The organism is Roseomonas nitratireducens, from assembly GCF_017813355.1.
GTDB classification, from domain to species: Bacteria; Pseudomonadota; Alphaproteobacteria; order Acetobacterales; family Acetobacteraceae; genus Neoroseomonas; species Neoroseomonas nitratireducens.
Map to the genome: position 1 here is coordinate 167,830 of NZ_JAGIYZ010000001.1, position 110,237 is coordinate 278,066.

Annotated in this window: 107 protein-coding genes; 37 read left to right on the forward strand and 70 right to left on the reverse strand. The window is 72.8% G+C overall.

Annotated elements, in window-relative coordinates; genetic code table 11:
* Positions 1 to 11 precede the first annotated feature (11 nt).
* Together J5Y09_RS00710 and pgi are read right to left on the reverse strand one after the other, a co-directional pair.
* Positions 12 to 554, reverse strand: coding sequence for an MOSC domain-containing protein (locus J5Y09_RS00710; RefSeq protein ID WP_209349792.1), 543 nt, complete (start codon positions 552 to 554; stop codon positions 12 to 14).
* Entirely contained in the window at positions 551 to 2,173 is a 1,623-nt protein-coding gene (gene pgi / locus J5Y09_RS00715; protein ID WP_209349793.1) for a glucose-6-phosphate isomerase, read from the reverse strand. Before pgi ends, J5Y09_RS00710 begins: the two co-directional genes overlap by 4 nt.
* A gap of 55 nt (positions 2,174 to 2,228) precedes the next feature.
* Here pgi and J5Y09_RS00720 point away from each other — a divergent pair, with 55 nt between their 5' ends.
* The 3 genes from J5Y09_RS00720 (at position 2,229) to J5Y09_RS00730 (ending at position 9,360) form a co-directional block, all read left to right on the forward strand.
* Positions 2,229 to 2,873, forward strand: coding sequence for a histidine phosphatase family protein (locus tag J5Y09_RS00720; protein ID WP_209349794.1), 645 nt, complete (start codon positions 2,229 to 2,231; stop codon positions 2,871 to 2,873).
* 93 nt (positions 2,874 to 2,966) lie between these two features.
* On the forward strand, positions 2,967 to 7,088 hold the full coding sequence (locus J5Y09_RS24510) for a calcium-binding protein (protein WP_209349795.1): 4,122 nt from the start codon (positions 2,967 to 2,969) through the stop codon (positions 7,086 to 7,088).
* 46 nt (positions 7,089 to 7,134) lie between these two features.
* Positions 7,135 to 9,360 carry a matrixin family metalloprotease gene (locus J5Y09_RS00730; protein ID WP_209349796.1) on the forward strand — a complete coding sequence of 742 codons (2,226 nt, stop codon included), beginning with the start codon at positions 7,135 to 7,137 and terminating at the stop codon, positions 9,358 to 9,360.
* Positions 9,361 to 9,440: 80 nt separating this feature from the next.
* On the opposite strand, the gene J5Y09_RS00735 is transcribed toward J5Y09_RS00730, so the two are convergent.
* The 7 genes from J5Y09_RS00735 to J5Y09_RS00765 form a co-directional block, all read right to left on the reverse strand.
* Positions 9,441 to 10,694 (reverse strand): M16 family metallopeptidase, encoded by a 1,254-nt coding sequence (locus tag J5Y09_RS00735; RefSeq protein WP_209349797.1) that lies wholly within the window; start codon positions 10,692 to 10,694, stop codon positions 9,441 to 9,443.
* 1 nt (position 10,695) lies between these two features.
* Positions 10,696 to 12,072: a M16 family metallopeptidase gene (locus J5Y09_RS00740; protein WP_209349798.1), complete on the reverse strand. Its 1,377-nt coding sequence runs from the start codon at positions 12,070 to 12,072 to the stop codon at positions 10,696 to 10,698.
* Between the two features lie 58 nt (positions 12,073 to 12,130).
* The gene (locus J5Y09_RS00745) at positions 12,131 to 12,706 is read right to left on the reverse strand and encodes a DUF3035 domain-containing protein (RefSeq protein WP_209349799.1); all 576 of its coding nucleotides are present in this window, start codon (positions 12,704 to 12,706) and stop codon (positions 12,131 to 12,133) included.
* Positions 12,703 to 13,200: a signal peptidase II gene (gene lspA / locus J5Y09_RS00750; RefSeq protein WP_209349800.1), complete on the reverse strand. Its 498-nt coding sequence runs from the start codon at positions 13,198 to 13,200 to the stop codon at positions 12,703 to 12,705. Before lspA ends, J5Y09_RS00745 begins: the two co-directional genes overlap by 4 nt.
* A gap of 40 nt (positions 13,201 to 13,240) precedes the next feature.
* On the reverse strand, positions 13,241 to 16,048 hold the full coding sequence (gene ileS, locus J5Y09_RS00755) for an isoleucine--tRNA ligase (protein WP_209349801.1): 2,808 nt from the start codon (positions 16,046 to 16,048) through the stop codon (positions 13,241 to 13,243).
* Between the two features lie 173 nt (positions 16,049 to 16,221).
* Positions 16,222 to 16,917, reverse strand: coding sequence for a hypothetical protein (locus J5Y09_RS00760; protein ID WP_209349802.1), 696 nt, complete (start codon positions 16,915 to 16,917; stop codon positions 16,222 to 16,224).
* A 101-nt stretch (positions 16,918 to 17,018) separates the two neighbouring features.
* A complete protein-coding gene (locus J5Y09_RS00765; protein WP_209349803.1) occupies positions 17,019 to 17,681 on the reverse strand; it encodes a hypothetical protein in 663 nt (220 codons plus the stop codon).
* A 237-nt stretch (positions 17,682 to 17,918) separates the two neighbouring features.
* Here J5Y09_RS00765 and J5Y09_RS00770 point away from each other — a divergent pair, with 237 nt between their 5' ends.
* The gene (locus J5Y09_RS00770; RefSeq protein WP_209349804.1) at positions 17,919 to 18,899 is read left to right on the forward strand and encodes a hypothetical protein; all 981 of its coding nucleotides are present in this window, start codon (positions 17,919 to 17,921) and stop codon (positions 18,897 to 18,899) included.
* 6 nt (positions 18,900 to 18,905) lie between these two features.
* Here the strand turns inward: J5Y09_RS00770 and J5Y09_RS00775 are convergent, their stop codons facing one another.
* The 3 genes from J5Y09_RS00775 to J5Y09_RS00785 form a co-directional block, all read right to left on the reverse strand.
* On the reverse strand, positions 18,906 to 19,823 hold the full coding sequence (locus J5Y09_RS00775; RefSeq protein WP_209349805.1) for a bifunctional riboflavin kinase/FAD synthetase: 918 nt from the start codon (positions 19,821 to 19,823) through the stop codon (positions 18,906 to 18,908).
* 159 nt (positions 19,824 to 19,982) lie between these two features.
* Positions 19,983 to 20,564 carry an LOG family protein gene (locus J5Y09_RS00780; protein ID WP_209349806.1) on the reverse strand — a complete coding sequence of 194 codons (582 nt, stop codon included), beginning with the start codon at positions 20,562 to 20,564 and terminating at the stop codon, positions 19,983 to 19,985.
* 1 nt (position 20,565) lies between these two features.
* Positions 20,566 to 21,012, reverse strand: coding sequence for a MaoC family dehydratase (locus tag J5Y09_RS00785; RefSeq protein ID WP_209349807.1), 447 nt, complete (start codon positions 21,010 to 21,012; stop codon positions 20,566 to 20,568).
* A 119-nt stretch (positions 21,013 to 21,131) separates the two neighbouring features.
* Between J5Y09_RS00785 and J5Y09_RS00790 the strand changes: the two genes are divergently transcribed.
* From J5Y09_RS00790 to J5Y09_RS00815, 6 genes are read left to right on the forward strand one after another with little or no spacing between them, the layout of a single operon-like run.
* Positions 21,132 to 22,259 carry a M20 family metallopeptidase gene (locus J5Y09_RS00790; protein ID WP_209349808.1) on the forward strand — a complete coding sequence of 376 codons (1,128 nt, stop codon included), beginning with the start codon at positions 21,132 to 21,134 and terminating at the stop codon, positions 22,257 to 22,259.
* Between the two features lies 1 nt (position 22,260).
* Positions 22,261 to 22,590, forward strand: a complete 330-nt coding sequence (locus J5Y09_RS00795) for a YnfA family protein (protein WP_209349809.1) — start codon at positions 22,261 to 22,263, stop codon at positions 22,588 to 22,590.
* Between the two features lie 3 nt (positions 22,591 to 22,593).
* Positions 22,594 to 23,232 carry a hypothetical protein gene (locus J5Y09_RS00800; RefSeq protein WP_209349810.1) on the forward strand — a complete coding sequence of 213 codons (639 nt, stop codon included), beginning with the start codon at positions 22,594 to 22,596 and terminating at the stop codon, positions 23,230 to 23,232.
* Between the two features lie 44 nt (positions 23,233 to 23,276).
* A complete protein-coding gene (locus tag J5Y09_RS00805; RefSeq protein ID WP_209349811.1) occupies positions 23,277 to 24,155 on the forward strand; it encodes an MBL fold metallo-hydrolase in 879 nt (292 codons plus the stop codon).
* Positions 24,156 to 24,169: 14 nt separating this feature from the next.
* Positions 24,170 to 24,448, forward strand: coding sequence for an MBOAT family O-acyltransferase (locus J5Y09_RS00810; protein ID WP_342451383.1), 279 nt, complete (start codon positions 24,170 to 24,172; stop codon positions 24,446 to 24,448).
* A 45-nt stretch (positions 24,449 to 24,493) separates the two neighbouring features.
* A complete protein-coding gene (locus tag J5Y09_RS00815) occupies positions 24,494 to 24,694 on the forward strand; it encodes a hypothetical protein (RefSeq protein ID WP_209349813.1) in 201 nt (66 codons plus the stop codon).
* Positions 24,695 to 24,710: 16 nt separating this feature from the next.
* On the opposite strand, the gene J5Y09_RS00820 is transcribed toward J5Y09_RS00815, so the two are convergent.
* A complete protein-coding gene (locus tag J5Y09_RS00820) occupies positions 24,711 to 25,394 on the reverse strand; it encodes a hypothetical protein (RefSeq protein WP_209349814.1) in 684 nt (227 codons plus the stop codon).
* A gap of 110 nt (positions 25,395 to 25,504) precedes the next feature.
* Positions 25,505 to 25,978 carry a MarR family winged helix-turn-helix transcriptional regulator gene (locus tag J5Y09_RS00825; RefSeq protein WP_209349815.1) on the reverse strand — a complete coding sequence of 158 codons (474 nt, stop codon included), beginning with the start codon at positions 25,976 to 25,978 and terminating at the stop codon, positions 25,505 to 25,507.
* Positions 25,979 to 26,037: 59 nt separating this feature from the next.
* On the opposite strand from J5Y09_RS00825, the gene J5Y09_RS00830 reads away from it, so the two are divergent.
* Positions 26,038 to 27,171: a homogentisate 1,2-dioxygenase gene (locus J5Y09_RS00830; RefSeq protein ID WP_209349816.1), complete on the forward strand. Its 1,134-nt coding sequence runs from the start codon at positions 26,038 to 26,040 to the stop codon at positions 27,169 to 27,171.
* Positions 27,172 to 27,266: 95 nt separating this feature from the next.
* Here J5Y09_RS00830 and J5Y09_RS00835 read toward each other — a convergent pair whose 3' ends face one another.
* The 10 genes from J5Y09_RS00835 to J5Y09_RS00880 all read right to left on the reverse strand — a co-directional run bounded on the left by J5Y09_RS00835 (position 27,267) and on the right by J5Y09_RS00880 (position 36,441).
* Complete coding sequence (locus J5Y09_RS00835; protein ID WP_209349817.1) at positions 27,267 to 27,869, reverse strand: ABC-type transport auxiliary lipoprotein family protein; 603 nt, start codon at positions 27,867 to 27,869, stop codon at positions 27,267 to 27,269.
* A gap of 1 nt (position 27,870) precedes the next feature.
* A complete protein-coding gene (locus J5Y09_RS00840; protein WP_209349818.1) occupies positions 27,871 to 28,914 on the reverse strand; it encodes an MlaD family protein in 1,044 nt (347 codons plus the stop codon).
* A 1-nt stretch (position 28,915) separates the two neighbouring features.
* A complete protein-coding gene (locus J5Y09_RS00845; protein WP_209349819.1) occupies positions 28,916 to 29,665 on the reverse strand; it encodes an ABC transporter ATP-binding protein in 750 nt (249 codons plus the stop codon).
* A complete protein-coding gene (locus tag J5Y09_RS00850; RefSeq protein WP_209349820.1) occupies positions 29,662 to 30,789 on the reverse strand; it encodes an MlaE family ABC transporter permease in 1,128 nt (375 codons plus the stop codon). Before J5Y09_RS00850 ends, J5Y09_RS00845 begins: the two co-directional genes overlap by 4 nt.
* Positions 30,790 to 30,898: 109 nt before the next feature.
* Complete coding sequence (locus tag J5Y09_RS24700; protein ID WP_209349821.1) at positions 30,899 to 31,621, reverse strand: TrmH family RNA methyltransferase; 723 nt, start codon at positions 31,619 to 31,621, stop codon at positions 30,899 to 30,901.
* Positions 31,618 to 32,616 (reverse strand): Ldh family oxidoreductase, encoded by a 999-nt coding sequence (locus J5Y09_RS00860; protein ID WP_209349822.1) that lies wholly within the window; start codon positions 32,614 to 32,616, stop codon positions 31,618 to 31,620. The genes J5Y09_RS24700 and J5Y09_RS00860 overlap by 4 nt, the downstream gene beginning before the upstream one ends.
* Positions 32,616 to 33,584 carry a tripartite tricarboxylate transporter substrate-binding protein gene (locus tag J5Y09_RS00865; RefSeq protein ID WP_209349823.1) on the reverse strand — a complete coding sequence of 323 codons (969 nt, stop codon included), beginning with the start codon at positions 33,582 to 33,584 and terminating at the stop codon, positions 32,616 to 32,618. The genes J5Y09_RS00860 and J5Y09_RS00865 overlap by 1 nt, the downstream gene beginning before the upstream one ends.
* A gap of 88 nt (positions 33,585 to 33,672) precedes the next feature.
* Positions 33,673 to 34,848, reverse strand: coding sequence for a UxaA family hydrolase (locus tag J5Y09_RS00870; protein WP_245216720.1), 1,176 nt, complete (start codon positions 34,846 to 34,848; stop codon positions 33,673 to 33,675).
* 1 nt (position 34,849) lies between these two features.
* On the reverse strand, positions 34,850 to 35,134 hold the full coding sequence (locus tag J5Y09_RS00875; RefSeq protein WP_209349824.1) for a UxaA family hydrolase: 285 nt from the start codon (positions 35,132 to 35,134) through the stop codon (positions 34,850 to 34,852).
* A gap of 77 nt (positions 35,135 to 35,211) precedes the next feature.
* Entirely contained in the window at positions 35,212 to 36,441 is a 1,230-nt protein-coding gene (locus tag J5Y09_RS00880) for a phenylacetate--CoA ligase family protein (protein ID WP_209349825.1), read from the reverse strand.
* Positions 36,442 to 36,521: 80 nt separating this feature from the next.
* Here J5Y09_RS00880 and J5Y09_RS00885 point away from each other — a divergent pair, with 80 nt between their 5' ends.
* On the forward strand, positions 36,522 to 37,376 hold the full coding sequence (locus J5Y09_RS00885; RefSeq protein WP_209349826.1) for a branched-chain amino acid aminotransferase: 855 nt from the start codon (positions 36,522 to 36,524) through the stop codon (positions 37,374 to 37,376).
* A gap of 19 nt (positions 37,377 to 37,395) precedes the next feature.
* Here J5Y09_RS00885 and J5Y09_RS00890 read toward each other — a convergent pair whose 3' ends face one another.
* Positions 37,396 to 38,637 (reverse strand): amidohydrolase family protein, encoded by a 1,242-nt coding sequence (locus J5Y09_RS00890; RefSeq protein WP_209349827.1) that lies wholly within the window; start codon positions 38,635 to 38,637, stop codon positions 37,396 to 37,398.
* A gap of 85 nt (positions 38,638 to 38,722) precedes the next feature.
* Here J5Y09_RS00890 and J5Y09_RS00895 point away from each other — a divergent pair, with 85 nt between their 5' ends.
* Positions 38,723 to 39,700 (forward strand): Bug family tripartite tricarboxylate transporter substrate binding protein, encoded by a 978-nt coding sequence (locus J5Y09_RS00895; RefSeq protein WP_209349828.1) that lies wholly within the window; start codon positions 38,723 to 38,725, stop codon positions 39,698 to 39,700.
* A 66-nt stretch (positions 39,701 to 39,766) separates the two neighbouring features.
* Here J5Y09_RS00895 and J5Y09_RS00900 read toward each other — a convergent pair whose 3' ends face one another.
* Positions 39,767 to 41,101 (reverse strand): FliI/YscN family ATPase, encoded by a 1,335-nt coding sequence (locus J5Y09_RS00900; RefSeq protein WP_209349829.1) that lies wholly within the window; start codon positions 41,099 to 41,101, stop codon positions 39,767 to 39,769.
* Positions 41,102 to 41,147: 46 nt separating this feature from the next.
* Positions 41,148 to 42,035, reverse strand: coding sequence for an S-methyl-5'-thioadenosine phosphorylase (locus tag J5Y09_RS00905; protein WP_209349830.1), 888 nt, complete (start codon positions 42,033 to 42,035; stop codon positions 41,148 to 41,150).
* 67 nt (positions 42,036 to 42,102) lie between these two features.
* On the opposite strand from J5Y09_RS00905, the gene J5Y09_RS00910 reads away from it, so the two are divergent.
* Positions 42,103 to 42,270: a hypothetical protein gene (locus tag J5Y09_RS00910; RefSeq protein ID WP_209349831.1), complete on the forward strand. Its 168-nt coding sequence runs from the start codon at positions 42,103 to 42,105 to the stop codon at positions 42,268 to 42,270.
* Between the two features lie 136 nt (positions 42,271 to 42,406).
* On the opposite strand, the gene ychF is transcribed toward J5Y09_RS00910, so the two are convergent.
* From ychF to J5Y09_RS00930, 4 genes are all read right to left on the reverse strand, one after another.
* Positions 42,407 to 43,501, reverse strand: a complete 1,095-nt coding sequence (ychF, locus tag J5Y09_RS00915; RefSeq protein ID WP_209349832.1) for a redox-regulated ATPase YchF — start codon at positions 43,499 to 43,501, stop codon at positions 42,407 to 42,409.
* 1 nt (position 43,502) lies between these two features.
* Complete coding sequence (locus J5Y09_RS00920) at positions 43,503 to 43,997, reverse strand: hypothetical protein (protein WP_209349833.1); 495 nt, start codon at positions 43,995 to 43,997, stop codon at positions 43,503 to 43,505.
* Positions 43,997 to 44,593 (reverse strand): aminoacyl-tRNA hydrolase, encoded by a 597-nt coding sequence (gene pth / locus J5Y09_RS00925; protein WP_209349834.1) that lies wholly within the window; start codon positions 44,591 to 44,593, stop codon positions 43,997 to 43,999. The genes J5Y09_RS00920 and pth overlap by 1 nt, the downstream gene beginning before the upstream one ends.
* 102 nt (positions 44,594 to 44,695) lie before the next feature.
* The gene (locus J5Y09_RS00930; protein WP_209349835.1) at positions 44,696 to 45,367 is read right to left on the reverse strand and encodes a 50S ribosomal protein L25/general stress protein Ctc; all 672 of its coding nucleotides are present in this window, start codon (positions 45,365 to 45,367) and stop codon (positions 44,696 to 44,698) included.
* Between the two features lie 176 nt (positions 45,368 to 45,543).
* Here J5Y09_RS00930 and J5Y09_RS00935 point away from each other — a divergent pair, with 176 nt between their 5' ends.
* A complete protein-coding gene (locus J5Y09_RS00935; protein ID WP_209349836.1) occupies positions 45,544 to 48,231 on the forward strand; it encodes a DUF2339 domain-containing protein in 2,688 nt (895 codons plus the stop codon).
* Here the strand turns inward: J5Y09_RS00935 and J5Y09_RS00940 are convergent.
* The 6 genes from J5Y09_RS00940 to J5Y09_RS00965 form a co-directional block, all read right to left on the reverse strand.
* Entirely contained in the window at positions 48,197 to 48,778 is a 582-nt protein-coding gene (locus J5Y09_RS00940) for a histidine phosphatase family protein (RefSeq protein WP_209349837.1), read from the reverse strand. The two genes, J5Y09_RS00935 and J5Y09_RS00940, sit on opposite strands and share 35 nt — an antisense overlap.
* Before the next feature lie 136 nt (positions 48,779 to 48,914).
* On the reverse strand, positions 48,915 to 49,313 hold the full coding sequence (locus J5Y09_RS00945) for a RidA family protein (protein ID WP_209349838.1): 399 nt from the start codon (positions 49,311 to 49,313) through the stop codon (positions 48,915 to 48,917).
* Entirely contained in the window at positions 49,310 to 49,933 is a 624-nt protein-coding gene (locus J5Y09_RS00950) for a glutathione S-transferase family protein (protein ID WP_209350134.1), read from the reverse strand. The genes J5Y09_RS00945 and J5Y09_RS00950 overlap by 4 nt, the downstream gene beginning before the upstream one ends.
* The gene (locus J5Y09_RS00955) at positions 49,933 to 50,550 is read right to left on the reverse strand and encodes a glutathione S-transferase family protein (RefSeq protein ID WP_209349839.1); all 618 of its coding nucleotides are present in this window, start codon (positions 50,548 to 50,550) and stop codon (positions 49,933 to 49,935) included. The genes J5Y09_RS00950 and J5Y09_RS00955 overlap by 1 nt, the downstream gene beginning before the upstream one ends.
* 82 nt (positions 50,551 to 50,632) lie before the next feature.
* A complete protein-coding gene (locus J5Y09_RS00960) occupies positions 50,633 to 51,235 on the reverse strand; it encodes a class I SAM-dependent methyltransferase (RefSeq protein WP_209349840.1) in 603 nt (200 codons plus the stop codon).
* Between the two features lie 497 nt (positions 51,236 to 51,732).
* Positions 51,733 to 52,665 carry a ribose-phosphate pyrophosphokinase gene (locus J5Y09_RS00965; protein WP_209349841.1) on the reverse strand — a complete coding sequence of 311 codons (933 nt, stop codon included), beginning with the start codon at positions 52,663 to 52,665 and terminating at the stop codon, positions 51,733 to 51,735.
* Positions 52,666 to 52,811: 146 nt separating this feature from the next.
* Here J5Y09_RS00965 and J5Y09_RS00970 point away from each other — a divergent pair, with 146 nt between their 5' ends.
* Positions 52,812 to 53,237, forward strand: a complete 426-nt coding sequence (locus J5Y09_RS00970) for a type IV secretion protein Rhs (protein WP_209349842.1) — start codon at positions 52,812 to 52,814, stop codon at positions 53,235 to 53,237.
* A 7-nt stretch (positions 53,238 to 53,244) separates the two neighbouring features.
* Here J5Y09_RS00970 and J5Y09_RS00975 read toward each other — a convergent pair whose 3' ends face one another.
* The 6 genes from J5Y09_RS00975 to J5Y09_RS01000 all read right to left on the reverse strand — a co-directional run bounded on the left by J5Y09_RS00975 (position 53,245) and on the right by J5Y09_RS01000 (position 57,846).
* Positions 53,245 to 53,661, reverse strand: coding sequence for a phasin family protein (locus J5Y09_RS00975; protein ID WP_245216721.1), 417 nt, complete (start codon positions 53,659 to 53,661; stop codon positions 53,245 to 53,247).
* 142 nt (positions 53,662 to 53,803) lie between these two features.
* Positions 53,804 to 54,424: a TetR family transcriptional regulator gene (locus tag J5Y09_RS00980; protein ID WP_209349843.1), complete on the reverse strand. Its 621-nt coding sequence runs from the start codon at positions 54,422 to 54,424 to the stop codon at positions 53,804 to 53,806.
* A gap of 25 nt (positions 54,425 to 54,449) precedes the next feature.
* Complete coding sequence (gene proC, locus J5Y09_RS00985; RefSeq protein WP_209349844.1) at positions 54,450 to 55,262, reverse strand: pyrroline-5-carboxylate reductase; 813 nt, start codon at positions 55,260 to 55,262, stop codon at positions 54,450 to 54,452.
* A gap of 40 nt (positions 55,263 to 55,302) precedes the next feature.
* Positions 55,303 to 56,574 (reverse strand): DNA polymerase IV, encoded by a 1,272-nt coding sequence (locus J5Y09_RS00990; protein ID WP_209349845.1) that lies wholly within the window; start codon positions 56,572 to 56,574, stop codon positions 55,303 to 55,305.
* A gap of 4 nt (positions 56,575 to 56,578) precedes the next feature.
* Positions 56,579 to 56,959 (reverse strand): hypothetical protein, encoded by a 381-nt coding sequence (locus tag J5Y09_RS00995; RefSeq protein WP_209349846.1) that lies wholly within the window; start codon positions 56,957 to 56,959, stop codon positions 56,579 to 56,581.
* Positions 56,956 to 57,846: an ROK family protein gene (locus J5Y09_RS01000; protein ID WP_209349847.1), complete on the reverse strand. Its 891-nt coding sequence runs from the start codon at positions 57,844 to 57,846 to the stop codon at positions 56,956 to 56,958. Before J5Y09_RS01000 ends, J5Y09_RS00995 begins: the two co-directional genes overlap by 4 nt.
* A 75-nt stretch (positions 57,847 to 57,921) precedes the next feature.
* On the opposite strand from J5Y09_RS01000, the gene J5Y09_RS01005 reads away from it, so the two are divergent.
* The 10 genes from J5Y09_RS01005 (at position 57,922) to J5Y09_RS01050 (ending at position 67,586) form a co-directional block, all read left to right on the forward strand.
* Positions 57,922 to 58,161 (forward strand): sulfurtransferase TusA family protein, encoded by a 240-nt coding sequence (locus tag J5Y09_RS01005; RefSeq protein ID WP_209349848.1) that lies wholly within the window; start codon positions 57,922 to 57,924, stop codon positions 58,159 to 58,161.
* Positions 58,158 to 59,087 carry a histone deacetylase family protein gene (locus J5Y09_RS01010; protein WP_209349849.1) on the forward strand — a complete coding sequence of 310 codons (930 nt, stop codon included), beginning with the start codon at positions 58,158 to 58,160 and terminating at the stop codon, positions 59,085 to 59,087. The genes J5Y09_RS01005 and J5Y09_RS01010 overlap by 4 nt, the downstream gene beginning before the upstream one ends.
* Positions 59,088 to 59,133: 46 nt before the next feature.
* Positions 59,134 to 59,871, forward strand: a complete 738-nt coding sequence (locus tag J5Y09_RS01015) for an NYN domain-containing protein (protein ID WP_209349850.1) — start codon at positions 59,134 to 59,136, stop codon at positions 59,869 to 59,871.
* 60 nt (positions 59,872 to 59,931) lie between these two features.
* Positions 59,932 to 61,491, forward strand: a complete 1,560-nt coding sequence (locus J5Y09_RS01020) for a GMC family oxidoreductase (protein WP_209349851.1) — start codon at positions 59,932 to 59,934, stop codon at positions 61,489 to 61,491.
* Positions 61,492 to 61,558: 67 nt separating this feature from the next.
* Entirely contained in the window at positions 61,559 to 62,524 is a 966-nt protein-coding gene (locus tag J5Y09_RS01025; RefSeq protein WP_209349852.1) for a Bug family tripartite tricarboxylate transporter substrate binding protein, read from the forward strand.
* Positions 62,525 to 62,589: 65 nt separating this feature from the next.
* On the forward strand, positions 62,590 to 62,817 hold the full coding sequence (locus J5Y09_RS01030; RefSeq protein WP_209349853.1) for an exodeoxyribonuclease VII small subunit: 228 nt from the start codon (positions 62,590 to 62,592) through the stop codon (positions 62,815 to 62,817).
* Positions 62,818 to 62,819: 2 nt separating this feature from the next.
* Positions 62,820 to 63,734: a polyprenyl synthetase family protein gene (locus J5Y09_RS01035; RefSeq protein ID WP_245216722.1), complete on the forward strand. Its 915-nt coding sequence runs from the start codon at positions 62,820 to 62,822 to the stop codon at positions 63,732 to 63,734.
* Position 63,735: 1 nt separating this feature from the next.
* Positions 63,736 to 65,655 carry a 1-deoxy-D-xylulose-5-phosphate synthase gene (gene dxs, locus J5Y09_RS01040; RefSeq protein ID WP_209349854.1) on the forward strand — a complete coding sequence of 640 codons (1,920 nt, stop codon included), beginning with the start codon at positions 63,736 to 63,738 and terminating at the stop codon, positions 65,653 to 65,655.
* Between the two features lie 263 nt (positions 65,656 to 65,918).
* On the forward strand, positions 65,919 to 66,638 hold the full coding sequence (locus J5Y09_RS01045; RefSeq protein WP_209349855.1) for a hypothetical protein: 720 nt from the start codon (positions 65,919 to 65,921) through the stop codon (positions 66,636 to 66,638).
* Between the two features lie 201 nt (positions 66,639 to 66,839).
* Positions 66,840 to 67,586: a TlyA family RNA methyltransferase gene (locus J5Y09_RS01050; RefSeq protein WP_209349856.1), complete on the forward strand. Its 747-nt coding sequence runs from the start codon at positions 66,840 to 66,842 to the stop codon at positions 67,584 to 67,586.
* Here the strand turns inward: J5Y09_RS01050 and J5Y09_RS01055 are convergent.
* The 5 genes from J5Y09_RS01055 to J5Y09_RS01075 form a co-directional block, all read right to left on the reverse strand.
* The gene (locus J5Y09_RS01055; protein WP_209349857.1) at positions 67,576 to 67,725 is read right to left on the reverse strand and encodes a peptide chain release factor 1; all 150 of its coding nucleotides are present in this window, start codon (positions 67,723 to 67,725) and stop codon (positions 67,576 to 67,578) included. The two genes, J5Y09_RS01050 and J5Y09_RS01055, sit on opposite strands and share 11 nt — an antisense overlap.
* Before the next feature lie 112 nt (positions 67,726 to 67,837).
* Positions 67,838 to 68,692, reverse strand: coding sequence for a S1C family serine protease (locus J5Y09_RS01060; RefSeq protein ID WP_209349858.1), 855 nt, complete (start codon positions 68,690 to 68,692; stop codon positions 67,838 to 67,840).
* A 49-nt stretch (positions 68,693 to 68,741) separates the two neighbouring features.
* Positions 68,742 to 69,647 (reverse strand): hydroxymethylglutaryl-CoA lyase, encoded by a 906-nt coding sequence (locus J5Y09_RS01065; RefSeq protein ID WP_209349859.1) that lies wholly within the window; start codon positions 69,645 to 69,647, stop codon positions 68,742 to 68,744.
* 69 nt (positions 69,648 to 69,716) lie between these two features.
* Positions 69,717 to 70,241 carry a biotin transporter BioY gene (locus tag J5Y09_RS01070; RefSeq protein WP_209349860.1) on the reverse strand — a complete coding sequence of 175 codons (525 nt, stop codon included), beginning with the start codon at positions 70,239 to 70,241 and terminating at the stop codon, positions 69,717 to 69,719.
* Between the two features lie 22 nt (positions 70,242 to 70,263).
* Complete coding sequence (locus J5Y09_RS01075) at positions 70,264 to 71,463, reverse strand: CaiB/BaiF CoA transferase family protein (RefSeq protein ID WP_209349861.1); 1,200 nt, start codon at positions 71,461 to 71,463, stop codon at positions 70,264 to 70,266.
* Positions 71,464 to 71,775: 312 nt separating this feature from the next.
* Between J5Y09_RS01075 and J5Y09_RS01080 the strand changes: the two genes are divergently transcribed.
* The 3 genes from J5Y09_RS01080 to J5Y09_RS01090 all read left to right on the forward strand — a co-directional run bounded on the left by J5Y09_RS01080 (position 71,776) and on the right by J5Y09_RS01090 (position 75,011).
* Positions 71,776 to 71,964 carry a hypothetical protein gene (locus tag J5Y09_RS01080; RefSeq protein ID WP_209349862.1) on the forward strand — a complete coding sequence of 63 codons (189 nt, stop codon included), beginning with the start codon at positions 71,776 to 71,778 and terminating at the stop codon, positions 71,962 to 71,964.
* Positions 71,961 to 73,349, forward strand: a complete 1,389-nt coding sequence (locus J5Y09_RS01085; RefSeq protein ID WP_209349863.1) for an amidase — start codon at positions 71,961 to 71,963, stop codon at positions 73,347 to 73,349. The genes J5Y09_RS01080 and J5Y09_RS01085 overlap by 4 nt, the downstream gene beginning before the upstream one ends.
* Positions 73,350 to 73,445: 96 nt before the next feature.
* Positions 73,446 to 75,011 (forward strand): ArnT family glycosyltransferase, encoded by a 1,566-nt coding sequence (locus tag J5Y09_RS01090; RefSeq protein ID WP_209349864.1) that lies wholly within the window; start codon positions 73,446 to 73,448, stop codon positions 75,009 to 75,011.
* 82 nt (positions 75,012 to 75,093) lie between these two features.
* Here the strand turns inward: J5Y09_RS01090 and J5Y09_RS01095 are convergent, their stop codons facing one another.
* From J5Y09_RS01095 to J5Y09_RS01130, 7 genes are all read right to left on the reverse strand, one after another.
* Positions 75,094 to 76,221, reverse strand: coding sequence for a YbfB/YjiJ family MFS transporter (locus J5Y09_RS01095; protein WP_209349865.1), 1,128 nt, complete (start codon positions 76,219 to 76,221; stop codon positions 75,094 to 75,096).
* 222 nt (positions 76,222 to 76,443) lie between these two features.
* A complete protein-coding gene (locus J5Y09_RS01100; protein ID WP_209349866.1) occupies positions 76,444 to 76,704 on the reverse strand; it encodes a hypothetical protein in 261 nt (86 codons plus the stop codon).
* Positions 76,705 to 76,762: 58 nt separating this feature from the next.
* On the reverse strand, positions 76,763 to 78,190 hold the full coding sequence (locus J5Y09_RS01105; protein ID WP_342451372.1) for a sensor histidine kinase: 1,428 nt from the start codon (positions 78,188 to 78,190) through the stop codon (positions 76,763 to 76,765).
* A 22-nt stretch (positions 78,191 to 78,212) separates the two neighbouring features.
* Positions 78,213 to 78,893, reverse strand: a complete 681-nt coding sequence (locus tag J5Y09_RS01110; RefSeq protein WP_209349867.1) for a winged helix-turn-helix domain-containing protein — start codon at positions 78,891 to 78,893, stop codon at positions 78,213 to 78,215.
* A 9-nt stretch (positions 78,894 to 78,902) separates the two neighbouring features.
* On the reverse strand, positions 78,903 to 79,952 hold the full coding sequence (locus tag J5Y09_RS01115) for a S1C family serine protease (protein WP_209349868.1): 1,050 nt from the start codon (positions 79,950 to 79,952) through the stop codon (positions 78,903 to 78,905).
* A gap of 31 nt (positions 79,953 to 79,983) precedes the next feature.
* Complete coding sequence (gene hrpB, locus J5Y09_RS01120) at positions 79,984 to 82,605, reverse strand: ATP-dependent helicase HrpB (RefSeq protein ID WP_245216723.1); 2,622 nt, start codon at positions 82,603 to 82,605, stop codon at positions 79,984 to 79,986.
* A gap of 58 nt (positions 82,606 to 82,663) precedes the next feature.
* A complete protein-coding gene (locus J5Y09_RS01130) occupies positions 82,664 to 83,401 on the reverse strand; it encodes an aspartate/glutamate racemase family protein (RefSeq protein ID WP_209349869.1) in 738 nt (245 codons plus the stop codon).
* 257 nt (positions 83,402 to 83,658) lie between these two features.
* On the opposite strand from J5Y09_RS01130, the gene J5Y09_RS01135 reads away from it, so the two are divergent.
* The 3 genes from J5Y09_RS01135 to J5Y09_RS01145 all read left to right on the forward strand — a co-directional run bounded on the left by J5Y09_RS01135 (position 83,659) and on the right by J5Y09_RS01145 (position 87,296).
* Positions 83,659 to 85,275, forward strand: a complete 1,617-nt coding sequence (locus J5Y09_RS01135; protein ID WP_209349870.1) for an ABC transporter substrate-binding protein — start codon at positions 83,659 to 83,661, stop codon at positions 85,273 to 85,275.
* Positions 85,276 to 85,363: 88 nt separating this feature from the next.
* Positions 85,364 to 86,317 (forward strand): ABC transporter permease, encoded by a 954-nt coding sequence (locus tag J5Y09_RS01140; RefSeq protein ID WP_209349871.1) that lies wholly within the window; start codon positions 85,364 to 85,366, stop codon positions 86,315 to 86,317.
* A gap of 67 nt (positions 86,318 to 86,384) precedes the next feature.
* Positions 86,385 to 87,296 (forward strand): ABC transporter permease, encoded by a 912-nt coding sequence (locus tag J5Y09_RS01145; protein WP_209349872.1) that lies wholly within the window; start codon positions 86,385 to 86,387, stop codon positions 87,294 to 87,296.
* Between the two features lie 332 nt (positions 87,297 to 87,628).
* Here the strand turns inward: J5Y09_RS01145 and J5Y09_RS01150 are convergent, their stop codons facing one another.
* Both J5Y09_RS01150 and gshB read right to left on the reverse strand, forming a co-directional pair.
* Positions 87,629 to 88,261, reverse strand: coding sequence for a glutathione S-transferase family protein (locus J5Y09_RS01150; RefSeq protein WP_209349873.1), 633 nt, complete (start codon positions 88,259 to 88,261; stop codon positions 87,629 to 87,631).
* 100 nt (positions 88,262 to 88,361) lie between these two features.
* A complete protein-coding gene (gene gshB, locus J5Y09_RS01155) occupies positions 88,362 to 89,318 on the reverse strand; it encodes a glutathione synthase (protein ID WP_209349874.1) in 957 nt (318 codons plus the stop codon).
* A gap of 202 nt (positions 89,319 to 89,520) precedes the next feature.
* On the opposite strand from gshB, the gene J5Y09_RS01160 reads away from it, so the two are divergent.
* On the forward strand, positions 89,521 to 90,159 hold the full coding sequence (locus J5Y09_RS01160) for a hypothetical protein (RefSeq protein ID WP_209349875.1): 639 nt from the start codon (positions 89,521 to 89,523) through the stop codon (positions 90,157 to 90,159).
* Here J5Y09_RS01160 and J5Y09_RS01165 read toward each other — a convergent pair.
* On the reverse strand, positions 90,092 to 91,552 hold the full coding sequence (locus tag J5Y09_RS01165; protein ID WP_209349876.1) for a helix-turn-helix domain-containing protein: 1,461 nt from the start codon (positions 91,550 to 91,552) through the stop codon (positions 90,092 to 90,094). The two genes, J5Y09_RS01160 and J5Y09_RS01165, sit on opposite strands and share 68 nt — an antisense overlap.
* Before the next feature lie 148 nt (positions 91,553 to 91,700).
* On the opposite strand from J5Y09_RS01165, the gene aceA reads away from it, so the two are divergent.
* A complete protein-coding gene (gene aceA, locus J5Y09_RS01170; RefSeq protein ID WP_209349877.1) occupies positions 91,701 to 93,026 on the forward strand; it encodes an isocitrate lyase in 1,326 nt (441 codons plus the stop codon).
* A gap of 17 nt (positions 93,027 to 93,043) precedes the next feature.
* Positions 93,044 to 93,220, forward strand: coding sequence for a hypothetical protein (locus tag J5Y09_RS01175; protein ID WP_209349878.1), 177 nt, complete (start codon positions 93,044 to 93,046; stop codon positions 93,218 to 93,220).
* 114 nt (positions 93,221 to 93,334) lie between these two features.
* On the opposite strand, the gene J5Y09_RS01180 is transcribed toward J5Y09_RS01175, so the two are convergent.
* The 11 genes from J5Y09_RS01180 to J5Y09_RS01230 all read right to left on the reverse strand — a co-directional run bounded on the left by J5Y09_RS01180 (position 93,335) and on the right by J5Y09_RS01230 (position 108,093).
* The gene (locus J5Y09_RS01180) at positions 93,335 to 95,650 is read right to left on the reverse strand and encodes a xanthine dehydrogenase family protein molybdopterin-binding subunit (RefSeq protein ID WP_209349879.1); all 2,316 of its coding nucleotides are present in this window, start codon (positions 95,648 to 95,650) and stop codon (positions 93,335 to 93,337) included.
* A 67-nt stretch (positions 95,651 to 95,717) separates the two neighbouring features.
* The gene (locus tag J5Y09_RS01185) at positions 95,718 to 98,843 is read right to left on the reverse strand and encodes an efflux RND transporter permease subunit (protein WP_209349880.1); all 3,126 of its coding nucleotides are present in this window, start codon (positions 98,841 to 98,843) and stop codon (positions 95,718 to 95,720) included.
* Between the two features lie 6 nt (positions 98,844 to 98,849).
* Positions 98,850 to 100,007, reverse strand: coding sequence for an efflux RND transporter periplasmic adaptor subunit (locus J5Y09_RS01190; RefSeq protein WP_209349881.1), 1,158 nt, complete (start codon positions 100,005 to 100,007; stop codon positions 98,850 to 98,852).
* Between the two features lie 194 nt (positions 100,008 to 100,201).
* Positions 100,202 to 101,035 (reverse strand): universal stress protein, encoded by an 834-nt coding sequence (locus tag J5Y09_RS01195; RefSeq protein ID WP_209349882.1) that lies wholly within the window; start codon positions 101,033 to 101,035, stop codon positions 100,202 to 100,204.
* A 40-nt stretch (positions 101,036 to 101,075) separates the two neighbouring features.
* Positions 101,076 to 101,843: a phosphonate ABC transporter, permease protein PhnE gene (gene phnE, locus J5Y09_RS01200; RefSeq protein ID WP_209349883.1), complete on the reverse strand. Its 768-nt coding sequence runs from the start codon at positions 101,841 to 101,843 to the stop codon at positions 101,076 to 101,078.
* Positions 101,840 to 102,688, reverse strand: coding sequence for a phosphonate ABC transporter, permease protein PhnE (phnE, locus tag J5Y09_RS01205; protein ID WP_245216724.1), 849 nt, complete (start codon positions 102,686 to 102,688; stop codon positions 101,840 to 101,842). The genes phnE (J5Y09_RS01200) and phnE (J5Y09_RS01205) overlap by 4 nt, the downstream gene beginning before the upstream one ends.
* A 2-nt stretch (positions 102,689 to 102,690) precedes the next feature.
* A complete protein-coding gene (phnD, locus tag J5Y09_RS01210; protein WP_209349884.1) occupies positions 102,691 to 103,602 on the reverse strand; it encodes a phosphate/phosphite/phosphonate ABC transporter substrate-binding protein in 912 nt (303 codons plus the stop codon).
* Positions 103,603 to 103,722: 120 nt separating this feature from the next.
* Complete coding sequence (locus J5Y09_RS01215) at positions 103,723 to 104,904, reverse strand: MFS transporter (RefSeq protein WP_209349885.1); 1,182 nt, start codon at positions 104,902 to 104,904, stop codon at positions 103,723 to 103,725.
* Positions 104,905 to 104,908: 4 nt separating this feature from the next.
* On the reverse strand, positions 104,909 to 106,297 hold the full coding sequence (locus tag J5Y09_RS01220; protein WP_209349886.1) for an FAD-binding oxidoreductase: 1,389 nt from the start codon (positions 106,295 to 106,297) through the stop codon (positions 104,909 to 104,911).
* 66 nt (positions 106,298 to 106,363) lie between these two features.
* Positions 106,364 to 107,176 (reverse strand): FkbM family methyltransferase, encoded by an 813-nt coding sequence (locus tag J5Y09_RS01225; protein WP_209349887.1) that lies wholly within the window; start codon positions 107,174 to 107,176, stop codon positions 106,364 to 106,366.
* Between the two features lie 65 nt (positions 107,177 to 107,241).
* Entirely contained in the window at positions 107,242 to 108,093 is an 852-nt protein-coding gene (locus J5Y09_RS01230; protein WP_209349888.1) for a dimethylarginine dimethylaminohydrolase family protein, read from the reverse strand.
* A gap of 173 nt (positions 108,094 to 108,266) precedes the next feature.
* On the opposite strand from J5Y09_RS01230, the gene J5Y09_RS01235 reads away from it, so the two are divergent.
* A complete protein-coding gene (locus J5Y09_RS01235) occupies positions 108,267 to 109,025 on the forward strand; it encodes an HpcH/HpaI aldolase family protein (protein ID WP_209349889.1) in 759 nt (252 codons plus the stop codon).
* Between the two features lie 4 nt (positions 109,026 to 109,029).
* Positions 109,030 to 109,497, forward strand: a complete 468-nt coding sequence (locus J5Y09_RS01240) for an acyl-CoA thioesterase (protein WP_209349890.1) — start codon at positions 109,030 to 109,032, stop codon at positions 109,495 to 109,497.
* A gap of 10 nt (positions 109,498 to 109,507) precedes the next feature.
* Here J5Y09_RS01240 and J5Y09_RS01245 read toward each other — a convergent pair whose 3' ends face one another.
* On the reverse strand, positions 109,508 to 110,212 hold the full coding sequence (locus tag J5Y09_RS01245) for a class I SAM-dependent methyltransferase (protein ID WP_245216725.1): 705 nt from the start codon (positions 110,210 to 110,212) through the stop codon (positions 109,508 to 109,510).
* Between the last annotated feature and the right edge of the window lie 25 nt (positions 110,213 to 110,237).

Here is a 110,237-nt window from a genome sequence, read left to right on the forward strand (position 1 = left end):
CCCTCGTGGCGCTACACGGGCGCGAGTGCGCGGTGTTCCCCCGCGGGGATGTCGACGCCGATCGCATCCCCGACCCGCAGCGTCCCGCCGCGCAGCACCACGCCCATCACCCCCGCCTTGCGCACCAGCGTGCCGTCCGGCGCGCGGTCCAGCACCGCCTGCATCAGCCCGGGTTGGAAGCGGTCGAGCTGCGCGCAGGGGTTGCGCAGCCCTGTCACTTCCACGATGGCGCTGCCGCCGAGCCGCAGCCGCGTCCCCGTCGGCAGGGCGAGCAGGTCGAGCCCTTCGGTCAGCACGTTCTCGCCGATGTCGCCGGGCCGCACGGTGAAGCCGCGCGCGGCGAGTTCGCCCAGTAGTTCGGCGTGCAGCAGGTGCACCTGGCGCAGGTTCGGCTGCGTCGGGTCGCGCGCGACGCGGGACCGGTGCTTCACCGTGACGCCGGCATGGGCATCCCCTTCGACGCCGAGGCCCTCGAGGAGCGTGATCTCCTCGACAGGTTGCTTGGAAAAACGATGCGCGCCGTCCCGCGCGACGGCGAGGATGCGCGCGGTCATGCGCGAAGAGCCGCGAGGGTCGCCGCCGTCGCCGGGTCGGCCACGCTGCCTTGGCCTTCCAGCGCCGGCAGGATGCCGCCGGCGAGTTGCTTGCCGAGTTCCACGCCCCATTGGTCGAAGGGGTTGATGCCCCAGAGCGCGCCGAGGCAGGCGACCTTGTGCTCGTAGAGCGCCACCAGCGCGCCGAGGGCGAAGGCATCGAGCCGCGGCAGGAGGATGAGCGTCGAGGGACGATCGCCGGTGAAGACGCGATGGGGCGCGAGTGCGGCGATCTCGGCCTCGCTCCGCCCGGCCGCGCGCATCTCGGCCGCGACGGCCTGCGCGTCCTTGCCGCGCAGCAGCGCCTCGGCCTGGGCGAGGCCGTTGGCCAGCAGCTTGCGGTGGCTGTCGGCGTGCGGATGGTCGGGCGTGGCGACGAGGATGATGTCGGCGGGCACCGGCACGGGCGCCTGGTGCAGCAGCTGCATGAAGGAATGCTGGGCGTTGGTGCCGGGTTCCCCGAACACCACCGCGCCGGTCGCGCGCGGCACGGGCGTGCCATCCGCGCGCACGCCCTTGCCGAGGCTTTCCATTTCCAGCTGCTGCAGATGCGCGGCGAAGCGCGACAGGCGTTCGTCATAGGCGAGCACGGCGCGCGCGGGGTAGCCGAGCGCGTTGACGTGCCACGCCTCGGTCAGCGCGAGCAGCAGCGGCAGGTTGTCGGTGGGCGGCGCGGCCAGCGCATGCGAATCCATCGCGCGCGCGCCTTCGAGCAGCCGGTCGAAGGCGGGCACACCCAGCGCAAGGGCGAGGGAGAGGCCGATCGCGCTCCACAGGCTGAAGCGCCCGCCGATCCATTCGTGGAAGCCGAAGACGCGGTCGGGCGCGACGCCGAAGGCGGCGGTGGCCGGCAGGTTGGTGGACAGTGCCGCGAGATGCGCCCCCGCGCCGGCTTCGCCGAGCGCATCGACGAGCCAGGCGCGGGCGAGGGCCGCGTTCGCCATCGTCTCCTGCGTCGTGAAGGTCTTCGACGCCACCAGGACGAGGGTGCGGGCGGGATCGAGGCGCGCGCGCATCTCCTCCCACGCATGGGCGTCGACATTGCCGAGGAAATGCGCGCGCAGCGGCGCGGCCGGCGTCCAGAGAGCGCGCGCGGCCATGGCGGGGCCGAGATCCGATCCGCCGATGCCGATGTTGAGCACGTCGGTGAAGCGCTGCCCGGTCGCGCCGCGCGCGGTGCCGTCGTGGACGGATGCCGCGAAGCCGCGCATGCGGGCGAGCGTGCCCTGCGCGTCGCGCCAGAGTGCGACGAGTTCGGGCGTGCCTTCGGGCTGCGTCGCCGCGCGCAGCGCCATGTGCGCGGCGCCGCGCTCCTCGGTCACGTTCACCAACTCGCCGCGCGCCATGCGGGCGAGGAAGCCCGGCGCGTCGGCGGCGCGCGCGAGGGCGAGCAGCGCATCCAGCGCGGCGGGCGCGATGGCGGTGCGGGAGACGTCGAGGGTGAGGCCCGCGCCGCGCCGCGTCATGCGCGCGGGACGGTCCGGATCGGCGGCGAACAACGGCCGGATGGCGGCCGCGCCCGGCCGCCGCCCGAGGGTTTCGACCGCGGCCCAGGCCGCCTGGATGTCAGCGTCGTTCATGGGCTCATCCTGGCACGGGGCTGGAAGATCGGCACGGGGGCAGCACATCAGGGGCATGTGGCCGCGCCGTGGCATCGTCGCCCTGCTGCTCGCCCCCGCCGCGGCGCGGGCGGAGCGCTTCTCGCCCGTGACGGACGCGCAGCCGGAAGGCGCGGCGCTGGTCGCGCGGCTGCAGGCGGGCGGGATGGTGCTGTTCTTCCGCCACGCCGACACGCGGGGCGAGCCGTGCGACCGCAGCTTCCGGGTGGGCGACCGGGCGGGGCAGCGCAACATCTCGCCCGCCGGGCGCGCGCAGTCGCGGCGGATCGGGGAGCGGCTGGCCGCGCTGCGCATCCCCGTCGCCTTCCCGGTGCTGGCGGGCCCGGTCTATCGCGCGCGCGACACGGCCGAGGAAGCCTTCGGCGCGGCACGGGTGCGCGTGACTGACAGCCTGCTCGCGGATGATTTTTCCGGCCCGCGGCTGGACTGGGTGCTGGCGGAACATCGGCGCCTGTTCTCGGCGCCGGTGCCGCGGGGGGAGGTGCGCGTGCTGGTCGGGCACCGCACGCCGACGATCATGGTGGCGGGCGATGCGGTCGGCGGGAGGGCGTTTCCGGAAGGCGGCGCGCTGGTGATCGAGCCGGGCGGGGCGGAAGGGTTCCGCGTGCTGGGGGTGCTGGAGCTGGCGGGGCTGGCGGGGGGTGGGTTTCACGGGTGTTGAGGGCGAGACTCTCTCGCCGCGTGCGACACGAAATCGTGTCTGGCATTTGCCCGGGTAGGCGCCGCACTCGTTACGGGAGCGGAGCTAGAGGCCATGGTCCCGACCAGCGCAACCATCCTGCATCAGGGCGTCGCCTACCAGGTCCAGGTCGGCGTCGCTCCGGACGCCTTCAGGCCGACCGCGAACGGCGCGACGGTGACGAACGAGCGCGTTCTCGCCGAGCTCTACGCGGCGACGAAGAGCCTCGTCTATGCGAACAACGTGGTCGGGGCCCAATCCGATGCGCAACTGATCGCATCCTACGTCCAGCCGACGAGGGACCTGCTCGCATCGCTGGAACGCATCGCCGGGCTGAGCCGGCTCAGGGACTTCCTCGGGGAAGCGGCCGGCGCGGCGGTTGCCATCTATATGCGGCCGGACACGCTGGTCCTCGGCGCGGGGCAGGTCGCGGACAGCTTCTCCTTCACGGTGGAGCGCGCCTTCCCGGGCTACTTCGACGCCGCGAACCTGACGCTCGAACTGCTCGGCTTCCTGAAGGCCGCGACGCAGATCGCGGCCGGCGAAGCGCTGCTCGTGCAGGGGCTTCAGTTCGCGCGCGGCGTCCAGTCGCAGCTTGCACGCGGGCAGGCGATCGACATCCAGGACATCTACGATGCCGGCAACGGGCTGCACAACGGCGCCAGCGTCCTGCAGCACATCGGCTCCGCATTGGCGTCCGACCCATCCCTCCAGGCGACGGTGCTCGACGACATCAAGGACATGCTCTGGTCCTTCGTGAACGGCGCCGTTGGAACCTTCGCGAAGATCAAGTCCTTCACCGGCGTCGTGAAGGCGGTCGACGTCGCATCGTCCCAGATCCGCGGCTGGTTGTCGGTCAGCGAGGCGCTGGTCGAGTACAGGGATGGCGTCCGGGAACTGATGGCCGCATCCGCAACCGGCCTTCCCTGGCTGACGCAGGAGCAGATCGCCGCCTTCGAGGCGACCTTCGACGGCCGCACGCCGCCATCGGTCACGCCCGTGACGGACATGATCGACGTGACGGTGGGACCGAGCGCCACCGATACGACCGACGCGCGGATCCTCGTGTCCGACACGCCCTTCGTCGAGGGATATTCCGGACAGCAATTCTTTCTCGTTCGCCTGAGCGAGGCGCTGCAGACCGACGTCAGCGTGCGATATTCCATCTACGGCTATTCCGGCACGCCCGGGTATGCGTCCCCCGGGAGCGACTTCGCGGCGGAGACCGCGCGGACGCTGACGATCGCGGCCGGCCAGACCTTTGGCCTGATCCCCGTCACGGTCCTGGACGACGGCGTGGCGGAGGACGCCGCCGAGGCGATCAAGCTTGCGATCTACGACCCGCGGGGCGCGCGGCTGAGCAACGGCGCCTACAACGACGTCATTACCGGCTGGATCGTCGATGACGATCGCAGCGCCGGTCCCGATGCGGGACGGACCATCGGCGCGATCGTCGCCGGGAATACGGCGAACTCAGGCGGCGGAAGCACCGGCGGTGGCGGCGGCGGAACGACCGGCGGCGGCACGGGCAGCATCAACACGCCGGTCTTCACCACGGGCGGATCGAACCTGGCGGCGATCGCCTTCGCGGCGGATGGCGGCGGCGGCTCCTCGGGCGGCAAGGCGACCGTCACATACCGGGTCACGAATGTCGGCGACACGCGCAGTGCCAGGGGTGAGGCGGACATCGTGCTGGCGAACGACGCCGCGCTGTCGCTGGGCCGCCGTGTCGGCGAAGGGTTCGGAATCCCGGAACTCGAACCCGGCGAAAGCCGCGTCTGGACGCGGGAGGTGACACTCCCGGTCTCCGGCAATGGCGACTACTTCCTCGGCATCGACGTGCGGTCGCTGTCGCTCGGGCACAATCGGATCGAGACCGACGACACGGCGTCCATTCCCTTCCGGATCGGGCCTGGGTTGTCGGGTGATCCGGACTTGCGGATCTCCTTCGCCTCCAGCCCCGCCGGCATCGTCGCGCCGGGCGGTCCGATCGACTTCGGGGTGACCGTGCGGACCAATTCGAATGGCTCGCCGGCATATGATTACCGGCTGTTGCTCTCGCGCGACTCGTCCCTCTCCTTTGACGACCTGGTGGTGCTGGACCGCAGGAGCGACGCGGGCCTGGGAGCCGCCGTCGTCGGCGGGCGAACCCACACGCACTCGGTCCCGCTGCCATCGGGCGTCGAGGACGGCATCTACAGCCTGATCGCCGTGGCCGACCCATTCGGCCAGATCCGCGAGACGGATGAGAGCAACAATATCCGCGTTGGCCCGCAGGTGGTCGTCTCGTCGCGCATGCCGGACGCGGATGTGCTTCCCAACATCGTTGGGTCGCACCTTGTCGTGGCGAATGACGTGATGGATGTCGCGCTGAGCTATAGCATCAAGGCCTTCGGTTACCTCGACAGCCCGGATGATCCGTTCTTCGACATCGCTGCTGCGTCATCGCGTGCCGTCGGACTGAGATTCATCTTCTCGGGAGACGCGGTGCTCGACGAAGCGGACATCGTCTGGAGGGTGGCAGTTGCAACCGCTTCCGATCCGGCTCGCGTCATCGGCTACAGCACGACGCAAGCGTTGCCACGCTGGCTACCAGGCGGGGACGTCTTTCTTTTTGCGGTCTTCGACCACCGCAACGGAATCGCCGAAGACCGCGAGTGGGACAACGTCACCGCGCCCGTGAAGATCACCGTCGTCAACAACGCACCGCGCACCGTGGCGACGGGCGATGATGCGATCTCGGTCGCGGAAGGCGCCGTCACCATGCGCGGCATCCTCGCGAACGATGCATCGACCATCGCCCAGGCGCTGTCCGTGGCGCGCCTCGACGGCGAATTCGTCGGAGCGGCCGGGGTGCGCCTTGTCGCCGCAAGCGGCCTCGTCCTCCGGATCGACGCGGCGGGCCTGCTGTCGGCCGACGCGACGAACCTCCTCCGACCGCTCGCGGCGGGGGAGACCCTGACCGAACGCTTCACCTACGTGGTGGCGGGCGGCATGGACGGATCGGAGGATCTCGGCCACGTCACCGTCACCGTGCGTGATCCCGCCGCGGTCACCGCGCGCCGTGGCGATGCGCGGGCCGACCGCCTCATCGGCGATGACGGAATCGACGCGATGGAAGGCGGCGGTGGCGACGATTCACTCGCGGGCGCCGGCGGAAACGACACGCTGGATTCGGGCCAGGGCCACGATACCATCGACGGCGGCCTCGGCGCCGACACCATGACGGGCGGTGCCGGCAACGACCTCTACATCCTCAATACGCCGCTCGACCGCATCGTCGAAGCCGGCGCCGGGGGGCGCGACCACGTCCGCGCCACCACCAGCCTCACCCTGGCGAACGAGGTCGAGGAGCTGACCCTCCTCACCGCCCTCGCGCTGAACGGCAACGGCAATGCCGCCGACAACCTCCTGCGTGGCAACACCGCGGGCAACAGGCTGAACGGCCTGGCGGGCAACGACATCCTCAACGGCTTCGGCGGTAACGACACGCTCGATGGCGGCGCGGATGCCGACACGATGAATGGCGGCCTCGACGACGATCTCTACATCCTCGACAGCGCCGCCGACCGCGTCGTCGAAGGCGCGGATGGCGGGCGGGACACCGTCCAGGCGCGCGTCACCCATGTCGTCCCCTTCGGCGTCGAGGTCTCGATCCTCGCCGGCAGCTTCGCCATCGGCGCGCGCGGCAACGAGCTCGACAACGGCATCACCGGCAACGGGCAGGGCAACCGCATCGACGGCTGGACGGGCAGCGACACGCTCGACGGGCGGGGCGGCGCGGATTCGCTGCTCGGCAACCTCGGCAATGACAGCCTGGTGGGCGGGGACGGCAACGACACGCTCGAAGGCGGCATCGGCTTCGACACCCTGTCGGGTGGCGCGGGCGCGGACTGGTTCGTCTATGCGGGCCTCAACCGCGGCGCCGAGCGCATCCTCGACTTCGCGCCGGGGGCGGACAAGATCGCGCTGCCGCGCGGCATGATCGGCAACCTGCTGCCGGCCGGCGCGCTGGATCCCGCGCGCTTCACGGACACCGGAGCCGCGACGGCCGCCGGACCGCAACTGATCTACACCCAGGCATCGGGACTGCTGCGCTGGGACGCGGACGGGACCGGCGCGGGCGCGGCCGACAACGTCGCGATCCTCGTCACGCGTCCCGCCTTGTCGGCCGCGGACGTCGTCGTCTTCGGATAGCGCGCCACCGACCCTGCCCAGCCAACCCGATACCCCAGGCCCACCCATGTCCACGCCCGAGATCAACGCCCTCCTCCTCGCACCCGAACCCGGCTGGAACCGCGCGAATGGCGAACCGGGCACGGTCGCCTACAGCTTCGCCGACGATCCCGGCCGCATGTTCGGCGTCACCATGCCCGCCGGCGAATGGGCGCCCTTCTCCGAGGCGCAGAAGGCCGGCATCCGCGCCGCGCTCGCGGCCTGGGCGGATGCGAGCGGCCTCGCCTTCGTCGAGGTGCCGGACACGCTGTCCCCCGGCGACATCAACATGCGCTTCCACCTGGAACGGCTCGGCACGGGGGGTGAGGAAGGCTTCGCCGGCTATCCCCCCGGCGCGCATGTCTATCTCAACCTGCCCACGCTCGGCGCCAGCAGCTTCGCCGCCGGCACGCACGGCTTCCGCGTCGCGATCCACGAGATCGGCCACGCGATCGGGCTGAAGCACCCCTTCGAGGGCGCGGCGCAGCTGCCCGCGGCGCTGCTCACCGCCGGCAACACGGTGATGTCCTACGACAACACGCCCGTGGCCGGGCTCGGCGTGTTCGACATCGCCGTCGCGCGGCATCTGTATGGCGCCAACACGGTGGCGAACGGCGCCGCCGTGACGCGGTCCTGGGATGCGGCGGCGCAGGCGGTGCGCCACACCGGCAGCGCGGCGGGCGAACGCATCTTCGGCACGAGCCTCGACGACATCATCGACGGCGGCAACGGCAACGACCTGCTGCGCGGCGGCATCGGGATCGAGGAGACGGCGCGCAACACCTCGGACTACGGCGCGGATTCGATGGCCGGCGGCGCCGGCGACGACACGATCGAAAGCGCCTTCGACATCTTCGGCACGGACACGATCAACGGCGGCACGGGCTACGACTGGCTCGTCATCCGCAGCGTCAACGACGTGTTCGACGGGCTGCTCGGCGCGGTGCTGGATCTCCGCGACGGCAGCCTGCGCCGCAACACCGGATCCGCCCCGCGCACCGACATCGTCTTCGGCATCGAGGGCGTGCGCGGCACCGACGGCGGCGACATCCTGACCGGCCTCTCCTTCTCGACCTCCGGCGTCGTCTTCCGCTTCGCCGGCGGGCGGGGCAACGACCGCATCACCGGCTTCAACGCCGACTTCAACCAGGCCGACTACCGCGCCTCGACGAACGGCATCGTCGCGAGCCTCGCCACCGGCACTGTCCTCGACGGCGTGGGGGGCATCGACACGCTCTCCCGCATCCGCAACATCGCGGGTTCCGCGACCGGCGGCGACAGCATCGAGGGCGGAACCTTCGGCGACCTGGTCTACGGCCTCGGCGGCGCGGACACGCTGCTGGGCGGCGCCGGCGGGGACAGGCTCGATGGCGGCGCGGGCGCGGACAGCCTCGTGGGCGGCGCCAATGACGACCTCTACTGGGTGGACAGCGCGCTCGACCGCATCCTGGAAGTGGCCGGCGGCGGGCGGGACAAGGTGATCGCGACGGTGTCGCTGAACCTGGCGACGGAGGTCGAGGACCTGCTCCTCGCCGGCACGGCCGGGCTCGCCGCCAATGGCAACGCGCTCGCCAACGGCATCACCGGCAACGGCGCGGCGAACCGCCTGTACGGCGATGGCGGCGACGACACGCTGGCGGGTGCCGCGGGCAACGACACGCTCGACGGGGGCCTCGGCGGCGACCGCCTGGTGGGCGGGCCGGGCGACGACATGTTCATGGTGAACGATCCGCTCGACCGCGTCGTCGAACTCGCCGGCGGCGGGCGCGACCGCGTGGTCGCCGGCATCGCCTTCACGCTGCCGGGCGAGGTCGAGGACCTGACCCTCGGCGGCGCGCTCGCCATCAACGGCGCGGGCAACGTGCTCGCCAACCTGATGACGGGCAACGCGGCGGCGAACCGGCTCGATGGCGGCGGCGGCGACGACACGCTGGCCGGCGGGCCCGGCTTCGACACGCTGGTGGGTGGCGCGGGCGCGGACCGCTTCGTCTTCGCGGGGCCGGGGCAGGGGGCCGACCGCATCCTCGACTTCGCGGCGGTGGACGACACGGTCGCGCTGTCCCGCGCCGGCTTCGGCGGCCTGCTGCCGCTCGGCGCGCTGGATGCCGGGCGCTTCAGCGGCACCGGTGCCGCGACCGCCACCGGCCCGAAGCTGGTCTACACGCCGGCGACGGGCCTGGTGCGCTGGGATGCGGACGGCACCGGCGCGGGGGCGGCGCAGAACATCGCATCCTCGCGCCGCTCGCCGCGCTGACCGCCGCCGACATCGTCATCGTCGCGTAGAGAAATATCCGATCGGCCGGAAACGGCTGATCGGATGTCGTGCGGCGGCGGCTACATGCCCTGCGGCTGGCCCGCCACCGTCACCGCCAGCGCGTCCGGCGCCAGCAGCGTCGCCGCGACGCGCGCCGCATCGTCCCGCGTGATGGCGCGCAGCCGCGCGTCGCGCCCGTCCAGCCAGTCGAGCGGCCGGTCGTTGCGCCGCATCGCCATCAGCGTGCCGGCGATGCGCCGGCTGTCGGTGAACTGCAGCGGCAGCGACCCGGTCAGGTAGGCGACCGCTTCCTCGAGCTCCGCCTGCGTCGGCCCGCGCGCGGCCATCTCCGCCCAGACATCCTTGGTCACCGCCAGCGCTTCCGCCACGCGGCCATTCTCGGTGGCGAAGGCGCAGGTCACGACGCCGCCGCGGAACAGGCTGTCGAGCCCCGCGCCGATGCCGTAGGTCAGCCCGCGCTGCACCCGCACCGCTTCCATCAGGCGGGAGGAGAAGCCGCCCCCGCCCAGCACGCGCAGCACCACCTGCGCCGCTTCCCAGGCCGGGTCGGTCGGCGCCAGGCCCGGCTGGCCGAGGATGACCTGCGATTGCGGCCCGGGCACCGGCACCACCTGGCGCCCGAAGGCGGTGAAGGCGGGCAGCGTCGGCGGCGCGGCCGGCGCGCCGGCGGGCAGCGCGCCGAACAGGTCGCGCATCAGCGCGCCGAGCTCGGCCGGGCGGATCGCGCCGGACGCCGCGATGACCAGCCCGTCGCGCCGCAGCTGGCGCGCCAGCGCGTCGCGCAGCATCGCGGCCGAGATCGGCCCCAGGCTTTCCGCCGTGCCGCTTGCCGGGCGCCCGGCCGGATGCGCGGGGAAGGCCGCGGCCCAGAAGGCGCGCCCGGCCTGGCCGCGCGGCGTCTCGAGCGTGGTGCGCGCATTGGCGATCGCGCGCGCGCGGACGCGTTCCAGCGCATCGGCATCGAGCCGCGGTGCGGTCATCGCCAGCCGCGCGAGGCGCACCGCCTCGGGCAGCGCGTCGGTCAGCGCGCGGAAGGACCCGTCGAAGGAATCGCGCCCGGCCGAGAAGGACAGCCCGATCGCCGAATCGCGCAGCGCGTCGGCGAAGGGGAGCGCGCGCATCTCCCCCGCGCCCTCGCTGAGCATCGCCGCGGCCATGGCGGCCGTGCCCTCCTGCCCCGCGGGGTCGAAGGCGGCGCCGCCCTGCCAGGACCAGGACAGGGAGACGACCGGCACGGAATGGTCCTCGACCAGCCAGGCGGTGAAGCCGCCGGCCTCGACGACCTGGATGGGCAGGCTGAAGCGCGTCGTCATGTCACGCGGCCTCCGGCAGCAGCCAGCCGGTGCTGTGCGGCGCGGTGCCGAGCACGGCGCGCGCGGCCGCTTCCACCTGCGGCCGCGTCACGGCGCGCAGGCGCGACGGCCAGAATTCCACCACATCGGCCGGCAGCCCGATGGACAGCACGCCGCCCAGCATGCGCGGCGCGGCGCCGAAGCCATCCAGCGCCAGCAGCGCGCCCGCCGACAATTGCCGCGTCGCGCGCGCGACCTCGGCCTCGCTCGGCCCCTGGTCGAGCAGCCTGGCGACCACCGCGCCCGCTTCCTCCTCCAGCCGTTCGGGCGCGACGCCGCGGCGCGGCACGGCCCAGAGCGTGAACTCCGTCACCCCCGCCGCCTCGCCGTCGTAGGACGCGCCGGCCGACACGGCGAGGCCGGTCTCCACCAGCGCCGCATGCAGGCGCGACCCCTGCCCGCCGCCGAGCAGATGCGCGAGCACCTCCAGCGGCAGCGCATGCGCCGCGCCGTCGGTCGTCAGCGACGGCGCCATGAAGGCGCGCATCATCAGCGCTTCCCGCGCCTGGGGTTCGCGCCGGACCAGCCGCGCCTCATGCACCGCGGTGGGTGCCGGCGCGCGGTCCCGCCGCGCGGCGGGGCGGGCGGGGACGCGGCCGTAGTGTTCCTCGGACAGGGCGCGCGCCTCGGATTCCGACACCGCGCCCGCGATCAGCAGCGTGGCGTTGGACGGCGCGTAGAAGCGTTCGTAGAAGGCGAGCAGATCCTCGCGCGTGGTCGCGCGGATCTCCTCCTCCCAGCCGATGATCGGGCGGCCGGGCCAGGTCTGCGGGCCCCACAGCGCGGCGCGGAAGGCTTCCTGGAAGCGGCCGCGCGGCGTGCTGTCGGTGCGCTGGCGGCGTTCCTCCAGCACCACGTTCCGCTCGCTTTCCACCTGGTCGGCGGGGATCAGCGCGGCGGCGAAGCGGTCGGCCTCCATCGCCATGATCAGCGGCAGGCGGGACGCTTCCACCTGCTGGAAATAGGCGGTGACGTCGCGGGAGGTGAAGGCGTTGTCGTTGCCCCCTTCGCGCGCCACGCGGCGCGACAGGTCGCCCGAGGGCACGTTGGGGCTGCCCTTGAACATCATGTGCTCGAGGAAATGGGCGACGCCCGACCGCCCGGCCGGGTCCTCGGCCCCGCCGGCGGCGTAGTAGACATACTGGGCGACGACCGGCGCGCGGCGGCTTTCGGCGTGCACCACCTTCAGCCCGTTCGCCAGCTGCCACTGCTTCGCGCCGAACAGCGGGCGGTCGGGCATGGCGGGCGGGGCGGCCTGCGCGGCGGCGCGGGCGACGGGGGTGGCGGCGAGCGCGGCGGCGGCGGCGCAGATGGTGTGGCGGCGGGTCACGCGGGTCATGCCGCTACACATGGGGCCTGCGGGGCCCCGCGTGAAGCGGGCCGCCGCCCGCCGGTGCTCAGAGCCCGAGCCGTTCCCAGAAGCTGCGGCGGCTGGGCTGGACCACCGGCGTCAGGCCTTCGCCGGAGTCGCGGCCGAGCGCGGCGTTCTCCCGCAGGCGCTGGGCTTCCCGCGTCGGGTCCACCGGCGTGCCGGGCGGCGGCGGGTCGCGCCAGAAGATCAGCCGGTCGGTCAGCGCGCGGCTCGGCGCGTCGAGCCGGAGGCTCTCCTCGTCCACCCGGCGGCGGATGTCGTCCGGCGCGTCCTGCCCGGCGCGCTGCACCAGCGCGGCCTCGCCCACCGACGGGCGGGCACCGGCGGCGCGGCGCGGGTCCTCGAGCGACAGGCCGGGCACGAGCAGCGCTTCCGCCTGCTGGCGGGCGCCGCGTTCCTGCGGGCGGGGCGACCCCGGGCGCGGGGTCGGCAGCGTCGTCATGTCCGGCGGCATGGACAGCGGCGCGCGGGTCATGACCTGGAACTCGTCCGGCGCATCGCGCGTCAGGCCGAGCGTGCGGGCGGTGCTGTCGCCGCAGGCCGGCAGCAGCGCGGCCAGGGCGAGCGCGGGCAGGATGGAGGGGGTGCGACGGTTCCTCATGGCCCTTCCTTAGGCTCCGCTTTCGGCCGGAACAAGGCATCCGCGATCAGGGCCGCCACGCCGCAGACGATCGCGGCGTCCGCCACGTTGAACACGTACCAGTGCCATCCCCAGGCATGGGTATCGACGAAATCCACCACGGCGCCGAAACGAATACGATCGATGACGTTGCCGATCGCCCCGCCGACCACGGCGCCGAGGGCGACCGCGGTCAGCCGGTTTTCCGCCCGCGACATCCAGCGCAGCAGGAACAGCGCGATGCCGGCGGCCAGCAGGGCCAGCACCAGGTGGTGCCAGGGCCCGTCGCCGGACAGCAGGCCGAAGGTGACGCCGCGGTTCCAGACCATGGTGAGGTCGAGCCCGAAGGGCCCGGCCTCGAGCAGCGGGATGTGGCCGACCTCCGGCAGGCGGGCGACCTCCAGGATCCACCACTTGCTGACCTGGTCGGCGACCAGCAGGCCGCCGGCGACGGGCAGGCCGAGGCGGAGGCTCATGGGCGGGGCGCGCCGGCCCCGGCGCCCCGGGACGCCGCCGTCATGCCGGCGACTCCACGGCATCCTCGCAGCGCAGGCACAGGGTCGGGTGCTTCGCGGAGGCGCCGACCTCGGGCAGGACGCGCCAGCAGCGGGCGCATTTCGCGCCGGGGGCGGGGGCGAAGGCGGCCGCGGGCGCTTCCGCCGTCTCCAGCGCGAAGCCGGAGGTGATGGCGATCTCCGCCCAGCCCTCGGCGCCCAGCAGCGCGGCCTCGGCCGCGGGCAGGGCGAGCGTCGGCGCGGCCTGCAGGCTCGACCCGATCGTCCCCGCCGCGCGCGCCTTCTCCAGTTCCGCCGTCACCAGGCCGCGCAATTCGCGGATGCGCGCCCACTTCGCCGCCAGCGCGTCGTCCTTCCAGCCTTCCGGGACGAACATGAAGTCGAGGAGATGCACGCTCCCCTCCTCGCTGTCCGCCGCGGCGGCGCCGAAGCGGGCGAGCCAGGCTTCCTCCGCCGTGAACACCAGCACCGGGGCGAGCCACTTGCACAGGCAGCGATGCAGCACGTCCAGCACCGTGCGCGCGGCGCGCCGGCGCGGGCTGTCGGCGCGGTCGCAGTACAGCGCGTCCTTGCGGATGTCGAAGTAGAAGGCGGACAGGTCGGCGGCGCAGAAATTGTGGATCTCGGGATAGACGCCCGACCAGTCATGCGACGCGACGGCGCCGCGGACCTTGGCGTCGATCTCCGTCAGCCGGTGCAGCACCCAGCGCTCGAGTTCCGGCAGTTCGGCGTAGGGGACCGTCTCCTCCTCCGCGAAGCCGTCCAGGCTGCCGAGCAGCCAGCGCAGCGTGTTGCGGATGCGGCGATACAGTTCCGCCTGCTGCTTCAGGATCTCCGGCCCGATGCGCAGGTCGAGCGCGGTGTCGGAATTCATCACCCACAGGCGCAGGATGTCCGCGCCGTACTGCTTCATCACGTCCTGGGGCGCGGTGACGTTGCCCAGCGACTTCGACATCTTCCGCCCCTGCTCATCCAGGACGAAGCCGTGGGTGAGCACCGCCTTGAAGGGCGCGACGCCATTGGTGCCGACCGATTCCAGCAGCGAGGAATGGAACCAGCCGCGATGCTGGTCCGAGCCTTCGAGATAGAGGTCCGCCGGGAAGGGCAGGCCGCGCGGCGGCAGGACGAAGGCGTGCGTGCTGCCGCTCTCGAACCACACGTCGACGATGTCCATCACCTGCTCGTACAGCGCCGGGTCGCGGTCGGGGCCGAGGAAGCGCGCCGCGGCACCGGGCTTGTACCAGGCGTCCGCGCCTTCGGCGCGGAAGGCTTCCACCACGCGGGCGATGATCGCCGGGTCGCGCAGCGGCTCGCCGGATTGCTTGCTGACGAAGACCGGGATCGGCACGCCCCAGGCGCGCTGGCGGCTGATGCACCAGTCCGGCCGCGCGGCGATCATGGATCCCAGCCGGTTGCGCCCGGCCTCGGGGACGAAATGCGTCTTCGCGATCGCGTCCAGCGACTTGGCGCGGATCGCGTTGGCGTCGTCCATCGCGATGAACCATTGCGGCGTCGCGCGGAAGATCACCGGCTTCTTGGACCGCCAGGAATGCGGGTAGGAGTGGTTGAGCTTGCCGATGGCCGCGAGCGTGCCGGCCTCCCGCATCGCGTCGTAGACGGCGGTGTGCGCCTTGAACACGTGCAGGCCCGTGAAGCCCGGCGCGTGCTGGGTGAAGGTGCCGTCGTCGTTCACCGTCTCGGGGATCGGCAGGCCGAATTGCCGGCCGAGGTTGAAGTCGTCCTCGCCATGGCCCGGCGCGATGTGGACGAAGCCGGTGCCGGCCTCGGTCGTCACGAAGTCGCCGGGCAGCAGCGGCACGTCGAAATCATAGCCGCGGCCGCGCAGCGGATGCGCGGCGATCGCACCTTCCAGCTCCGCGCCCTTCAGCACGCGGCGGATGCTGTGCGCGCCGATGCCGGCATCCTTCGCGAAGCCCGGCAGCAGGGGAAGTGCCACCAGCAGCCGGTCGCCGACCTTCAGCAGCGACGCCTCGGCCACGCCTTCCACATGCAGCAGCGCGTAGTCGATCTCCGGCCCATAGGCGACGGCGCGGTTGCCCGGCATGGTCCAGGGCGTCGTGGTCCAGATCACCACATCGGCGCCGACCAGGTCCTCCGCGCCCGCCTTCAGCACGCGGAACTTCGCGTGCAGCGTGGGCGAGACATGGTCGTGGTACTCGATCTCGGCTTCCGCCAGCGCGGTCTTTTCCACCGGCGACCACATCACCGGCCGCAGCCCGCGATAGAGCGAGCCGTTCAGCAGGAATTTCCCGATCTCGCCCGCGATCTTGGCCTCGGATTCGAAATCCATGGTCGCGTAGCGGTCGGCCCAGTCGCCGAAGACGCCCAGGCGCTGGAATTCCTCCGACTGGACCTTCAGCCAGTGCTGGGCATAGGCGCGGCACTCGGCGCGGAAATCCAGCACCGGCACGGCGTCCTTGTCCTTGCCCTTCGCGCGGTATTCCTCCTCGACCTTCCATTCGATCGGCAGGCCGTGGCAGTCCCATCCCGGGACGTAGTTGGCGTCGTGCCCGGCCATCTGCGCCGCGCGGTTGATCACGTCCTTCAGGATCTTGTTGAGCGCGTGGCCGATATGGAGGTTGCCGTTGGCGTAGGGCGGGCCGTCATGCAGCACGAAGGCGTCGCGCCCCTTCGACTGCGTGCGCAGCCTTTGCCACATGCCGATGCGCGCCCAGCGCTCCAGCATGGCGGGCTCGCGCTTCGGCAGGTCGCCCTTCATCGGAAAGCCCGTCTTCGGCAGGAAGACGGTGCCGCGATAGTCGCGGGCCTCGGGAACGCTGTCGGTCATCTGTGCCTGTCTCGATGCGCCGGCCGCGCCGTGGCGGGCCGGAAGGGGAGTTGCGCGCGGAAGGACCCGGCCCTCAGGCGAGGACCGGGAGGATAATTCGCGCGGGCGCGTCCCAGGACATGACAGGCTTATGGGGAGGCGGCGGGCGGGGCGTCAAGCGCCGCGCCGGCGGGTCAGGGGCGCGGGCGGAGCGAGGCCTGCGCCTCCGCCGCCGGGGGTGCCAGCGCCGCGAGGCAGGCGGCCTGCGCCGCCGCGCCCTGCCGCGCGGCGATGGTGGCGCAGAGCAGCGGCGCGCGGTCCGCCCAGCGATCCTCCGCCGCCGGCGCCCGGCCCATGCGGAAGGCGGCCGGGCCTTCGCCCATCAGCGCCGCGGCGGCGGCGAAGCGCGGGCCGTCGGGGCCGAGGAAGCGCGCCGCCACCTCCTCCCGCGCCGCGTCCAGCACCGCCTGGCCGGAGGCGCCGAGGCCCACGGCGATGACGAGGCCGGCGCCCGCTTCCTTCAGCGCCAGCAGCCCGCCCAGCGCTTCCCCCACCGGGTCCGGCGCGACCGAGGAGACATCCCCGCAGCCGCCGAAGCCGGAGGAATAGTCGAGCACCGCCGCCTCCTGGTCGACCAGCGCCTGGACGACCGGCCGGGCGGCGTTGGCCATGGTCTCCGGCGCCAGCACCAGCACCGCCGCGTCGCCATCCGCCCAGTCGCGCGGCGCGGTCAGCACCAGCATCCGCGTGCAGGGGCGCGGCGCGTCGGGGGCCGCGACGGGCTGCACCCAGACCAGGTCGATGGCGGCGAACTGCGCCCGCGCCGGGCCCGCCGCGAGCATCGCGGCCAATGCGGCGGCGGCGGTCGTCAGGGAGGGGATGGTGCGCATGGCGGTTGCTCCTGTTCGTCGGGGCGGAGCCTCGCGCCGGCGGGCGGGGCGCGCGGTGCGAAACGGCACGCTTCGTTCGCGCCCCCCGCCGCGGGCGGGTTTCAGCGTGGCCGCAGCGCGACCGGCTGGACGTCGGGCGTGGCCGCCTTCGCCAGCGCGTCCCGGCACGCGCCGGGGCTGGGCAGCGCGGCCCCGGCGCCGGCCTGCGCCAGCGCGTCGCACAGCAGCGACAGGCGCAGCGGCGCGCGCAGCGCGGGCGGCTGCTCGGGGCCGGCCAGCATCGCCGGCGGGCCGTCGCCGATCACCAGCGTGGCGGCGAAGCGCGGCCCGCCCGGGCCGAGCCGCGCGGCCGCTTCCGCCTCATCCGCCGCGGCGGCCGCCGCGCGCCCGCCCGGCCCGTAGCCGATGGCGACGACCAGGCCCGCGCCCTCGGTGATGTGCAGTTCGCGCAGCGCGCCGAGCGCCGCGCCCGCCGCGTCGGACGCGCCGCCGGGGCAGCGCGACGCGACCACTTCCAGCACGGCGGCGTGGTCCTCGAGCAGCGCGGCGACGAGGCTGTCGCGCGCCGCATCGACCTGCGGCGCCAGGGTCAGCAGCACCACGGCGGCGTCGCCCGAGTTCCAGCCCGCGGGCAGGTTGAGCAGCGCCGGCGCGGGGCAGCCGGCGGCCTGCGGCAGGTCGACCATGCGGTAGGTCGTGTACTCGCCGGCAATGGCGGGGGCTGCGGCCAGCGCGAGGCCGGCGAGGATGCTGCGTCGGATCATGGTCGGTCTCTCCCTCCTCCGCCCGGCGCTGCGCCGCGCCGGCTGCGGAGGAGATCGAGGCTAGGAGCCGCGTCGCGGCCGGCGCGTCCTTCGAACGAAGGAGGCCGCGGCGTGGCGTGCGCGTTCGCACAGTATTGCCGGCCGCCTTCATGCGGTTCTGGACATGTAGTCGCGATCCAGGTGTTATCACGGAAACGTGAGCGCACCGTCCTGCCCACGCGTTTCCCGGAGGTCGCCATGTCGTCCATCCGCGGCGAGGCCCTGGTGCCCCTGTTCGACGCCATCCATGCCGGGGCGGCCTGCCCCGATGGCTGGACCACCGCATTCGAGGCCATCGCCCGCGCGATCGGCGCCGCCGCGGCGGGCATCCTGGTGGTGGACCTGCCCGAGGGCCGTGCCCGGGTGCTGCACGGCCCGCCCGGCCTGCCGGACCCGCCGGCCGCCCTGCTGCGCCCGGAACCGGCCGCGCCGCCGCCGGCCGGCACGGCGCTGCACCTCGTCCTGCGGCGCGACGCGCATCGCCTCGTCCTCCTCGCCGCGCGGCGGCCAGCCGGCGCCGGGCCCTTCCCGGACGCGGCGGGCGCGCTGCTGGCCCGCCTCGTCCCCGCCCTCGCGCAGACCCTGGCGCTGGCCGAGGCGCAGGCCGGGGAGGCGCGGCTGCGCGCCGCGCTCGACGCCGTCGCCGGCGCCATCCTGTTCGCCGGGCCGGAGGCGGAGGTGATGCACGCGAACCGCGCCGGCCAGGCCATGCTCGCCGCGGGGGTGCCGCTGCATCTCGCGGGCGGGCGGCTTGCCGCGACGGGGCAGGCGGCGACGGCCGCGCTGCGCGCCGCGATCCGCGACGCCGCCGCCGGCCGGGCCAATGGCGGGCCGCTGCCGCTGCCGTCGCCGGGCGCGGCGCCGATCGCGGTGCACCTGCTGCCGCTCGGCGGCGCGGCGGGGGGGGCGGCGGCGGCGCTGTTCCTGCCCGACCCGGCGGCCGACCCGGCTTCCGGCCTGCGCGGCCTGGTCGCGGCCTATCGCCTCACGGGCGCGGAGGGCGCGCTGCTCGCGCTGCTGCTGCGGGGGGAGACGATGGCCGGGGCGGCGCTGGCGCTCGGCGTCGCGCCCTGCACGGCGCGCACGCACCTGTCGCATCTGTTCGCCAAGACCGGCACGGCGCGGCAGGCGGAACTGGTCGCGCTCGCCGCGCGGCTGACGGCGCCCGTGCGGGGCTGAGACGCTTCAGCCCAGCGCTTCGCGCGCCTGGCGCGCATCCTCGGCGATCGCGGCCTTCAGTTCCTCGAGCCCGGCGAACTTCGCGTCGGGGCGCAGGAAGCGCACCAGCCGCACGCCGATCTCCTGGCCGTAGATGTCGCCCGACCAGTCGAAGATGTAGGTCTCGAGCCGCGTCTCGGGGTCCCCGCCCAGCGTCGGGCGGCGGCCGACATTGGCCACGCCCTTCGCCTCCGTCCCGTCCGGCAGCGCGACCGTGACGGCATAGACGCCGCGCGCGGGCTCCAGGTGCCGGCCGAGCCACATGTTCGCCGTAGGCCAGCCGAGCACGCGGCCGAGCTTGTCGCCATGCACCACCGTGCCGCGGATCTCCCACGGCCGGCCGAGCTTTTCCGCCGCGCGGTCCGGATAGCCGTCCTGCAGCAGGCGGCGGATGCGGGTGGAGGAGACCGCCTCCCCGCCATGCTGCACGGGCGGGACGATGGAAAGGCCCATGCCGCGTGCCTCGGCCTCCCGCTGCAGGAAGGCGACGTCGCCGCCGCGGCGGTGGCCGAAGGCGAAGTCCGGCCCGCAGGAGAGGTGCTTCGCGCCGATGCCCTTGTGCAGCACCTGCTCGACGAACTGCTCCGCCGTCAGCGCGGCGAAGGCGGCGTCGAAGGGCAGGGCGAAGACGAAGCGCGCCCCAGCCGCCCGCAGCGCGGCCGCCTTGGCGGTCAGCAGCGTCAGGCGGAAGGGCGGGTCGTCGGGGCGGAAATGCTCGCGCGGATGGGGCTCGAAGGTCAGGGCGGCGAGCGGCAAATCGGGGCGCGCGGCATGGGCGGCGCGCAGCACGGCGGCGTGGCCGATATGGACGCCGTCGAAGTTCCCCAGGGCGAGGGTCGCGCCACGGGCTTCGCGGGGGATGTGGTGCCAGGTGTCGATGAGCATCTTGGTGAAGTGCGGGGGAGGGGAACCTCCCCCGCGCCCCCTCCCTTTTCTATCCGCTTGGTTCCAAAAGAGTTGAGGGGGGCCGGGTCCCATGGACGTTGCGACGCGACGCCGGTGGGCGCCCGGTCCGGGGCGAGAGGTTCCCTTCTCCCCCTGGCCTCAGGCTTCCCCAGGCACCAGCCAGCGCGGAACGTCGGGCGCGGCGAAGCCGGCCAGCGCATCGAGCGCGCCCTCGGCATCCGGCGCGATCATCGCCATCCGCCGCATCTCGGGCTTCAGGAAGCCTTCCGCCACCATGTGGTCCAGCATCGCCATCTGCCGCGACCAGAAGCCGAGCGTGTCGACGAAGGCGACGCCCTTGCGATGGATGCCGAGCTGCAGCCAGGTCAGCGCCTCGACCACTTCCTCGAGCGTGCCGTAGCCGCCGGGCAGGACGAGGAAGCCGTCCGACATCTCCGCCATCATCGCCTTGCGTTCATGCATCGATGCGACGACGCGCAGGTCGGGCAGGTCGCGGTTGCCCGCTTCGCGCATCACCAGCCCATGCGGGATGATGCCGGTCACCGGCGCGCCGGCGGCGAGCGCGGCGCGGGAGACGATGCCCATCAGCCCGACGGCGCCGCCGCCGAACACGAGGCCCAGCCCGCGCGCGGCGATGGCGCGGCCGAGCGCTTCGGCCGCCGCGGCGTATTCGGGCCGCGCGCCGGCGGCCGAACCGCAGAAGACACAGACGCGGCGCATGCTATTCCGCGGCCTTCACGGCCTGGCTGGCGCGGGAAGGGACGGAGACATAGGCCTCGCCCTCCAGCACCGGCTCGCCCTTCACGGTGCAGACGGTGCGCAGGGTCGCGCGGTGCTTGTCGGGGTGCAGCGCCATCACCTCCACCGTCGCGGTCACCGTCTCCCCGATCTTGACCGGCGCGCGGAACTTCAGCGACTGCGACATGTAGATCGTGCCCGGGCCCGGCAACTGCGTGCCGAGCACCTTGGTGATCAGCCCCGCCGCCAGCATCCCGTGCGCGATGCGCTCCTTGAAGATGGTGGTCGCGGCGTATTCGGCATCCAGATGCATCGGGTTGGTGTCGCCGGTCACGGCGGCGAACAGCACGATGTCGGCCTCGGTGATGGTCTTGGAGAACTTCGCCGTCAGGCCGACCGACAGGTCCTCGAAGAAGTAAAGCTCGGGCATGGGCGATCCGGGTCCCGTTTGCTGCGCTGCGGGATCGGTCGTTACCGGCGCCGCGCGGGATGGACAAGCGAAAAGGCCGCGGCGAGAAGAAGCGCCTTCCAGCAGAAAGGCAGCATCCCATGCCGCAGGCCCAGATCGGAACGTCGGAACGGATTCTCGAGGAGCTCCGGAGCTGGGTGGAGCATGAGACGCCGACGACGGACGCCGCCGCGGTGAACGGGCTGATCGGCCGCGCCGAGGCCGAGCTGCGCGCGGTGGGCGCGGCGATCGAGCGCATTCCCGGCACTGACGGCTATGGCGATACGCTGGTCGCCCGCACGCCGGGCGAAGGCGCGCCGGTGGTGGTGGCCGGGCACCTCGATACGGTGTGGGACCACGGCACGCTCGCCGGGCCGATGCCCTTCCGCATCGATGGCGCGAAGGCGCACGGGCCGGGCATCTACGACATGAAGGCCGGATCCTTCTTCGCCTTCCATTCGGTGCGGGAGATCCTGCGCGGCAAGGTCGCGACGAAGCGCCCCATCGTCCTGCTGCTGACGCCGGACGAGGAAGTTGGCAGCCCTACATCCCGCGCGCCGATCGAGCGCGCCGCGGCGGGTGCCCGCGCCGTGCTGATCCCCGAACCCGCCGGCATCGGCGGGTCCTGCGTCACGGCGCGCAAGGGCGTGGGCCGCTTCGTGATGAAGGTGCATGGCGTGTCCGCCCATGCCGGCGGCAACTGGCAGGACGGGCGCAGCGCGGTGGTGGCGCTGGCGCGGAAGATCCTGGAGATCCATGCCCTGACCGACCTGGCCGGCGGGACGACGACGAATGTCGCGCCGATCTGGGGCGGCACGCGGCCGAACGTGGTGCCGCCCGAAGCCGGCTGCGAGATCGATTGCCGCGTCACCTCCATCCCCGAGGGCGAACGGATCGAGCGCATCATCCTCGGCATGGCCGGGGAGGCGGACGGCATCCGCATCGAGGTGGAGGGCGGGATGAACCGCCCGCCCATGGTCGAGACGCCTCAGATCGCCGCGCTGCACGAGATGGCGCGCGGCATCGCGGCGCGGCACGGCTACGACCTGCCCAAGCAGCATCGCGGCGGCGGGTCGGACGGCAACTTCACCGCGGCGATGGGCATCCCCACGCTCGATGGCCTGGGCTGCACGGGCGCGGGGGCGCATGCGCCCTTCGAGCACATCCTGTGGCAGGACCTCGCGCCGCGCTGCGCGACGCTGTGCGAATTGCTCGAGACGATCGACTGACATGCTGCGCGCGGGCGGCCTGTACGCGCTGGCCGCCGCGGCCGAGATCGGCGGCTGCTTCGCGGTCTGGGCGGTGCTGCGGCTCGGGCGCAGCGCGCTGTGGCTCATCCCCGGCATCGCGCTGCTGGCGCTGTTCGCCTGGCTGCTGACGCGGGTGGAAACGGACGCGGCGGGGCGCGCCTTCGCCGCCTATGGCGGCGTCTACATCGCCGCCTCGCTGCTGTGGATGTGGGGTGTTGAAGGCGCGCGGCCGGACCGGTGGGACCTGGCCGGCGCCGCGCTGTGCCTCGGCGGCGCGGCGCTGATCCTGTTCGCGCCGCGCGGGAGCTGAACCATGGACCCTGTCCCGGCCGCGCTGCGCGGCATCGTCGCGGCGATGTGGGAGAGGGAGCTGGCCGACGGCCTCGCCACCCTCGCCCGGACGCCCTGCGAGATGGCCAGGACCGTCGCGGTGGAACTCGCCGCCGAGCCGGGGCGCCGGGACCTCGGTTTCCTCACGCGGCTCGCGATGGGGGAAGTCCCGGCCGAGGAGCGCGCGGCGTTCCTCGCCGCCTGCGCCCGCCATCGGGAGGGCGGGCCGCTGGCGGGGATCGCGCACCTGCCGACCACCGCGGCGCTGCGGAAGGTGCTGTTCCCCATGCTGGCGGAGCGCTTCGGGGAAAAGCCGGTCGCCGCCGGCCGCATGGAATTCCTGATGATCGCGGCGCGGGCGCCGGTGCCGATGCGGCTGTGGATGGACACCGCCAGCCGCGGGCAGGGGCTGCGCTGGGCGGTCCAGGTGGTGCGGCTGCCCGACCAGCGCACCCGCCATTCGACATCCTTCGAGGCGCTGCTCGGCATCGCGCCGGGCATGAGCGGCTGGGACCGGATCCGCGCCGACCGGCTGGAGGAGCATGCCGCGCTGCTGGTGGAACGGGTCGCCGGCACGGTCGCCGCGCTGTCCGCCGTGGACTGGGACGCGGCCGGGCGCTGACGGCGCGGCCGCGCATCTGCCATGATGCGCGGTGGAGGACCGCCATGCCCGCCGCCATCCGTGCCTTCTTCGACGAGCCGACCAACACCGTCTCATACCTGGTTTGGGACCCCGCGACGAAGCGCGGGGCGGTGATCGACCCGGTGCTCGACTGGGACAACCGCGCGGGCACCGCCGACGTCGCCTTCGCCGACCGCGTCCTGGCCGCGGCGGCGGAGGAAGGTGTCGCGATCGACTGGGTGCTGGAGACCCACGCCCATGCCGACCACCTGACCGCTGCGCCCTACATCAAGGCGCGCACCGGCGCGCCGATCGGCATCGGGGAGCATATCCGCGATGTGCAGGCGATCTTCCGCCCGATGTTCCAGGCGGAGGACGTGAAGCCCGGCGGCGGCGACTTCGACCGGCTGTTCGCCGATGGGGAGCGCTTCGCGCTGGGGTCGCTGGAAGTCGAGGTGATCCACACGCCCGGCCACACCCCGGCCTGCATCGCCTACCGCATCGGCGACGACGTCTTCGTCGGCGACACGCTGTTCATGCACGACTACGGCACGGCGCGGGCCGACTTCCCGGGCGGGGACGCGCGCACGCTGTTCCGGTCGATGAAGCGGCTGCTCGCCCTGCCGCCGGAAACGCGGCTGTGGATGTGCCACGACTACAAGGCGCCGGGGCGGGACGCCTATGCCTGGCAGTCCACGGTGGCCGAGCAGCGGGCGCACAACCCGCATGTGAAGGACGGCGTGACGGAGGACGAGTTCGTCGCCTTCCGCACCGCGCGGGACGCGACCCTGGCCGCGCCGCTGCTGCTGCTGCCGGCCATCCAGGTGAACATCCGCGCCGGGCGCTTCCCACCGGCCGAGAGCAACGGGGTGCGCTACCTGCTGGTGCCGGTGACGACCCGCAGGGCGGGCGCGCTGGCCTAGACGCGGCGGGGCGGATCTGTTTCGACGTCTCCGGCTATTGCGACATGGCGATCGGGCTCGCGCTGATGTTCGGGCTGCGCATGCCGGTGAACGTCGACGCGCCCTGCCGCGCCACCTTGATCCGTGACTTCTGGCGGCGCTGGCACATGACGCTGTCGCGCGTCCTGCGCGACAACCTCTGCATCCCGGTGGGCGGCAACCGCGGCGGGGCCCTGCTGCAGGCGCGCAAGGTAGTGGCGACGATGCTGCTCGCGGGCCTCTGGCGCGGCGCGAACTGGACCTTCGCGGTGTAGGGCGGGCTGCACGGCGCCGCGGTGACGGAAGCCTGCAAGCGGCGCGTGGCGGAGATCGCGCGCGCGCGGCCGGGGACGGTGGTGATGGACTTCCTGCGCGCCAGCCCGATCACGCGCGAGCCGACGCATTACTGGGACCCGATGCACGACCGCGACGCGATCGCCGAGCGGATCATGGCGCATCTCGCGCGCGCCGCGGACGGCGCGCCCGATGCGAGCGAGGATTTCGCCTCGCTCCTCCCCTGAAGGCGGGCGGTGGCCGCTACTGTAGCGGCACCGTGATGTTGGTGATCTCGCAGAGGTTCACGTTGCGCCGTTCCTGCGGCTGGCCGCTGTCGTAGACGAAGCGGATGTCGTACATGCACGGCCCTTCCGGCAGGCGCACCGGATAGACGGCGCCGGGTGCGACCGTATCCGCGCCGAGGCGGTCGGGCCCCCAGTTGTTGTCGGTGGTGAGCGAGGCGAAGACCTGCATCACCGTCGTGCGCCCCTGGTTCACCAGGTTGAAGGACGGGTTGCCCGAAGGCCCGCCCTGCGGCGGCCGCGCCTGCTGCTGCGGCGCCTGGCCGCCCTGCTGCCCGGGGCCGCCCTGCTGCGCCTGCCGCCCGTCGAAGGCGAGCTCGGTCACGTTGCACAGGTTGATGTTGCGCCGTTCCTCCGAGGGGCCGCCCTGGCGGTCGTAGACGACGCGCACGTCGTACATGCAGGGGCCCTGCGGCAGGCGGACGACGAAGGAGCGCCCCGCCGGCACCACGTTGGTGCCGAGCCGGTCCTGGCCCCAGTTCTGGTCGGTGGTGAGGGAGGCGTAGGCCTCGTAGATCGTCCGCGCGCTGCGGTTCACGAGGTTGAAGGACGGGTCGCCGGTCTGCGCCTGCGCCCCCGCGGGCAGGGCGCCGAGCGCCAGGAAGGCTGCCGCGGCAGCGGTGACCAGGCGTCGCATCAGCATGCGGGCTCTCCTCAAAGCGGCGCGGGCACCGGCCCGTCCTTTCCGGGCGCGAAGGCTAGCCGAGCCCGGCGCCCGGCGCCAACCGGCCTGCGCGCGGGCTGCGAAACGCTTCAGTCCGGCCCGCCGGCCTCCTCCTCCGCCAGCCCCGCCGCGCGGGCGGCGAGCAGGGCGAGGGCGGAGTCCAGCGCGGCGCGCGCCGCCGGCGCCAGCGCGGCGGTCAGCTCGGCCTCGAGCGCGCGGGCGCGGGGGACGATGGCGTCGAAGACGCGCCGGCCGGCGGCGGACAGCACCAGCGGTTCCAGCCGCCGGTCGCCGCGATGCGGCGCGTGGCGCAGCAGCCGGCGTTCGAGCAGCGCCGCGACCGCGCGGCTGACCTTCGCCTTGTCCATGCCCGTCCGGTCGCGCACCGCGCGCGCCGTCGCCGTGCCGTCCGCACCCACCACCGCGAGCACGCGCCATTCGGGGATGGTCAGGCCGAATTCCTCCGCATAGCGGCGGGCGAACAGGCGGGAGACGCGGTTGGAGGCGACCGAGAGCCGGTAGGGCAGGAAGGCGTCGAGGTCGAAACCCGGTTCGCTTGACATCGGTTTCATGTGAAACCAATTTCGCCGGGCGGGCAAGCGCCCGAGGAGGACCCGTCGCCATGACGCGCCAGTACATCCCCTTCCCGCGGTCGGAGGGGCTTTCCTCCCGCCAGGCGCATGCCGACCTGCCGGAGGGCACCTTCGAGCGGGAGCTGGGCAAGGAAGGCTTCTTCGGCCCGGCGACGCACATGCATCACCGGCATCCGCCTACCGGCTGGACGTCCTGGGAAGGGCCGCTGCGGCCGCGCGCCTTCGACCTGGCGAAGATCAACGCGGAGCACGCATCCCCCTGGGACGCGGCCGAGATCCTGTTCAACGCGCATGTGCGGCTGCGGCTGTGGCGCGCGCCGGCGCGGATGGATCATCTCGCGCGCAACGGCGACGGCGACGAGCTGCTGTTCATCCACCAGGGCGCGGGCGACATCTTCTGCGACTACGGGCGGCTGTCCTTCCGCGCCGGCGACTACGTGGTGCTGCCGCGATCGACGATGTGGCGCATGGAATGCAGCGCCCCCGTGGTCGCGCTGCTGATCGAGGCGACGGGATCGACCTTCCAGCTGCCCGACCGCGGCATGGTCGGCAAGCATGCCGTCTTCGACCCCGCGGTGCTCGAGACGCCGCGGCTGGACGAGGCCTTCCGCGCCCAGGCGGATGAGAGCGAATGGGCGGTGCGCATCAAGCGGCGCAACGCGATCTCGACCGTGACCTATCCGTTCAACCCGCTCGACGCCGTGGGCTGGCACGGGGATCTTTCACCCGTGCGGCTGAACGTCGAGGACATCCGCCCGCTGATGTCCCACCGCTACCACCTGCCGCCTTCGGCGCACACGACCTTCGTCGCGAACCGCTTCGTCATCTGCACCTTCTGCCCGCGGCCGTTCGAGACCGATCCCGGCGCGCTGAAGGTGCCCTTCTTCCACAACAACGACGACTACGACGAGGTGCTGTTCTACCACGCGGGGGATTTCTTCTCCCGCGACAACATCCATGCGGGGATGATGACGCTGCATCCCTGCGGCTTCACCCATGGCCCGCATCCCAAGGCGCTGGGAAACGCCTTCACGCCGAAGAAGCCGGCCACGGACGAATACGCGGTGATGCTGGACACGCGCGACGCGCTGGAGATCGGCGCCGCGGCGAGCGCGGTGGAATGGGGGGATTACGCGCAGTCCTGGCGGGTGAAGCCGGCGTAGCAGGAGGGAGAAGATAACGTCCCGCCCTCAACCTTCCCTGGAACCAATCGACAAAGAAGGGAGGGGGTTCGGGGGAGGTTCCCCTCCCCCGACCGTCACGAAAACCGCGCCAGCGCCTGCTCCAGCGACGCGAGCGCGTTCCCCAGCGCCGCGCCCATCGCCTGCGCCGCCTGTTCGGGCGAGGGTTCCGCCGTGCCGCCGGGCAGCGGCGCCGACCCGCTGCTCACCATCTGCCCGACCAGGCGGCTGCCCTGCCGTTCGTCGACCAGCAGCATGGTCAGTTCCGCCCGCGCCGCGCCTTCGCCCTGGACCGCCGCGAGGCGTGTGAATTCCCCTTCCAGCACGAAGTCCGGCGTCACGCGCGACCCCGGCGCGAGGATGGCGGAAAACAGCCGCGCATCGAGCAGCCAGCGCCGCAGCGCCTGTTCCGCCGCCTCGGCCGGCGGCGCCGCCCATTCGGCGTAGAAGTCCAGGAACTCGGTGCCGTCGGGGCGGACGGTGCGCAGGTTGCGCGTGTCCATCCCCGCCCCCGCGCGCAGCGTGCGCACCAGCAGCGACCGCCGCCCGCGCCCGGCGCGCGGCGCGCCCTCCCGCCGGGGTTCGAGCGGGAAGCGCCGCGTCTCCACATAGGGCCTGTCGGGCAGCACCGAGCAGGCGGCGAGCAGCGGCGCGATCAGCAGCGTGCGGCGGGCGGTCATGTCAGCGGCGATCCCGGGGCGGTGGCGGCGGTGCGCCGAACAGCGATTGCGACGGGCTGCGGCGCAGCGCCTCGGCCGTGTCGCGCAGGCTGGCGGCGGTCGATCGCAGGTCGCGCAGCAGCGGGCCGAGGTCGGCCTGCGCGTCGCCGGTGGTGCCGCGCACGCTGCGCAGCGTCGCCTCCAGCGCGGCGATCACCGCGGGCAGGCGCGCGATCGTGGTGCGCAGGTCCGCCGCCGCCTGGCCGATATTGGCCGCGGCGGTGGTGATCTCCGGCCCGGCGAGGAGGTTCTCCGCCGCTTCCCCCGCCGCGCCCAGGCGCGTCGCGGCGGTGCGGATGTCGCGCACCGCGCCGGCGAGTTCCGCGCCCTGGATCGCCTCGCGCAGCGCGGCCATGGTGACGGCGGCCTCGCGCAGCGTCGTCGCCATGTCGCCCTGGCCGCTGACCTGGGTGCGGATGTCGTTGAGCACGCCCGTCGCGGCGTCGAGCAGCCCCTCGATGTCGAGCGCGTCGAGGCGGGTGAGCAGCCGCTCCGCCGCGCTCGTCACCTGGGTGATGGTGGACGGGACGGAGGGAATGCGCGGGAAGGTCGGCGTCCAGGGCACGTCGGGGACGGGGAAGCGCGCCGGATCGACGAAATCCACCTCGAGGTAGGACAGGCCGGTGACGCCCTGGGAGGCGATGCGCACGCGCAGCCCCGCGCGCACCGCGTCCTCGACCGGGGAGCGGCCGTAGCGGGTGGGATCGACGGCGAAGCGGACGAGCACGAGGCGGCTCGTCGTGTCGTCCACGCCGCGCGTGAAGCCGGCATAGACGACGGAGACGAGGCCGAGTTCCGTCACGCGCCCCACCGGCACGCCCCGGAAGCGCACCGGCGCGCCCACGTCGAGACCGGCGACGGATTCCCGCACATAGGTCTCGAACACCAGCTGCTTGCCGCTGAAGGTGCCGGAGGTGAGGAACAGCACGAAGCCCACCGCCAGGCCGAGCCCGGCCAGGACGAGCATGCCGACGCGCAGGTAAAGCGGGCGGGGCGCGGCGGCCATCTCAGGCGGCCTCGCGCCGGAAGAAGGCGCGCACGGTGGGGTGGTCGCTCTCGTCCCGCAGGCGCTTCGGGTCGCCCTCCGCGATCATGCCCTGGGCCTGCTTGTCGAGCATGATGCAGCGGTCGCCGATGGCGAGGATCGATTGCAGCTCGTGCGTGACGACGACGAAGGTCGTGCCGGTCTCCCGCGCGATCTCGCGGATCAGCTTGTCGAGCCCGGCGGAGGTGATGGGGTCGAGCCCGGCCGAGGGCTCGTCGAGGAACAGCAGCGGCGGGTCGAGCGCCATGGCGCGCGCGATGCCCGCGCGCTTGGCCATGCCGCCGGAGATTTCCGCCGGCAGCCGCGCCGAAGCGTCGCCCAGCCCGACCAGGCCGAGCTTGGCGCGCGCCAGCGCCTCCCGCGCCGGGCGCGGCAGGGCGGTGTGCTCCTCGAGCGGCAGTTCGACGTTCTCGGCCAGGGTCATGCTCCCGAACAGGGCACCGGACTGCCACATCACGCCGATGCGCCGCAACAGCGCGCGGCGGGCGGTGTCGTCGAGCGCGCCGAGATCCTCCCCCAGCAGGAAGGCATGGCCGGCCGACAGCGGCACCAGGCCGATCAGCGCCTTGAGCAGGGTGGACTTGCCGCAGCCCGACCCGCCGAGGATGACGAAGATCTCCCCGCGCCGCACCTCGAAGGTCACGTCCTTGAAGATCGTCCTTCCGTCGAAGGCGACGGCGAGGTTCTCGGCGCGGATGACGGGCTCGCTCATATGCCGAGCCGGAAGAACAGCACGGCGAAGACGCCGTCCATGACGACGATGGCGACGATGCCGCCGACGACCGCGGCCGTCGCGGCATCGCCCACCGCGCGCGGGCCGCGCCCGGCGGAAAGCCCCGCGCGGCAGCCGATGGCGGCGATGACCAGGCCGAAGCAGGCCGCCTTGAACAGCCCGCCCATCAGGTCGCCCAGCGAGAGCCATTGCTGCAGCTGCGCCTGCACCGCCGCCCAGGGATAGCCGAGCGTGCCCATGATCAGCGTCATGCCGGCGAGGCCCGAGAGGTTCATCAGCAGCGCGAGCACGGGCATCGCCAGCGTCGCGGCGATCAGGCGCGGCAGCACCAGCATCGCGGTCGGATCGACGCCCATGATCTTCAGCGCGTCCACTTCCTCGTTCACCGTCATGGTGCCGAGTTCGGCGGCGAAGGCGGACCCGGTGCGCCCGGCCAGCACCACGCCGGCGAGCAGCGGCCCGAGTTCGCGCAGCAACGAGATGCCGACGAGGTTCGGCACGAAGACCTCCGCGCCGAAGCGGCGCAGCGGGATCGATGACTGGTAGGCGAGGATCACGCCGATCAGGAAGCCGAGCAGCAGCGTCAGCGGGAAGGCGCGCGTGCCGACCTCGTCCAGGTGGCGCAGCAGGTCGGACACGCGCAGCAGGCGCGGGCGCGCCAGCACGCGGCCGGCGGTGACCAGCGCCTCCCCCACGAAGGCGATGCCGCGCACGGCGGCGCGCGCGCGGCCGACCGTGGCGCGGCCGAGATCGGTGATCGGCCGCCAGTCCGGCGGCGCCCCGGCGGGCGGGGCGGTGGCGAGGGCGCGTTCCGTGCGGTCCAGCATCGCCGCGACGGCGGGCGCGGCGCCGCGCCGTTCCGCGCCGGGTGCCGCGGTCAGCAGCAGCACGGCGCCGGCGGTGTCGATCGTCTCGATGCCGGAGAGGTCGAGCGCCGCGACGCCGCCTTCCGCCGCGCGCATCGCCGCGGGCCAGAGCCGCGCCGCCGCCGCCGCGTCCAGCCTGCCATGCGCGGCCAGCACGCGGCCGCCCGAGCCCTCCGTCGCTTCCAGCCGCGCCGTCGCGTCGCCCATGCCGCCGTCCATGCGGTCGATTGGACCCATCCGGCGCCGCGCCGCAAGCCTTTCCTGCGCGGATCGTGCCTCGTGCGGAAAGGTCCGGCCGTGGCGCGCGGGGCGGCTGCGCGAAGGATGCGCCGTCGTGCGGTCGGGATCAGCCCGTCAGCGCGTGGATCAGCACCGCCGCCGCGACCGAAACATTCAGGCTTTCCACAGGCCCGGCGGCGGGCAGGGTGACGCGCCCGGCGCAGGCGGCGACCGTGGCGGGGGACAGCCCGTCCTCCTCATTGCCCAGCACCAGCGCGATCGGCCGGTCGCGCGGCACGGCGGAAGGCGGCACGCCGCCGCGCGGCACGGCGGCCAGCGTCAGCATGGCGGGCGACAGGGCGCGCAGCGCGGCGGGCAGGTCCTGGGCGGCGAAGATCTCCAGCGCCTCCAGCCCGCCTTCGGAGGTGCGGAAGGCGGCATCGGACAGCCCCGCTTGGCGCGGATCGCCCGACAGCACCAGCGCGCGGCAGCCGAGGAAGGCGGCCGAGCGCGCGATGGCGCCGAGGTTGTGCGGATTGCCGATGCCGTCCAGCACGGGGGTCACGCGCGCGGGCGGCAGCGCGCGCGGATCGAGCGCCGGCACCGCGCGCGGCCAGGCGAGGGCGACGATGCCGCCATGGTGCGGCGTGCCGGCGATGCGCGCGAGATCCTCCGGCAGCACTTCCCGATACGGCTTGCGCGCGCGCGCCAGCACGGCGCAATGGGGCCCGGCCTCCCGCCGCCGCGCGGCCACGTGGAACAGGCGCGCGACGTCCTGCGGGCGGCGGGCGAACAGCGCGGCCACGGCGGCGGGGCCGCAATGGCGGTCGAGGTCGGGCGCGCGCGTCACGCGGCGAGGGCGACCAGTCGCTGGTGCAGCGCGTCGGGGATCTCGACGCCATCGGCCGCGGCGCGGGCGGCGAGCGCATCCCGCCGCGCGCCGGGCAGGCGCACGCCTTCATCCGCCTGCATCGCGGCGAGGAAGGTCTCGATGCGCGTGGCGAAGAGGTCGGCGCCGGCGAGCGCACCGGGGTCGATCGCGAGCAGCGCCTGGCCCAGGCGCGGGCGGTTGCCTTCGTCGACGAAGAAGCTGTCGGCCTCGAAGCCGAAGGCCGCGCCCGTCAGCGCGCAGCACAGCAATTCGACGACGAGGGCGAGCAGCGCGCCCTTCGCGCCGCCCATCGCCAGCATGGCGCCGGACAGCGCGGCCTGCGGATTGGTCGTCGGCCGGCCTTCGGCATCGAGCGCCCAGCCTTCGGGGATGGCGCGCCCTTCCTTCGCCGCGACCATGATTTTTCCGCGCGCGACTTCCGACAGCGCCATGTCGATGACCAGCGGCGGCGCGTCGCGGCGCGGGAAGGCGGCGGCGATCGGGTTGGTGCCCATCAGCGGCCGTCGTCCGCCCGGGACCGGCATGGCGGCGGGCGAATTGGTGAAGGCGAGCGCGACCAGGCCCTGCTGCGCGAGCCGTGCCACGGGCAGGCCCATCGCGCCGGAATGGTGGGAATTCGTCACGCCGGCGACGGCGACGCCATGGGCGCGCGCGCGCCAGGCGGCTTCGGATTCCGCCACGGCCAGCGCGGGATAGGCGAGGCCGTGCCGCGCATCGACCAGCACCGCGCCGCCGCGCTCGTTGACGATGCGCGGGAGGGCGCCGCCATCGGCGCGCCCGTTCTTCAGGAAGGCCGCGTATTGCGGCACGCGCGACAGGCCATGGCCCGCCTGCCCGGCCGCTTCCGCCGCGGCAAGCGCGCGGGCGGTCGCCGCCGCCATGCCGGGATTGGCCCCCGCGGCGATGAGCGCGCGGCGGGCGAGGTGTTCGGCGTCGGAGAGGGAAAGTCGCATCAGTCCGCGCGCAGCCCCGCTTCCTGGACGAGGCGCGCCCAGCGGGCCGTCTCCTCCGTGACGAAGGCGAGCGACCGCGCGCGGTCCCAGCCTTCCACGGTGAAGCCGCCGTCGCGCGCGCGGCGGCCGACATCGGCGTCGCGGATGGCGGCGCGGGTGTCGGCCTCGAGCCGCGCGAGGAGGGGCGCGGGCACGGCCGCGGGCGCCATCATCGCGGTCCAGTTCGTCATCTCGAGCATCGGCTGGCCTGCTTCGCGCACGGTCGGCACCTCCGGCAGCAGCGGATGCCGCGCGGCGGAGGTGATGGCAAGGGGGCGCAGCCTGCCGGCCTGGATCTGCGCGATGCATTCGGGAAGGTTGGAGACCATGAGGTCGAGGCTGCCGCCGGCGAGGTCGGTGACGGAGGGCGCGCCGCCGCGATAGGGCACATGGGTGATGTTGTCCCCCGCCTGCGCGGCGCGGCGGAACAGTTCGAGCCCGAGATGCGGCGGCGACCCGTTGCCGGAGGAACCGCCGTTCAGCCGCCGCTGCTTCGCCTGCTGCACCAGGTCGCCCAGCGTGCGCGCCGGGTTGCGTTCCGCGTTCACCACGACGACCAGCGGCAGCGATCCGAGCACCGAGATCGTCGTCAGGTCGCGACGGAAGTCGAAGGGCGCGTTCGGGAACAGCGTCGCGTTGACCGCGTGAGTCATGGTGATGGCGAGCAGCGTGTGGCCGTCCGGCGCGCTTTTCGCGACCGCGTCGGCGCCGATCAGCGCGTTGCCGCCGGCGCGGTTCTCGACGACGACCGGCCGGCCCCAGATCTCGGCCAGCTTCTGCCCGACCAGCCGCGCCATGATGTCGGTCAGGCCACCGGGCGGGAAGGGCACGATGTAGCGCACGGGCCGGTCGGGGAAGGGCGCCTGCGCGCGGGCGGCGGCCGGCAGCGCGAGCGCCGGCGCGGCAAGCAAATGGCGACGCTGGAGCATGCTGGAGCCTCCCGTTGGTGTCGTTGGCGGGAAGGCTAACGCGGTTCGCGCGGGGGGCGGAAGCAGTGCCTTCGCCCCCCGGCGCGGGTCAGGCGCTCTCGTACAGGCGCGTGAGCGAGAATTCCCGGTGGCCGAGGATCTCGGCCGCGGTGTGCTGCCCGTCGGCGGTGCGGATGATGCTGTCGATCAGCGCCTCGCCCGCCTCGTCCATGTTCATCCGCTTCTGCAGCAGGCCGGTCACGTCCACGTCGACATGTTCCGACATGGTCCGCATGGTGCGCGGATTGGCGGTGAGCTTGATGACCGGGACGATCGGGTTGCCGATCACGTTGCCCTGGCCGGTGGGGAAGGTGTGCACCGCGAAGCCGGAGGCCGCGCAGAGCGTCACCATCTCCGCCGCCGCCGACGACGAATCCATGAACCACAGTCCCGGATGCGTGGGCTCCTCGGCCTTGTCCAGCACGCCGTCGACCGTGCAGTGCTTGCCGATCTTCTGGATGTTGCCGAGCGCCTTCTCCTCGATGGTGGTCAGCCCACCCTCGATGTTGCCCTTGGTGGGCTGGCTTTCCGACAGGTCGGAGGTCTTGTTCGCCTCGACCACCGCCTGGTAGCGGTCGAACATCTTCATGAACTGCGCGCGGATCTCGGGCGTCCGGCACCGCGCGGCGACCAGGTGCTCGCCGCCGGTCAGCTCCGTGGTCTCGCCGAACACCAGCGTGTTCCCGTTCGCCCACAGCTTGTCGAAGGAATTGCCCACGGTGGGGCAGGACCCCAGGCCCGAGGTGGTGTCGCTCTCGCCGCACTTGGTCGAGACCCACAGGTCCACCAGCGGCGCGCGCGTCTTCTTCAGCGCCGTCGCGTGCTTGACCATGCGGTAGGCGGCGCGCGACGCGGCGGCGATCGTGTTGATGTCGCCGTTCTGCTCGATGGCGAAGAATTCCACCGGCTTGCCGGTCTTGGCGATGCCCTCGGCCACCTTGCCGGCCCAGCCGAGCTCGATGCCGATGACCACGACCGCGGCGACGTTCGGGTTGCAGCCCGTGCCGATGATGGTGCGGAAATGCAGGTCGAGGTCGGCGCCGAACTGCAGCCGCCCATAGGCGTGCGGGATTGCCAGCGTGCCCTGGATGTTGCGGGCCACGCCCTCGGCCGCGGCGTTGGAGATGTCGTCCACGGGCAGGATCAGGACGTGGTTGCGCACGCCCATGCGGCCGTTCTCGCGGCGCCAGCCTTCGAAGGTCGCGCTCTTCAGGTCGATGCCCATCTCACCACCGCTTCGTCTTGACGTTGTGCACGTGCAGGTGTTCCCCCGCGCCGATGTCGGCGACGGCACGCCCGATGTCGACGCCGTACTTGATGATCGTGTCGCCCTTGGCGATCTGGCGGATCGCCACCTTGTGGCCGATCGGGATGTCGTTCCTGGCCGGGAACTCGATCATCTTGTCCTGGTCCATGATCCAGCCATTCAAGGTCTGGCCGGCCTTCACACCCTCGACGACCACGACGCCGACGCTGTCGCCTTCGTCATGGACGCAGAAATGCACGGTCATCGCGTGCTCTCCTCCCCTGCGGAATTCACTGCCCGGACGCTAGGCGGGCGGCCCCTTGCGGTCAAATCGCCGGCGCGTCAGCCCACGGGACGCTCGTCCGCTATGACCTTGCCGTCATTCGGCAGCGTGCCGGGCGGAACGATCTCCACGGCGCCGCGCAGGCGGGTGACCGAAGCGAGCGTCGCGGCGATCGCATCGGCGAGCCCTTCCGCCGCGGCGCCTTCCGCGCGCAGCGTCATCGCATCCTGCTCGCCCGCGCGGGTGACGACCAGGCGCAGGCGCCCCAGCCCCGGATGGCGGCGCGCGATCTCCGCCACCTGTTCGGGCCGCACGAACATGCCCTTCACCTTCGCCGTCTGGTCGGCGCGGCCGCGCCAGCCCAGGATGCGCGCATTGGTACGCCCGCAGGGCGAACCGCCCGGCATGATCGCGGACAGGTCGCCGAGCGCGAGGCGCAGCACCGGATGGCGTTCATCCAGCAGCGTCACCACCACCTCCCCGACCTCGCCATCGGGCAGCGGGTCGCCGGTGCCGGGGCGGACGATCTCGACGATCGCTTCCTCAGCCACCACCAGGCCTTCGCGCGCCTCGGTCTCGTAGGCGACGCAGCCGAGATCGGCGGTGCCGTACATCTGGTAGGCATCGACGCCGCGCGCGGCGATCTCTGCCTGGAGCGAAGGCGGGAAGGCGGCGCCGGAGACCAGCGCGCGGCGGATCGAGGACGCGTCGCGCCCGGCCGCCTGCGCCGCGTCGAGCAAAATCTTGAGGAAATCCGGCGTGCCGACATAGGCGACGGGGCGATAGGCCTCGATCAGGTCGAGCTGCGCTTCCGTGTTGCCGGGCCCGGCGGGGATCACCGCGCAGCCCAGCGCCTGCAGCCCGCCTTCCATGATCCAGCCGCCCGGCGTCAGGTGGTAGGAGAAGGTGTTGAGCGCGACGTCCCCCGCGCGGAAGCCCGCGGCGAAGAAGGCGCGCGCCATGTGCCAGGGATCGGCGCCGCGCGCTTCCCCTTCCAGGATCGGGCCCGGGGATGTGAAGAGCCGCGCGAAGCCGCCCGGGGCCGTGGCCGACAATCCGCCGAAGGGCGGTGCCGCCTTCTGCAGCGCGGGCAGGTCCGCCTTGCGCAGCACGGGCAGGCGCGCGAGCGCGGCGCGGTCGGTGACCGTGGCGGGATCGATGCCGGCGAGCCGCGCGGCCTGCGCCGGGGCGCGCATCGCGGCGGCGACCACGGCGGGCAGCAGCGTGGCGATCTCGGCCGCCCGCGCCGCGGGCTCGCGCGTCTCCCGCCCGTCCATGTGCTGCCGCATGGCCTGATCCTCCCGCGCCGGGGGTTCTCGCTCCCGCGGCTCCATGGCACACCATCGCGCGACGGTTGCGGAGGGAAAAGATGGCCGGCGTCTACCATTACGATGGCACCTGGACCACCGAGGAACCGAAGGTGGTGGGCCCGATGGACCATGCCTTCTGGCTCGGCTCGGTGATCTTCGACGGGGCGCGCGCGGTCCGCGGCTTCGCGCCGGACCTCGACCGCCACGCGGCGCGCGCCGTCGCATCCGCCCGCGCGATGCTGATGAAGCCCACCAAGACGCCGGAGGAGATCGCGTCGCTGTGCCGCGAGGGCATCCGCCGCATGGGTCCCGACGCGGAACTGTATGTCCGGCCGATGTTCTTCATCCGCAAGGGCCTGGGCGCGGCGCGGCCGGATCCGGACAGCACCGACTTCATCCTGGCGATCTACGACAGCCCGCTGCCGAAATGGGCCGGCTTCTCCGCCGTGATGGCGCCCTTCCGCCGCCCGACGCCGGAAATGGCGCCGACCGACGCCAAGGCCGCCTGCCTCTATCCGAACGGCGCGCGGGCTTCCGCCTTCGCCGCGACGCAGGGTGCCGACAATGCGGTGATGTGCGACGCGATGGGGCATGTGGCCGAATTCGCCTCGGCCAATCTGTGGTTTGCCAAGGATGGCAGGCTGGTGACGCCGGCGATCAACCACACCTTCCTCAACGGCATCACGCGCCAGCGCGTGCTGTCGCTGTTCCGCGAGAACGGCGTGGTGGTGGAGGAGCGCACGGTGAAGCCCGCCGAGCTCGAGACGGCGGACGAGATCTTCTCCACCGGCAACTACGCCAAGGTGCAGCCCTGCACGCGCTACAACGGGCGCGACATGCAGATCGGCCGCTTCGCGACCCAGGCGCGGGAGCTGTACTGGCGCTGGATGGAAGCGGGCGAGAAGGTGGTCTGAGCGCGCCTGAGGGCGCGCCTCAGGGCGCGTGCAGCCGCGCCCTGTCCCGCGTCACCGTCCGCCGCCCGCGCTTGAAGGCCACCAGCACCGGCGCGACGGTGCGCAGCGCCATCTCCGGCGTCTCCGCATCCAGCACCACCAGGTCGGCCGGGTTGCCGACCGCCACGCCGTAGTCGGGGAGGCGCATCAGCCGCGCCGCGTCCTGCGTCGTCATGTCGAAGATCGCGCGCACCTCCGCATCCGATCCGCGATGCGTGACGATCGCCTGCATGTTCGCCTGGCGCAGCAGCTGCCCGTCGCCGAAGGGGGTGAAGGGGTTGAGGATGTTGTTGGAGGCGACGGAACACAGCACCCCTCGCTCGGCCAGCGCATTCGCGTCCACCACGTTGCGCGGCACGTCGCGGTCCATGTGCCGCCCGCCCAGATACAGGTCGGTCGCGGTCAGCACCGTCAGCGCCACGCCCGCATCGGCCATGCGCTTCGCGGCGTGCTGCAGCCGCGCCGGATCCGCTGCGGCGAGCTTCGTGACATGCCCGACCGCGACGCGCCCGCCCCAGCCGTACTGCTCGGTCAGCTCGCAGACCAGCAGCGTGTCGAGGTCGTCGGCCGTGATGCCGCTGTCCAGGTGCATGTCGATGTCGACGTCGAATTCGCGCGCCATCTCGAACACCCGGCGGATCTGCGCGGCGCGGTCGCTGTCGTAGTTCGGCGCTGCGCCGACCACCGTCGCGCCGTTCTTCAGCGCCGCGACCATCAGCTCATCCGTGCCCGGATTGTTGGTCAGCCCTTCCTGCGGCATGACGCAGATCTCGAGGTCGATCGCCCAGCTGTAGCGTTCGATGAGCGCCTTCACGCCCTCGAGCCCGCGCAGCCCGACCTTTGGGTCGACCTCGACATGGGTGCGCATGCGCGTGGCACCGTGCCTGATGCAGTTCTCCAGCGTGCCGGCGGCGCGCGCGGTCACGTCCTCCACGGTGAAGGTGTGCTTCACGTCGGAGACGCGCTCCATCGCCCGGTGCGGATGGCGCTGCGCCTCGCAGGCGCAGCGGGCGAGGATGCAGGATTTGTCGAGATGGATATGCGTCTCGACGAAGCCGGCGCAGACGAGCCGCCCTTCGCCGCGCGCTTCCTCCCGCGCCGCGCCCGGCAGCGCGGGGGCGATGGCGGCGATGCGCCCGCCCGTCACGCCGATGTCGACGGCGGGCGCGCCCGGCTTCGCATCCGGCAGGCGCACCTCGCGCAGGATCAGGTCGAAATCCATCCGTCTCGCTCCCGTCATCTCATCTTCGATGGCGCAGGCTTTGCATCCTTCGTGCCATCATCCAAGCCCTGCAAGGGAGAACGCCATGACCGGCCCCTTCGCGCGCCGCGCGCTGCTCGCCACCGCCGCGCTTCTCGCCACGCCGCGCCTGTCGCTTGCGCAATCCTGGCCGGCGCGGCCGATCCGCTGGATCGTCAACTTCCCGCCCGCGGGCGCGGCCGACATCCTCTCCCGCACGCTCGCGGAATGGTTCGGCACCAGGCTCGGCCAGCCCATCGTGGTGGAGAACCGGCCCGGCGCGGGCGGGATGCTCGGCGCGGACATCGTCGCCAAGGCGCGCGGCGATGCGCACATGGTGATGATCTCCTCCGCCGCCTCGCACGGCATCGGGCCGGTGCTCTACGCCAACGTGCCCTACGATCCGCTCGCTGACTTCACGCATCTGCACCTGGTCGGCACCTTCCCGTCCGTGCTTGTCGTGAACCCTGCCGTCCCGGCGCAGACCGTCGCGGAGCTCGTGGCACTCGCGCGCGCGCGGCCGGGGGAGATCACCTACGGATCGGGCGGCAACGGCACGATGAACCACCTGGTCGGGCAGCTGCTCGCGCGCTCGGCCGGCGTCGAGATCACGCATGTGCCCTATCGCGGCTCGGCACCCGCCATGACCGACGTGATGGGCGGGCAGATCCCCGCGCTGATGGAAAGCCTGCCGACGGCGATGGGCAACATCCGCGCCGGCCGCATGCGCCCCCTCGCGGTCAGCGAGCGCGAGCGCGCCCCCGCCCTGCCGGACGTGCCGACCTTCGCGGAAGCGGGCTTCCCGGCCGCGATCTCGACCAACTGGTTCGGCATCTCGGCGCCCGCCGGCATCCCGCCCGAGATCGCGGAGCGCTGGCAGCGGGAGATCGCGGCCGCGCTCGCCTCCGACGTGGTGAAGGAGCGTTTCGCGACCATCGGCGTGCGTCCCGGCACGCTCGGCGCCGACGGCTACACTGCGCTGATCCGGGAGGAACTGGCGCGCTGGCGGGAGGTGATCCGGGTGGGCAACATCCGCGCGGACTGAAGCGCTTTCAGGCCGAGCGGAATCGCTCGGCGACCCGGAAAACGCCTTTGACCAAATGACAGGGGTCTAGCCGCCTTCGGTGAGTGCCGCGCCCAGCATCGCGAAGGCTTCCGACGGGTCGCTCGCCTCGCCCTTGGGCTGCATCAGCACCTGCTCCACCGCGGGGGCGAGGCGCACCGCCTCGTCCGCCACGGGATCATGCCCGGTACGATAGGCGCCGAGGCGCACCAGGTCCCGCACCTCACCCCAGGTGGACAGGATGCGCCGCGCGGCGCCCACCAGCGGCCGCTCCGCCGGGTCCAGCACCCCCGGCGCGGTGCGCGAGAGCGAGCGCAGCACATCGACCGGCGGGTAGCGCCCGGCTTCGGCGATGCGGCGGTCCAGCACCACATGCCCGTCCAGGATGCCGCGCACCGCGTCGGCCACCGGCTCGTCATGGTCGTCGCCTTCCACCAGCACGGTGAACAGCGCGGTGATCGCGCCGCCGCAGCCTTCCTCCCCGGGGCCGGCGCGTTCCAGCAGGCGGGGCAGTTCGGTGAAGACCGAGGGCGGATAGCCGCGCGTCGCCGGCGGCTCCCGCACCGCGAGGCCGATTTCCCGCAGCGCGAGGGCGAAGCGCGTCACGCTGTCCATCAGCAGCAGCACCTGCTTGCCCTGGTCGCGGAAATGCTCGGCGACGGTCATGGCGGCATAGGCGGCTTCGCGCCGCACCGGCGCGGCGGTGTCGGAGGTCGCGCAGATGACGACGGATTTCGCCAGGCGTTCCGGGCCGAGATCGTCCTCGAGGAATTCTCGCAATTCGCGCCCGCGCTCGCCGACCAGGGCGAAGACGATCACGTCGGCCTCGACGCCGCCGGCGAGCATCGCCATCAGCGTGGACTTGCCGACGCCCGAGGCGGCAAACAGGCCCAGCCGCTGCCCCTGGCGCACCGGGGTGAAAAGATCGAGCGCCCGCACGCCGAGCGCCATGCGCGGGCCGAGCCGCGCACGCTGCCCTGCCGGCGGGGCGGGGGAATGGGTGGCGCGCGGCTGGGCGCCGGGGGCGGGCGGGGGCAGGCCGTCCATCGGCGCCCCCATCGGGTCCAGCACCCGGCCGAGCCAGGCCTCGGAGACGGCGAGCGCCGGCCGCGGCGCCAGTACCGCGCGCGCCCCGTCGGTCAGCCCGGCGAGCGGGCCCATGGCGATGGCTTCCGCCCGCCCGTCGCGGAAGGCGGCGATCTCGGCCAGCACCGGCGTCCGGCCGGGCGGTTCCAGCCGCACCCGGTCGCCGATGGCGGCGAGCGGGCCGAAGCCTTCCAGCGTCACGGCCAGGCCGCCGAGGCCGGTCACGGTGCCGGTCACGACCTCCCGCGGCAGCAGGTCGAGCGCGGCGGCGGTGGCGGCGAGGTCGGGGCGGGGCATTGGCGATAGACTGCCCCGGGCCCGGTTGGCGCCCGGTAAACGCGCCTCAGGCGGGGTTGAGGACGCGCCCCGCCACCACGTCCAGCTTCGCCAGCAGGTCCGGGTCGCGCCGGTCCGGGGCCGTGATCAGCGCATGGTCCAGCGCGCGGTCGCAGCCGGCCGGGCAGGGGCCGCGCGGCGCGCCGAGCGCGGGCACCACCGCCCTGACCAGCGCGCGCGCCTTGTCGGCGTTGGAGAACAGCACCTTCACCACCTGCTCGACCGTCACATGGTCATGGTCGGGGTGCCAGCAGTCGAAATCGGTGACCATGGCCATGCTCGCGTAGCAAAGCTCCGCCTCGCGGGCCAGTTTCGCCTCCGGCATGTTCGTCATGCCGATCACGTCGCAGCCCCATTGGCGGTAGAGCAGGCTTTCGGCGCGCGTGCTGAACTGCGGGCCTTCCATGACGAGATACGTGCCGCCGCGGGTGAAGGGGATGGCGATCTGCCGCGCCGCCGCTTCCAGCGCGTCGGACAGGCGCGGGCAGGTCGGGTGCGCGACCGAGACATGCGCGACGCAGCCCGTGCCGAAGAACGACTTCTCCCGCGCGAAGGTGCGGTCGATGAACTGGTCGACGATGACGAAATGGCCCGGCGGCAGGTCTTCCTTCAGCGAGCCCACGGCCGAGAGCGAGATCAGCTCCGTGCAGCCGATCCGCTTCATGGCGTCGATGTTGGCGCGGTAGTTGAGCGCCGAGGGCGGCGTCGGGTGCCCGCGCCCGTGCCGCGGCAGGAAGGCGACGCGCACGCCGGAGAGCGTGCCGGTCAGGATCTCGTCCGACGGATCGCCCCAGGGGGTGCGGACCTTGACCCAGGCGCGGTCCTCGAGCCCGTCCAGGTCATAGACGCCCGATCCGCCGATGAAGCCGATCATGGGGGTGATGGGGTCGGGCATGGGTGGTCTCTCCGGGCCTGCGCGGGGGCGGTTTAGCGCGGGGCGCGGCGCGTGCTAAGCCGCGTGGATGACCGCCGCCCTCCGCTCCGCGCTGCCCGTCCTGCTGCTCGCCCTGATGCTCGCGGCCTGCGGTGATCCGGCGCGGGAACGCGATGGGCTTGGGCCGCGCGGCACGGCCCTGCCGCCGCCGGAGCCCGTGACCGGTACGGCACGAACGACGCTGCCGGGGCGGTGAAGAAGGTCGGGGGAGGGGAACCTCCCCCGAGCCCCCTCCCTTTTCTGTCTGTTGGGGACTGACCCCGGAGGTCAGGTCCCCAAAGACAAAGAAGGTTGAGGGGGGCAGGGGGGAGAAGTTCCCTTCTCCCCCCGTCTCACACGTTGAAGCGGAACAGCAGCACGTCGCCGTCCTTCACGACGTACTCCTTGCCTTCCACCCGCATCTTGCCCGCTTCCTTCGCCCCCTGTTCGCCGTTCAGGGCGACGTAGTCGTCGAAGGCGATGGTCTCGGCCGCGATGAAGCCGCGCTCGAAGTCGCCATGGATCACGCCGGCGGCCTGCGGGGCCTTCATCCCCTTCAGGATCGTCCAGGCGCGCGCTTCCTTCGGCCCCACCGTGAAGTAGGTGACCAGGCCGAGAAGCGCGTAGCCGGCGCGGATGATGCGGTCGAGCCCGCTATCCTCCAGCCCGAGCGAGGCGAGGAATTCCGCCCGGTCGGCCTCGGGCATCTGGCTGATCTCGGCCTCGATCGCCGCGGAGACGACCACGGCCTGCGCGCCTTCGGCCTTGGCCTTCTCGAACACCCGGGCGGATTGCGAATTGCCGGTGGCGGCGGAGGATTCCTCGACATTCGCCACGTAAAGCACGGGCTTGGTCGTCATCAGCTGCAGCCGCGCGGCGGCCGCTTCCTCCCCCTTCGGCACGGCGGTGCGCGCCGGGCGCCCGGCTTCCAGCGCGGCCTTGATCGGTTCGATCAGCGCCATCTGCGCGGTGGCTTCCTTGTCCCCGCCGCGCGCGCGCTTGGCGAGGCCGACGGCGCGCTTCTCCAGGCTGTCGAGGTCGGCGAGCATCAGCTCCGTCTCGACCGTCTCGGCATCGCGGATCGGGTCGATGCTGCCCTCGACATGGGTGATGTCGCCATCCTCGAAGCAGCGCAGGACATGGACGATCGCGTCCACCTCCCGGATGTTCGCCAGGAACTGGTTGCCCAGGCCCTCGCCCTTGGACGCGCCGCGCACGAGGCCGGCGATGTCCACGAATTCCAGGCTGGTGGGCACGATCTTCTGGCTTTTGCCGATGCGCGCGAGGTCGTCGAGCCGCCGGTCCGGCACCGCGACGCGGCCGACATTCGGCTCGATGGTGCAGAAGGGGTAGTTCGCCGCCTGCGCCGCGGCGGTCTGCGTCAGCGCGTTGAAGAGCGTGGACTTGCCGACATTGGGCAGGCCGACGATGCCGCAATTGAATCCCATCTCAGTTCCCCTTGCCGGCGGGGAGGGCCATGGCCTTCTCCCATGCGGCGGTGATTTCCTCGGCGAAGGTCTCGGCGATCATCGCCGCCGCGATCCGCGCCGCGCCGTCATCGGTCACCGGCGCCAGCGCCGCGGCGCGCAGATGCCCCACCAGTTCCCCGGCCGAAAGCGTGCCGCGCGGCAGCCGGCCCAGCGTCTCATGCGCCGCGCGCACCGGGTCGCCCGTGCTGCGCAGCAGGTGCCGCGCGGCGACCAGCAGCGCGCCGGCGAGTGCCGCCGCTTCCCGCGTGCCTTCGCGCATGATCCGCCGGTCCTCGGCTTCCGGGGAATTGCCGTCGATGACGAACAGGTCGAGCGTCCCGCGCAGACCTTCCGCCGCGCTGGCCAGCGCCTGCGCTTCCCGCACCAGGGCGGATGCGAGGATGGCGGTGCCGTTCGCGATGTCCTGCGGGCCGGGGCCGGTGAAGGCGCCGTCCATGCCGTGCTCGTCTTCCATCACGCCTCCTGCGTCAGCAGCGCGACGCGCGTCATGAAGTCCTCGGCCTTGCCCTCGGCCAGCATCGGCGCGCAATCGGCCACCGCGTCGAGCAGCCGCGCGAGCCAGGCCTGGTCCTGCTTGGCGAAGTTGCCCAGCACATGGCCCGTCACCGCATCCTTGTGCCCCGGATGGCCGATGCCCAGGCGCACGCGCCAGAACTCGGCGCTGGCGAAGGCGCGGCGCATGTCGCGCAGGCCGTTGTGGCCGGCGACGCCGCCTCCCTTCTTCACCCGCACCTTGCCCGGGGCGAGGTCCAATTCGTCGTGGAAGGCGGTGATGGCCTCCACGGGGATCTTGAGGAAGGACGCGGCCTGCTGCACGGAATCGCCGCTCGCGTTCATGTAGGTGAGGGGCTTGAGCGCCCAGACCTTGCGGCCGCCGATCGTGCCCTCGCTGGCCTCCCCCTTGAAGCGCTTGCGCCAGGGGGAGAAGCGGTGCCGGCGCGCGATCTCGTCGAGCGCCATGAAGCCGATATTGTGCCGCTGGCGCGCATGCTCCGACCCCGGATTGCCGAGGCCGACCCAGAGAAGGGGCGTGTCGTCGCGCGCGGGCATGGTGACCGGGGGGAGAAGGGAACTTCTCCCCCCGCGCCCCCCTCAACCTTCCTTGTGACCAAAGAAGGGAGGGGGTTCGGGGGAGGTTCGCCTCCCCCGACCTTACTTCTTCTTCTTCGCGGGCGCGGCGGCGGCACCGCCGGCCGGCGCCTTCTGCTTGGTCGCCTCGACCGGCGCGGCCGCGGCCGGGGCCGCTTCCTCGACGACGGTCGGCGCGGCGACCGAGGCCACCATGAAGTCGCGGCCCTGGATCACCGGCTTCGCGCCGAACTGGTCCTTCACGGCGGACCAGCGGAGGGAGGCGCCGATCGCCGCCTCGCCCAGGTCGACCTGGAAGGCTTCCGGCACGTTCTCCGGGTCCGCCATCACCTCGATCTCGCGGCGGACGACGTTCAGCACGCCGCCGGCCTTGAGGCCCGGGGAGGTGTCCTCGTTCAGGAAGGCGACGGGCACCTTCACGCGGATCCGCGCGCCCGGGGCCAGGCGCTGGAAGTCCACGTGGATGGGGCGGTCGGTGACGGGGTGGAACTGCACCTCGCGCATCAGGCAGCGCTCGGCGGCGCCGCCCTTCACCGCGACCTCGTACAGGTGCGACTGCCAGCCGCCCTTGTGCAGTTCCTTCATCACGACGCGCGGGTCGAGGGCGAGCAGCGTCGCCTCCTGCTTCGCGCCGTAGATGACAGCGGGGACAAGCCCCTGACGCCGGGTTGCGCGGGCTGCCCCCTTACCTGCCTGCTCGCGCGCCTCGGCCTCGATCCGAATGGTCTGGACCATGGTCGTTGTGCTCCTTGCGGGTGTTGCCTGCCGAACGGGGCCCCGCGGGGCTGCCGGAACGACAAGCGCCGGCCTCCAGGGGTGCCGGCGCGGCTGGGCTTCTATGCGAAAGGCTTCACAGGCGCAAGCGCGGGCGCCTTGACGCGGGCGGGACCGGAAGCCGAGCGTGCGGGGTGATGACAGAAATCGTTCTCATCGTCCTGCTGTTCCTGGCCGGCTGGGTCTTCGGCATCGCCGGGTATTTCCGCGCCGGGGGCGCGCGGCGGGAGGCCGAGCGCCTGCAGGCGGAGGTCGCGGCGCTGCGCGCCGAGGTCGGCGGCATGGCCGGCGCGCTGATCGCCGCCGGCTTCCGCCCGCCCGAGGCCGCGCCCCAGCCCCATGCCGCCCCGCCGGAGGCCTATGCCCCCGGACCCTACGCCGAACCCCAGCCCGCCGCCGCCGAGCCCTTCGCCCCGCCGACCGAGGCCGGCCCCGCCGCCGAACCGGCCGCGGAGGCCCCGGCCCCGCCGCCGCCCTGGGCGCGGCCGGCCGGGGAACGGACGGGCCCGAGCCTCGAGGAACTCATCACCCAGCGCTGGGGTGTCTGGCTCGGCGCCGGCGCCCTGCTGCTGGCCGGCGTCTTCCTGGTGCGCTTCGCGGTGGAGGAAGGCTGGCTCGGCCCGGCCGCGCGCTGCGGGCTCGGCGCGCTGCTCGGCGCGGCGCTGATCGTCGCGGGGGAATGGCTGGCGCGGCGGTCCGCCCCCGGGCCGCTGCCGGATTACGGGCCGCCGGCGCTGGCGGCGGGCGGCGTGGCGACGCTGTTCGGCGCGGCCTATGCCGCCACCGCCATGTACGCGCTGCTGCCGCCGGTGGTGGGTTTCGCGGCGATGGCGGCGGCGGGCGTGTTCGGGATGCTGCTCTCGCTCCGGCGCGGGCCGCTGGTCGCCGTGGTGGGGCTGGTCGGCGCCTTCGCCACGCCGGCGCTGGTGACGACGGACGATCCCTCGCTGGTCGGGCTGTTCGCCTATCTGCTGGTGGTGACCGCGGCGGCGATGCTGGTGGTGCGCGCGACGGCCTGGGGCTGGCTCGGCTGGTCGGCGACGGCGGCGGGCGCGCTGTGGGTGCTGGTCGGCGGCGTGGTCGCCGAGCTGAACGAGGAATGGGCGCCCGCGATCTTCGTGCCGCTGGCCGCCGCCTGCTTCCTGTTCCTGCTGCCGCGGGATGCCTTCGCCGCGCCGCTCGGCCGCAGGCTCGCGCATCTGCCGCCGGCGCTGCTGGGCCTGGCGCTGCTGCCGCTGGCGCTCACGGTGGAAGGGCTGGCGCCGGCGGCGGGCATCCTGGGGCTCGCGCTGGTCGCGGTGCTGGCGGGCATGCGGGATGCGGCGCTGGCGCGGCTGCCCTGGATCGGCGCGGGGCTCGGCATCCTGCTGCTGCTGGCCTGGCTGGTGCCGCCCTTCGCCCCGGGCGGGGAGCGCGTGACGATCGAGGGCGTGGTGCAGGGCGTGATCCCCGGCGCCTGGGTGCCCTCCGCCCTCTGGCCCTTCCTGGTGGTGGCGCTGCTGCTGGGCGCGCTGCACCTGCTGGCGGGGCTGGCGATGGAAGCGCGCGGGCCGCTCGCCTGGGCGGGCACGGCCGCCTTCGTGCCGGTGCTGGTGCTGCTGGCAGCCTATGCCCGGGTGCGCGGATTCGCGGCCGACCCCGCCTGGGCGCTGGCCGCCTGCGCCGTCGCCGCGGTGCATGTGGGTGCCGCGGCACGCGGGATGCGGGACGGATCGCAGGCGCGGGCCGGGATGCATGCGGCGGGTGCGACGGCGGCACTCGCGCTCGGCGTGGCGATGGTGCTGCGGGAGCAGTGGCTGACGCTGGCCGTAGCACTTTTCCTGCCGCCGCTCGCGATGATCGCGCGGCGCACGGCGCTCGACCCGCTGCGGCGCGTCGCCGTGGCGGTGGCGGGCTTCGTGCTGGTGCGGCTTGCGCTCAACGGCTTCGTGCTCGGCTACGACTGGGGCGACTGGCCGCTGCTGAACGGGCTGCTGCTGGCCTATGGCGTGCCGGCCTTCTGCTTCGCCTGGGCGGGGCGGGAATTCCTGCGCATGCGGGACGGCATCGCGGTGCGGGTGCTGGAATGCGGCGCGGCGCTGTTCGCGATGCTGCTCGTGCTGCTGGAGATCCGCCACGCCGTGCAGGGCGCGGCGCTGGCCGCGGGCCGCTGGGACTTCGCCGAGGCCGCCTGGCAATGCACGGCGCTGTTCGCCGGCGCCTGGGCGCTGCTGGTCGCGCATCGGCGCGGCGGGCGCGTGGCGATGATCTGGAGCGCGAGGGCGGCGGGGATGGCGGGCCTCGCCGTCGGGCTGATCCTGCTGCTGCAGAATCCCTGGACGGCGGGGGAGGACATTCCCGGCCTGCCGCTGCTGACCGCGCTGGTGCCGGCCTATGCGCTGCCGGCGCTGCTGGTGGCACTGGCGGTGGCGCGCGCGCCGGAAGCGCGCACGCCGCCGGGTCTTGCCACGCTGCTGTCCGGCTATGCGCTCGTCTCGGCCTTCGCCTGGGCGACGCTCGAGGTGCGGCGCGCCTTCCATCCAGAGAAGATCGCCTGGGCGCCGATCGGGGAGGCGGAGATGTACGCCTATTCCGGCGCCTGGCTGCTGCTCGGCGCGCTGCTGCTCGCCATCGGCATCCGGGCGGGGCGGAAGGAGATCCGCCTCGCCGCGCTTGGCGTGGTGGCGCTGACCACGCTGAAGGTCTTCATCGTGGACATGGACGCGCTGGTCGGGCTGTGGCGCGTGCTGTCCTTCCTCGGCCTCGGGCTGGCGCTGATCGCGCTGGGGGCGATCTATCGCCGCTTCGTCGTCACGCCGGCAGCGGCGGCAGCGCCACCGGGCTGACATCCCAGGCGCTGCCCTTCGCGGGCGGCGTGCAGAGGATGGGCAGCGCGTTCGGCGTGCGCACGTTCGGCTCGTGGCCGAGCGCCAGGCGCAGGGCGCGGAACAGCGCGCCGTGGGCGACCACCAGCACCGGGCCGGGCAGGGCGGTCGCGCGGTTCACCGCGGCGACGCCGCGCGCGACGAGCTCGGCGAAGGCCTCGCCCCCCGCGGGCGTGTAGGTGCCGGCGATCCAGTCGTCGTACCAGTCGCCCATGGGCAGGCCTTCCTGCTCGCCGAAGGCGACTTCCTGCAGGTCCTCGTCCAGCGAGACGGGCAGGGCGAGCGCGGCGGCGACCGTCTCGGCGGTGCGGAAGGCGCGGTCGAGCGGGGAGGCGACGATGGTCGCGATGCCGCGGCCCTTCATCGCTTCCGCCGCGCGCGCGGCCTGCATCACGCCGATGGCGTTCAGCGGGATGTCGGTGCGGCCCTGGCTCAGCCCCTGCGCGTTCCAGTCCGTCTCGCCGTGGCGGAGGAACCAGAAGGGGATGCGGTTCAGCGTCGGTGTCATGATGGATCCCATGAAGCATGACCTGCGACCGGCAAAGCCGGCCGAGCGGCCGAATGGCCGCCGCCGCTTGTGCGGCGAGCCAAGCGAAGCGCCGGCGTCCGGGGCGCGGATCGGCAACGATCCGCAGAATGGAGTGTCACGGCGTATCTCCGGCGAGCGCGATGGCGGCGAAGGCGACCTTCGCCTCGGTCGGCACGCCGAAGCGCGCGGTGTGGCGCGCCGGCAGGCCGTTCGGGAAATGCTTCACGTATTCGGCGTTGCATTCGGCGTAGTCCGCCGGGTCGGTGATGAGCATGGTCAGCTGCATCGCGCGGTCGAGCGAGGAGCCCGCTTCGCGCAGGATGCCGTCGACCATCGCCAGCGCCTGGCGCGTCTGCTCGGCCGCCGTCGCACCGCGATGGATGCCGCGGGCCGGGTCGTGCGGTGCCGAATGGCCCGAGACGAACACAAGGCCACCGGCGCGCGTCGCGCGGCTGAAGGGGCGCCCTTCGCCGGGGCCTGGCGGGCCGATGATGGCGAAGGGCGCCTCGCTCATGCCGGCAGGCCTTCCTGCGCCAGCGCCCGCTGCACGGCCGGCCGCGCCAGCATCGCCTTCAGATGCGCGTCGAGCCGCGGCGGCAGCGTCATGCCCGACCGCCGCGTCGCCCAGTATTCGACGAAGAACAGCGCCGCGTCCGCGACCGAGTAGCCCGAGGGCAGCACCCAGGTGTCGCCGGCCCAGGTCTTCTCCAGCACGTCGAAATACTTCGCGGCGAGCGCCTTGCCCTGCTCGACAACCTTCGGGAAATCTTCCTCCCGCGGGGTGAAGTTCGCGGTGCGGAACTGGCGCGTGAAGCCCTGCGGGTGGATGGTGCCGCAGACATAGTCGAGCATCTCGGCGCAGCGCGTCTCCCCTTCCAGGTCGGTGGGCGCGAGCTTCGCGTCCGGGTTGGACTTCGCGAGCCACATGGCGATGACGGGGAATTCCGTCAGCAGCGAGCCGTCGTCGCGCAGCAGCGCCGGCACCTTCGACTTCGGGTTGATCGCCATGTAGTCGGGCTTGTGCTGCGCGCCGTCCTTCAGCGCGACGAGCCCGAGCTCGTAGGGCTTGCCCAGTTCCTCGAGGATGACGTGGATGCCGACGGAGCAGGCGCCCGGGGAATAGAACAGCTTCATCACGAAAGCCCCTCCGCCTTCAGCGTGCGCTGCACGGCCGGGCGCGCGTTCATGCGCGCGAAATGCGCCGCGACGTTGCCGGGCAGGTCCTTCTTCAGCCGCGCGTTCCACCAGAACGACACGTAGAAGAGCGCGCTGTCGGCGAAGGAATAGGTGCCCGCGAGCCAGTCCTTGCCCGCCAGCGCCTTGTCCATCAGGCCGAGGCCCTTGGCGAAGATCTCCTCCCCGCGCGCCTTCACCGCCTCGTGGTCGGCTTCCGACGGCGCGAAGTTGGCGGGGCGGAACATGCGGGAGAAGCCCTGCATGTGCATGGTCGCGACGCAGTAGTCCGTCGCCTCGATCGCGCGGGCCTGCGCATCGGTGCCGGAGGGCATCAGCCCCGCGGTCGGGAAGCGGGCGGCGAGCCAGAAGGCGATGGCGGGATATTCCGTCAGCACCGTGCCGTCGTCGCGTTCCAGCGTCGGCACCTTGGACTTCGGGTTCAGCCCGGCGAATTCGGGCTTGAACTGCGCGCCTTCCCGCAGGTTGACGAGCACTGCCTCATAGGGCGCACCGATTTCCTCGAGCAGCACATGGATGCCGACCGAGCAGGCGCCCGGCGAATAATAGAGCTTCATCTGGAGCGTCATCCTTCCGGAATGCCGCGCGCGGGCGGCGTGGGCGGAGAATCGGGCGCGGGCGCCGGCTTGGCAAGCGGGCTCAGGCGCGGCGGGCGAGCCAGACGGTCCGCCCGCCCGTGGCCGGGTCTTCCGGCCGGTGGTCGAGCACGGCGAAGCCCTGCGCGGCGAGCAGGGCGCGGTACTCCTCGGCGTCGAGGCTCGCATGGAACAGCGGTTCCCCCGCATAGGTCCCCATCGCGACGCCGTGGCGCGGCCCGGAGGTGAAGAGCAGCGGCGCGCCGGGCGCGGCATGTGTGGCGAAGCGCGGGAACATGCCGCGCTGCGCTGCGTGGTCGAGGTGGAAGAAGCTGTCCCAGGCGACCAGCCCGTCGAAGCGGCGGTGCAGCGCCATGGCGCGCATGTCGGCCTCGATCCACTCGGCCTGCGGCAGCCGCGCGCGGGCGAGGGCGAGCAGCGTGGGCGAGGCGTCGAGCCCCGTGACGCGATGCCCCGCCGCGGCGATGGCCGCCGCGATCGGCGCGCCCGACCCGCAGCCGATGTCGAGCACGCGCCCCGCCGGCGGCAGCAGGGCGAGGAAGCGCGCGAGCCAAGCGGCCTCGAAGGTGACCGCATCGCCCCGATCCCGCGCCCAGGCCGGCCCGTGGCGGGTGTAGAGGCCGATGATGTCGTCGGCGGCATCCATCGCCGCATCCTGCCATGGCGAGGCCGTGCGCGGGACATGTCGCTGTCGGATCACGCGAGGCCGAGATCCGTCAGCACCGGCGCCTGGGGCAAGAAGCGGATCGAGGCCGATGCCTCGATCCGCGAGCGCGAAGCGCGACCGCGCCCAGACCGTCAGACGTGCCGGGCGCACCAGTCCACGGCGCGAAAGCCAAGCCGCCGGATGGCCACGCCGGCGCCTGGGGCACAAGAAATGGATCGAGGCCGATGCCTCGATCCGCGAGCGCGAATGCGCGACCGCGCCCAGACCGTCAGACGTGCCGGGCGCACCAGTCCACGGCGCGAAAGCCAAGCCGCCGGATGGCCGCGCCGGCGCCTGAGCCACAAAAAAACGGATCGAGGCCGATGCCTCGATCCGCGAGCGCGAAGCGCGACCGCGCCCAGACCGTCAGCCCCGCCGGGTGCGTCAGCGCACGGCGCGAAAGCCAAGCCCGCGGATGCGGGCGCCGGCGACTGAGGTCAATTAAAGAGCGAGCTCACCGAGCTTTCCTCGCTGATCCGCTTCATCGCCTCGGCGAGCAGCGGCGCGATGGTCAGCTGGCGGATGTTGCGGGACACGCGCACCGCCTCGGTCGCCTGGATGCTGTCCGTCACCGTCATCATCTCGATGGGTGCGGCGCCGATGCGCGCGACCGCGCCGCCCGAGAAGACGCCGTGCGTGACATAGACGCCGGCGGACTTGGCGCCGTTCTTCAGCAGCGCCTCGGCCGCGTTGCACAGCGTGCCGCCGGAATCGACGATGTCGTCCACCAGCAGGCAGTGCCGGCCCTCGACCTCGCCGATCACGTTCATCACTTCCGACACGCCGGCGCGCGGGCGCCGCTTGTCGATGATGGCGAGATCGACGCCGAGCCGCGCCGCGATGGCGCGCGCGCGCACCACGCCGCCCACGTCGGGGGAGACGATCATCAGCTCCCGCCCCTCGTAGCGTTCCTGGATGTCGCGGGAGAACAGCGGCGCGGCGAACAGGTTGTCGACCGGGATGTCGAAGAAGCCCTGGATCTGCACGGCGTGCAGGTCCATCGTCAGCACGCGGTCCGCGCCGGCCGTGGTGATCAGGTTCGCGACCAGCTTCGCGCTGATCGGCGTGCGCGGGCCGGACTTCCGGTCCTGCCGGGCGTAGCCGAAATACGGGATCACCGCCGTGATGCGCCGCGCCGATCCGCGCTTGAGCGCATCGAGCGTGATCAGCAGCTCCATCAGGTTGTCGTTGGCGGGGTAGGAGGTGGACTGCACCACGAACACGTCCTCGCCGCGGACATTCTCGTGGATCTCGACGAAGACCTCGAGGTCGGCGAAGCGGCGGACGGAAGCGTTGGTCAGCGGGATCCCGCAGGCGGCGGCGACCGCCTCGGCCAGCGGGCGGTTGCTGTTGCAGGCGACGATCTTCATGGCCGGGGGGCTCCGGGCGCCGCGAGGCGACGGTGGGCGGGGGGCGAGGGCGCGCGGTTGGTAGCAATGTGACGGGCGCGTGTAAATCAGGCGGCCTTAACCTCGCCGCAGGTTTCACGGAGCATCCTGCGCCAGGAGGATCCGCCATGCGTCCCATCGCCCTTGCCCTGATGCTCGCCGCGCTGGCCCTGCCCGCCGCGGCGCAGACCGGGAAGACCTACGATGCCTCGGGCCGCCAGGTGGGCCGCACGGAAGGCACGGACACCATGCGGTACTACGATTCCTCGGGCCGGTCCGTCGGCCGGTCGGAAACGCAGGGCGGCACCACGCGCTACTACGATTCGTCGGGGCGCGGGCAGGGCCGCAGCCAGCAATCGGGCGACACGATCCGCCACTACGATTCCTCGGGCCGTTCGGTCGGGCGGACCGAATGGTCGGGCAACACCGCGCGGATGTACGATTCCTCGGGCCGCGGCACCGGGCGGATCGAACGCAGCGGCGACGAATGGCGCCGCTACGATTCCTCGGGCCGCATGGTCGGCCGCGGCTCGGGTCCGGTGCCGAGCCGCTGAGCGGGCGTCAGCCGCCCGCCTTGGCCATCAGCCCCTTCACTTCCTCCATCGCCTCGGTGAAGCGCTTGTTCAGCACGCCGAGCGCCTCGCTGTTCGACTTCTGGATGAGTTCGGCGATCTCCTGGAGGTTGGCGACCGCCTTCTCGTAGGTCGCCTTGGCCATCTCGGCCTGCTTGGCGGCCTTGTCCTGCGGCGCCTCGGCGCCGGCGAAGGCGCGCATCGCCTCCGTCATCTCGCTGACGGATTGCTGCAGGATCTCCATGTGCCGGCGGGCGACGGCCTGGGCGCCTTCAAGCGCTACGCGGTTGGCGGCCGACAGCGCCTCGAGGTTGCGGCGCTGGGCGGCGGCCAGCGCCTCCATGTCCGGCATGCCGGGCATGGCCGGCATGGTGGGCATGCGGAACTCCGAGAACATCTTCATCATGTCCATATCGGGCTTGAAGCCGGACCGCTGCACCATAGCCTGCACCCCTTCTGTTTGGCGGTGCAGCATAGGCGCAAAACCCGCATCCTGCACGCGACGCTTGCGCGAAGGGGCTTTCCTTCCCCTGGGGGAAGGTTCCGGATCAGGCGTCCTCGTCCGGGGCGCCGGGCTCGGGCGGGGCGGCGTCCTCCTCGGGCGGCATCAGCCGCAGCGTCCGCGCCAGCTGCTCCGCCCGGTCCAGCGCGCGGTCGAGCGCGGCCATGGTGGTGCCCAGATCCTCCGACTCGTCCTCGGCCCAGCTGCGCGCGGCCATCAGCCACACGCCTACCAGCCCGGCGGCCAGCGCGCGGCGCCGGCAGCCATCGCCGCCGATCTCCGCCGCATCCAGCATCCAGCGCATGGACAGCGACAGTTGCGGGCCGAGCAGCGCGGCCAAGCTCGGGTCCCGGCGCATGTCCTTCATGAAGCGCAGGATGCCGGCGCGGTGCGGCTGCATCGCGTCGAAGCGGCGCATCAGCACGTCGAACAGCCGGTCGCGCGCCGCGCCGCCCTGGCCGGGGACGGTGCCTTCCAGCACCAGCCGGTCCACCAGCTTGCCGTGCAGGATCAGCGCGTCGAGCCGGCTGGGGAAGCGGTCCCGCAGCTCGGCCAGGCTCGCGCCGGATTCGGCGGCAAGCCGCCCCATCGTCAGGCCGGGCCAGCCGTGATCCGCGATCACGCGCCAGAGGGCCGCCACCAGGTCCGTATCGTTCGTCGCGCTCATGGGACGACAATATGGGAGGAGCGGGTCAGCCCGCCAGTTCGCGGGCGCGATCCGTCGCCGCGGCGATCGCCTTCGACATCAGCTCCGGCCATGCCTCGGGCGCCATCAGCACGCCCAGCGCCCGTTCCGTCGTGCCCTTGGGGCTGGTGACCGCGCGGCGGAGGTCGGCCGCATCCTGCGGGCTGGCGGCGAGCAGCGCGCCGGATCCGGCGACGGTCGCGCGCGCCATGCGCCGGGCGAGGTCGGCCGGCAGGCCCTGCTCGATCGCCGCCTTCTCCAGCACCTCGGCAAGCAGGAAGACATAGGCCGGGCCGCCGCCGGACACGGCGGTGACGGGGTTGATCTGGTCTTCCTCATCCACCCAGGCCACTTCGCCCACCGCCTGCAGCAGCGCGTCGGCCAGCGCCTTCTGGGCCGGGGTGACGCCGGGCGCGGCGAAGGCGGCGGTGAAGCCCTGGCGCACCGCGGCCGGCGTGTTGGGCATGGCGCGCACCACCGCCGCGTCCTGCCCAAGTGCGGCGCGCATCGAGGCGACCGAGCGGCCGGCCATGATCGAGACGAACAGCGCGCCCTGCGCGGCGAAGCGCGCGAAGGCCGGCAGGCTCGCCGGCGCCTCCTGCGGCTTGATCGCGAGGATGACGGCCGCGGGGCGGAAATCCGCCGGGATGCCGGCGGCGTCGGCGACGATGGTCGCCCGCCCGGCGAAGGCGGCCGCCGCCGGGGCGTGCGGTTCCACCACCACGGCGCGCGTCAGGCCGCGTTCCAGCCAGCCGGACAGCATGGCGCCGCCCATCTTGCCGCAGCCGATGAGGAGAAGGTCGGGGAGGGTCTCGGTCATGGGCGGAGGGTGGCGGGGCGCGCCCCGGCGGGCAAGGGGATCAGCCCTTGCGGGCGGGCGGGGGCAGGCCGCGGCCCTTCACCACCGCGCCCTCGCCGAACTTCGCGCGCAGCTTCTCCACCGCTTCCCACCGCGCGGCGCGGCGCGGCGCCTCGGGGTCGGCGAGGTCGCCGCGGTCCGCCGCATCCCCGGGCGCGAGCGGCTGGGCGCCGATGCCGATCAGGCGGAAGGCCGTGCCGTCCGCTTCCCTGGCCAGCAGCGGGCGGGCGGCGGCGAACAGCACGTCCGGCAGCCGCGTGGGCTCGGGCAGGCGGGTCGCGCGGGTGCGGGTCGCGAAGGAGGCAGTCTTGAGCTTCAGCGTCACGCCGGCGGCGGCGAAGCCCTTCTCCTTCAGCCGCCGCGCCAGCTTCTCGCACAGCCGCCACAGCGGTGCCTCCAGCGCGGCCTGAGTCGCGAGGTCGGCCTCGAAAGTGGTCTCGGCGCTGATGCTTTTCGTCTCGCGGTCGGGGCTGACGCGGCGGGCATCCTCCCCGCGCGCGCGGGCCGCCAGGCCCGGCCCTTCCTCCCCGAAGCGCGCCGCGGCTTCCTTGGGCGACAGCGCCGCGAGCTGGCCGAGCGTGGTGAAGCCCGCCGCCGCCAACCGCTTGCCGAGCGCGGGCCCCACGCCCGGCAGCAGGGAGACAGGCTGCGGCGCGAGCCAGCCGGCCGCTTCCCCCGCGCCGATCACCGCGAAGCCGCGCGGCTTGTCGCGTTCCGCCGCGAGCTTCGCCATCAGCCGGTTGGCGGCCAGCCCGACCGAGACGGTCACGCCGACCTCCCGTTCCACGGCCAGCGCGAAGCGGGCGAGGGTGACGGCGGGCGGGGCGCCGTGCAGCGCCTCGGTGCCCGAGAGGTCGAGCACCGCCTCGTCGATCGACAGCGGCTGAACGAGCGGCGTCAGCGCTTCCATCATCGCCCGGATGCGCCGGCCCTCATGGACGTATTTCGCCATGTCCGGGCGGATCACCACGGCGTCCGGGCAGGCGGACAGCGCCTTGAACATCGGCATGGCGCTGCGCACGCCGCGGGTGCGCGCGACGTAGCAGCAGGCGGCGACGACGCCGCGCCGCCCGCCGCCGACGATCACCGGCCGCGCCATCAGTTCGGGCCGGTCGCGCTTTTCCACCGATGCGTAGAAGGCGTCGCAATCGACATGCGCGACGGTCAGCGCGAAGAGGTCCGGATGCGCCACGACGCGGCGCGACCCGCAGGCGGGGCAGCGGGCGAAGGCCGCTTCCGCCCGGTGCAGGCAGTCCCGGCAGAGCGCGGGCATAGCGCTATCGCCTCAGCAGCGGCACCAGTGCCAGCGCCACGAGCAGGCCGAGGCCGATGAGCCCGGCCGGCGTGGCGAAGGCGGCGATCCATTCCCCGAAGCGGCCGAGGCCGAGGGCCATCACGACCTCCGCCGTCAGCACGGGGGCCAGGGCAACGAGGCCCATCGCGAGACGCGGCCCGGGCTGCGGCACCACGCCCTGCGCGCGGGCGACGCGCGGCGCGATCAGCAGCATCGCGACCAGCATCGGCACCGCTTCGGCCGCCACCGCCAGGGCGGCGCCGAGCGCGGGTTCCAGCACCAGCACGCGCAGCGGCCCCAGCAGGAAGCCGACGCCGAACATCGTCGCGCCATAGACCAGCCCGGCGCGGAGCGGCGCGTTCATCCCGCGTCCCACAGCCGCGCGGCGCCGAAGACGCCGGAGGAATCGCCGTGCCGCGCGCGTACGATCGACGTGCGCGCCACGTCGCCGAAGACATGCGCCGCCATCAGCGGCGGCACGTCGCTGTACAGATGCGCCATGTTCGACAGCCCGCCGCCGAGCACGACGATGTCGGGGTCGAGGATGTTCGCGATCATGCCGAGCGCGCGCGCCAGCCGGTCCGTGTGCCGTGCCAGCGCGGCCGCCGCCTTCGCCTCCCCCGCCGCGGCGCGGGCGGGGATCGAGCCCGCGTCGCGCGCGCCCGGCCCGTCGCAATCGGCGGCGAGCGCGGGGCCGCAGAGAAACGTCTCGATGCAGCCATGCCGGCCGCACCAGCAGCGCGGCCCGGGGAATTCGTCGGGCCGCATCCAGGGCAGCGGCGTGTGGCCCCATTCGCCCCCCGTCCGGTTCGGCCCGTCGAGGATCCGGCCCGAGGTGACGATCCCCGCGCCGCAGCCCGTGCCGATGATGACGGCGAAGACGGTGCGGTGGCCGGCGCCGGCGCCGGCCGCGGCCTCGCTCATCGCCAGGCAATTGGCGTCGTTCGTCACCCGCACCTCTCGCCCCAGCGCGGCGGCGAGGTCGCGGTCGAGCGGCTGGCCGTTCAGCGCCTGGGAATTGGCGTTGCGCACCAGGCCGGTGGCGGGGCTGAGGCTGCCGGGGATGCCGACGCCGACGGTCCCGCGCGCGCCGGTCTCGCGGTCCGCTTCCTCCACCAGCCGGGCGATCGCCTCGATCATGGCGGGGTATTCGGCCGGGGTGGTGGTGCGCCGGCGCAGCCGCACCGCGCCATCGCGGTCGAGCGCCACGATCTCGATCTTCGTCCCGCCGAGGTCGATGCCCAGTCTCATGGGACGAAGGGTGGAGAGGCCAGCGCCGCGCCGCAACCCTGGACGCGGCGGTCGCGGGGTGCTGGACTCGCGGCCATGGGTGAAACGCTGCTCGACGTGAAGGGGCTGACCTGCCCGCTGCCGGTGCTCAAGGCCAACAAGGCGCTGCGCGGCCTGCCCGCCGGCGCGCGGCTGACGGTGCTGGCGACCGACCCGGCCTCGGTCGCGGATTTCCGCGCCTTCTGCAAGGAGACCGGCCACGCGCTGGTCGCCTTCGGGGAGGAAGCCGGTGCCTATCGCTTCGTCATCCGCAAGCGGGAGGATCCGCCCGCGTGAGCGTCCTTCTCCTCACCCACCGCGCCTGCCTGCACCACGATCCGGGCCCGCATCATCCGGAATGCCCGGACCGGCTGCGCGCGGTGCTGCAGGCGCTGGATGCCGGCGAATTCGCCGAGCTGATCCGCGACCAGGCGCCGCAGGCCACGCGCGAGCAGTTGATGCGCGTGCATCCCGAGAACTACGTCGACGCCATCCTGGCGATCCGGCCCGAACCGGATGAGCGCGTGGCGCTGGACGGCGACACGCTGATGTCCTGGGGCAGCGCGGAGGCCGCGCTGCGGGCCGCGGGGGCGGCCGTCGCCGCGGTCGATGCGGTGATGAAGGGGGAATTCCGCCGCGCCTTCTGCGCCACGCGCCCGCCCGGGCATCATTGCGAGCCGGCGCGGCCGATGGGCTTCTGCCTGTTCGCCAATGCCGCCGTCGCGGCGCGGCACGCGCAGGACGTCCATGGCGCCGCGCGCGTCGCGGTGGTGGATTTCGACGTCCATCACGGCAACGGCACCCAGGCCTGCTTCGAGACCGAGCCGAGCCTGTTCTACGCGAGCAGCCACCAATGGCCGCTCTATCCCGGCACGGGCGACGTGACCGAGACGGGGGTGGGCAACATCCTCAACGTCACGCTGCCGCCGGGTGCCGACGGTGCCGCCTTCCGCGCGGCCTGGGGGGAGCAGATCATCCCCGCGCTGGACGATTTCGACCCCGACCTGCTGGTGATCTCGGCCGGCTTCGACGCGCACGCCGCCGACCCGCTGGCGCAGCTGCGCGTGCGGGAAGCGGATTTCGCCTGGGTGACGGAAGCGCTCTGCGCCATGGCGGACCGGCGCTGCGGCGGCAAGGTCGTGAGCCTGCTGGAAGGCGGCTATGACCTGGAGGCGCTGGGGCGTTCGACGGCGGCGCATGTGCGCGCGCTGATGCGCGCCTGAGCGGGTAAATCCGGCTGGTGGCGGCCGTCATGGAGGCACGCATGACATGAGCGGCGAAACCGCCGGTTCGGGCAGGCTTGCGGTGCTGATCGACGCCGACAACGCCAACCCCAAGGTCATCGAGGGGCTGCTCGGCGAGGTTGCCCGCTACGGCGTGGCGAATGTGAAGCGCGCCTATGGCGACTGGACGACCTCCCAGCTCGGTGGCTGGAAGTCGGTGCTGCTCGATCACTCGATCCAACCCATGCAGCAATTCGCCAATACGAAGGGCAAGAACGCCACGGACAGCGCCATGATCATCGATGCGATGGACCTGCTGCACATGCGCGCGCTGGACGGCTTCTGCATCGTCTCGAGCGATAGCGACTTCACCGGCCTCGCGCGCCGGATCCGCGAGAACGGGCTGCTTGTCGTCGGTTTTGGCGAGAAGAAGACGCCCAAGGCCTTCGTCGCCGCCTGCGACCGCTTCGTCTACACCGAAGTGCTGGAACCGAGTGCGGCGAAGCCGGCCGGCAAGGCAGCATCGCCACCCAAGGACGACCGCTTGGTCGCGCTGATCCGCGCCGCGATCGAAGCGGCCTCGGACGACACAGGATGGGCGCCGCTGGGCGGCGTCGGCAGCAACATTGCCAAGCAGTCCCCGGATTTCGATTCCCGCAACTACGGGTTCACCAAGCTGAGCGGCCTGGTCAAGGCGCTGAAGCTGTTCGAGATCGAGGAGCGGACGCGCGGCGACGGCCAGACGCGGGCGCTCTACATCCGGGACGGGCGGCCGCCGGCGTGACGACGGATGCGGAGTCGCGCGGCACGCGCCGGGATCGGCCGAGCGGAGAACCTTGCCGCCATGTATGACGTGATCGTGGTCGGCGCCGGGTCCGCCGGCGCGCCGCTCGCCGCGCGGCTGTCGGAGGACCCGCACCGCCGCGTGCTGCTGCTGGAAGCCGGGCGCGACTGGCGCGCGGCGGACGCCCCGCACGCGCTGCGAAGTGCGAACATCATCCCCTTCATGCACGACCCGCGGCACCAGGCGGAATGGCAGTGGCCGGGGCTGATGACGCGGCGGACGGCGGCGCAGGAACCGCGCTTCTACTGGCGCGGCAAGGCGCTGGGCGGATCGTCGGCCGTCAATGCGCAGATCGCCATCCGCGGCGTGCCGGCGGCCTTCGACGCCTGGGCGGAAGCGGGCTGCGAGGGCTGGTCCGCGGCCGATGTGCTGCCGATCTACGACGCGATCGAGGACGATGCCGACACGGGCATCGCGCCGGGCGTGCGGCGGGGCGGCCCGCTGCCGGTCTTCCGCATGCCGGTGGACCGATGGGGCGCCGTCGACCTCGCGCTGCGCGACGCGGCGCTGGCGGGCGGGTATCGCTGGAAGGGCGACCTCAACGCGCCGGAGGGGGAGGGGATTTCCTGCAACCCGATCAACCTGCGCGACGGGCTGCGCGTGACGACCAATGACGGCTACCTGGAACCGGCGCGCGGGCGGGCGAACCTGACCATCCGCGGCGGCGCGCTGGTGGATCGCGTGCTGTTCGACGGCACAAGCGCGCGCGGCGTGCGCGTGCGCTTCGGCGATGCGTGGGAGGAGATCGCGGCGCGCGAGGTCGTGCTGTGCGCCGGCGCGATCCATTCGCCCTGCATCCTGATGCGCTCGGGCATCGGGCCGGCGGCGGCGCTGCGCGGCCTCGGCATCGACGTGCTGCACGACCTGCCGGCCGTGGGCCGGCACCTGATGGACCACCCGATCCTGCGCGCGACCATCGCGTTGAACCCCGCGCATCGCGCGCAGGGCGCCGATGCGCGCCACACCAATTGCTGCCTGACCTACAGCAGCAACCTGGCGGGCGGGGGCGAGCGCGACATGATCATGATCGCCTACAACCATCGCGGCCTGGGCGCCGATGGCGCGCCGGCGCCGGGCGGGGCGGTGGGCGTGGCGCTGTACGACGCCTTCTCGCGCGGGGAATTGCGGCTGGTCTCCTCCGATCCCGACGCGCAGCCGGAGGTGGACGAGAACATGCTGGCCGACCCGCGCGACAGGGAGCGGATGCGCGACGGCGTCCGCCGCCTCGCGCGGCTGGTCGCGCTCGACCCGCTCTCGCGGCTCGGCGCCATCACCTTCGGCGAGACCGGCCTGTCCATGGCCGAGGCCGCCGCGCTGCCCGACGACGCGCTGGACGCGATGATGCTGCGCGAGGCCGCGGACATCCAGCACGCCGCGGGCACCTGCCGGATGACGGCGCATGAGGACCCGCGCGGCGTGGTGGACCCGGACCTCCGCGTGCGGGGCGTGGCGGGGCTGCGCGTGGCGGATGCCTCGATCATGCCGACCGATTGCCGGGCCAACCTGCACTTCACCTGCGTGATGATCGGGGAGATGGCGGCGCGGCGGATGCGCGCATGACCCGCCGCCCCTTGCCGCTTCCGCCACCCCGGGCCTATCTGCGGCGGTGTTCCGGGAAGGAGACGCCATGAACCGCCGCGCCCTGCTGGCCCTGCCGGCCGCCGCCCTGCTGCCCGCCGCCGCCCTCGCGCAAGCCTGGCCGTCCGGGCCGGTCCGGGCCATCGTGCCCTTCGCGCCCGGTTCCGCCACCGATACGGTCGGCCGCCTGCTGGCCGAAGGCATGCGCGCGACGCTCGGCCAGCCGGTGGTGGTGGAAAACCGCGCAGGCGCCAACGGGCTGATCGGCGCCGAGGCGGTGTCCCGCGCCCCGGCCGACGGCACCACGCTGCTGGTCGGCACCAATTCCACCAACGCCGCCGCCCGCGCCCTGTTCCGCCAGGTGCCCTTCGACATGGAGAACGGCTTCGTGCCGATCTCGACCATCGCGACGGTGCCGCTGCTGGTCGCGGTGAAGGCGGACAGCCCGCACCGCACGCTGGCCGACCTGATCGCCGCCGCGCGGGCGCGGCCGGAGGCGATCTCCTACGCCAACGCCTCCTCCTCCCAGCATGTCGCGAGCGCGTCGCTCGCCGCCATGGCCGGGGTGCAGATGCTGAACGTGCCCTACCGCTCCTCCCCCCTCGCGGTGCAGGACCTGCTGGCCGGGCGCGTGGACCTGTTCATCGCCGACCAGGCCGTCATCCTGCCGCAGGCCCAGGCCGGGGCGCTGCGCATCCTGGCCGTCACCTCGGCCGAGCGGTCGGCCGCCGTGCCGGACGTGCCGACGGTGCGCGAGGCGGCGAGCCTGCCGGACTACGAGGTGGTGGCCTGGTTCGCCCTGTTCGCCCCGGCGGGGACGCCGGCGGACCGCGTGGCGCTGCTGAACCGGGCCGTCGTGGCCTCGGTTGCGACCGAGGAGGTGCGCGCGCGGCTCGGCGGCACGCTGGGGATGTCGGTCCGCGCCTCCACCCCCGAACAGGCCGCCGCCTTCGTGCGGGCGGAGACGACGAAGTGGACGAACGCGATCCGCCAGGCCGGCATCGAGCCGCAATAGCCATTGGACGCGTTTGACTGTTAGGGTTGCCTGACATGGCCAGGACACGGACCGCGGAGGGCGACATGCCCCCCGACATCGAGACCCTGACCTTCGAGCAGGCCCTGGCCGAGCTCGAAGGCATCGTGAAGGCGCTGGAAAGCGGCCAGGGGGCGCTCGAAGCCTCGGTGGCCGCCTATCAGCGCGGCGCCGCATTGCGGGCCCATTGCGACCGCAAGCTGGCCGAGGCCGAGCAGAAGGTGCAGGCCATCGTCGAGGCCCCCGCCGGCCTGACGCTGAGGGATGTGGAATAGGCATGGACAGCGCGATTCCCTCCACCGACGCGCTGCGCGCCGCCATGGCGGATGCGGCGGCCGATATCGACCGGGCGCTCGAGGTGCTGATCCCCCCGGCCGAAGGGCCTGAGGCGCGGCTGTTCGACGCCATGCGCTACGCCGCGATCGGCGGCGGCAAGCGCATGCGCGGCTTCCTCGTGCTGGAAGGCGCGCGGCAATTCGGCGTGGCGCGCGATTCGGCGCTGCGCACGGCGGCGGCGATCGAGATGCTGCACGCCTATTCGCTGGTGCATGACGACCTGCCCTGCATGGACGACGACGACCTGCGCCGCGGCAAGCCGACGCTGCACAAGGCGTATGACGAGGCGACCGCGGTGCTCGCCGGCGACGCGCTGCAGGCCAATGCCTTCTACGCCCTGGCCGAGCCCGAGACGCATTCGGACCCGGCGGTGCGGGCGGAACTGTGCCGCGGGCTTGCGCGCGCGGCCGGCCCGCGCGGGATGTGCGGCGGGCAGATGCTCGACATGCTGGCCGAGATGGCGACCGAGGCGCTGGAGGAAGCCGAGATCGGCCGGCTCCAGCTGCTCAAAACCGGCAAGCTGATCGAATTCTCGGCCGAGGCGGGCGCCATCCTGGGCAAGGCGCCGCCGCAGCTGCGCCACGCCTTCGCGGCCTATGGGCGCGACCTGGGCGCGGCCTTCCAGATCGCCGACGACCTGCTGGACGCGACGGCAAGCGCCGAGGAGACCGGCAAGCGGACCGGCAAGGATGCCGATGCGGGCAAGGCGACGCTGGTCAGCCTGCTCGGCATCGAGCGCGCGCGGGTGCAGGCGGAACGCCTCGCGGCGCAGGCGGCGTCCCATCTGGACGCCTTGGGGGAGCGTGCCGACCTGTTGCGCGCGCTTGCCCGCTACACCATCGCGCGGAGACATTGAGATGACCCGTCCGGCCACGCCCCTGCTGGACCGCGTCAGCGTCCCGGCCGACCTGAAGAACCTCTCGGCCGACCAGCTGAAGCGGCTGGCCGAGGAGCTGCGCGCGGAGACGATCGACGCGGTCAGCGTCACCGGCGGGCATCTGGGCGCCTCGCTCGGCGTCGTGGAACTGACCGTCGCGGTGCATGCCGTGTTCGACACGCCGAGCGACCGGCTGATCTGGGACGTCGGCCACCAGGCCTATCCGCACAAGATCCTGACCGGGCGGCGCGACCGCATCCGCACGCTGCGCCAGGGCGGCGGGCTGTCGGGCTTCACCAAGCGCAGCGAGAGCGAATACGACCCCTTCGGCGCGGCGCATTCCTCGACCTCGATCTCCGCCGGCCTCGGCATGGCGGTGGCGAGCCAGCTGCAGGGCCAGGACCGGCACGTCATCGCCGTGATCGGCGACGGCGCGATGAGCGCGGGCATGGCCTACGAGGCCATGAACAACGCCGGCGCGTCGAAGGCGAACCTGATCGTCATCCTCAACGACAACGACATGTCGATCGCGCCGCCGGTCGGCGCGATGAGCGCCTATCTATCTCGCGTCGTCTCCTCCCGCCCCTTCCTCAACCTGCGCGACCTGATGGCGCGGGTGGCCAAGCGCTTCCCCGCGCCGCTGGAACGCGCCGCGCGCCGCGCCGACGAATACGCCCGCGGCCTGCTGACCGGCGGGACGCTGTTCGAGGAGCTGGGCTTCTACTACGTCGGCCCGGTGGACGGGCACGACCTGGATCACCTGCTGCCCGTGCTGCGCAACCTGCGCGACACGGACCATGAGGGGCCGATCCTGCTGCATGTCGTGACGCAGAAGGGCAAGGGCTACGCGCCGGCGGAAGCGAGTGCCGACAAGTACCACGGCGTGCAGAAGTTCAACGTCGTGACCGGGGAGCAGGCCAAGGCGCCGCCCGGCCCGCCGACCTACCAGAAGGTCTTCGCCCAGGCCCTGATCGCCGAGGCGGAGCACGACGAGCGCATCGTCGCGATCAATGCCGCGATGCCCTCGGGAACCAGCCTCGACATGTTCGCGAAGAAGTTCCCGCGCCGGTGCTTCGATGTCGGCATCGCCGAACAGCACGCCGTCACCTTCGCCGCCGGCATGGCGACGGAAGGGATGAAGCCCTTCTGCGCGATCTATTCCACCTTCCTCCAGCGCGCCTTCGACCAGGTGATGCACGACGTCGCGCTGCAGTCGCTGCCGGTGCGCTTCGCGATGGACCGGGCGGGGCTGGTGGGCGCGGACGGCGCGACGCATGCGGGCGCCTACGACATCGCCTATCTCGGCTGCCTGCCGAACATGGTGCTGATGGCCGCGGCCGATGAGGTCGAGCTGATGCACATCGTCGCGACGGCGACGGCCATCGACGACCGTCCGGTGGGCTTCCGCTATCCGCGCGGGGAAGGGCTCGGGCTCGAACTGCCCGCGCGCGGCAGCGTGCTCGAGATCGGGCGCGGGCGCGTGCTGCGCGAAGGCACCTCCATCGCCATCCTGTCCTACGGCGCGCGGCTGGCCGAATGCCTGAAGGCGGCCGACGAGCTGGCGACGCACGGGCTGTCCTGCACCGTCGCCGATGCGCGCTTCGCCAAGCCGCTGGATGCCGCGCTGGTGGAACGCCTCGCGCGGGAGCACGAGGTGCTGATCACGATCGAGGAAGGCTCGATCCTCGGCTTCGGCGGGCTGGTGATGCACCACCTCGCGACGCGCGGGTTGCTCGATGGCGGGGTGAAGATCCGGCCGATGTGCCTGCCGGACCGCTTCATCGACCATGACGCGCCGCGCAAGCAGTATGACGAGGCGGGGCTCAACGCGCCTCACATCGTCGCGACCGCGCTGGCGGCGCTGGGACAGGCAGGCGCGGTACAACCTGTGCGTGCGTAGTCTGGCAGTGGCTGGCGGATATTTCGTCATTCGCCCTTGACGATCGAATTGTGCGACCAAGGGATCTCGGGTTAGAGTTTTCGATGACGCCGCCGGTCCTGCCGGTCAGCGCCGCGGCAAAGCCCCAGGATACCAAGGATCCGCGGGCGGGGAGGGCAAGCATGTCGCCTTTGGATGAAGAAGGCCGTGCGCCGGGTGCCGCTGCCAACCGCAGATCGCCTCTTGTCGGCCCGCGCCGTGCCGCGCTGGTGCGTGAAGTGGCCGTGAACCTGATCGTGCCCGTGCTGCTCGACCGCTTCGGCGCCCCGCCGGTGGGCAATTGGCGGCGCGATTCGGCCGCGCTCGCCAAGCGCCTGCCCGACATGGGGCTGAGCGAGGCGATCGGCGAACTCCGCCACATCAACGCCGGCGGCCACATGTTCCGCCCGACCTGCCGCGACGTGCTGCTACCGGCCGCGCGCATCCTGCGCCGCCGCTACGACCCGGCGGCCTTCGACCAGTCCGAACGGCTCCATCGCGTCTGGCACCTGCGCATGTGCCTGCATTCCCTCGACGATTCGGGGGATCGCGGCGTGCCGGCGGCGCTGCATTCGGCGCTCACGCTTTCGGGCGCGCCGGTCATGCCGGGCGTGGAGCACGCCGTCGCGCTGCGCTTCTTCGACCGCGCCGGATGGGCGGTGCAGGATTGCGGCAGCGACCATGATGCCGAGGAAGCCTGCGACTCGGTGCACGATCAGGCCTATGACGTGGCCTGGATCAGCCTCGAACCCGGCATGGATCCGGTCACGGTGCGCGCGACCGCGCGCGGCGTGCGGCGCGCGTCGCGCAACGCCCGCATCCTGGTGCTGGGCGGCGGCGTCATGGGCGTCCCTGCCGAGGATCCGCGGATGCTCGACCTGGACGGCTTCACGCCGGACGCGGTGCAGGCGGCCGCCATCGCGGAAGCCGCGCTGATCCGCCAGGGCGGCCTCCACGCGAACTGAAGGCAGGGCCGGCGCCGCGACCCCGCCGCGCGCCGTCCCGGCCGCGGCGCCTAGGTCCGGGGCCTTCGCCATGATCACGCGCACCCCGTCCCCGCGCCCGGCGCGTCACCCTTCCGGTCGGGCGGCTGCCCTGGCCCCGTCGCGCCGGCGGCGCGCCATCCGGTCGCGCCGGCGGCGCGCCATCCGGTCGCGCCCGCGGCGATGAGCCGCCCGCCCCGCCTGCGCGCCGACCTCGCGCTCGTCGAACGTGGCCTGGTGGAAAGCCGCGCCCGCGCGCAGGCGCTGATCCTCGCCGGCAAGGCCTGGTCGGGGGACAAGCGCATCGCCAAGGCGGGCGACCTGATCCCGGCCGATGCGCCGCTGGCGCTGCGCGGGCAGGACCATCCCTGGGTCAGCCGGGGCGGCATCAAGCTCGCCCATGCGCTCGCGCATTTCGGCCTGTCGCCGGAAGGGCGCGTCGGGCTCGACATCGGCGCGTCCACCGGCGGCTTCACCGATGTGCTGCTGAAGGGCGGCGCGGCGCGGGTCCATGCCGTGGACGTCGGCCACGGGCAGCTGGACTGGGGCCTGCGCAACGATCCGCGCGTGGTGGTGCTGGAACGGACCAATGCCCGCCACCTGACGGCGGAACAGGTGCCCGAGCCGCCGGGCGCGGTCGTCTGCGACGCGTCCTTCATCGGGCTGCGCACGGTGCTGCCGGCGGCGCTCGCCCTGGCCGCGCCGGGCGCCTGGGCGGTGGCGCTGATCAAGCCTCAGTTCGAGGCCGGGCCCGAGCGTGTCGGCAAGGGCGGCGTGGTGCGCGACCCGGCGGTGCATGAGGAGGTCTGCGCCACCATCCGCGCCTGGTGGGAAGGGCTGCCGGGCTGGCGCGTGCTGGGCATCGAGCCGAGCCCGATCACCGGGCCGGAAGGGAACCGGGAATTCCTGATCGCCGCGGTCAGGGCGTAGCGGGCGCGGTCCGCGGCGCGGCGACGCGGGACATCTCGGCCAGCAGCGCCCAGACGCGGTCGGCGTCGAGACGCACCTCGGGATCGTTCAGCAGGCGATCCAGCTCGGCCAGGCGACGCTCGTACTCGGCTTCCGACATCGGGGCTCCTCGCCGCGCGTGCAGCGCAGCGTAACGCAAGAGACATCCGAATCACGCCAAAAAGATGGGGGCCTTGCGTCAATGTGACGACGGGGCCGCCCGCGCGGGCCCCTCAGCCGCGGCAGAGGATCTGGAACACCGCCGGCCCGACCGAGGCCGAGACCGCCCGCGCCCCGGTCCCGCCGGCCCCCGCCCCGCGCGCCGGGCGCACCCCCTGCTCGGCGAGGAAGGCCTCCACCTCCGCCGCGCGGATGGCGAAGTTCACCCCCTGCGGCAGGCTGCCCGTGGCACGCAGCACGGCGATGTCGTTCAGCCGCCCGACCGCGACGCCGAGCAGCAGCCCGGTGTCGTCCACCGCCGGCCCGCCGGAATTGCCCGGCTGCACCGCCGCGTTCATCTGGAAGCGCGTGGCATCGCCCCCCGGCCCCGCCAGCCCGGTCACGATGCCGTTCGTCACGTTGAGCCCCGTGCCGAGCGCCTGCCCGTAGGGGAAGCCGAAGACCAGCACCGTCTCTCCCAGGTCGACCCCGCCGGACGGGCGGAAGCGCACCACGGAGGTGAAGGGCCGGGCGGCGTCGATCAGCGCGAGGTCCCGCCGCCGGTCGGCGGCGACGATGCGCATCGTCCGCCCGCGTTCGTCCACCACCTGGGCGCAGCCCTGCACGACATGGGCGTTGGTCAGCGCCAGCCCGTTGGCGGACACCGCGAAGGCCGATCCCGTGCCGATCGCCCGGCCGGCGCGGTCCCGCGGCGCGGGCGCGGCCTCGGCCCCCTGCGGCGCGTCCTGCCCGGCGGGCACGGCGCGGCCGTCCGGGCGCCGGACATAGCGCGCGACCGGGGCGGTCCCGCCGCCATAGTCGGTGACGATGGTGCCTTCCTCGCCGCCTTCCACCGCCATGTCGGGCGGTTCGGCCGCGACGCAGGCGGCCAGCGCCAAGGCGAGGAGGAGCAGCGGGGGTGCGCGCATCTTGCCCCTCACATTGGGTGGCGCGGCGCGGCGCGGAAGGGCGCGGCGGTCACGCCGCCTGGCGCGCCGCGGGCACCGCCCGCATCCGCCCGCCGGGCACCGCGCCGGGGATGGCGGCCGCCATGTCGGCCGCGACCAGCAGCCGGTTCCAGTCGACGCCCGTGGCCACGCCCATGCGGCGGAACATCCAGGCCACGTCCTCGGTCGCCACATTGCCCGTGGCACCCGGGGCGAAGGGGCAGCCGCCGATGCCGCCCGCCGCGCTGTCGAAGACGCGGCAGCCGGCCTCCCACGCCGCGGTGACGTTGGCCACGCCCATGCCGTAGGTGTCGTGGCCGTGGAAGGCGAAGCGGTGGCCCCAGGCGCCGATGGCGTGGCGGAAGACGCGGCTGACCTGGTCGGGGCTCGCATTGCCGGTGGTGTCGGCCAGGCCGATCTCCATCGAGGGGTCGAGCGCGACGATGCGCTCGATCCAGTCGAGCGCCTCGGCTTCCGGCACCACGCCGTCGAAGGGGCAGTGGAAGACGCAGGAGAGGTTGAAGCGGATCAGCGTGCCCTTGGGCGTGTCGCGCACCAGGGTGGCCAGTTCGGCGAAGGATTCCTCCCGCGTGCGGTTGAGGTTCGCCTTGTTGTGCCCGGCCGTCGCCGACATGAAGAAGCCGAGCCGGTCGGCGCCGTTGGCGATCGCCGTCTCGAAGCCGCGGCGGTTGGGCACGAGCACGGTGGATTCGAGGCCCGGCATCCGCTTGCAGGCCGCGAGCACCGCCTCGGTCCCCGCCATCTGCGGAATGGCCTTGGGGGAGACGAAGGAGCCCACTTCCATGCGCCGCAGCCCGGCATCGTAGCAGGCCTGGATCAGCGCGATCTTGGCCTCGGTGCCGACCGGGCGGGCAGGGTCGATGGACTGGATGCCGTCGCGGGGCGCGACCTCGCTGATGATGGCGGTCTCTGGCATGGGAACCCTCCCCGGAAGCGTGCCCGACGGATGTAGCCGCCGGCCGGCGGCGGGGCAACGCGGCAGGCGTCAGCCGCGCCGCGCCGCGCGCAGCAGTGCCACCGCCAGCGCGGTCTTCACCACCGTGCCCGGAATGAAGACGGCGAAGCCCGCGACGAGCGCCTTCTCCCACCCCACGAAGCCGGACAGCCAGGCGACGCCGGGGACGAACAGCACGAGATGCGCGGCCGCCAGCACCGCCGCCTGCCGCGGCAGGCCGCGCCCCGCCAGGCCGGCGAGCCATGCGGCGGCGAGGAAGCCGATCAGGTAGCCCGCCGTCGGCCCCGCCAGCACCGCGAGCCCGCCCGTGCCGTTCGCGAAGACCGGCAGGCCCATCGCGCCCTCGAGAATGTAGAGCGCGACGCTCGCCGCGCCGAGCCGCGACCCGCCGAGCGCGCCCAGCAGCAGGACCGCGAGCGTCTGCAGCGTCGCGGGCACCGGCCACATCGGCAGGCTGACCTGGGCGGAGGCCGCGAGCAGCGCGGAACCGAGCAGGGCGAGGCCCCAGAAGCGGGCGGCGGCCGCGCCGCGCGCGGCGAGGGTCATGGTGGTCATGGTGTCGGGATGCCTTCCGGGATCAGGGCTTGAGCGGCGCGGCCTCGCCGCGCGCGACGGCGGAGAAGACGAGGTCGTTGTGCGCGCCGGCGGCGGGGCCGGGCCAGCGCACCATCTCCCGCGGCGCAACGCCGTCGAAGCGGAAGGGGGCGGCGGGGTGCAGCACCTGGCCGAGCAGCGGGTCGGCGACCTCCATCACCCAGCCGCGCTCGCGGAAATGCGGGTCGTTGGCGCAGTCGGCCATGTCGAACAGGCGCGAGCACGGCACGTCGGCGGCTTCGAGGATCGCCTCCGCCTCCGCCGCCGGCTTGGTCCGCGTCCAGGCGGCGATGGCGGCGTCCAGTTCCGCCACGTTCTCGCAGCGCCCGCCATTGGTGGCGAAGCGCGGGTCGGCGGCCATCTCCGGCCGCCCGATCGCATCCATCAGCCGCTTGAAGATCAGGTCGGAATTGCCGGCGATGCAGAGCCACTTCCCGTCGGCGCAGGGATAGGTGTTGGTGGGCGCGGCGGTCTTGATCGCGGCGCCCTGCGGCTGCCGCACCCAGCCGAACAGCCCGTATTCCGGCAGCATCCCCTCCATCAGGGAAAACACGCTGCTGACGAGGTCCACATCCACCACGCGGCCCTTGGCCGCCGGGTCGCCCTTCACCTGCCAGCAGGCGGCGACCACGGCCATGGCGCAGTACATGCCGGCGAGGTCGTCGCTGATCGACACCCCGCAGCGCGGCGGCGGGTATTCGGTCTGGCCGGGATTGGCCGTCAGGTGGCGCAGGCCGCCCATCGCCTCCCCTATCGCGCCGAAGGCCGGCTTGTCGCGATAGGGCCCGCCCTGCCCGTAGCCGGAGATGCGGCCGATGATCAGGCGCGGATTCGCCTGGTGCAGCACGTCGGGCCCGAGGCCGATGCGCTCGAGGTAGCCGGCGCGGAAATTCTCCACCAGCGCGTCGGCGCGCTGGAGCAGCGCGATCAGCCGGTCCCGATCGGCCGGCTTCTTGAGGTCGAGCGTGACGCTGAGCTTGTTGCGCCCATGCACGCTGAACCAGACGGCGTTGCCCTCGACGCTGGAGCCCCAGCCGCGCACCGGGTCGCCGTCCGGCGGTTCCACCTTCACCACCTCGGCGCCCAGATCCGCCAGCAGGCGGGTGGCGAAGGGGGCGGCGATGTAGTGGCCGAGCTCGACGATCTTGAGCCCGGCGAGCGGCAGGTTCGGCGTGTGCATCATGCCGCGACTCCTACCCCGGAATGCGGGCGGCGGAAATTCCGCGCGCCGCGTGGCCGGGCGCGATTTTCCGCCCGCCCCATCAACCCTCCGGCAACCAGGATGGGGGCATGATCCGTCCGTGGGTGCATGCGCACTCCTGTCTTCCTTGTGTTGCACGGGTTCTCCCTCCCGTCGCATCCGCCCGGCCTATCGGGCGGCGAACTCGGGCGGTGCCGGCGACGGCGCCGCCCGTTTTTTTTCGGCACCCCCCGCCACCTTCCTGTCCGCCCGCGCCTGGGGCAGGCTGCGCGCGCCAAGCAGGGGATGGTGTGCATGACCGACGACGAAGCGCTGGCCCGCGCCGCGGGGCTGGGGAAGGCCTGGGAAGGCCGGCAGGCCGAGATCGCCGAGGCGATCGCGCATGCGAGGAAGCTCGCCACCGCCTTCCCGCGCCCGGCGAACGAGGTCGCCGAGCCCATGCCCGCCTTCGTCGTGCCCGCCGGCAAGGCGCCGCGCGCATGACCGCGCCCATGACGCTGGCCGAGGCCTCGGCCGCCATCGCCCGCAAGCGCCTCTCGCCGCTCGAGTATCTCGACACGCTCAAGGCGCGCTTCGACGAACTGGAACCCACGCTGAACACGGCGGTCCGCCCGCTCTGGGACGAGGCGCGGGAGGACGCGCGCAAGGCCACCCGGCGCATCGCCCGGTCCGGCCCGCGCAGCGCGATCGACGGGCTGCCGGTCGGGCTCAAGGACATCATCGACATCAAGGGCCACCCGACCACCTGCCATTCGCGGCACCTGCTCGACAACATGAAGCAGGCCGACGCGGCGGTGGTGGCGCGGCTGCGCGCGGCCGGGGCGGTCTTCCCCGCCAAGCTCGCGACGCATGAATTCGCCATCGGCGGGCCGGCCTTCGACCTGCCCTTCCCCCCGGCGCGCAACCCGTGGAACCGGGCGCACCATCCGGGCGGCTCCTCCTCCGGCTCGGGCTCGGCCGTCGGCGCGGGCATCCTGCCCGCGGCGCTCGGCACCGATACCGGCGGGTCGGTGCGCCACCCGGCGAGCCATTGCGGCATCGTCGGCATGAAGGCGACCTACGGCCTCGTCTCCCGCCGCGGCGTCTTCCCGCTGTCCTACACGCTCGACCATGTCGGGCCGATGACGAAGGACGTCGCCTCCAACGCGCTGCTGCTCGGCGCCATCGCGGGCCACGATCCGGAGGACCCCGGCAGCGCCGCCCGCAAGGCGGAGAACTACCGCCGCGCGCTGAAGAAGGGGCTGAAGGGCCTGACCATCGGCTATGTCCGCCACTTCCACGAGACCGACCAGCCCGCGACCGCCGAGGTCGCCGCGGCACTCGACGCCGCGGCGAAGCTGATGGCCAAGGAAGGGGCGAAGGTGAAGACCGTCACGCTGCCTTCGCTGAACGAATTCGCCGGGGTGAACCGGGCGATCCTGATGTCGGAATCCGCCGCGATCCACGGCCGCTGGCTGCGGGAAAGCCCGGAGCTCTACGCCAACCTCACCCGCAAGCGGCTCGCCCCGGGCCTGTTCGTCCGGGCCGAGGACTACGTCCAGGCGCAGCGCCGCCGACGCGAACTGGTCGCGGCGGTGGAGGAAGCCTTCGCCGGCTGCGACGTGCTGCTGACCGCATCCTCGATGGACCCGGCCTGCCGGATCGACGATCCCGAGGCGGTCGAGGTCACCTATCCCCGCCAGGCGCGCACCGCCTTCAACGTCACCGGCCACCCGGCGCTGACCCTGATGTGCGGCCTGTCGGCCGAGGCGGGGCTGCCGCTCTCCCTCCAGCTGGTCGGGCGGTATTTCGAGGAAGCGGCGATCTACCGCGCCGCCGCGGGCTATGAGCGCGCGGCGGGGTGGAAGGACCGCTGGCCGGGGGCCTGACCGGGGCGGGCAGGGGGCGGCGGGCGCCTCGCCCGGCACCATCAGGTTGACATGATGAGGGCGCAGGTGCGACCGCCTGCCCCCCGAACGCCGCGCATGAGCTCCGACATCGCCCTGACCGCGCCCGCCATCGCCCTGCGGCCCGCCGCGCCCACCCGCCTGCGCGCCGCGCTGCGCGGCGCGGCCGTGCCGCTGTTCCTGCTGCTGGCCGCCTTCCTGCTGCGCGCCTTCTCCTTCGCCCCCGCGGTGATCGACACCGATGAGGGGCTCTACATGCTCCAGGCCCGCGAATGGCTGCGCGGCAACTGGCCGCTGGTCGCGGTGTGGGACATGCACCCGGTCGGCGCGCCGGCGCTCTTCGCCGCCATCATGGCGCTGCTGGGCGAGGGCATCTGGGTGCCGCGGCTGCTCGGCGTGGTCGGCACCTGGGCGACCGCCTGGGGGCTTTATGCCATCGTCCGCTTCGCGACGGCGCCGCCGGCGCTCGGCATCGCGGCGGGACTGCTCTATCTCGCGCACACCACGCTGCTCGGCGGGCTCGCGACCAACACGGAAATCCTGTTCACGCCGCTGACCACCTGGTCGATGGCGCTCGGCCTGCGCGCCGCGCGGCGGGCGATGGAGGAAGGGGAGGCGCCGCCCTTCCTCAAGATCGTCGCGATGGGGCTGATGATCGGCTTCGCGCTGGCGATCAAGCCGGTCGCCTTCTTCGAGGGCTGCCTCGCCTGGCTGCTGCTGGTCGGCCCCGCCTTCTGGCGCGGGCTGCTGCCCTGGCCGCGCGTGGCCGGCTATGCCGTCGCCTATGCCGTGCTGTGCGCGACGCCGACGCTGGCCTTCGGCTTCGCCTACCTGGTGAAGGGCGAGCTCGACGCCTTCATCATGGGCACCTTCATCGCGCCGCTGCGCTACGCGGGGGCGCGCGTGTCGATGATCGACGCCGGGCGCTACACGCTGATCGCGGCGATGATCCTGCTCTGGGCCTTCGCGCTGGTGCCGGCGGCGCTGGTCCGCCCGCGGGTGCGCCGCGGGCCGGTCGCGCTGCTGCGCCGCGTCTGCGTGCTGTGGTTCGCCGCGGCGACGGCGGCGGTGATCATGCCGGGGATGTACTACCAGCACTACTTCCTGCTCTGGCTGCCGCCGCTGAGCCTGTTGGCCGCGCTGGGCGCGCGGCGGCTGGCGCGCGCGGCGCGGCCGGGGCTGGTGGTGGCGGCCTTCGCGCTGATCGTGGGGGGCGTGGCGCTCGATGCCTGGCGGTCTTCCACCGTGCCGCGGCTGTACGGCACGATCGGCCTGACCGGCCCCGACCCGGTGCGCGAGGTGGCCGCGGCGCTGAAGCGGGAGATCGACCCGGGCGACCGCATCTGGGTCGTGAACTACCACCCGACGCTGTACGTGCTGGCGCAGGCGGAACTGGCCACGCGCTACGCCTTCCCCGCCCAGCTGACCGGCCCCTATTGGCGCGTGACCGGCATCGACCCGCATGAGGAAGTGGCGCGCATCCTCGCCTCCACGCCCCAGGCGATCGTGATCGACCGCGGCTGGTGGCCGAACATGCGCCCGCGCATGGCCGCGATGATCGAGGAAGCGCTCGCCGAGCACTACGACCTCGCGGCGGTGGTGTGGGAGGAACGCGGGCCGGTGGAGGTGTGGCGGTTGAGGTGAGAGGTTTCTTGGACCTCAGGCGCCGGCGCCGCCATGCGGCGGCTTGGCTTGCGCGTCGTGGGCTGGTGCACCGCGCGCGCCGCTATCCCGCGCGCCGGTCCGCCACCCCCAACGCCAGCGCCCCCACCGACAGCACCGCCCCCGCCGCGAAGATCGCCGCGTGGCTTTCCCCCGTCGCGCCGAACAGCGCCGCCATGGCGAAGCCCGTCGCCGCCTGCGCCAGCGCGAAGCCGGCCGTCACGCGCACCCAGACCAGCCCGGCCTGCGCCCCGGCCCTCTCCCGCGCCGCCACCAGCGCCACCGCGGTGATGCCGACCGTCGCGGCACCCGACAGGAAGCCGCCCGCCACCAGCCCGCCCAGCGCCGGCAGCAGCGGCAGGGCGAGCGCCACCGCCTGCGCCGCCAGACCCACCACCATCGCCCGCCGCCCGCCGATCCGGTCCGCCAGCGCGCCCCCCGAGACGCTGCCGACCAGCGCCCCGGCGCCGAACACCACCCACATCAGCCCGCCCGCCTGCACGCCGAGGCCGTGCCCCCGCGCGGCGAAATCGGCCAGGTAGACCATCGGCGGCACCAGCCCGGCGCCCGACAGCGCGTAGGCGCCGATCAGCAGCCCCGCCCGCGGGACGTCCCCGCGCGCCGGCACGGGCGCGGGCGGCGGCGCCGGCCAGCGCGGCCGCGCGAAGCCCCACAGCAGCAGCGTGGCCGCCGAGAGGCCAAGCCAGGCCGCCGCCACATCCACCCCCACCAGCGCGGGCACCAGCAGCGCGCCCAGCGTCACCCCCGTGCCGACGCCCATCAGCACCAAGCCGCCCGCGATGCCGCGCCGCTGCGCCGGCACCACCGCCTGCACGGCGGGCCCGGCGAGGCCCATCAGCAGGCCCCCCGCCGCGCCCGCCACCGCGCGCCAGGCGGCGAGCCAGGCCATCCCCCCGTTCCAGGCGCAGCAGGCCGCGGCCAGCGCCGCCAGCGCCATGCCGGCATCGAGCGCCCGGGGCACGCCGACGCGGCGCGCGACGATGCGCGCCAGCAGCGCGCCGGCGAGATAGCCGGTCAGGTTCAGCGCGCCGAGCAGTCCGGCCTGCGCCCCGTCGACCCAGCCGGCGGCGACCATGGCGGGGAACAGCGGCACATAGGCGAAGCGGGCGAGCCCGATGCCCGAACACGTGGCCGCCGCCCCGGCCAGCGCGGGCGCGAGCACCCCGCGCATCAGCCGCGCCGTCGCGTCGGCGCGCCGTGCCGATGGCTGTCCCGCGTGGCCTCATGCCCGGCGCGGGACAGCCTGGCGATCTGTCGCGTCTGACCCGCGACGGCCCCGCCACGCGGCCCAGCCCGACGATCGGTCCCTGCTATCGGGCCCGCGTCGCTGCGGGATCGACATGTCCGGGGGCAAGGCGTCCGGCTGGGTGCGTCCGCCCGATCGGATCCGGCCCTAGGGCGGCGCCTGGGCGGCGCGGATCGCCCGCCGCAGCTTGGCGACGCCGGCGCGCGGCTGGCCTTCCTCGCACAGCCGCACCCCATCCGCGGCCAGGCTGCGCGCCGGTTCCACGGCCGCGCCCGGCAGCCGGGCGAACCGGCCGACGAGTTCCGTGCAGTATTCGTGGCTGTCGCTCGTGATGCGCGGCATCGGCTCGCCGTTCGCGATGAGCAGCGGCGCGGCCAGCACGACCGACAACGGCAGGCGGATGGGCATCGCGCGCAGGATAAGGGGTGCCGGCTGAGGTTTGGATGGCGGCGGAATGACGCCCCGTTCATGCGGTGCCGAGCCTGAGCGACGCGCGCAGCCCCGGCGGCTCGCGCCCCGGCTCCGCATCGTCCAGCAGCAGGTCCCCGCCGTGCAGGTGCGCCACCGCCCGCACCAGGGACAGGCCGAGCCCCGAGCCCGGCGTGCCGCGCGACGCGTCGGCGCGGAAGAAGCGTTCCCCCGCGCGGGCGCGGTCCTCCAGCGGCAGGCCGGGGCCGCTGTCGGCGACGGAGACCTCGACGCCCTCGCGCGCCAGGATGCGGGCCGACAGCAGCACGCGCCCGCCGGGCGGGGTGAATTTCAGCGCGTTGTCGATCAGGTTGCCCACCGCCTGCGCGAGCAGTTCCCGGTCGCCCACCAGGTCGAGCCGCTCCGGCAGGTCCGTCTCCAGCGCCTGTCCGCGGCTCTCGGCCACCGCGCCGTAGAATTCCGCCACGTCGGCGAGCACCGCCGCGAGGTCGAGCGTCGCGAAGGCCGCGCGCCGCGCGCCGGCCTCGGCCTCGGCGATGCGCAGAAGCGCGCCGAAGACGCGCGTGATGTGGTCGAGGTCGGCGATCGCCTGCTCGATCGCCGCGCGCAGCGCGCCGGGCTCGGACGTGTCCGCCAGCGCTTCCTCGAGCTTCGCGCGCGCGCGGGCGATCGGCGTGCGCAGGTCGTGCGCGATGGAATCGGAAACCCCGCGCACGCCTTCCATCAGCCGGTCGATGCGGTCGAGCATGGTGTTCATGCTCTCCCCCAGCCGGTCGAACTCGTCCGCCCGGCCGGAGGACGGGACGCGGCGGGACAGGTCGCCCGCCGCGATCGCTTCCGCCGTGCGGGTCGCCGGGCGCAGCCGGTTGGCGAGCGCGCGGCGCAGCACGGCGGCGCCGAGGAAGGCGAAGAGGCTCGCCGCGATCGCCGACCAGGCGATGCCCTCGGCCAGCGTGTCGCGCAGGCGCTGCTTCTCCTCGATGTCGCGCCCGGCGATCAGCCGGTAGTCGTCGAGGTTGATGGCGTAGATCCGCGCCTCGACGCTCGTGCCTTCCCGCGCCACGAAGGCGAAGGACCACGGCCCGTCCGGGCCCTGGCCCACCGAGGCCGGCCAGCGGTCGAGATTGCCCGCCACGCGCCGCCCCTGCGGGTCGAGCAGCATGTAGATCGCGTGGTTCTCGACATCGGCCGCGAGGCGCTCGGCGATCGCGTCCGCCACCGCGCCCGGCCCGCCTTCGCGCCAGCGTTCCATCAGGCCGAGCGCGTCGGTGCGCAGCGCGGCGTCCGTCTGCCGGTCGAGCGAGCCCGCGGTGGCGAACCACAGCACGAAGGCGAAGCCGGCGGCGGCGGCGGAGAACACCACCGCGAACAGCAGCGCGAAGCGGAAGCCCGCGCTGCGCAGGAAGCGCAGCATCGGGTCCCAGGGATTCGGCAACTCGTCGCGCGGGGTGGACTGGGGCGTCACGGCGCGCCCGGCTGCCCTGCGCTCAGGGCTCGGCGCGGATCATGTAGCCGGCGTTGCGCACGGTGTGGATCAGCGGCTTGTCGAAGCCCCTGTCCACCTTCTGGCGCAGCCGGCTGACATGCACGTCGATCACGTTGGTCTGCGGGTCGAAATGGTAGTCCCACACCTTCTCGAGCAGCATGGTGCGCGTCACCACCTGGCCCGCATGCCGCATCAGGTGTTCCAGCAGCCGGAATTCCCGCGGCTGGATCTCGATCCGCTTGCCGCCGCGCGTGACGGTGCGCGACAGCAGGTCCATCTCGAGATCGGCGATCTTCAGCCGCGTCGCCGGCGCGTCCACCGTCGGCCGGCGGGCCAGCGCCTCGACGCGCGCGACGAGTTCGGCGAAGGCGAAGGGCTTGACGAGGTAGTCGTCGCCGCCCGCCTTCAGCCCCTTCACGCGTTCATCGACCGCCGAGAGCGCCGAGAGGAACAGCACCGGCGTGCGGTTGCCCTGCGCGCGCAGGGTTTCCACCAGCCGCACCCCGTCCACCCCGCCGGGCAGCATGCGGTCGAGCACCAGCATGTCGAACTGCTCCGACGCGGCGAGGAACAGCCCGTCCCGGCCGTTCGCCGCGTGCTCGACCGTATGGCCCGCTTCCTGGAGGCCGCGGCGCACGAATCGCGCCACCTCGGCATCGTCCTCGACCAGGAGAATCCGCATCTGGTGTCCCTAGCTGTCGTTGGGCCGGCGGCCGATCTGCACCGCGACCTCCTGGCTGCGCCCGCCGCGCGTGAGCGTCAGGCGCACCGTCTCCCCCGGCGGCAGGCCGGCCACGCCGCGCACCAGCGCGCGGGACGTCGCGACCGCTTCGCCGTTCAGCGCGGTGACGAGGTCCCCCTGCCGCAGCCCGGCGCGCGCGGCGGGGCTGCCGCGCTCCACGCCCATGATCAGCGCGCCGCGCCGGCCGCGGCCCTGCTCGTCCGCATCCGCGACCGAGACGCCGAGCCAGCCGCGCTCGACGCGCCCGCCGCGGATCAGCGCCTCGATCACCGGGCGGGCGAGATCCGACGGCACGGCGAAGCCGATGCCGGCGGAAGCGCCCGACGGCGAGTAGATCGCCGTGTTGATGCCGATCACCTCGCCCGCCATGCTGAACAGCGGCCCGCCGGAATTGCCCGGGTTGATCGGCGCGTCGGTCTGGATGAAGTCGTCGAAGGGGCCCTGGCCGATGTCGCGGCCGCGCGCGGAGATGATCCCGCTGGTGATGCTGCCGCCGAGGCCGAACGGGTTGCCCGCCGCCATCACCCACTGCCCCACGCGCATATTGGCCGAGACGCCGAGCGAGACGGCGGAGAGCGGCCCGCGCGGCGTGATGCGCAGCAGGGCGATGTCGGTCAGTTCGTCCACGCCCATCACGCGCGCGGGGTAGTCCGTGCCGTCCTGCGTCGTGACCGTGACGCGCGTGGCGTTGCCGACGACATGGCCGTTGGTGACGACGACGCCGGAGGGCTCGATGATGAAGCCCGATCCCGCGCCCTGCACGAGCTGGCCGCGCCGGCCGCGCTCGAAGGGCGTGCCGCGCGAGTCGGGCGCGGTCTCACGGCTCGTCACCTGGATGCTGACGACGGCCGGCAGCACGCGCTCGGCGAGGTCGGCGAAGTCGGGCAGGCCGCGCTGGGCGGCGGCCGGCCGCGCGCAGGCGGCGAGCGCCGCGGGCAGCAGCAGCGCCAGGCGGCGGGTCAGGGCGGGGCTGGAATCGTTGCGTGCTTCGGCGTTCACGCCAGCAATCTGCGCTGCGGCGCGCGCCGGTTCAACCGGAAGCGGCCGCCGGGTCCTCGGGCCAGGGGTGTTTCGGATACCGGCCGCGCATCTCCTTGCGCACCTCCGCCCAGCTGCCCTTCCAGAAGCCGGCGAGGTCCCCCGTGACGGCGATGGGCCGCCCGGCCGGCGAGAGCAGCGCGACCTGCAGCGGCACGCGCCCGCCGGCGAGCGGCGGCAGCGATGCGAGGCCGAACAGATGCTGCGCGCGGGCCTCGAGCGTCGGCACGTCCCGCGCGTAGTCGATCGCGGCGGACCGCCCGGCCGGCAGCGCGAGGCGCGCCGGCAGCGCGGCGTCGAGCGCGCGGCGCTTCTCCCACGGCAGGGCGCCGAGCAGCAGGTCCACGACATCGAGCGCGGCGAGGTCCGCCAGCCTGCTGCGCCCATGCAGCGGCGGGGCGAGCCAGTCCCGCGCGGTCGCCGCCAGCGCCGCGTCCGAGACATCCGGCCAGGCTTCGCCCTCGGCCCGGCGCATCCAGCCGATGCGCGCCTGGGCCTGGCGCGCGGCATCGGTCCAGCGCAGGTCGCGCAGGGACCGCTCGGCGGCGGCGTCGGCGAGGGCGATCGCGACCGCCTCCGGGTCGGCATGGGGCAGCGTCGCTTCCTCGAGCACCAGCGGGCCGAACATCAGGCGGCGGCGGGCCACCACGGCGTTGGTGCGGGCGTCGAAGGCGGCCCCTTCCTCCCGCCGCAGCCGTTCGGGGAAGCGGGCTTCCAGCACGGCGCGGTCGATCCGCGCCGCCATGCGGATGCGCGCTTCCGTCCCCTGCAAGGCGAGGTCGGCGACGGCGAGCAGCGGTGCGCGGGCCAGCGGGTCGGTCGCCGGCAGCCGCGCCCCCTGGCCGGAGGCAAGCCGGAAGGCGCCGTCCATCGCGCCGCGCTTGGCCGCGATCCGGTCCGGGAACCCGGCCGCGAGCAGCGCGCCGGCATCGCCTTCCGGATAGACGTCGCCATGCACGCGCAACCGCCGGCGGTGCAGCGCGGCGGCGCGGCGGATGCGGTGCAGCGTCGCGCGGTCCGCATCCGCGCGATCGGCGCCGTGCAGCAGGTCGAGCCGCAGCTGCACGTCCGATGGCGCCTCCCGCTCGCGGATCGGGTCCCGTTCCTCGAGCAGCGCGGCGAGGTCCGCGGCCAGCGCGCGTTCCCCGTCATCCACCGCGGCGACGAGCATGCGCGCGAGGCGCGGATGGGTGCCGAGCCGCGCCATGCGCCGCCCGGTCTCGGTGATCCGCCCGGCCGCGTCCAGCGCATCGAGGTCGCCCAGCAGCGCGCGCGCCGCCTTGACCGCGCCCGCCGGCGGCGGGTCGAGAAAGGCCATCGCCGCCGGATCCGCGCCCCAGCCGGCGCAGTCGAGCACGAGGGAGGACAGCTCGCTCTCGAGCATCTCCGGCCGGTCGGCGAGCGGCAGGCCGCGATGCAGCGCTTCCGACCACAGGCGGATCGCGACGCCCGGCGCGGTGCGGCCCGCGCGGCCGGCGCGCTGGTCCGCCGCGGCGCGGCTGATGCGCACGGTCACCAGGCGCGACAGGCCGCTCGCGGCATCGAGCCGCGGCGCGCGGCGGAAGCCGCCATCGACGACGATGCGCACGCCGGGGACGGTCAGCGACGTCTCCGCGATGGAGGTCGCGAGCACCACCTTGCGCCGCCCGTCGGGCGCGGGGTTCAGCGCGATGTCCTGTTCGGCCGGCGGCAATTCGCCGTGCAGCGGCACGACCAGCGCGTCGATGCCCGCGAGGCGTTCCTGCGTGCGCCTTATCTCCCCCCAGCCGGGCAGGAAGCACAGCGCGTCGCCGGGATGCTCGCGCAGCGCGTCGCGCACGGCCGCGGCCATCGCCTCCGGCAGGTCGCGGGCGTCGGCGAGGTCGCGCGCGCGGTGGCGCGTCTCGACCGGGTATGCGCGGCCGAGGCTTTCGATGACGGGCGCGGAGGCATCCGGTCCGATCGGCGCAGCGCCGAAGGGCGCGGAGCCGTGAATCGGCCCGGCACTCGCATCCGGTCCGATCGGTGAAGCGCCGAAGGGCGCGGAGCCGTGAATCGGCCCGGTTCCCATATCCGGTCCGATCGGTGGAGCGCCGAAGGGCGCGGAGCCGTGAATCGGCCCGGCACCCATGAGCCTCGCGAAGGCCGCGCCGTCGATCGTCGCGGACATCGCCAGCAGCCGCAGCTCCGGCCGCAGGTTCGCCTGCAGGTCGAGGCAAAGGGCGAGCGCGAGGTCCGTGTCGATGTTGCGCTCATGCGCCTCGTCGAACAGCACCGCCGCGACGCCATCCAGGCCGGGGTCGGATTGCAGGCGGCGCACCAGCAGGCCCTCGGTCACCACCTCCACCCGCGTGCGGTCGGAAAAGGCGCGGTCGAGCCGCGTGGCCAGGCCGATCGTCCCGCCGGGCGCGCTTTCCCCCACCATCTCCGCCATGCGGCGGGCGGCGGCGCGGGCGGCGACGCGGCGGGGTTCGAGCACAAGGATACGGCCGCCGGCCGCCCAGGGCTCGTCCTTCAGCACAAGCGGGACGAGCGTCGTTTTGCCGGCGCCCGGGGGGGCCACGAGCACGGCGTTGGAGCCGGCGTGCAAGGCGGCGATGAGCGCCGGGAGGGCTTCCTCGACGGGGAGGGTCATGCGGGGGCGCCGCCCCCGCGCCCTCGCCAAAGGCCGAAGGGCCTTCGGAAACCGGGACTCAAGCGAAGCACCGGGCCAGGGACGGGTCGATGCCGAGCATGGGGGCCTGCGCGGCGGGCGCACCGCGCGGCGCGCGGCCGCCCAGCGCGGCGGAAAGGGCGCAGTCGAAACTGTCCAGCACCGGCACGCCGGCCAGGGGCGCGACACGCGGGGCGAGGCCCGCAAGCCCCGCGCCGCCCAGCACCACCACGCCGGCGCCATCGGCCGCAGCGGCGCGCGCGGCCTCGGCCAGCAGGGCCACGGCGCCGTCCGGGTCGCGCGCGATCATGTCGCCCGTCGGCGTCACGCCGCGCACCATCACCCGGTCCGGGCCGAAGCCGCGCACCCGCGCGAATTCCTCCAGCATCGGCACCCAGAGCGCGCCGCCGGTCAGCAGCGCGACCCGCGGCGCGCGCGCGAGGCCGGCGGCGATCGACGCCTCCGCCATGCCCACGATGGGCAGCGGGAACACTTCGCGCGCGGCCTCGATGCCAGGTTCCCCGAAGCAGGCGATCAGCGCTGCATCGAAGCCCGCTTCGTTCGCCGGACCCAGATTCGCGGCCAGGCCCGCCAGCACGGCGTGGGAGGCGATGGCGACCGCCGCGCGCGTCGATATGTAGCGCGCGCCGAAGGGCGCGGTGGCGGGCACCACCTGCGCCGCCGGCAGGCCGAGGCGCGGGATCGCCTCCTCCGCCAGGGCGGCGAGCCGCGCGGTGATGCCGGAATCCGTGTTGCCGTTGAGCAGGAGCAGGCGCATGCGCGGTGGATCAGCATGCCTGGGGCGGCGCGGCAAGGCCGGCCCGGCCCCGCCCGCCACGAAAACGGGCGTTCTGCCATTCCCCTAGGCAAGACGATCCGGGTCCGGTGTAGCATCCCGCCACGCGGCGGATGGCACGGCCCTTGCTGCATCGCAGCCCCGGACGGCACGCGACTGGGCGCCGTCCGGCGGGGCGTGGCGGCGAAGAAGGCCCGGTCCCGTCGCCGGGGGGAATCGCCACTGGAGGACATGGCACAATGAAGTTGCGACGTTTCCTGCTGACCGCCTGCCTTGCGGCCCTGCCGCTGGTGGCGGCCGCCCCTGCCATGGCGCAGGGCACCATCCGCATCGGCATGACCGCGGCCGACATCCCGCTGACCAACGGCCAGCCCGACCAGGGCTTCGAGGGCAACCGCTTCACCGGCATCCCGCTGTTCGACAGCCTGACCATGTGGGACCTCTCGGCGGCCGACCGGCCGTCCGTGGTGATCCCCGGCCTCGCCACCGAATGGCGCGTCGATCCGAACGACCGCACGCGCTGGATCTTCACGCTGCGCCGCGGCGTGCGCTTCCACGACGGGTCCGAGTTCAACGCCGACGCCGTGGTGTGGAACGTGCGCAAGGTGCTCGACCGGGAGGCGCCGCACTTCGACCCCCGCCAGGTCGGCGTGACCGCCACGCGCATGCCGACCCTGCGCCGCGCGGAGAAGATCGACGACCACACCGTCGCGCTCTTCACCAGCGAGCCGGACAGCCTGCTGCCGATCAACCTGACCAACCTGTTCATGGCATCCCCCACCCAGTGGCAGCGCTTCCGGGATGCGAACCCGACGGCCGAGGCCGCCTGGAACGCCTTCGCGCGGGAGCCGTCCGGCACCGGGCCCTTCCGCGTGACGCGCTTCGTGCCGCGTGAGCGGCTGGAGATGGCGCGCAACGACAACTACTGGGGCACCAAGGCGCGGGCCGAACGGATCGTGCTGCTGCCGATCCCCGAGGCGAATGCGCGCACCGCCGCGCTGCTGTCGAACCAGGTGGACTGGATCGAGGCGCCGGCGCCGGACGCCATCCCGCAGCTGCGGTCGCGCGGCATGGCCATCACGTCCAACGCGCAGCCGCATGTCTGGCCGTGGCAGCCCTGCTTCGCCGAAGGCTCGCCGCTGCGCGACGTGCGCGTGCGCCGGGCGCTCAACCTCGCCATCGACCGCGAGGGGCTGCGCACGCTGCTCGGCGGCATGATGGCGGTCCCCGTCGGCACGGTGCCGGAAGGCCATCCCTGGTGGGGCAATCCGAGCTTCCGCATCCGCACCGACAAGGCCGAGGCGCGCCGCCTGCTGGCCGAGGCCGGCTACGGCCCGAACCGGCCGCTGAACCTGCGCGTGCAGATCTCGGCCTCGGGGTCGGGCCAGATGCAGCCGCTGCCGATGAACGAGTTCGTGCAGCAGGAGCTGAAGGAAGTCGGCGTCAACGTCGAGTTCGACGTGATCGAGTGGAACGCGCTGTTCACCAACTGGCGCAATGGCTGCCAGCACGCCTCGGCGCGCGGGGCGCATGCTACCAACGTCTCCTTCGCCGCCATGGACCCTTTCTTCGCCATGGTGCGCTTCTGGGATTCGAAGATGGCGCCGCCGGTGTCGAACAACTGGGGCCACTTCAACGACCCGCGCTTCGACGAGATGATCCGCGTCGCGCGCAACACCTTCGACGCGGCGGAACGCGACGCGGCGCTCGCCCGCCTGCACGCGGCCGGCGTGGACGAGGCGCTGTTCATCTGGATCGCGCATGACGTGTCGCCGCGTGCGATGTCCCCGCGCATCCGCGGCTACGTGCAGCCGCAATCCTGGTTCGTTGACCTTCGGCTGCCCTACGTTCAATGACGCATTCCCCGGGTGGGGTCCCATCCCGGGGGCTTGGTTCCGCCCGCCGCGGCCGTGCCGCGGCGGGGCTTCTTGAGGGGATGAGCGGATGTTCTTCTACCTGATCAGGCGCATCCTCTACGCGATCCCGATCGCGCTGGCGGTCGGGTTCGTCTGCTTCATGCTGGTGCAGATCGCGCCGGGCGACCCGATCAACGCCATCGTGCCGGCCGATGCGCCGGGCGACGTGGTCGAGCAGGTGCGGCGCGACTACGGGCTCGACAAGCCGCTGCCGGTGCAGTTCGGCATCTGGCTGATGAAGGTGGTGCAGGGCGACCTCGGGCGCTCGCTCGCGACCGGGCGGAGCGTCTGGTCGGACCTGTCCTCGGCCATCTCCAACACGCTGATGCTCGCGCTCGTCGCCTCGATGATCGGCTTCGTCCTGGGCTGCATCCTGGGCGGGCTGGCGGGCACCTTCCGCGGATCGATCATCGACCGCGCGGCCGTCACGATCGCGGTCGCCGGCGTCTCCGTGCCGCATTACTGGCTCGGCATGGTGCTGGTGGTGATCTTCTCGGTGCAGCTGAACTGGCTGCCGGCGATGGGCGCGGGCCCGGGCGGGTCGGCCGACTGGGTCTGGAACTGGGAGCACATGCAGCACCTGGTGCTGCCCGCGGTGACGCTCGCGGTGATCCCGATGGGCATCGTCACGCGCACGGTGCGCGGCATCATCGCCGAGATCATGAACCAGGAATTCGTCACCGCGCTGCGCGGCAAGGGGCTGACGCGGGCGGGGATCTTCCTGCACGTGGTCAAGAACGCCGCGCCGAACGCGCTGGCCGTGATGGGCCTGCAGCTGGGCTACCTGATGGGCGGGTCGATCCTGGTGGAGACCGTCTTCTCCTGGCCGGGCACCGGGCTGCTGCTGAACAACGCGATCTTCCAGCGCGACCTGCCGGTGCTGCAGGGCACCATCCTGGTGCTGGCGATGTTCTTCGTCGCTCTGAACCTGGCGGTGGACCTGGTGCAGACGGCACTCGATCCCAGGATCAAGCGCGCGTGACCCGCGAACCGGATCAAGCGCGCGCGTTCCGCGTGACGAACCAAGCGCCCCCGAGGGGAGACGGACCATGAGCACCGCCACCACCCCGACCGCCGCGGAAGCGGAACTCGCCGTCCAGGCGCGGCAGGCCGTCGCGAAGTCCCAAGGCTACTGGGCCGGCGTCTGGAAGCGGCTGCGCCGCGACCCGGTGACGATCGGCTGCGCGATCGTGCTGCTGGCGATGCTGCTGGTGATCGTCTTCGCGCCGCTGGTCGCGCCGCACGATCCCTACCAGGGGTCGATGATCCGGCGGCTGCGCGCCATCGGCACGCCGAACTACATCCTCGGCACGGACGAGCTCGGCCGCGACATGCTGACGCGGCTGATCCATGGCGGGCGGCTGTCCTGGTTCATGGGCATCACGCCGGTTCTGCTGGCCTTCGTGATCGGCACCTTCCTCGGCGTGCTCGCGGGCTTCGCGGGCGGCAAGGTGAACATGGCGATCATGCGCGTCACGGACGTGTTCTACGCCTTCCCCTCCGTGCTGCTGGCGGTCGCGATCTCGGGCGCGCTGGGCGCGGGCATCGTGAACGCGATCCTGGCGCTGACGCTGGTGTTCATCCCGCCCATCATCCGCGTGGCGGAGAGCGTGACGACCGGGGTGCGCAACCTCGACTTCGTCGATGCGGCGCGCGCTTCGGGCGCTTCGGCCTTCACCATCGTGCGGGTGCATGTGCTGGGCAACGTGCTGGGGCCGATCTTCGTCTATGCGACGTCGCTGATCAGCGTGTGCATGATCCTCGCATCGGGGCTGTCCTTCCTCGGCCTCGGCACCAAGCCGCCCGAACCCGAGTGGGGGCTGATGCTGAACACGCTGCGCACGGCGATCTACGTGCAGCCCTGGGTCGCGGTGCTGCCGGGCGTGTGCATCTTCGTCACGTCCATTTGCTTCAACCTGCTGAGCGACGGGCTGCGGCAGGCGATGGATGTGAAGGGCTGAGGCCCTTCGCATCCATCGCTGCCATTTGTCTGGCACGCCTTGCGGCGTGACGGATGTGAAGCGCTGAGGCTCTTCGCATCCATCGCTGTCATTTGTCTGGCACGCCTTGCGGCGTGACGGATGTGAAGGGCTGAGGCTCTTCGCATCCATCGCTGTCATTTGCCTGGCACGCCTTGCGGCGTGACGGATGTGAAGCGCTGAGGCTCTTCGCATCCATCGCTGTCATTTGTCTGGCACGCCTTGCGGCGTGACGGATGTGAAGGGCTGAGAGCCCTTTACGCCCATCGCTGGTGTGTTCTTGCCACGGTTCGAGGGGGCGGCGCCCCCGCGCGTCACGTCAACCTGGGCGCCACCCAGCGCCGGAACCCCGGCCTTTCGCCCAGCGTCGCGTACCAGGCCGCGAGCGCGGGCAGCACGGGCATGCCCTCCACCCGCACCTCCTCCCCGAACCAGCGCCGCGCGTAGCAGCCCAGCACGATGTCCGCGATCGTCATCGTCGCGCCGTCGATATACGGCCCGCCATGCTTGGCGATATGCGCATCCAGCATCGTCCAGCAGGCGCCGGCGGCCTTCATCGCCGCCATCACGGACGCCATGTCGCGCTTGTCCGCCGGCGTGCGCACCAGGCCCCAGAACAGGTTCCGCTCCGCGGGGCCGAGCGTGGAGAACTGCCAGTCCATCCAGCGGTCGGCCGAAGCCCGCGCCGCCGGATCGGCCGGGTACAGCGCGCTGCCATGCTTCATCGCGAGGTAGCGCAGGATGGAGTTCGATTCCCACAGCACGAAGCCGCCATCCTCGATGGTCGGCACGCGCCCGTTCGGGTTCATCGCGCGATAATCCGGCGTGTCGACCACGCCATGCTCCATGCCGGCCTCGGCGCGCTCATAGGGCGCGCCGACCTCCTCGAGCATCCAGAGCACCTTCTTGACGTTGACCGAGTTCACCCGGCCCCAGAGCTTCAGCATGGCGTTCCTCCGCGCACGGAAAGACGGGGCAGGGCACCTCCCCCGAATCCCCCGCCGTCAGTGCCCAAAAGGCAAAAAAGGAGGGGGGCTCGGGGGGAGTTCACCTCCCCCCGACCTTCCCCTCGATCGCATCCCATATCGCGCGTTCCAGGTGCACCCCATCGAAGCGCGCGATCTCCTGCAGCCCCGTCGGCGAGGTGACGTTGATCTCGGTCAGGTAACCGCCGATCACGTCGATGCCGACGAAGATCATGCCGCGCTTCTTGAGTTCCGGCCCGATCGCCGCGCAGATCTCGCGCTCGCGGTCCGTCAGCGTCGTGGGTTCGGGGCGCCCGCCGACATGCATGTTCGACCGTGCCTCGCCCGCCGCGGGCACGCGGTTGATGGCGCCCATCGCGACGCCGTCGACGAGGATGATGCGCTTGTCGCCCTCCCGCACCGCGGGGACGTATTTCTGGATCATCAGCGGCTCGCGGGAGCGTTCGGTGAACATCTCCACCAGCGAGTTCATGTTCGGGTCGTCCGGGCGCAGGTGGAAGACGCCCGCGCCGCCATTGCCGAACAGCGGCTTGATGATGATGTCGCCGTGCTCGCTGCGGAACTGCGCGATGCGCCGCCGGTCGGCGGTGACCATGGTGACGGGCATCAGCTCGGGGAAATGCGTGACGAACAGCTTCTCGGGCGCGTTGCGCACCTGCGCGGGGTCGTTCACCACGAGCGTGCGCGGGTGGATGTGCTCGAGGATGTGGGTGGCCGTGATGTAGGCCATGTCGAAGGGCGGGTCCTGGCGCATCAGCACCACGTCCGCGCCTTCGCCGAGGTCGAGTTCCTCCTCCGCGCCCAGGGTGAAGTGGCGGCCGTGCTCGCGGCGCACCTCGATCGGCTTCGCCCAGGCGGTGACGCGCCCGCCGCGGAGTGCCAGGTCGCGCACATGGTAGTGCCAGAGGCGATGGCCGCGCGCCTGGGCTTCGAGCATGAGCGCGAAGGTGGAATCGCCGTCGATGTTGATGGATTCGATCGGGTCCATCTGGACCGCGACGCGAAGGCTCCGGGACATGGGTCTTCCTCGTCCTGCTTGGATGCCGTGGTGCCATTGCCGGCGCGATTGCGCCAGGGGCGGCGGGAAGGGTCGTGAGATTCGTTAATCTCGCGCACAGTTTTCTTCACCTCTGGCGCCGCGTCGGCCATAGGTTTCCGCAAGGTTAAGGCCCCAGCAGCGGCAGGACGCCGCACCCCTCCCGCGTCCGTCGAGTGCCGCCATGCCGACCAGCCCCACCCCCTGGGCGATGGAGGAGCCGCCGCTCCCCCTGCCTGCCGAGATTCTCGTCGCGGGCGGGGATGCGCCCCTCTGGATTGCGGAGACGGCCACCGGGCACGCGGTCGCCGAACCGCCGGCGACGGATGTGGCCGCGAGTGGTGTCGTCGCGCCCCGCGTGGAGCCGCCCATGGCGGTGGATGTGGCCCCGCAGGCACGACCCTCCGGCACGGGCGGGGTCTCGGCCGCCATCGCCGACGGCGCGAGTCCGGGCCGCGATGACGCGCCGCGGTTGGTCGTCGATGCGCCCGCATCCGATTCCGCGACGCAAGGCGGCATGCCGTGGGAGACGGAGGTCGAACCGCCCGCCGAGGACGCCTTCCCGTCCCTCGCCGCGCTCGACGCCATCCGTGCCGCCTTCGCCGCAGATCCGCCCGGCCCCGACGCGGCCGCGCGCGCCGACTTCGCCGCGCTGCTCGGCCTCGACTCCGCCCTCGCCGCGGAGGAAGCGGCCTTCCTCGATGCGCTGCGCGGCGCGCCGGCGCCGGATGGCGCCGCGCTGCTCGCCGAATGGCTCAGCGAGGCCGTCGCGCGCGAGCCGCCGGCGTGGGCGCTGCCGGCGCCGGACTGGCCGCTCGGCTGACGCCGCCCGTCTCGAAGCGATAGGGCGCGGCGCCCTCCACGGAGGGGTCGAGCACCAGCCGGTGCTCGAGCGGCGGAAAGGCGCGGGACCGGCAATCGGCGCGGTCGCACAGCCGGCAGGACAGCCCGATGCCGACCCAGGCGGTCTCCAGGTCCAGCCCATCCGCATAGACCAGGTCCGGCGCGCGGGAGATGTCGCAGCCCATCGCCACGACATGCACCGGCGGCGGCTCGCCCCAATGCGCCGCAGGCCCCTGCACGGTGCGCGCGACGGTCAGGAAGGTCGCGCCATCCGGCAGGCGCGCCACCTGCACGCGGATGCGGCCGGGTGTCGCGAAGGCCTCATGCACCACCCAGCGCGGGCAGGATCCGCCGAAGCGCGCGAAGGGGAAGCCGGCGGCGGAAAAGCGCTTGCCGACATTGCCCGCCGGATCGACGCGCAGAAAGAAGAAGGGCACGCCGCGCGCGCCTTCCCGCTGCAGGGTGGACAGGCGCTGCGCCGCCTGTTCGAAGGACACGCCGAAGCGCGAGGCCAGCGCCTCGATGTCGTGGCGCAATTCGCGCGCCGCGGAAAGGTAGGGCGCATAGGGCATCAGCAGCGCGCCGGCGGCGTAGTTCAGCAGGCCGATGCGCATCATCTGCGCCGCTTCCGGCGTCGATGGTTCCGCGCCGGCCATCGCGGCGTCCAGCGCGTCCCGCGCTTCCAGCAGCATCAGCGTGAAGGCCATCTGGAAGCCGCGGGATTCGCGCGGCAGCGATTCGGAAAGATGCAGCGTGCGCGCCGCCGCGTCGTGCCGGCGCATCGCCCCTTCCAGCGGGCCGACCGTGACCGTCAGCCCGTGTTCGCGGCGCAGCCTTTCGGCGATGGCGTGGTTCATCTCGGCCGGGCGCGCGCCGAGTTCCCGCCCGATCGCCTCGGCCGCGGCTTCGAGCGTGGCGAAGTGGTTCGCGCGGTCGTGGAAGAAGTCGCGCGTCTCCTCCGTCGGCAGCAGGATGCGCCGGCCGGTGGGCAAGGCGAGGCCGGAGGAATCCTCCCGCGCCACGCGCCAGGCGCGATACAGCGCGAGCATGGCGCGCGCGGCGTTGGGCGCCGATGCGGCCAGCGTCGCGACCTCCTGCTCCGGGATTTCCTCGAGCCCGAGCATCGGGTCGGACAGCACTTCCCGCAGCCCGGACTCGAGCTGCCGTTCCGCGCTGCCCGACAGCACCGCGAGCTCGACGCCGAGCGTTTCCGTCAGCTTGATCAGCAGGCTCGCCGTGACCGCGCGCTGATCGTGCTCGATCAGGTTGAGGTAGGAGGCGGAGATGCCCAGCCGCGCGGCGAGCGCCTGCTGCGTCATGCCGCGCTCGGCGCGCAGGCGACGGATGGTTCGGCCGATCAGGGGGCGTGCCATGCTTTACAGCCTTCACAAAACAGCCCCGCCGCGCGTGCGAAACTGCACCGTGTTGCGGCGTCGGACGCAGGATCGCTGGTGATTTGGGACCGCGCAATGTGAATTATTCACGGGCGCCGGACGGTCCGGCCTGGAGTTCACCAGCCCCATGCGCCCCAACACCTCTCCCTGCTTCGCCCCGGACGGGTCCGGCGGCGGCATCCCGCCCCAGGATCCCGAGCGCTTCGCCGGCATCCGCCGCGACTACACGCCGGCCGATGTCGCGCGCCTCGCCGGGTCCTTCGGCATCCGCCACACCTTGGCCGAGAACGGCGCGCGGCGGCTTTGGCACCTGCTCAGGACCGAGCCCTTCGTGAACACGCTGGGCGCGCTGACCGGCATGCAGGCGCTGCAGCAGGTCAAGGCCGGGCTGAAGGCCATCTACCTTTCCGGCTGGCAGGTGGCCGCGGACGCCAACAGCGCGGGGCAGATGTATCCCGACCAGTCGCTGTATCCGGTCGATTCCGTGCCCAAGGTCGTCAGCCGCATCAACGCCTCGCTGCGCCGCGCGGACCAGATCGCGACGATGGAACGCCTCGACGGCAAGGCGGATGACCGCACCCACTACATGGCGCCGATCGTGGCCGACGCCGAGGCCGGCTTCGGCGGCGCGCTCAACGCCTACGAGCTCATGCGCGCCATGATCGAGGCCGGCGCGGCCGGCGTGCATTTCGAGGACCAGCTGGCGTCCGAGAAGAAGTGCGGCCACCTCGGTGGCAAGGTGCTGGTGCCGATCAGCCAGCACATCCGCACGCTGAACGCCGCGCGCCTCGCCGCCGACGTGGAGGGCGTGCCGACCGTGCTGCTCTGCCGCACCGATGCCGAAAGCGCGCAGCTGCTGACGGCGGACGTGGACGAGCGCGACCGGCCCTTCATCTCCGGCGAGCGCACGGCGGAGGGCTTCTTCCGCATCAAGCCGGGCGTCGGGAAGGACTACGCGATCGCGCGGTCGCTCGCCTACGCGCCCTATGCCGACCTGCTGTGGTGGGAGACGTCGGACCCCGACCTGCAGGATGCGCGCGACTTCGCCGAGGCGATCCACCGCGAATTCCCGGGCAAGATGCTCGCCTACAACTGCAGCCCGTCCTTCAACTGGCAGCGGAAGATGGGTGTGGAGGCCGCGGCGCGCTTCCAGCGCGAGATCGGCGCCATGGGCTACCGCTTCCAGTTCGTCACGCTGGCCGGCTTCCACAGCCTGAACCTGTCCATGTTCAACCTCGCGCGCGGCTACGCCGAACGCGGCATGGGCGCCTACAGCGAATTGCAGCAGGCCGAGTTCGCCGCGGAAAGCGAAGGCTTCACCGCCGTGCGCCACCAGCGCGAAGTCGGCGTGTCCTATTTCGACGCGGTGGCCATGGCCGCATCCGGCGGCCGGGCGAGCACCACCGCGATGGCCCATTCCACCGAGGCGGCGCAGTTCGCGCCGTCTCATTGAACAAGGGGAGACGATCCATGAGCAACGAACGCCACCACGATGACGGCCTGGTGCACGGCCACCGCTGGGCCACCGAGCCGACGCGCCGCCCGCAGCCGCGGGTCATCCCGGCGCCGCGGGAGGATCATGACGACGGGCTGGTGCATTCGCACGGCTGGGCGTGCGGGGAACGGGGAAGGCCGACGCACGGGTGAAAACAGGAAGGGGGAGAACGGAACTTCTCCCCCCTTTGTGCTGACGTCCGTCGTCAGCGCCCAACAGACAAAGAAGGGAGGGGGAGCGGGGGAGGTTCTCCTCCCCCGCACGCTTCAAGCCGCCGAAAGCGCCTTCCACACCACTTCGGGCGTCGCCGGCATGTCGACCACCTTGCCGCCCAGCGCATCCACCAGCGCGTTGATCACCGCCGGCGGGGAGCCCACCGCGCCGGCCTCGCCCGCGCCCTTCACGCCGAGCGGATTGGTCTCGCAGGGCACCTCGATCAGATCCACGTCGATGTCCGGCAGGTCGTCCGCGCGCGGCAGCGCGTAGTCCATGAAGGACGCGGAGAGCATCTGCCCGCTCTCCGGGTCGAACACGGTGCGCTCCATCAGCGCCTGGCCGATGCCCTGCGTCACGCCGCCATGCACCTGGCCGCGCACGATCAGCGGGTTCAGCGCATGGCCGACATCGTCCACCACGATGTAGCGCGGGATGGCGACGATGCCCGTCTCCGGGTCCACCTCCACCTCGGCCACGTGGCAGCCATTGGGGAAGGTGTGGGACTTGATGTCGGCGGTTTCCTGCGCGTCGAGCAGCGTCACCTCCTGCCCCGCCGCGGCCTTCTTCCGCTGGATGGCGGCGAGTTCGATGATGCCGACGCCGCGGTCCGTGCCGACCACCGCGAAGCGACCTTCGCCCGGCGTGAACTCGATGTCCGCGACCGAGGCTTCCAGGTGCTCGGAGGCCGCCTTCTTGCCCTTCTCGACCACCGAGGCGGTGGTGACGAGGATCGCCTGGCCTTCGGAATAGAGGCTGCGCGCCCCGCCCGTGCCGCCGCCATCGGGCAGCGTGTCGGAATCGCCCTGCTTCACGCGGATGCGCTCCACGGGAATGCCCAGCTCGTGGCTCGTCAGCATGGCATAGGCGGTCTCGTGGCCCTGGCCGGTGGACTGCGTGCCGACATAGACATCGACATAGCCGTCATCGGCGAAGCGCACGGCGGCATTCTCGGTCGGCCCGCCGCCGGTGGCTTCCAGGTAGTAGGCGAGGCCGATGCCGCGCTTCTTGCCGCGCTTCGCCGCGTCGGCGCGCCGCGCCTCGAACCCCGCCCAGTCGATCTTGCCCAGCGCGGTGTCCATCAGCTTGGCGAATTCGCCGGAATCGTAGCGCTGGCCCATGGCCGAGACGTAGGGCATGGCCGAAGCCGGGACCATGTTGCGGCGGCGGATCTCGATGCGGTCCATGCCCATGTCGCGCGCCGCGGTGTCGATCAGGCGCTCGACCAGGTAGTTGCTCTCGGGCCGGCCGGCGCCGCGATAGGCGTCCACCGGCACGGTGTTCGTCATCACGCCGATCACCTGCGCGTGGATCGCCTGGAAGCCGTAGACGGAGGCCAGCACCTTCGTCCCCGCCCCGGTCGGGATGAAGGGCGCGAAGGTGTTCAGGTAGGCGCCCATGTTCGCCCAGTTCTTGGTGCGCAGCGCGAGGAAGGTGCCGTCCTTGTCGAGCGCCAGCTCGCCGACGGTGATGTTGTCCCGCCCATGCGTGTCGGACTGGAAGGCTTCCGTGCGCTCGGACGTCCACTTCACCGCGCGGCCGAGCCGGCGGGCGGCGAAGCAGACCAGCACGTGCTCGGCATAGAGGAACAGCTTCATGCCGAAGCCGCCGCCGACATCCGGCGTGACGACGCGGAAGCTCTCCTTCGGCACCTTGAACACGTTGTCGGCAAGAAGGTTGCGCACCAGCCAGGAACCCTGGGTGTTGGTGGACAGCGTCCAGTGCTTCTTCGCCGTGTCGTAGTCGGCAACCGCGGCGCGCGCTTCCATGCTGGCGACGACGACGCGGTTGTTCACCACCGTCAGGCGCGTGACGTGGGCGGCCTTGGCGAACAACTCCTCCGCCTTAGCCTTGTCGCCGGCGTGCCAGTCGAAGCAGGTGTTGTCCGGCGCGCTCGCCCAGATCTGCGGCTGGCCGGGCTGCCAGGCGGTGGCGAGGTCGGTGGCCGAGGGCAGGATCTCGTACTCGACCTCGATCGCCTCGGCCGCGTCGCGGGCGGCGGCGGCGGTCTCGGCCACCACGAAGGCGACCGGGTCGCCGACATGGCGGACCACGTCCTCGGCCAGGGCGAGGCGCGGCGTGTCGGACACCGGCGTGCCGTCCACCGACTTCAGCGGAATGAGGCAGGGCAGCGGCCCGAGCCCGTCCGCCTTCAGGTCGGCCGCGGTGTAGACGCCGAGCACGCCCGGCATGGCGGCGGCGGCCGCGGTGGAGATGGAGGCGATGCGCGCATGGGCGTGCGGGCTGCGCAGCACCGCGCCCTGGGCCTGGCCCGCGACCGCGATGTCGGCCGTGTAGCGGCCGTCGCCCTTGAGCAGGCGCGGATCCTCCACCCGACGGATGGACTGGCTGAGGCCGAACTTCGCCATGCTGACGCTCCCCGAACGATATCTCGCCCGCATCATCTGCGATGCGGGGCGGGGAAGGGAAGGGGGGTCAGGGGGTGCGGCCGAAGACGGCCTTGGACTTCTCCCGGATGGACTGGAACACGACGTAGAGCATCGGGATCACGAAGATGCCGATGAGCGCGGCCGCCAGCATGCCCCCGAACACCGCCGTGCCGACCGCCCGGCGGGACATCATCGCCGCGCCTTCCGCGAAGACCAGCGGCACCAGGCCGAGCACGAAGGCGATCGAGGTCATCATCACCGCCCGGAAGCGCAGCCGCGCGCCCATGATGGCTGCGTCGCGGATGGACAGGCCTTCCTCCCGCTTCTCCTTGGCGAATTCCACGATCAGGATGCCGTTCTTGGCCGCGAGCGCGATCAGCACGACCAGCCCGATCTGGGCATAGATGTCGAGCGGCATCTTCGCCACCAGCAGCGCGAGGAAGGCGCCCAGCACGCCGACGGCGACCGACAGCAGCACCGGGATCGGGATCACCCAGGATTCGTACAGCGCGACCAGGAACAGGTAGGCGAAGGCGACCGCGAGGGCGAGGATGTAGACCGTCTGCCCCGCCGCCTGCTTTTCCTGGAAGGCGGTGCCGGTCCATTCGTAGCCGTAGCCGGTGGGCAGGATGCGGCGGGAGAGGTCCTCCATCGCCGCGAGCCCGTCGCCGGAGGACACGCCCGGCCGCGGCGCGCCCTGGATCGAGATGGCGCGGTAGTTGTTGTAGCGGAAGATGGTCTGCGGCCCGACGCGCGGGCGGGTTTCCGCGATGGCGCGAAGCGGCACCATCTCTCCGCGCGAGTTGCGGACATGGATGCGCCAGATGTCCTCGATGTCGTCGCGGTCGGCTGCTTCCGCCTGCAGGTTCACCTGCCAGGTACGCCCGAACAGGTTGAAGTCGTTGACGTAGAAGCCGCCGAGCGTGGCCTGCAGCGCCTGGAACACGTCCGAGATGCGCAGGCCCAGCGCCTGCGCCTTGTCGCGGTCCACATCGAGGAACAGCGTCGGGTTGGTCGCGTTGAAGGTGGAGAAGACGGCGGCGAGCCGCGGGTCCTGGTTCGCCTGCACGATCAGGCCGAGCATGGTCGCGCCGAGTTCCGCCGGCGGCCGGCCCTCATAGTCCTGCAGGATGTATTCGAAGCCGCCGCCGGTCCCCAGGCCGATGATCGGCGGCAGGTTGAAGGCGAAGACATTCGCCGTACGCACCGCCTGGCCCGCGCCGAAGACGCGCCCGATCGCGGCCTGGACCGACATCTCGGCCGTGGTGCGTTCCGCGAAGGGCTTCAGCCGCCCGACGAGGAAGGCGGAATTGGACTGCGCGCCGCCGTCGATCAGCGAGAAGCCGACGATGGCGAGCGTGCCCTGCACGGAGGGGATCTGGCGCAGGATTTCCTCCACCTGCACCACCGCTTCGCGCGTGCGCGCGACGGAGGCACCCTGCGGCAGCTGCACCTGCACGAAGAAGGCGCCCTGGTCCTCCTGCGGCAGGAAGCCGGATGGCGTGCGCAGCGAGAGCTGCCAGATGCCGGCCGCGAAGCCCGCGGTCAGCAGGATCGAGAGTGATGAGACGCGCACCAGCCGCGAGACCGTCCCGGCGTAGCGGTCCCGCGTCCAGTCGATGCCGCGCAGCCAGCGCCCCATCAGCCCGCCGCGTTCCCCGTGATGGGCGCGCAGGAACATCGCGCAGAGCGCGGGCGACAGCGTCAGCGCGTTGATCGCGCTGATCACCATCGCCGCGCTGATCGTCACCGCGAACTGGCGGAACAATTCGCCCGACAGGCCGGGGATGAAGCCGATGGGCACGAAGACCGACAGCAGCACGAGGGTGATGGCGATGATCGGCGCGGTGATCTGCGCCATCGCCTTCTTGGTCGCCTCGGCGGGGGTGAGGTCCGGCTCCTCCGCCATCACCCGCTCGACATTCTCGACCACGACGATGGCGTCGTCGACGACGATGCCGATGGCGAGCACCATGGCGAGCAGGGATATCGTGTTCGCCGAATAGCCGAGCGCGAGCAGGATGATGAAGGTGCCGATCAGGCTGACCGGCACGGCGATGGTCGGGATGACGGTGGCGCGCAGGTTCCCCAGGAACAGGAACACCACCACCACGACCAGCAGGAAGGCTTCCAGCAGGGTCTTGATCACCTCCCGGATCGTGTCCGTCACGAAGTCCGAGGTGTCGAAGAAGACCTGGTGGTTCACGCCCGAAGGGTAGCGCGTGCGCATTTCCGCCAGCGTCTCGCGCACCGCCGCGGCGGCCGAGACGGCGTTGGCGCCGGGTGCCAGGTAGACGCCGAAGGTCACGGCTGGCCGTCCGTTGAAGCGGCTTTCCGTGTCCATGCTGGCGGCGCCGAGCTCGACGCGCGCGACGTCGCGCACCCGCAGGCTCGACCCGTCGGGGTTGGCGCGGATCAGGATGTCGCCGAATTCCTCGGGCGAGGTCAGGCGCCCGCGCGTCTCCAGGTTGATCTGGAACTGCTGCTCCTCGGGGATCGGCCGGGCGCCGATGCGGCCCACCGGCGCCTGGACGTTCTGCGCCTGGATCGCCGCGACCACGTCGGATGGCGTCAGGTTCAGGCTGATCAGGCGATCGACCTCGAACCAGATGCGCATGGAATAGTCCATGCCGCCGAACAGCGTCACCTGCCCCACGCCCTGCACGCGCGCGAGGCGGTCGAGGATGTTGATGGTGACGTAGTTTGAAAGAAAGAGCGGCGAATGCTCCCCGCTTTCCGAATAGAGGAAGACGAATTGCAGGATGGCCGAGGATTGCTTGCGGACCGTCACGCCCTGCCGCTGCACTTCCTGCGGCAGCCGCGCGAGCGCCGCCTGCACCCGGTTGTTGACGTTGACCGTCGCGATGTCCGGGTTGGTGCCGAGGGCGAAGGAGATGTTGAGGCTGTAGGAGCCGTCATTGGCGCTGTTGGACCGCATGTAGATCATGCGGTCGACGCCGTTGACCGAGGCCTCGATCACCTGCGCGACCGTCTGTTCCACCACGGCGGCCGAGGCGCCGGGGAAGCGCGTGGTGACGGAGACCTGCGGCGGGACGATGTCCGGCAGCTGGGAGACGGGCAGGCGGATCATCGCCATCAGCCCGGCAAGCGCGGTCACGATGGCGACGACCATCGCGAGCCGCGGGCGGTCGACGAAGACGGCGGAGAACACGCGCGGTCAGCCCCTTCCGGGTGCGGCGCGCGGCGTCGCCGGCGCGGGGTTCACCGGCTGGCCGGGGCGCACGCGCTGCAGCCCCTCGACCACCACCGTCTCGCCGCCAGCCAGGCCGTCCTCGATCACCGCCGTCGCGGCGCCGGTGGACCGGCCGAGGCGGACATTGCGCCGTTCGGCGCGGTTGCCCTCGCCCACCACGAAGACGAAGGATCCCTGCTGGTCCTGCAGCACGGCCGCGCGCGGCAGGGTGATGGCCATGACCGGCTCCGCCCCCTCCACGCTGACCGAGACGAACTGCCCGTCGATGAGTTCCCGCGGCGTGACGGGCGTAGTGCCGCCGTTGCCGCGGCGCACCGGGTTCGGGATCAGCGCGCGGACCAGGATCGTGTCGGTGTTGCGGTCGATCTGGTTGTCGACGAAGTCGATGCGCCCGGGCTCGGGATAGGCGCGGCCATCGGCGGTGCGGATGCGCACCAGCACCGCGGCCGGGCCGCCGCGCCCTTCGAACCGGTTGCGCAGTTCGAGCGCGGTGCGCTGGCTGACCGCGAAGGCGACGCGCATCGGGTCCTGGCTGACGATGATCGCGAGCGTGCCGGCATCCGGCCCCACCACGTTGCCCGGCGCGAGGTTGGATCGCCCGATCTGCCCGGCGATGGGCGCGGTGATCTCGGTGTAGCCCAAGTTGATCTGCGCCACCCGCACCGCCGCCTGCGCCGCGAGCACATTGGCCGCGGCGGTGCGTTCCAGCGCCTGCGCGTTGTCGAGCGCGACCTGCGTGCCCGTGCCTGTCTGCCGCAGTTCCCGCGCGCGGGCGAGCGCGACGCGCGCGTTCTCCACCGTCGCGGTCGCGCCGGCGAGGCTCGCCTCGGCCTGTTCCAGCTGCGCCTCGAAGGGCGCGCGCTCGATGCGGTACAGCACGTCCCCGGCCGCGACGTCGCCGCCTTCGCGGTAGAGCCTTTCCTGCAGGAAGCCGGTGACGCGCGCGCGGATGTTGACGCGGTCCGTCGCCTCGACGCGGCCGACGAACTCCGTCGTCTCGGTGACGGGACGACGCTCGGCCGGCATCACGCCCACGGCGGGCGGGCCCTGCGGCCCGAACTGCGCCCATGCCGGCGCCGCGGTCGCGAGAAGCAACGTCAACAGGCCGGCCGCAAGCCGCATCGATCGATCACCTCGTGCAGGAACATCCCGTCATGGGACGAGATCGTCGGCCGATGCAAGTGTCCTCATGTTACGATGCAGCAGCGTGCGCGATTGCATGCACGGCGTCCCGCAAGATCATGGCGCGCATCGCGCGCGGCACGGCAAGAAATCGCCGCGCGCATCGCATGTCGGCGCAAGGAGATGGCGCGTCGCTAATGCGCGACGAAAACCGCGCAGGGTGCCGCGCGCAGCAGCTTCTGCGTCGCCGATCCGGTGAACAGCGTGCGCAGCCCCGAATGTTCATAGGCGCCCATCACCAGCAGCCGCGCGGGCATCGCCGCCGCCTCGGTCAGCAGCGCATCGACCGGATGCGTGCCGGTGACGGGCAGCGCCTCGGCCGCGATGCCGTGGCGGCGGAGGAAGGCCGCGCCCTCGCCGGCCAGCCGCGCCGCGGCCGCCGCATCCTCGTCCAGCGACAGCACCTTCGTCGGCGAGCCTTCCGCCAGCCCCAGCAGCGCGAAGAGCTGCAGCGCGCGCATCGCGGGGATCGACCCGTCATAGCCCACCAGTACGCCGCCTTCGGCCGGCGGCGCGCCGGGCGGGACGACGAGCAGCGGCCGCGCGCCGTCATGCAGCAGCGCCTCGATCACCGGCGCGAGCCCGTGCTCCGTCTCCTCGAGACCGAGCGTCGAGTCGCGGCCGATCACCACCAGGTCATGCGCCGCGCCGGCGGCGAGCAGCGCGGGTTCCGGCGCCTCGGTCAGGCGCAGGCGTTCGAAGCCGAGATCCCCCGCGGCCGCCGCGCAGGCGGCGAAGGCGGCCTCGGCCTCTTCCTCCAGCCGCCGGGCGCGTGCCGCGTCGCGGCGTTCCTTGAAGGCGCCGCCGCCGGGCGGGACCGCCTCATGCGCATCCATCGCATGCGGCCAGTCGAGCACGGTCGCGGCCGCCAGCGCCGCGCCGGTGCGGCGCGCCAGCGCGATGGAGTGGTCGCGCGCCGCGACGGCGCCGGGCGTGTCGTCGAGGGCGACGAGGATGCTGCGGATCATGGCCCAAAACGCTAGCGCGGAACCCCGGCCGCGCGAAGCCTCAGGGGCGGATCAGCCGCAGCCGCGCCATCCGGCTCAGCCGGTCGATGGCGGCGACCATCAGCAGGATCATCAGCACGATGAAGGCGGCCTCGTCCCAGTTGTTGATGCGGATGCGGTCGGACAGCGCGAGCCCGATCCCGCCCGCCCCCACCACGCCGAGGATGGTCGAGGACCGCGCGTTGGATTCGAGCGTGTAGAGCACCTGGGAGAGCATGACGGGTGCGACCTGCGGCAGCAGGCCGAGCCGCACCGCCAGGCTGCGCCCCGCGCCGGCGGCGCGCACCGCTTCCACCTGGCGGCGGTCGGCGCCTTCCAGCGCCTCGCTGAACAGTTTTGCCAATGTCCCCGTGTCCGGCACCGCGAGGGCGAGGATGCCGGCGAAGGGCCCCATGCCGACCGCCGAGACGAAGATCAGCGCCCAGACCAGCGTGTCGATGCCGCGCAGCCCGTCATAGACCCGGCGCGCCGAGAAGCGCAGCAGCGCGCTGCCCACCACATTGCCCGCGCCGAGCAGCGCGAGCGGCAGCGCGGCGAGTGCCGCGAGCAGCGTGCCGAGAAAGGCCATGGCCATGCTCTCGGCGAGGCCCCGCAGCAGGTCCGGCAGCGCGCCGCCCGGGCTCGGCGGCCACATCAGCACCAGCAGCCAGCCGAGGCGCGACAGCCCTTCCCAGATGCGCGCGGGCGTCGCGTCCACCCGCCACAGCGCGGCGGCGAGCAGCAGCGCGCCGGCGGCGAGCACCAGCGGCGTCGCGGGGATGCGCCTCATGCGCCGATCACCCGCCGGCGCAGCCTGCCGCAGAGCAGGTCGATCGCCGCGACGGTGGCGAGGATGAGCACCAGGATCGCCGAGATGTCCTGGTACTCGAATTGCCGCACGGCGAGGTACAGCTCCTCCCCGATCCCGCCGGCGCCGACGATGCCGAGCACGCTCGCCTCCCGCACGTTGATCTCGAAGCGCAGCAGGCCGGTGCTCAGCATGCCGGGCAGGGATTGCGGCAGCACGCCGAAGCGCATCTGCGCGGCCCAGCCGCCGCCCGTGGCGCGCACCGCCTCGACCGGGCCGAGGGCGGCGTTCTCATGTTCCTCGGCGAACAGCTTGCCGAGCGCGCCGGCGGAATGCACCGCGATCGCCAGCACGCCCGCGAAGGGGCCGAGGCCGAAGGCGTAGACGAACATCAGCGCGAGCACGAGCGTCGGCACGGTGCGCGCCAGTTCCAGCGACCGCCGCACCACGGCCACCACCGCGGGCGGCGCGAGCGTCGCCGCGGCGGGGAAGGACAGCGCCAGCGCCACCGCCCCGCCCAGCACCGTGCCGGCATAGGCGATCAGCAGCGTGTCGCCGAGCAGCGGCAGCCAGTCCGGCAGCCCCCACATCCAATAGGCGAGGTCGGCGCCGAGGCTCTCCCACCGCAGCGCCGGCAGGGTGCGCGAGACATAGTCCCAGGCGAGCGGCAGGCCACGGGCGAGGCGGCCGAGGCTGACCTCCCCCACCCAGGCGGCGAGCAGCGTGGCCGCCAGAAGCGCGCCGCCGCCCAGCGCCAGCGACAGGCGATGCCGCGCGCGCGCCGCGCGGAACCGCCCCTCGGCGGCGAGGACGGCGGCGGAGGCCAAGGTCAGGAACGCCGTTCCCGCCGCCGCGCCGCGTTCTCCTCGAGGATCGCCATGATGTCGAGGTAGTCCTCGTGCTTCGCGGGCACGAGGCCGCGCGCGTTGGAGGACATGTCGCGGAAGGCGGGCGCGTCGCGCTCCGGCAGGGCGGCGAGCGCCGCCGTCACGTCGCGGCGGAAGGCTTCCGGCAGGTCCATCCGCAGCACGATCGGCGAATTCGGGATGAGCGGCGAGGTCCAGATGACGCGCACCTGGCCTTCCGGGATCATCCCCTTCTCGACCATGCGCTGGAAGGTGTTGCGGCGCTCGTTCGAGTACGCGACGACGGCGGCGTCGAAGGTGCCGTTGATCACCGCCATCACGTTCTGCTCGTGGCTGCCGGCGAAGCCGGTGCGGGCGAAGAAGGTCGCCGGGTCCATCCCCTGGCGGCGGAGGAACCAGCCCGGCACCTGGAAGCCGGAGGTCGAGTTCGGGTCGCTGAAGCCGAGCGAGCGGCCGCGCAGGTCCTCCAGCCGCCGGAAGGGGCTGTCGGCCTTCACGACCATGACGGAGTGGTAGCCCTCCATCCCCTCGTTATCGAGGTAGCGGAAGATCGGCGCGACGCGGTCGCCCATCACGCGGCGGGCAAGCCCGTAGGAGGCCGGGCCGAGATAGGCGAGCTCGGCATGGCCCGAGCGCATCGCCTCCACCACCGCCGCGTAGTCCGACCCGCGGAAGACGCGGAAGGGCACGCCGAGCTCGCGCGCCATGTAGGCCTGGACGCCCTGCAGGCGGGCGATCGCGTCGCGCTCGTTCTCGACCGAGATCATGCCGAAGCGGACCTCGCGCAGCGTCGCACGCCAATCCGCCTGGGCGGCGGCGGGGCGCGGCAGCAGGCCGAGCGCGGGCAGGGCGAGGGCGGTGCGGCGTGCGATCATCGGGGCATCCTCCGGCAGGCGTGACCCGCCGCGTGCCACGGGGCCCGCGATGCTTCGATGACGGTCGGATGAAGAAGCGATGACGCCGCGCGATGGCGCCGACAGGTGCCCCGCTTGTCCTCAGCGCGGTCCCGGCAGGCGCAGGAACAGCAGCGTGCAGGCCACCAGCCCCGCGGCGAAGACCAGCAGCGCCGCGCCGATCCCCGCCCAGGCGGCGGCGAAGCCCGATGCCGCCTGGAACACCGCCGCCCCACCGAAGAAGGAGATGTTCATCGCCGACAGCGCGCGGCCCACCCGTTCCGGCGGCACCGCCGCGCGCACCAGCGCGAAGCAGATCACCTGGAAGGAGATCACCAGCCCGAAGGCGACCAGCAGCAGCGCATCCGCCACGACCGGCAGCCCCGCAGCCCCGGCCGCCACCATCGCCACGATCGCCGCCGCGCCGCCGAGATGCCCGCCGACGAGCAGCCCGCGCCGCCGGTGCTGGAAGCGGCGTTCCAGCAGCCCCGCGATCGCCGGGCCCGCGATCAGCGCGAAGGTGCAGAGCAGCAGCACGTTGCCGGCCTCGATGCGCGACAGGTCGCGCACCTCCATCAGCCAGGGCCCGCCCCAGAGCCCCCGCACGCCGAGCACCGCGGCGAAGGAGGCGAAGGCGATGACGACCGGCCCCCGGATCTCCCGCGACAGGCCGAGGGCGACGACGTCCCGCGCATCCTCGGCCAGGCTGCGCCGCGCCTGCATCCCCGTCCGGCTTTCGCGCACCAGCAGCGCGACGGCGGTCGCGGCGCCGGCGGCGAGCAGCGCGCAGGCGAGATAGCCCGCGCGCCAGCCCACGGCTTCCACCAGCAGCGCGAGCGGGCTGGCCGACAGCAGCATGCCGGTATTGCCGAAGGCCTGGATCACCCCGCCCCACAGCCCGAACTTCTGCGGCGGCAGGTGCTTGGCGGCATAGGTGACGGGGCACATCAGCATCCCCGAGCAGCCGATGCCGAGCACGCATTGCGCCAGCAGCATCGACCATGGCCCTGTCGCGACGGCGCCGAGCAGCGCGCCGGCGCCGGCGATCGCCATCAGCGCGAGCGCCGTCGGCTTCACCCCCCAGCGGTCGAGCGCGACGCCCACGGGCAGCATCGCCAGCGCGAAGGCCGCCGGGAAGGCGCCGGTCAGCGCCGCCAGCCCCTCCGCCGTGACGCCGAGGTCCCGTTGCAGCACGTCCGCCGCCAGCGCCGGCACGGTGCGCACGGCGTTGGAGAAGACATGGCCGAGCGCGAGTGCCAGGACCGAGAGGCCGAGCAGGTCCAAGGCGTCAGTTCCGGAACATCTTCCCCGGGTTGAGGATGCCGCGCGGATCGAGGCTCGTCTTCAGCCCGCGCATCACCGCGAGCGCCTCCGCCCCGTGTTCCTGCTCGAGGAATTCGCGCTTGCCCAGGCCGATGCCGTGCTCGCCCGAGCAGGTGCCCCCCAGGGCGAGCCCCTGCGCGACGATGGCGCGATCCAGCGCCCAGGCGCGCTCCAGCGCCTCCGGGTCGCCCTCGGGGAAAAGGATCAGGCAGTGGAAATTGCCGTCCCCGACATGGCCGACGATGCAGGATGTCAGGCCGCTGTCCCTCGCCGTCGCCTTGGCGCCGACCACGGCTTCCGCGAGTCGGGAGATGGGGACGCAGACATCGGTGGTGATGCCGCGATGGCCCGGCTTGAGCGCGACCGCGGCCCAATAGGCGTCGTGCCGGGCCTGCCACAGGCGGTTGCGTTCCTCCGCTTCCGTCGCCCAGGCGAAGGAGGCCGCACCGAAGTCGCGCGCGATCGTCTCCACCGCCGCCGCCTGTTCGCGCACCGCGGCGGGGCTGCCGTGGAATTCCAGGAACAGCGTCGGCGCCGCCGCGAAGCCCGTGAGCTTCGAATAGCGGATGCAGGCTTCCATCTGGTCGTCGTCCAGCAGCTCGATCCGCGCGACGGGGATGCCGGACTGCATGACGGTGATGACGGTCTCGACCGCCGCTTCCAGCGTGGGGAACTGGGAGACGGCGGCGCTCACCGCCTCCGGGATGCCGTGCAGGCGCAGCCGGACCTTGGTGATGACGCCGAGCGTGCCCTCGCTGCCGATGAACAGGCGCGTCAGGTCGTAGCCGTTCGACGCCTTGCGCGTGCGCCCGCCGGTCTCGATCACGCGGCCATCGGCCAGCACCACCTCGAGCCCCAGCACGTTCTCGCGGATCGTGCCGTAGCGCACCGCGTTGGTGCCGGAGGCGCGCGTGGCGCACATGCCGCCGATGGTGCAGTGGCTGCCGGGATCGACGGGGAAGAACATGCCCTTGTCGCGCAGGAAGGCGTTCAGCGCCTGGCGCGTCACGCCGGGCTCGATCAGGCAGTCCATGTCCTCCTCGTTCACCTCGAGCACCGCGGTCATGCGCGACAGGTCGAGCGAGACGCCGCGGCGCACCGGGTTCACATGGCCTTCGAGGGAGGTGCCGGCACCGAAGGGCGTCACCGCCACGCCGTGCTGGTGGCACAGCGCGAGCAGGCGGCTCACCTCCTCGGTCGTCTCGGCGAAGGCGACGGCGTCGGGCAGGGTGGGGGGCGTGGTGTCCTCCCCCCGGCTGTGCTGTTCCCGCACGGTCCGGTTCACGCTGAGCCGATCGCCCATGAAGGCGCGCGCCGCGCTGATCACGGCTTCGACGGCTTCGCTCGCATCCATGGCGGTCCTGTCCCCGGCTGGCGTCCCGCCTGCCAGGAACGACGTTTCGCGCGGCTTTTCAAGCCGTCAGGCGGCCAGGGCCGCGCGCCAGCCGGGGCGGGTGCGATGCACCGCGACATGGTTGGGGCCGCGGAAATCCTCGGCTTCCGGCCGCCAGGGGGCGAAGGCGACGCCATGCGGATAGAGCTTGCCCAGCTCGTACCCCGCGGCGCCGAGCCGCGCGTGGAAGTCGCGCAGCAGCACGCGGCTCGTGATGTTGGCCATGCCGTATTCGAACTGGATCACGCCGATCCGCCCTTCCGCGAGCATGGCGCCGAAGCCGTCCAGCACCTCCGGCTCGCCGCCCTCCACGTCGATCTTGAGCAGGTCGATGGCGTCGATGCCGTGGTCCGCGCAATGGGCGTCGCCGCGGCGGATGCGGCCTTCCATCCGCTCGGCCGGCGCGGCGTGGATGCCGGCATCGACCAGCCGCGTCGTCAGCACGTCGAGCCCCGGGCGGAATTCCAGCGCGATGCCGCGGTCGGCCTCGCCGAGGCCATAGGCCATCACGGCGCAACGCGGATGCGCGCCGAGCGATGCCGCCAGGACCGCGGCGGTGGGCGGCGCGATCTCGAAGGCATGCACCCTTGCATCAGGGAAGGCGTCCAGCGCCGCGCGCGACCATTCGCCGCGATTGGCGCCGACGTCGAAGACCATGCGCGGGCGAAGCGGGGCGAGGCGGCGCAGCAGCGCGACCTCCCCGTTCCGGGCCATGTCGAAGTCGTTGTTCTCGTAGCCGTCGAGATAGGCGCGCGCGGCCGCCGCCATCGCGCCCGAGAGCGGCCAGCGCCGCTGCCCATGCCGCCGCAGCGCCCCGAGCAGCCGCCGCCCGACCCCCATGCCCGCATCCCCCGCGATGATCGGCGAAGGCTAGGGCGATGTGTCCGACATCGCAACGAAATGGATCACGTCCCTTCCCGCCGCAGCGGGCAGGTCAGGCAATGCGGGCCGCCGCCGCCGGCGGTGAACAGCGACAGCTCCGGGTCCAGCACCGCCAGCCCTTCCGCGCGCAGCGCCGCGTTCAGCGCCGCCGAGCCGCGCGCCGAGACGACCCGCCCACCGCCGAGGGCGAGGATGTTGCAGCCCAGCGCCATCGCGTCCCGGTAGGGGACGGGGATGCAGCGGATGCCGTGCCCCGCCAGCCAGGCGAGGAAGGCCGGGTCGAGCACGTCGGTGCAGGCGACCGCGAGACCGGGCGCGGCCATGCAGAACAGCACGTCGAGGTGGAGGAAATGCTCGTCGAAGACCTCGATGCGCGCCTCCCAGCCCTCGGCCCGCAGCCAGCCGGCCAGTTGCTCCGCGCCGGCGAGGTCGGTGCGGCCGCCCGAGGCGCCGATCACGGCGACGCCGGGCTTCAGGATGTGGACGTCGCCGCCTTCGAGCGTGCCGGCGCTCGACTTCCGCCAGAAGCGGCCTTGGTGGAAGTCGATGACGGCGGCGTATTCGCCGCGGCGCTGTGGGCGTTCCAGCTGGGCCAGCACCGGGCCCCAGGGCGTCACGAAGGCGGAATCGCGCGTGTAGGCCATGTAGGGGAGATGCGGTTCGGGCGGCAGCACATGCACCGTGGCACCGCCCTGGCGCAGGGCGTGGACCAGTTCCGCGTGCTGCGCGGCAAGCGCGAGCGGCGCGGGCTGCTGCGCCTCGGCCAGCGTCCGCTTCACGATCGTGTTCGTCGGGATCCAGCGGTAATGGTCGGGCGGGCAGACCAGGACGTCGGTCAGCGCGCCGGTCTCGGAGGCGACGGTCCAGGCGGTCATGCGCCCAGCGTGCCGCGCGCGCCGTGCCCCGTCCAGCCGCGCGTACGGCGCGCGCCGGCCAGGACAAGCGAGCATGTCTGCGCGGCCGGGAAATCCCGGCGGGTGGATTTCCACCTGCCGGGAGATTGCGCTAGCGTCCTGCCATAGCAGCCAGCACGAGAGGAAACGGCGCCATGGCGAATGCGGTCAAGGAAGCGTGGAAGGCCGGCAAGGCCGTGGTCAACGGGTGGCTTGCCATCCCCAACGCCTTCAGCGCCGAGATGTATTCGAAGTGCGGCTGGGACAGCGTGACCGTCGACATGCAGCACGGCGTGCAGGACTACCTGTCCTGCGTCGCCTGCTTCCAGGGCATCCAGCCGTCCGGCGCCGTGCCGATGGTGCGCGTGCCGTGGAACGAGCCCGGCATCGTCGGCAAGGTGCTCGACGCCGGCGCGATGGGCGTGATCTGCCCGATGGTGAACACGCCCGAAGAAGCCCGCGCGCTGGTGCAGTACAGCAAGTACCCGCCGGCGGGCACGCGCTCCAACGGCCCGATCCGCGCCGGCGCCTACGGCTCCTCGGGCAACTACCAGAAGACCGCGAACGACGAGATCCTGGTGATCCCCATGATCGAGACGAAGACCGCGATCGAGAACATCAAGGCGATCCTCGACGTGCCCGGCATCGACGGGATCTATGTCGGCCCGTCCGACCTCTCCTTCTCCTACGGCAAGGAGCCGAAGCTGGATGTCGAGGACCCCGAGATCCTCGCCATCTACGACATGCTGCTGGCCGAGACCGGCAAGCGCGGCATCGCCGCCGGCCTGCACAACGGCTCGCCCGCCTATGCCAACCGCATGATCAAGAAGGGCTTCAAGCTCGTCACGATCGCCAACGAGGTCGGGCTGATGTGCCAGGCCGCGACGGCGGCGGTGAAGGCGGCGCGGGGCTGAACCCATGGACGGCGCGGCGAAGCACCTGCCCAGCCGCGCCGACTTCCGCTTCTTCCTGGCGCATCGCGTGCGCTACGTGGAACTCGACACCCAGGGCATCGTCTTCAATGCCCATTACCTGACCTGGTACGACGAGGCGGTGTCGGACTACATCCGCGCCGCCGGCTGGGACTACCAGGCCGAGGTGAAGCGCACGGGCGCGGATTTCCACGTGGTGCGCGGGCTTGTCGAATACCGCATCCCGCTCGGCCGGAAGGCGGAGATCGAGATCGGCGCGCGCACGACGCGCATCGGCCGCACCTCCATCGCCTTCCAGCCCGCGGTCTTCGCCGCCGGGTCGGATGCGCTGCACGCGACCGGCGAGATCGTCTGGGTGCTGACCGACCAGGCGACGCGGCGCCCGGTGCCGATCCCGGGCGTGCTGCGCGCTATGCTTTCGGCCTTCGAGGGGCGGGACTTCCCGGCGCCGTAGGGCGGCGCCGCTATTCCGCCGCCAGCGCCTGGGCCACGACCTGCGGGTTGCGCACCTGCACCAGGGTGAAGATCCCGGCGGGCGGGCAGGCTTCCATCGACTCGACCTCGGCGATCTCGGGGTCGAGCAGGTCGCGCAGCGCGAAGTCCGGATGCCAGCCGAGCCGGCGCGACAGCGGCGCCATCGCGCGTTCGACCCACCACCGCGGCCCGCCTTCGGCGGCGAAGTGGTTCACGAAAAGAAGGTGGCCGCCCGGGCGCACCACGCGCGACATCTCGGCGTAGAGCCGCTTGGCGTCCGGCACGACGGAGGCGGTGAACATCGCGACCGCGATGTCGAAGGACCCGTCGGCGAAGGCCATGCGCTCCGCGTCCATCTCGAGCAGGCCGCGGACATTGCCGAGCCGCTGCTCGGCGACGCGCTCATGCGCCTTCTCGAGCATGTCGCGCGAGAGGTCGATGCCCACGACCTGGAGGTCGCGGCGATAGAGCGGCAGGGCGAGCCCGGTGCCCACCCCCACTTCCAGCACGCGCGGCCCGGCGAGGCGATTGACGGCGGCGACGGCGCGGCGCCGGCCGAAGCCGGACACCCCCCCGAACACCGTGTCGTACACGCCGGCCCAGCGTCGATAGGCCTCACGCACGCTGTCGGCGTCGAGCGCCGCGCGCGCGTGCCCACGTTCCTCGGCCCCTTTGGCCAATTGGATGTCCGCCATCCTGTCCCTCATGCGCGGGTCGCCG

Bases quoted from the DNA above. Each gene is read 5' to 3' on its own strand.
- J5Y09_RS00710 (WP_209349792.1), bottom strand. From the start codon at position 554: ATGACCGCGCGCATCCTCGCCGTCGCGCGGGACGGCGCGCATCGTTTT.
- pgi (WP_209349793.1), bottom strand. From the start codon at position 2,173: ATGAACGACGCTGACATCCAGGCGGCCTGGGCCGCGGTCGAAACCCTC.
- J5Y09_RS00720 (WP_209349794.1), top strand. From the start codon at position 2,229: ATGTGGCCGCGCCGTGGCATCGTCGCCCTGCTGCTCGCCCCCGCCGCG.
- J5Y09_RS24510 (WP_209349795.1), top strand. From the start codon at position 2,967: ATGGTCCCGACCAGCGCAACCATCCTGCATCAGGGCGTCGCCTACCAG.
- J5Y09_RS00730 (WP_209349796.1), top strand. From the start codon at position 7,135: ATGTCCACGCCCGAGATCAACGCCCTCCTCCTCGCACCCGAACCCGGC.
- J5Y09_RS00735 (WP_209349797.1), bottom strand. From the start codon at position 10,694: ATGACGACGCGCTTCAGCCTGCCCATCCAGGTCGTCGAGGCCGGCGGC.
- J5Y09_RS00740 (WP_209349798.1), bottom strand. From the start codon at position 12,072: ATGACCCGCGTGACCCGCCGCCACACCATCTGCGCCGCCGCCGCCGCG.
- J5Y09_RS00745 (WP_209349799.1), bottom strand. From the start codon at position 12,706: ATGAGGAACCGTCGCACCCCCTCCATCCTGCCCGCGCTCGCCCTGGCC.
- lspA (WP_209349800.1), bottom strand. From the start codon at position 13,200: ATGAGCCTCCGCCTCGGCCTGCCCGTCGCCGGCGGCCTGCTGGTCGCC.
- ileS (WP_209349801.1), bottom strand. From the start codon at position 16,048: ATGACCGACAGCGTTCCCGAGGCCCGCGACTATCGCGGCACCGTCTTC.
- J5Y09_RS00760 (WP_209349802.1), bottom strand. From the start codon at position 16,917: ATGCGCACCATCCCCTCCCTGACGACCGCCGCCGCCGCATTGGCCGCG.
- J5Y09_RS00765 (WP_209349803.1), bottom strand. From the start codon at position 17,681: ATGATCCGACGCAGCATCCTCGCCGGCCTCGCGCTGGCCGCAGCCCCC.
- J5Y09_RS00770 (WP_209349804.1), top strand. From the start codon at position 17,919: ATGTCGTCCATCCGCGGCGAGGCCCTGGTGCCCCTGTTCGACGCCATC.
- J5Y09_RS00775 (WP_209349805.1), bottom strand. From the start codon at position 19,823: ATGCTCATCGACACCTGGCACCACATCCCCCGCGAAGCCCGTGGCGCG.
- J5Y09_RS00780 (WP_209349806.1), bottom strand. From the start codon at position 20,564: ATGCGCCGCGTCTGTGTCTTCTGCGGTTCGGCCGCCGGCGCGCGGCCC.
- J5Y09_RS00785 (WP_209349807.1), bottom strand. From the start codon at position 21,012: ATGCCCGAGCTTTACTTCTTCGAGGACCTGTCGGTCGGCCTGACGGCG.
- J5Y09_RS00790 (WP_209349808.1), top strand. From the start codon at position 21,132: ATGCCGCAGGCCCAGATCGGAACGTCGGAACGGATTCTCGAGGAGCTC.
- J5Y09_RS00795 (WP_209349809.1), top strand. From the start codon at position 22,261: ATGCTGCGCGCGGGCGGCCTGTACGCGCTGGCCGCCGCGGCCGAGATC.
- J5Y09_RS00800 (WP_209349810.1), top strand. From the start codon at position 22,594: ATGGACCCTGTCCCGGCCGCGCTGCGCGGCATCGTCGCGGCGATGTGG.
- J5Y09_RS00805 (WP_209349811.1), top strand. From the start codon at position 23,277: ATGCCCGCCGCCATCCGTGCCTTCTTCGACGAGCCGACCAACACCGTC.
- J5Y09_RS00820 (WP_209349814.1), bottom strand. From the start codon at position 25,394: ATGCTGATGCGACGCCTGGTCACCGCTGCCGCGGCAGCCTTCCTGGCG.
- J5Y09_RS00825 (WP_209349815.1), bottom strand. From the start codon at position 25,978: ATGTCAAGCGAACCGGGTTTCGACCTCGACGCCTTCCTGCCCTACCGG.
- J5Y09_RS00830 (WP_209349816.1), top strand. From the start codon at position 26,038: ATGACGCGCCAGTACATCCCCTTCCCGCGGTCGGAGGGGCTTTCCTCC.
- J5Y09_RS00835 (WP_209349817.1), bottom strand. From the start codon at position 27,869: ATGACCGCCCGCCGCACGCTGCTGATCGCGCCGCTGCTCGCCGCCTGC.
- J5Y09_RS00840 (WP_209349818.1), bottom strand. From the start codon at position 28,914: ATGGCCGCCGCGCCCCGCCCGCTTTACCTGCGCGTCGGCATGCTCGTC.
- J5Y09_RS00845 (WP_209349819.1), bottom strand. From the start codon at position 29,665: ATGAGCGAGCCCGTCATCCGCGCCGAGAACCTCGCCGTCGCCTTCGAC.
- J5Y09_RS00850 (WP_209349820.1), bottom strand. From the start codon at position 30,789: ATGGGTCCAATCGACCGCATGGACGGCGGCATGGGCGACGCGACGGCG.
- J5Y09_RS00860 (WP_209349822.1), bottom strand. From the start codon at position 32,616: ATGCGACTTTCCCTCTCCGACGCCGAACACCTCGCCCGCCGCGCGCTC.
- J5Y09_RS00865 (WP_209349823.1), bottom strand. From the start codon at position 33,584: ATGCTCCAGCGTCGCCATTTGCTTGCCGCGCCGGCGCTCGCGCTGCCG.
- J5Y09_RS00870 (WP_245216720.1), bottom strand. From the start codon at position 34,848: ATGGGCATCGACCTGAAGAGCGCGACCTTCGAAGGCTGGCGCCGCGAG.
- J5Y09_RS00875 (WP_209349824.1), bottom strand. From the start codon at position 35,134: ATGACCGTGCATTTCTGCGTCCATGACGAAGGCGACAGCGTCGGCGTC.
- J5Y09_RS00880 (WP_209349825.1), bottom strand. From the start codon at position 36,441: ATGCGGCAGCACATGGACGGGCGGGAGACGCGCGAGCCCGCGGCGCGG.
- J5Y09_RS00885 (WP_209349826.1), top strand. From the start codon at position 36,522: ATGGCCGGCGTCTACCATTACGATGGCACCTGGACCACCGAGGAACCG.
- J5Y09_RS00890 (WP_209349827.1), bottom strand. From the start codon at position 38,637: ATGGATTTCGACCTGATCCTGCGCGAGGTGCGCCTGCCGGATGCGAAG.
- J5Y09_RS00895 (WP_209349828.1), top strand. From the start codon at position 38,723: ATGACCGGCCCCTTCGCGCGCCGCGCGCTGCTCGCCACCGCCGCGCTT.
- J5Y09_RS00900 (WP_209349829.1), bottom strand. From the start codon at position 41,101: ATGCCCCGCCCCGACCTCGCCGCCACCGCCGCCGCGCTCGACCTGCTG.
- J5Y09_RS00905 (WP_209349830.1), bottom strand. From the start codon at position 42,035: ATGCCCGACCCCATCACCCCCATGATCGGCTTCATCGGCGGATCGGGC.
- J5Y09_RS00910 (WP_209349831.1), top strand. From the start codon at position 42,103: ATGACCGCCGCCCTCCGCTCCGCGCTGCCCGTCCTGCTGCTCGCCCTG.
- ychF (WP_209349832.1), bottom strand. From the start codon at position 43,501: ATGGGATTCAATTGCGGCATCGTCGGCCTGCCCAATGTCGGCAAGTCC.
- J5Y09_RS00920 (WP_209349833.1), bottom strand. From the start codon at position 43,997: ATGGAAGACGAGCACGGCATGGACGGCGCCTTCACCGGCCCCGGCCCG.
- pth (WP_209349834.1), bottom strand. From the start codon at position 44,593: ATGCCCGCGCGCGACGACACGCCCCTTCTCTGGGTCGGCCTCGGCAAT.
- J5Y09_RS00930 (WP_209349835.1), bottom strand. From the start codon at position 45,367: ATGGTCCAGACCATTCGGATCGAGGCCGAGGCGCGCGAGCAGGCAGGT.
- J5Y09_RS00935 (WP_209349836.1), top strand. From the start codon at position 45,544: ATGACAGAAATCGTTCTCATCGTCCTGCTGTTCCTGGCCGGCTGGGTC.
- J5Y09_RS00940 (WP_209349837.1), bottom strand. From the start codon at position 48,778: ATGACACCGACGCTGAACCGCATCCCCTTCTGGTTCCTCCGCCACGGC.
- J5Y09_RS00945 (WP_209349838.1), bottom strand. From the start codon at position 49,313: ATGAGCGAGGCGCCCTTCGCCATCATCGGCCCGCCAGGCCCCGGCGAA.
- J5Y09_RS00950 (WP_209350134.1), bottom strand. From the start codon at position 49,933: ATGAAGCTGTTCTATTCCCCGGGCGCCTGCTCCGTCGGCATCCACGTC.
- J5Y09_RS00955 (WP_209349839.1), bottom strand. From the start codon at position 50,550: ATGAAGCTCTATTATTCGCCGGGCGCCTGCTCGGTCGGCATCCATGTG.
- J5Y09_RS00960 (WP_209349840.1), bottom strand. From the start codon at position 51,235: ATGGATGCCGCCGACGACATCATCGGCCTCTACACCCGCCACGGGCCG.
- J5Y09_RS00965 (WP_209349841.1), bottom strand. From the start codon at position 52,665: ATGAAGATCGTCGCCTGCAACAGCAACCGCCCGCTGGCCGAGGCGGTC.
- J5Y09_RS00970 (WP_209349842.1), top strand. From the start codon at position 52,812: ATGCGTCCCATCGCCCTTGCCCTGATGCTCGCCGCGCTGGCCCTGCCC.
- J5Y09_RS00975 (WP_245216721.1), bottom strand. From the start codon at position 53,661: ATGATGAAGATGTTCTCGGAGTTCCGCATGCCCACCATGCCGGCCATG.
- J5Y09_RS00980 (WP_209349843.1), bottom strand. From the start codon at position 54,424: ATGAGCGCGACGAACGATACGGACCTGGTGGCGGCCCTCTGGCGCGTG.
- proC (WP_209349844.1), bottom strand. From the start codon at position 55,262: ATGACCGAGACCCTCCCCGACCTTCTCCTCATCGGCTGCGGCAAGATG.
- J5Y09_RS00990 (WP_209349845.1), bottom strand. From the start codon at position 56,574: ATGCCCGCGCTCTGCCGGGACTGCCTGCACCGGGCGGAAGCGGCCTTC.
- J5Y09_RS00995 (WP_209349846.1), bottom strand. From the start codon at position 56,959: ATGAACGCGCCGCTCCGCGCCGGGCTGGTCTATGGCGCGACGATGTTC.
- J5Y09_RS01000 (WP_209349847.1), bottom strand. From the start codon at position 57,846: ATGAGACTGGGCATCGACCTCGGCGGGACGAAGATCGAGATCGTGGCG.
- J5Y09_RS01005 (WP_209349848.1), top strand. From the start codon at position 57,922: ATGGGTGAAACGCTGCTCGACGTGAAGGGGCTGACCTGCCCGCTGCCG.
- J5Y09_RS01015 (WP_209349850.1), top strand. From the start codon at position 59,134: ATGAGCGGCGAAACCGCCGGTTCGGGCAGGCTTGCGGTGCTGATCGAC.
- J5Y09_RS01020 (WP_209349851.1), top strand. From the start codon at position 59,932: ATGTATGACGTGATCGTGGTCGGCGCCGGGTCCGCCGGCGCGCCGCTC.
- J5Y09_RS01025 (WP_209349852.1), top strand. From the start codon at position 61,559: ATGAACCGCCGCGCCCTGCTGGCCCTGCCGGCCGCCGCCCTGCTGCCC.
- J5Y09_RS01030 (WP_209349853.1), top strand. From the start codon at position 62,590: ATGCCCCCCGACATCGAGACCCTGACCTTCGAGCAGGCCCTGGCCGAG.
- J5Y09_RS01035 (WP_245216722.1), top strand. From the start codon at position 62,820: ATGGACAGCGCGATTCCCTCCACCGACGCGCTGCGCGCCGCCATGGCG.
- dxs (WP_209349854.1), top strand. From the start codon at position 63,736: ATGACCCGTCCGGCCACGCCCCTGCTGGACCGCGTCAGCGTCCCGGCC.
- J5Y09_RS01050 (WP_209349856.1), top strand. From the start codon at position 66,840: ATGAGCCGCCCGCCCCGCCTGCGCGCCGACCTCGCGCTCGTCGAACGT.
- J5Y09_RS01055 (WP_209349857.1), bottom strand. From the start codon at position 67,725: ATGTCGGAAGCCGAGTACGAGCGTCGCCTGGCCGAGCTGGATCGCCTG.
- J5Y09_RS01060 (WP_209349858.1), bottom strand. From the start codon at position 68,692: ATGCGCGCACCCCCGCTGCTCCTCCTCGCCTTGGCGCTGGCCGCCTGC.
- J5Y09_RS01065 (WP_209349859.1), bottom strand. From the start codon at position 69,647: ATGCCAGAGACCGCCATCATCAGCGAGGTCGCGCCCCGCGACGGCATC.
- J5Y09_RS01070 (WP_209349860.1), bottom strand. From the start codon at position 70,241: ATGACCACCATGACCCTCGCCGCGCGCGGCGCGGCCGCCGCCCGCTTC.
- J5Y09_RS01075 (WP_209349861.1), bottom strand. From the start codon at position 71,463: ATGATGCACACGCCGAACCTGCCGCTCGCCGGGCTCAAGATCGTCGAG.
- J5Y09_RS01080 (WP_209349862.1), top strand. From the start codon at position 71,776: ATGACCGACGACGAAGCGCTGGCCCGCGCCGCGGGGCTGGGGAAGGCC.
- J5Y09_RS01085 (WP_209349863.1), top strand. From the start codon at position 71,961: ATGACCGCGCCCATGACGCTGGCCGAGGCCTCGGCCGCCATCGCCCGC.
- J5Y09_RS01090 (WP_209349864.1), top strand. From the start codon at position 73,446: ATGAGCTCCGACATCGCCCTGACCGCGCCCGCCATCGCCCTGCGGCCC.
- J5Y09_RS01095 (WP_209349865.1), bottom strand. From the start codon at position 76,221: ATGCGCGGGGTGCTCGCGCCCGCGCTGGCCGGGGCGGCGGCCACGTGT.
- J5Y09_RS01100 (WP_209349866.1), bottom strand. From the start codon at position 76,704: ATGCCCATCCGCCTGCCGTTGTCGGTCGTGCTGGCCGCGCCGCTGCTC.
- J5Y09_RS01110 (WP_209349867.1), bottom strand. From the start codon at position 78,893: ATGCGGATTCTCCTGGTCGAGGACGATGCCGAGGTGGCGCGATTCGTG.
- hrpB (WP_245216723.1), bottom strand. From the start codon at position 82,605: ATGACCCTCCCCGTCGAGGAAGCCCTCCCGGCGCTCATCGCCGCCTTG.
- J5Y09_RS01130 (WP_209349869.1), bottom strand. From the start codon at position 83,401: ATGCGCCTGCTCCTGCTCAACGGCAACACGGATTCCGGCATCACCGCG.
- J5Y09_RS01135 (WP_209349870.1), top strand. From the start codon at position 83,659: ATGAAGTTGCGACGTTTCCTGCTGACCGCCTGCCTTGCGGCCCTGCCG.
- J5Y09_RS01140 (WP_209349871.1), top strand. From the start codon at position 85,364: ATGTTCTTCTACCTGATCAGGCGCATCCTCTACGCGATCCCGATCGCG.
- J5Y09_RS01145 (WP_209349872.1), top strand. From the start codon at position 86,385: ATGAGCACCGCCACCACCCCGACCGCCGCGGAAGCGGAACTCGCCGTC.
- J5Y09_RS01150 (WP_209349873.1), bottom strand. From the start codon at position 88,261: ATGCTGAAGCTCTGGGGCCGGGTGAACTCGGTCAACGTCAAGAAGGTG.
- gshB (WP_209349874.1), bottom strand. From the start codon at position 89,318: ATGTCCCGGAGCCTTCGCGTCGCGGTCCAGATGGACCCGATCGAATCC.
- J5Y09_RS01160 (WP_209349875.1), top strand. From the start codon at position 89,521: ATGCCGACCAGCCCCACCCCCTGGGCGATGGAGGAGCCGCCGCTCCCC.
- J5Y09_RS01165 (WP_209349876.1), bottom strand. From the start codon at position 91,552: ATGGCACGCCCCCTGATCGGCCGAACCATCCGTCGCCTGCGCGCCGAG.
- aceA (WP_209349877.1), top strand. From the start codon at position 91,701: ATGCGCCCCAACACCTCTCCCTGCTTCGCCCCGGACGGGTCCGGCGGC.
- J5Y09_RS01175 (WP_209349878.1), top strand. From the start codon at position 93,044: ATGAGCAACGAACGCCACCACGATGACGGCCTGGTGCACGGCCACCGC.
- J5Y09_RS01180 (WP_209349879.1), bottom strand. From the start codon at position 95,650: ATGGCGAAGTTCGGCCTCAGCCAGTCCATCCGTCGGGTGGAGGATCCG.
- J5Y09_RS01190 (WP_209349881.1), bottom strand. From the start codon at position 100,007: ATGCGGCTTGCGGCCGGCCTGTTGACGTTGCTTCTCGCGACCGCGGCG.
- J5Y09_RS01195 (WP_209349882.1), bottom strand. From the start codon at position 101,035: ATGATCCGCAGCATCCTCGTCGCCCTCGACGACACGCCCGGCGCCGTC.
- phnE (WP_209349883.1), bottom strand. From the start codon at position 101,843: ATGAGGCGCATCCCCGCGACGCCGCTGGTGCTCGCCGCCGGCGCGCTG.
- phnD (WP_209349884.1), bottom strand. From the start codon at position 103,602: ATGATCGCACGCCGCACCGCCCTCGCCCTGCCCGCGCTCGGCCTGCTG.
- J5Y09_RS01220 (WP_209349886.1), bottom strand. From the start codon at position 106,297: ATGGATGCGAGCGAAGCCGTCGAAGCCGTGATCAGCGCGGCGCGCGCC.
- J5Y09_RS01225 (WP_209349887.1), bottom strand. From the start codon at position 107,176: ATGGGGGTCGGGCGGCGGCTGCTCGGGGCGCTGCGGCGGCATGGGCAG.
- J5Y09_RS01230 (WP_209349888.1), bottom strand. From the start codon at position 108,093: ATGACCGCCTGGACCGTCGCCTCCGAGACCGGCGCGCTGACCGACGTC.
- J5Y09_RS01235 (WP_209349889.1), top strand. From the start codon at position 108,267: ATGGCGAATGCGGTCAAGGAAGCGTGGAAGGCCGGCAAGGCCGTGGTC.
- J5Y09_RS01240 (WP_209349890.1), top strand. From the start codon at position 109,030: ATGGACGGCGCGGCGAAGCACCTGCCCAGCCGCGCCGACTTCCGCTTC.
- J5Y09_RS01245 (WP_245216725.1), bottom strand. From the start codon at position 110,212: ATGGCGGACATCCAATTGGCCAAAGGGGCCGAGGAACGTGGGCACGCG.